Here is an 85,134-nt window from a genome sequence, read left to right as displayed (position 1 = left end):
ACCGAGACCGAGACCGAGACCAGCCAGGCTGTCACACCCCCCGCAACGCCGCAACAGCTACCGGCGGACCGCCGGCTGGCGCGTCTGGATGCTGCCCTGGCCTTTGCCCGCGCGCAACAGGCACCGCGCATCGTACTGCTGGGCCAGCGCAGCGGCGCCTACTGGGCCAGCCGCTACCTGGTGGAGCGCCAGGACGCCAAGGACATCACCCAACTGGTACTGATCTCGGCTCAGGACGTCCCCGCAGAAACACTTACCCTGCAGGCGTTGCTCAGCCAACTGGACCTGCCCAGCGGTGATTTCTACTACAAGGATGACCTGGCCGCCCGCCAGGCCGCCATCGCCCGCCAGCGTGATGCACGCCGCGAGGGTAAGGCGCGCTACACACAGATCGCCCTCAAGGCCCTGCCGGGCAACCCTGAGGTCGAGCAGGAGCAACTGTTCCGCCGCCTCAAAGGCTGGCTCACCTTGCAGGTACAGTAGACGACTCAGCGTCGGCGCTGACGCAACAGTGCATAGGCGGCGTGCAGTTCGCGGGTCTTTTCTGTCGCCGCACGAATCTGCGCCGGCGTTGCCCCACTGCCCGTCAGCTTGTCGGGGTGGCAGCGACTCAACTGGCGGCGATAGGCGCGCTTGATCTCGCTGGCATCCGCCTGACTATCCACACCGAGCAACTGCAGGGCCTGCTCATAGGCCGAACGGACGGCCGCCGCCGGCGCGCCGCGCCGGCTACTGGCCAGCAGGCCATCCAACTCGCTGCGTGGAACACCCAGCCAGTCCCGCCAGGTCTCCAGCAGACGCTGCTCTGCGCCACCCAGTCGCCGGTCGGCCTGCGCCATACGCACACAGGCCTGCAACAACTGGCGCGCCTGATCGGGCTGATGCCGCAGGCGCCGCAGCGGGCGGCGTAAATCATCCTGCCCCGCCTTGCCCCGCGCAAAGGCATCGATGGCCGCCCGCTGGGCATCCGCCTGCAGCTCCAGGCGGCGCATTTCCTCACGGGCCTGCTGGATATGCTGTTCCTGCACGCGACCGTCGGCCTTAGCCAAGCGACCAAGCGCCACAAACAGCAACTCTTCGCCACTCAGCGCCGGTGTTCCACCCAGGCGTCGATACAGCTCACCCCAGGAGCGCAAGGCCAGGCGCCGATCAAGCACCTGCCCCAGCAGTGCGCCCAGCAACGCCCCCGGAATGCTGGCCAGCACCAGACCGGCCAGCGCTGCCAGCCAAGTGGCCGGCCAGATCATCCAGCGCTCCCGACGAGCAGAGCCTCGACCTCTGCCAGGCGCTCCGGGCTACCCACGTCAATCCAGCGCCCGGCATAGTACTCGGCACTCACCAAGCCCTCGCGCATGGCCTCGCGCAACAACGGGGCCAGCTTGAAAGCCCCCGCCTGGCAACCGTCGAACAGCCGCGGATGCAGCACGCCAATGCCACTATAGGTAAGTCGCTGCCCAGGGCCCTCGCTGCGCGCCAGCCCTTCATTCAGGATGAAGTCCCCGGCCGGATGGTGCGCGGGATTGTCCACCAGCACCAGATGCGCCAAGCCCGCCAAAGGACGCCGCAAACGGGCAAAGGGAAAGTCGCTGAATATATCGCCGTTGACCAGCAGGAACGGTTCATCACCCAGCAGCGGCAGCGCACGCAAGATGCCGCCGCCGGTTTCCAGCGGCTGCTCCTCGGCGGAGTAGCGGATCTGCAGTCCCCAGGCGCTGCCATCGCCCAGCCGCGCAACGATCTGCTCGCCGAGCCAGGCATGGTTGATCACCAGCTCGTCAAAGCCGCCTGCTGCCAACGCCTGCAGGTGATATTCGATCAGCGGCTGCCCGGCCACCGGCAACAGCGGCTTGGGCGTATGCAGGGTCAGCGGACGCAGACGCTCGCCCTTGCCTGCGGCGAGGATCATCGCTTTCATCGGGCGCCCCCCTGGGCGCCGCGCACTGCCTGCAACGGCAGACTGTCGAGCAGCTCGGCCAGGCATGCCAGTTCGGCACGCCGCGCCAGCACCGTATCGATATAGGCAAAGAAACGCGGTACATCGGTCAGATAGCGCGACTTACCATCACGATGACAAATGCGCGCAAAAATACCGATGACCTTGAGGTGACGCTGCACGCCCATCAGATCACTGGCCCGCAGGAACTCATCCAGCTCGCCCGGCACCGGCACCCCAGCCGCTCGCGCCGCACGCCAGTAATCCGCCAGCCAGGCCTGCACGCGCGCGTCCGGCCAGCTGATAAAGGCATCCTTGAACAGGCAGGTAATGTCATAGCTGACCGGGCCGTAGACCGCATCCTGAAAGTCCAACACGCCGGGATTGGGCGTACTGAACATCAGATTGCGCGGCATGAAGTCACGGTGCACCAGCACACGCGGCTGGGCCAGCGCACTGTCCAGCAGCAGCCGGCAGGTCTGTTCCCAGAGCCGTTGCTGATGCCTATCCAGGCTGATGCCCAGTTCGCGCTGCACATACCAGTCAGGGAACAACTGCAGTTCGCGGCTGAGCAGCGCCTCGTCATAACTCGGCAGTTCGGCCGTGACCGGCAGGCGCTGCCAGGTCAGCAAGGACTGGACCGCCTCGGCAAACAGGCGATCGGCATTATGCTCATCGAGGACATCCAGGTAAGTCTGGCGCCCCAGGTCATCCAGCAACAGAAAGCCCTGTTGCAGATCGGCTGCCAGTATCTGCGGGACATGTGCGCCGCCGGCAGCGAGCATTCCGGCCACCTTGACGAAGGGACGGCAGTCCTCCTGAGGCGGCGGCGCATCCATGATGATCAGTGTGCGCTGCGCCGACTGCCAGCGAAAATAACGACGAAAGCTGGCATCGCTACTGGCCGGCAACAGCTTGGCCGGCGGCACATCGCCCCAGCCCTGCGCGGCAAACAGCCCAGGCAGGACGTCATCCAGCCAGGCATGCACAAGCAACAAACGAGGATCACGATCAGGCATTACAAGGGTTCTCCGACGGCGCTAGCCGTTGTGCGGGTCATGCTTTATTATCCGGCATCTTTCTTAGCCCATCGAGAGGCGTGCGGCCCTGCGGGCCGATAGCGCGCAGGAAGCCCGGTAAAAACAAGATGGCAGCAAAACTCCCCGCGTTTCACAAGAAGTTTCCTCTGCTGGTCACTGGTGGCCTGCTTGCCCTGCAACCCATGGCGGCTTCGTCCGTGCTGGCCGCCGAGCAGTTCAACTGCCAGGCTTCGGCCACTGGCGGCTGGGCCTGTGCGCCCAGGGTCAGCGCCCAGCCACTGCCGCCACGCCCACAGCACACGGCCTCGAGCGTCAGCACGGCTGCCCCGGCGCAGGCTGGCCAGCCCGCCGCCCCCGGCGAGCGCGTTGCTGTCGAGCAGATTGCGCCCCGCAGCGCTGACTTCAGCCATCTCGACTGGGTGCCGCGCGACAAGCTGAGTCCGGCCCAACTGGCCGAAGCCGGCCCCTATTGCGCCGGTGCCTATATCGAACCGCTGCGTCCCGGCATGAACGACGACACAGCCCAGCAAGATGCGCCGATCTTCCTCTCCGCCAAAGCCTCGCGCTACGAGCAGGAGCAGGACAAGGCGGTACTGGCGGGCGACGTGGTCCTGCGCCAGGGCAGCATGCAGATCGAGGCCGAAGAAGCCAGCCTGCAACGCAGCGAAAACCTCGGCGTGCTCACCGGTAACGTCAAGCTGCGCGACAAGGGTGCCCTGGTGGTCGGCGACCGCGCCGAGCTGCAACTGGACAGTGGTGAAGCACAAATCGACAACGCCGAATACGTGCTGCATCAGGGACACGTGCGCGGTACCGCGAAGAACGTCAAGCGCCAGGAAGATGCCATCATCCGCCTCAAGGATGGCACTTACACCCGTTGCGAACCGGGCGACAACGCCTGGCATGTGCGCGGCAACAACATCAAGCTGAACCCGGCCACCGGCTTCGGCACGGCAACCAACGTGACGCTGCGGGTCAAGGACATTCCGGTGTTCTATACCCCGTACATCTACTTCCCGATCGACGACCGCCGCCAGTCGGGCTTCCTCGCGCCCAGCTTCAGCAGCTCCAGCGATACCGGCTTCAGCCTGCAAACGCCCTACTACTTCAACCTGGCGCCCAACTACGACGCCACGCTCTATCCCCACTACATGGCCAAGCGCGGTCTGTTGATGGAGGGTGAGTTCCGCTACCTGACCCGCAGCAGCGAAGGTCAGCTCGGCGGTGCCTGGCTGAACGACAAGGAAGACGAACGCAAACTGCAATCCGAGTACGCAGACCAGCGCTGGATGTACAGCTGGCAGCACAAGACCGGGCTCGACCAACGCCTGCTCGCCGAGGTCGACTACACCGACATCAGCGACCCCTACTACTTCCAGGATCTGGACACCGGTCTGGGGATCGACAAGCCGGCCTTCCTCGATCAGCGTGGCACCCTGACCTGGCGCGGTGATAGCTACACCGCACGGCTCAATGCCCACGCCTACGAGATGGCGACCATTGCCGACGTCACCCCGTACAACCGCCTGCCGCAGCTGACCCTCAACGGCAAGATGCCCTTTGCCACCGGTGCCTTCGACCTGGGCTACGCCGCCGAGTTCGTGCGTTTCGACCGCAACCTGCGCGACGGACTGTTCACCGATGAAGATGGCAACACCAGCCCCTGGCTGGACTCGCGCATTACCGGCCTGAACCGCGCCAATGGCGACCGGGTGCACTTCGAGCCGGGCATCAGCCTGCCGCTGAACTGGAGCTGGGGTTACCTCAAGCCGACCCTCAAGCTACTGGCCACCCAGTACGACCTCAGCCTGGATCAACAGGGCAAGGCGCAAATGCTTGCGGCCAACGAGAAGTTCAACAGCAGCCCAAGCCGTGAACTGGCCCTCTACAGCATCGACAGCGGCCTGTACTTCGACCGCGACACCAGCCTGTTTGGCAGCAGCTTCCGCCAAACCCTGGAGCCGCGCGCCATGTACCTCTATGTGCCGCACGAGAAACAGGATGACATCCCGATCTTCGACAGCGGTGAGTCGAGCTTCAGCTATGGTTCGCTGTGGCGGGAAAACCGCTTCTCCGGCAAGGACCGCATCGGCGACGAAAACCGCCTGTCGCTGGGCGCCACCAGCCGCTGGATCGAAGCCAACGGTTTCGAGCGCCAGCGCTTCAGTTTCGGCCAGGCCTTCCATTTCGCCGACCGCAAGGTACAGCTGCGTGGCATCGACTATCGCCTGCGTGACGATGCACGTACCTCGACCTCGCCCTATGCGATGGAGTACCTGTATCGCTTCAACCGCGACTGGCGCGTCAACCTCGACCTGACCCAGGAGCGCTCGCTGGGCCAGACCCGCGCCGGCAGCCTGATGTTCCACTACCAGCCGCAGGACAACCTGAACAAGGTGGTCAACTTCGGTTACCGCTACCGCAACGATGCCGTGGTCTACAACTCCACCACCGGCACCTGGCAGCAGGGTGGCGACTACACCGACCCGGTGACCGGCGAAGTGATCAAGGACTACTACAAGATCCAGCAGCACGATGCCTCGGTGATCTGGCCGATGGTCCCGCAATGGAACGCCATTGCCCGCTGGCAGTATGACTACAACCGTAGCCGCACCCTGGAAGCCTTCGGTGGCTTCGAGTACGACAGCTGCTGCTGGAAGCTGCGCCTGATCAACCGCTACTGGGTGGACTACAACGAGTACAGCCTGTCCACCGCACGCAACGAAGACGCCGACCGCGGCATCTTCCTGCAGATCGTGCTGAAAGGCCTCGGCGGCGTTGTCGGCAACAAGGTAGAGTCTTTCCTCGACCAAGGCATTCAAGGTTATCGTGAACGTGAAGATCAAGCTTTCTAAGGCACTGCGCCCGATGCTGCTGGGCGGCCTGTTACTGGCCGGCGCCAGCCATGCCGAGGTTCGCTCGCTGGACCGTATTGTTGCCATCGTCGACAACGACGTGATCATGTACAGCCAGCTGCAGAATCGCCTGCGCGAAGTACAACAGACCATCGCCAGTCGCGGTGCTGCCCTGCCACCGGGCGATGTACTGGAGCAGCAGGTTCTGGAGCGGCTCATCGTGGAAAACCTGCAACTGCAGATCGGTGAGCGCTCAGGCATCCGCATTGCTGATGAGGAACTGGCCCAGGCGATGATCAGCATCGCCCAGCGCAACAATCTGACCCTGGAGCAGTTCCGTGCTGCCCTGCAGCGTGACGGCCTGAGTTTCGAGGACGCCCGTGAACAGGTGCGTCGCGAGATGATCATCAGCCGCGTACGCCAGCGTCGTGTCGCCGAGCGCATTCAGGTGACCGACCAGGAGATCAACAACTTCCTCGCCTCAGACCTGGGACAGATGCAGCTCTCGGAAGAGTTCCGCCTGGCCAACATCCTCATCCCGTTGCCCGATGGTGCGACACCGCAAGCCGTGCAGGCCGCTGCACAGCAAGCGACCGAGCTCTATCGTCAATTGCAACAGGGTGCCGACTTTGCCCAACTGGCCATGACCCGCTCGGCGGGTGACACCGCCCTGGAAGGCGGCGAGATCGGCTGGCGCAAGGCTGGACAGCTGCCGCCTCCCTTCGATCGCCTGGTCAGCCAACTGAGCATTGGCCAGGTTACCGAACCTGTGCGTACACCGTCCGGCTTCAACCTGGTCAAGCTGCTCGACAAGCGCGGCGGCAGCAGCCTGGTACGCGATGAAGTTCAGGTGCGCCACATCCTCCTCAAGCCCAGCGAGATCCGTAGCGCCGAGGAAACCCAGCGCCTGGCCGAACGGCTCTACCAGCGCCTGCAGAATGGCGAAGACTTCGCCACGCTGGCCAAGAGTTTCTCGGAAGACCCCGGCTCGGCACTCAACGGCGGCAGCCTTGGCTGGGTCGACCCCAACAGCCTGGTCGCGGAGTTCCGCGAAGTGATGAGCCAGACCGCCAGCAATGAGCTGTCGCGCCCCTTCCAGAGCCCGTTCGGCTGGCATGTGTTGCAGGTTGAAGGTCGTCGCGCCACTGACAGCAGTGAAGCCTACCGTCGCCAGCAGGCGGAAAACGCCCTGCGTAATCGCAAGTTCGACCTCGAACTGCAGGCCTGGCTACGCCAGATTCGCGACGAAGCTTATGTCGAAACCAAAATCTAACGTGAGCGACAAGCTGTAAGCTTCACGCTGCAAGAAAAGCCGGGCACTGTCCGGCTTTTTGCGCTTTGCCTACCGCTTGTGATTTGCCGCTTGAGGCTTGAAGCTATGCCCCGCCCTTTCGCCCTGACCCCCGGCGAGCCTGCCGGTATCGGTCCCGACCTGTGTCTGCTGCTCAGCCGTCAGGCACAACCCCATGTCCTGGTGGCCGTTGCCAGCCGCGCCCTGCTGGCCAATCGCGCTGCACAGCTGGGTCTGACCATCGAACTGCATGAGGTCGACCCGCAGGCACTGCCGCAACAGCCGGCTGCTGCCGGCCAGCTGTATGTCTGGGACACCCCGCTGGCCGAGCCCGCCGTGGCCGGACAACTGAATCCAGCCAATGCGTCTTATGTACTGAATACTCTGCAGCGCGCTGGCCAGGGCTGCCTGGACGGTCTGTTTGCCGGGATGATCACCGCCCCGGTACACAAGGGCGTGATCAACGAAGCAGGCATTCCCTTCTCCGGGCATACCGAGCTCCTCGCCGAACTGACGCATACCGAGCAGGTGGTGATGATGCTGGCCACCCGCGGCTTGCGCGTCGCGCTGGTCACTACTCACCTGCCCCTGCGCGAGGTAGCCGATGCCATCACCGGCGAGCGCCTGCAGCGGGTCACACGCATCCTGCATGCCGACCTGCACAGCAAATTCGGCATCGCCCAACCGCGCATCCTGGTCTGCGGCCTCAACCCACATGCTGGCGAAGGTGGCCACCTGGGCCGCGAGGAAATCGACATCATCGCGCCGGCGCTTGAGCAACTGCGCGGCGAAGGCATGCAGCTGATCGGTCCGTTGCCAGCCGATACCCTGTTCACCCCCAAGCATCTGGAACAGGCCGATGCGGTACTGGCCATGTACCACGACCAAGGCCTGCCGGTACTCAAGTACAAGGGTTTCGGCGCGGCGGTGAATGTCACCCTGGGCCTGCCGATCATCCGCACCTCGGTTGACCATGGCACGGCACTGGACCTGGCGGGCAGCGGGCGTATCGACTGCGGCAGCCTGCAGGTCGCCCTGGAAACCGCTTATCAGATGGCCGCAGCCTCAGGCCGCTAGCGGCAAGCAACGCTCAACTAGCCGAGCCATAAGGCCAAATCTTCACCAGCAATGCGCGTGCCTACAGCCACCAGCTCTTTCGCTGTTAAACTACGCGCTTTGCCTCACCGCTCTCGGCGCTTGCTTGACGCTTGCAGCTTGAGGCTTGGAGCTGTTCTTATGCACCAACACCGCGCGCGCAAACGCTTTGGCCAGAACTTCCTGCATGATGCCGGCGTCATCCACCGCATCCTGCGCGCCATTCATGCCCGTGAAGACGACCGCCTGCTGGAGATCGGCCCGGGCCAGGGCGCCCTGACCGAAGGCCTGTTGGCCAGTGGTGCGCAACTCGACGTGATCGAGCTCGACCTTGACCTGATCCCCATCCTGCAAGCTCGCTTTGGCGACAATCCGCGCTTTCGCCTCAACCAGGGCGATGCGCTGAAGTTCGACTTCGCCCGTCTGCAGGCCGCGCCTGGCAGCCTGCGGGTAGTCGGCAACCTGCCCTACAACATCTCCACACCGCTGATCTTCCACCTGCTGGACAATGCCGCGCTGATTCGCGACATGCACTTCATGCTGCAGAAGGAAGTGGTTGAGCGACTGGCCGCCGAGCCGGGCAGCGGCGACTGGGGACGCCTGTCGATCATGGTGCAATACCACTGCCGGGTTGAATACCTGTTCAATGTCGGTCCGGGCGCCTTCAACCCGGCGCCCAAGGTCGACTCGGCGATTGTTCGCCTGGTCCCGCATGCACAGCTGCCGCACCCGGCACGTGATCATCGTCTGCTCGAGCGCGTGGTTCGCGAGGCCTTCAACCAGCGGCGCAAGACCTTGCGCAATACCCTCAAGGGCCTACTCGACAGCGAGGCGATTGCCGCTGCCGGGGTTGATGGCAGCCTGCGTCCCGAGCAACTCGACCTGGCGGCTTTCGTACGCCTGGCCGACCAACTGGCCCTGCAGCCGCAATCGCCGGCCTGACAGCGAGACAGCCATGAGTCAATCGCCTTACCAGATCGTGGTCAGCGTTCGCAGCGAATACCTCGCCGAACAATCGCAGCCTGAGCAGCAGCGTTACGCCTTCGCCTACCATATCCGCATCCACAACCAGGGTGAGCTGCCCGCCCAGTTGCTCAGCCGCCATTGGCTGATCACCGATGGCAACGGCGACGTTCAGGAAGTGCGCGGCGCCGGCGTGGTGGGTCAGCAACCTCTGCTGGCACCCGGCGAGCACTTCGACTACAGCAGTGGCACGCTGCTGACAACCGCCGTAGGTATCATGCAGGGCAGCTACCAGATGCAGGCCAGCGACGGCCACGCCTTCGATGCGCCCATTGCGCCGTTCCGCCTGGCCGTGCCCGGAGCCCTGCATTGAACACGCCGCCGAGCGCACGCACGTTTGCCGTGGGCGACCTGCAGGGCTGCCTGAAGCCGCTGCAATGCCTGCTGCAGCGCGTGGCCTTCGACCCCGCAGTGGATCGTCTATGGCTGGTCGGCGATCTGGTCAACCGTGGCCCGCAATCCCTGGAAACCCTGCGCTTCCTGTTTGCCATGCGCCACGCGCTGGTCTGCGTGCTGGGCAATCATGACCTACACCTACTGGCCGTGGCGCACAATATCGAACGTCTCAAGCGCGGCGACACCCTGCGCGAAATCCTCACAGCCCCCGACGCCGCGGAACTGCTCGACTGGCTGCGCCAGCAACCCCTATTGCACTTTGACGAAGCGCGCAATACCGCACTGGTGCATGCCGGCATCCCTCCGCAATGGGGCATCCGCAAGGCGCTGCGCCGCGCCAGCGAAGTCGAGCAGGCGCTGCGCGACGACGCGCGGCTACCGCTGTTCCTCGACGGCATGTACGGCAACGAGCCCGCACGCTGGCATGGCGAGCTAAAAGGCGTCGCCCGCCTACGGGTGATAACCAACTATTTCACGCGCATGCGCTTTTGCCGCGCCGATGGCACGCTGGAGCTGAAAAGCAAGGAAGGCCTGGAAACCGCCCCCAGCGGCTACGCGCCGTGGTTCAAGCACCCCGGACGCAAGGCGCGCGGCGTACGTATTCTCTTCGGCCACTGGGCGGCTCTCGAAGGCCAGTGCGACGAACCCAATGTCTACGCCCTGGACAGCGGCTGCGTATGGGGCGGACAGATGACCCTGATGGATGTCGACAGCAGCCAACGCTGGCACTGCGACTGCAAACCCGAGAGCGAGACCCCGGCATGAGCGATTTCCAACGCATCTCTCCCCAGCAAGCGCAAACCCTGCGTGAACGCCAGGCAGTCCTGGTGGATATCCGTGACCCGCAGAGTTTTGCTCAGGGGCATATCTGCGGCGCCCTGCACCTGGATAACCACTCGCTGGCCGACTTTATCGCCCAGGCCGACTTCGAGCAGCCGCTGGTGGTGGTCTGCTACCACGGCAATTCCAGTCAGGGCGCGGCGGCCTACCTGGCGCACCAGGGCTTTGCCGAGGTATACAGCCTGGATGGCGGCTTTGAACTGTGGCGGCAGTGCTACCCCGAGCACGTCGCACAGGGCAGTCCCGACTGACCCGCGCTTGACGCTTTTGCTTACACCGCACAAGCGGCAGCCTGGCAAAAGCCAACTATCCTTTCCCTCAAGGCTATCCATCACCGCGAGAGCCGACCGGGGGGACTTGCACCAGCCACGCCCAGACGTGGCCTCCTCCGGCCTGAGCCTTGCGCCCCGGTTGCGAGCGAGGTGCCGCCATGAACATCTTCAGCCACTTCCAACAACGCTTCGAAGCCACGCGTCAGGAGGAGTACTCCCTGCAGGAGTACCTGGAACTGTGCCGCCAGGACCCCAGCGCCTATGCCAGTGCGGCCGAGCGCATGCTGCTGGCGATCGGCGAAGCGCAACTGGTGGAAACCGCCCAGGACCCGCGACTCTCGCGGATCTTTGCCAACAAGGTGATTCGCCGTTATCCGGCCTTCGCCGACTTCCACGGCATGGAAGAGTGCATCGACCAGATCGTTGCCTTCTTTCGACATGCCGCGCAGGGCCTTGAGGAGAAGAAACAAATCCTCTACCTGCTCGGCCCGGTGGGCGGCGGAAAATCCTCCCTGGCGGAAAAGCTCAAACAACTCATCGAACGCGTGCCCTTCTACGCCATACAGGGCTCGCCGGTGTTCGAGTCACCACTGGGCCTGTTCAATGCACGCGAAGACGGCGAGATTCTCGAACAGGAATACGGCATTCCCCAGCGCTACCTGAACACCATCATGTCGCCCTGGGCCACCAAGCGCCTCAACGAATTCGGCGGCGACATCAGCCGCTTTCGCGTGGTCAAGCTGTACCCGTCGATACTCAACCAGATTGCCGTGGCCAAGACCGAGCCGGGCGACGAGAACAACCAGGACATCTCTGCACTGGTCGGCAAGGTGGATATCCGCAAGCTGGAGGAGTACCCGCAGAACGACGCCGATGCCTACAGCTACTCCGGCGCGCTGTGCCGGGCCAATCAGGGCCTGATGGAGTTCGTCGAGATGTTCAAGGCACCCATCAAGGTGTTGCACCCGCTGCTCACCGCCACCCAGGAGGGCAACTACAACAGCACCGAGGGACTTGGCGCCCTGCCGTTCTCCGGCATCCTGCTGGCTCACTCCAACGAGTCGGAATGGCACAGTTTCCGCAACAACAAGAACAACGAGGCGTTCATCGACCGCATCTACATCGTCAAGGTGCCCTACTGCCTGCGGGTCAGCGATGAAATCCGCATCTACGACAAACTGCTGGCCAACAGCTCGCTGGCCCATGCCCACTGCGCACCGGACACCCTCAAACTGCTCGCGCAGTTCTCCGTGCTGTCGCGTCTCAAGGAGCCGGAAAACTCCAACCTGTTCTCCAAGATGCGCGTGTATGACGGCGAGAACCTCAAGGACATCGATCCCAAGGCCAAGTCATTGCAGGAGTACCGCGACAGCGCCGGCGTCGACGAGGGCATGACCGGGCTGTCGACGCGCTTTGCCTTCAAGATCCTCTCCAAGGTGTTCAACTTCGACCCGCACGAGATCGCCGCCAACCCGGTACACCTGCTCTATGTGCTGGAACAGCAGATCGAGCAGGAACAGTTCCCCGCAGAGACCCGCGAGCGCTACCTGCGTTTCCTCAAGGAATACCTGGCACCGCGCTATGTGGAGTTCATCGGCAAGGAAATCCAGACCGCCTACCTGGAGTCCTACAGCGAGTACGGGCAGAACATTTTCGACCGCTACGTGCTGTACGCCGACTTCTGGATTCAGGACCAGGAATACCGCGACCCGGAGACCGGCGAGATCCTCAACCGCATGGCCCTCAACGAGGAGCTGGAGAAAATCGAGAAACCTGCCGGCATCAGCAACCCGAAGGATTTCCGCAACGAAATCGTCAACTTCGTGCTGCGTGCACGGGCCAACCACAACGGCAAGAACCCCAGCTGGCTGTCCTACGAGAAGCTACGCGTGGTGATCGAGAAGAAGATGTTCTCCAACACCGAGGACCTGCTGCCGGTCATCAGCTTCAATGCCAAAGCCAGCAAGGAGGACCAGAAGAAGCACAACGACTTCGTTACCCGTATGGTCGAGCGCGGCTATACCGAGAAGCAGGTACGCCTGCTCTCCGAGTGGTATCTGCGGGTACGCAAATCGCAGTAACCCAAAAGCCGCTCAAGGCCCGAGGCCGGAAGCTGGACGAACACGCGACGCCTCGTCCAGCCGCCAGCCTCCGGCCGTAGTCCGGAGGGGCCTATGAGCCACGTGATCGATCGACGCCTGAATGGCAAGAACAAGAGCACGGTCAACCGCCAGCGCTTTTTGCGCCGCTACCGCGAGCACATCAAGAAAGCCGTCGAGGAAGCCGTCAGTCGTCGCTCCATTACCGACATGGAGCACGGCGAACAGATCAGCATTCCCAGCCGCGATATCGACGAACCCGTGCTGCACCACGGCCAGGGTGGTCGGCAGGATCGTGTGCACCCTGGTAACCGCGAGTTCACCCAGGGCGAGCGCATCGCCCGCCCCAAGGGCGGCGGTGCCGGACAGGGCAGCGGCAAGGCTGGCAACCAGGGCGAAGGCCTGGACGAATTCGTTTTCCAGATCACCCAGGACGAGTTTCTCGACTTCATGTTCGAGGGACTGGCCCTGCCTAACCTGATCAAGCGCCACCTCAGCGGCTGCGACACCTTCAAGACGGTACGTGCCGGCATCAGCAGCGACGGCAATCCCTCGCGGATCAACATCGTCCGCTCGCTGCGCGCCGCGCATGCCCGGCGCATCGCCCTCACCGGCAGCAGCCGCGCCCGGCTCAAGGCAGCCCTGGCGGAGCTTGCCGCGCTGCGTGAGGCAGGCAGCACGGATCAGCCCAGCCTGGCCCGCCTGGAGGAAGAGATTGCCGCCTTGCGCCGGCGCATCGACAAGGTGCCGTTTCTCGACACCTTCGATCTCAAGTACAACCTGCTGAGCAAGCAGCCCAACCCCAGTTCCAAGGCCGTGATGTTCTGCCTGATGGATGTTTCCGGCTCCATGACCCAGGCCACCAAGGACATCGCCAAGCGCTTCTTCATCCTCCTCTACCTGTTCCTCAAGCGCAGCTACGACAAGATCGAGGTGGTCTTCATCCGCCATCACACCAGCGCCCGCGAAGTCGACGAGGACGAGTTTTTCTACTCACGGGAAACCGGCGGCACCATCGTCTCCAGCGCACTCAAGCTGATGCAGGAGATCATGCAGGCCCGCTACCCGGTGCACGAATGGAACCTGTATGCCGCGCAGGCTTCCGACGGCGACAACTGGAACGACGACTCGCCGCTCTGCCGCGACCTGCTTCTCCGGCAAATCATGCCCAGCATGCAGTACTTCAGCTACGTGGAAATCACCCCGCGTGAACACCAGGCGCTGTGGGACGAGTACCAGCAGGTCGCGGCGGCGTTCCCCGACAGCTTCGCCCAGCAGCAGATCGTCTCGGCAGCCGACATCTACCCGGTATTCCGTGAACTGTTCCAGCGGAGGATCGACGCATGAACCCGCGCAGCCTCCAGCCCATTTCCACGGACTCGGAGTGGAGCTTCGAGCTGATCCGCCGCTACGACCAGGAAATCGCCCGCCTTGCCGAGCGCTATGCGCTGGACATCTACCCCAACCAGATCGAGATCATCAGCGCCGAGCAGATGATGGACGCCTACGCCTCGGTCGGCATGCCCATCGGCTACCATCACTGGTCCTACGGCAAGCAGTTTCTCGCCACGGAAAAGGGCTACAAGCGCGGCCAGATGGGCCTGGCCTACGAGATCGTGATCAACTCCGATCCCTGCATCGCCTACCTGATGGAAGAAAATACCCTGTGCATGCAAGCGCTGGTCATCGCCCATGCCTGCTACGGCCACAACAGCTTCTTCAAGGGCAACTACCTGTTCCGCAGCTGGACCGATGCCAGCTCGATCATCGACTACCTGGTATTCGCCAAGCAGTACATCAGCCAGTGCGAGGAACGCCACGGCATCGATGCCGTCGAGGAATTGCTGGACTCCTGCCACGCCCTGATGAACTACGGCGTGGACCGCTACAAACGACCCTACCCGATATCCGCCGAAGAAGAGCGGCGCCGGCAAAGCGAGCGTGAAGAGCACCTGCAGCGGCAGATCAACGACCTGTGGCGCACCATTCCCAAGGCGAGCGGGCGGCACAACGAGGAGCAGGCGCAGCGCTGGCCGGCCGAGCCTCAGGAAAACATCCTGTACTTCCTGGAAAAGCACGCACCGCTGCTGGAACCCTGGCAGCGCGAGGTGATCCGCATCGTGCGCAAGCTGGCGCAGTACTTCTACCCGCAACGCCAGACTCAGGTGATGAATGAAGGCTGGGCCACCTTCTGGCACTACACGCTGATCAACGACCTGTATGACGAAGGCCTGGTCAGCGACGGCTTCATGCTGGAGTTCCTCCAGTACCACAGCGGCGTGGTGCTCCAGCCCGCTTTCGACAGCCCCTGGTACAGCGGCATCAACCCCTATGCCCTGGGCTTTGCCATGTACCGCGACATCCGCCGCATCTGCGAACAGCCCAACGAGGAAGATCGCCGCTGGTTCCCCGAGATCGCCGGCAGCGACTGGCTGAGCACCCTCAAGTTCGCCATGCAAAACTTCAAGGACGAGAGTTTCATCCTGCAGTACCTGTCACCCAAGGTCATGCGTGATCTGCGCCTGTTCAGCGTGCTCGACGATGACCAGCAGGACAGTCTGCAGGTCAGTGCCATCCATGATGACAGCGGCTATCGCCACCTGCGCGAAACCCTCGCCGCCCAGTACAACCTGGGCAACCGCGAACCCAACGTGCAGATCTGGAGTGTCGACCGCCGCGGCGATCGCTCGCTGACCCTGCGGCATAGCCGGCATGACCGTCGTCCGCTGGGCGAATCGAGCCAGGCGGTACTCAAGCACCTGCACCGTTTGTGGGGCTTCGACATTCACCTGGAAAGCCATCAGGGCGAGCAGCTGATAGAAACCCTGCACATGCCACCACGCGCCGAGCCGCAGGAAAGCCAGAGCAGCATGGCGCTGTAAGCGCACGCTTGCAGGTCCGCCCTCGGCGCTGCAAGCTTGCCGCCGACAGAGGAGAGCGGCATGCAGATCTACAAGGTGGGCGGCGCGGTACGTGACAGGCTGCTGGGGCGGCCCGTGCACGACATCGATTGGCTGGTGGTCGGCGCCACGGCCGAGCAATTGCTGGCCCAGGGTTTTCGCCCGGTGGGCGATGATTTCCCGGTATTTCTCCACCCGCAGAGCGGCGAGGAATATGCCCTGGCCCGCACCGAGCGCAAGAGCGGCAAGGGCTATGCTGGCTTTGTCTTCCACGCCAGCCCCGACGTTACCCTGGAAGAGGACCTGCTGCGCCGCGACCTGACCGTCAACGCCATGGCCGAAGACGCGCAAGGGCATGTCATCGACCCCTATGGCGGCCAGCGCGATCTGCAACAGCGCGTGCTGCGCCATGTCTCCCCGGCCTTTGCCGAAGACCCGCTGCGTGTGCTGCGCGTGGCGCGTTTTGCCGCCCGCTATGCGGGCCTGGGCTTTCGTGTCGCCGAGGAAACCCTCGGTCTGATGCGGCGCCTGGCACGCTCCGGCGAGCTGAGCAGCCTGACCGCCGAGCGTAGCTGGAAGGAAATCTCCCGCGCCCTGCAGGAGCCCCACCCCGACGTATTCATCCAGGTACTCAAGGATTGCGGGGCCCTCAAGGTGCTCCTGCCGGAATTGCAGGCACTGTTTGGCGTGCCGCAGAACGCGACCCATCACCCCGAGGTGGATAGCGGGCTGCATACCCTGATGGTGCTCCAGCAATGCGCGCGCTTTGCCCAGCCCCTGGCCGTGCGCTGGGCCTGCCTGCTGCATGACCTGGGCAAGGGCAGCACGCCGCGCGCGCAGTGGCCCCGCCATATCGCCCATGAAACCCGAGGCCTGGCAGCCATCAAGCAGGTCAACCAGCGCCTGCGCGTGCCCCGCGACTGCGCCGAGCTGGCCCTGCTCACCGGCGAGTACCACACCCATTGCCACAGGGCGCTGGAGCTGCGTCCGAACACCGTGCTGGAACTGCTGCAGGCGCTGGATGCCCTGCGCCGCCCGGAACGCTGGCAACTGTTCCTCGCCGCCTGCGAGATGGATGCCCGTGGCCGCCTGGGGTTCGAGGAGCGCGACTACCCGCAGGCCCGCTACCTGCAAGGCGCCCTGCAGGCTGCCCAGGCGGTCAGCGCCCGCGAACTGGTCGCCCAGGGGTTGTTCGGTGCGGAGTTGGGCAAGGCCCTCGCGGAGCAGCGCCTGCAGGCGCTCAAGCGCTACAAGCAGGCATTTAGTCTGCCAACAGCGCCGCCGGCGTGAGCTGGCGACCCTGCCAGGCAAAAGCCACCGGGGCCAGCTGCTGATCGATCCGCGCCTGCGCCCAGAGTTCGGCAAACGGCTGCTGCACCTGCGGATGCAGTACATCGGGCGCCAGCAGGGCCAGCGGCCAGAGAACGAAGGCATTGCGCAGGATTTCCGCACGCGGCAGCAGCAGTCCATCGAACTCGCCGACCTGCTCGCCGTACAGCAGCACGTCGATATCCAGCGGCAGGCCGCGGCGATCCTCGGCATAGCGACCATTCGCCGCTTCGATGGCCTTCAAGCGCTGATCCAGCTCGGCCAGTGGCAACGCACACTCCACTGCCACGACCAGATTGAAGAACGGGCCGCTGCGAATCCCCACCGGGGCACTTTCGAACACCGGCGAACAGTGCAGCTCGCCGAACAGCCGCTGCAACGCATCGAGTCCGGCGCACAGGTTGCGCTCGCGCTCGATATTGCTACCCAGGCCCAGATAGACGCGCATCAGCGGCTCCCGCGCTCGATCTCCACCCCGACCATGCGAGCCTCCGGCACAGCACCCGGCTTGCCTACGCGCAGGCGCAGCCAGGTCATGGCGAACTCACGCAGCAACACCTCGGCCAGGCGCTCGGCGAAGGTTTCCACCAGCTCGAAGCGCGCCTCCTCGGCAAACGCCAGGATGCGCGCGCTAACCGCGGCATAATCCAGGGCATCCGCCAGCGCGTCGTGGGCGGCAGCGGCACGGTTATCCCAGGCCATGCTCAGGTCCAGCAGCAGGCACTGGCGAATGCCGCGCTCCCAGTCATACACGCCAATCACCGTGTCGACCTGCAAACCCTCGATAAAGACTGTGTCCACCCTGCTCATGCCCCGCTAGAATCGGGGCTCAACCGCCCCGGGAATGGAAACCATGTTTTGGCTGCTGGTACTGCTTGCCTACCTGCTCGGCTCACTGTCCTTTGCCATCCTGATCAGCCAGCTGTTCGGCAACGCTGATCCACGCCTGGGTGGCTCTGGCAACCCCGGGGCCAGCAACATGCTGCGCATGGCCGGGCGCAAGGCCGCCTTGTTCACCCTGCTCGGCGATCTGGGCAAAGGCTTGCTGCCCGTGCTGATCGCCGCTGAACTGGGCCTGAGCCTGCAGCAACAGGCCTGGGTCGGCCTGGCGGCGGTGCTCGGGCATCTCTATCCGCTGTATTTCAATTTCCGTGGCGGCAAGGGCGTAGCCACTGCCGCCGGCATGCTGTTCGGTCTTTACCTGCCGGCGGCACTACTGGCCCTGTCGGTATGGCTGCTGACCTTCAGCCTGACCCGCACCAGCTCACTCGCCTCACTCACCGCTACACCGCTGACCCTGCCGCTACTGGCCTGGCAACAACCGGCGGCCCTGCTGCCCATGAGCGTACTGACCGGACTGATCGTGTGGCGACACCGCAGCAATTTACGCGATCTGCTCGACGGCCGTGAGCGACATTTCTAAGCGTTCACCTGCAGCGCATTCATAGTGGCGGCAGGCTCTCCATGGGCCAGCGCGCCTGCACCTTGATCGCCAGGTCTTCCTTTTGCCCGGCCAGCAGACGCTGGCACCCGGCATAAGCAATCATCGCCCCATTGTCCGTGCAGAAGCGTGGGCGCGCATAAAACACCTGGCCACGCATTTCACCGAGCATCTGCTGCAGCGACTCGCGCAACGCCCGGTTGGCACTCACCCCACCGGCGATCACCAGGCTGTTCAGGCCCGTCTGCTTGAGGGCGCGACGACATTTGATGGTCAGGGTCTCCACCACCGCCTGCTGGAAGGCCAGTGCCACATCGGCACGGCTCTGCTCGCTGGCATCACCTTCGGCCTGGCAGCGTTGCCAGGTGTTCAGGGCAAAGGTCTTCAGGCCGCTGAAGCTGAAATCCAGCCCTGGTCGGTCGGTCATCGGCCGCGGGAAGACAAAACGCCCCGCCACGCCCTGCTCGGCCAGGCGCGCAATCTCCGGCCCGCCCGGGTAGGGCAGGCCCATCAGCTTGGCGGTCTTGTCAAACGCCTCGCCGGCAGCATCGTCCAGTGACTCGCCGAGCAGCTGGTAGCGGCCAATGCCATCGACGCGCACCAACTGGGTATGGCCGCCGGATACCAGCAAGGCGACGAACGGAAAGGCGGGCGGCTGCTCTTCGAGCATCGGTGCCAGCAAATGGCCTTCCATATGATGCACACCCACCGCCGGAATGCCCCAGGCAAAAGCCAGCGCCTGGGCGCAGGAGGCACCCACCAGCAGCGCGCCGACCAAGCCCGGCCCGGCGGTATAGGCCAACGCATCAATATCGTCCGGCGTGCAACCCGCCTCGTCGAGCACCTGGCGGATCAGCGGCAGCATGCGCTTGACGTGATCACGCGAAGCCAGCTCGGGCACCACGCCGCCATACACCCGATGCAGATCGATCTGGCTGAACAGCGCATCGGCCAGCAGGCCGCGCTCGCTGTCATACAGCGCCACGCCGGTTTCATCGCAGGAAGTTTCCAGTCCCAGCACTCGCATGAGCCGTCAACCTTGAAATAAGCCGAATCTGAACAACGCACCTGCACCCAGCGGGCGCAACGCGGGGCATGCTGCACAACCCGCTGGCGCGTTACGAAGGCGCGCATCATAATGCCCACCCCCCGCCCAGACCAGCGCTTTTCTAAGCAAGGCTTTGCATTCGCTGGTACAACGCGGTAATATCCGCAACCCTTGAAAACCGACGTATCCCGTGCCGTTTGCCGGGAGCGCGTTCACCACCGGTAATTAATGAAGGTACGACCTGGATGCCAGCCGTCAAAGTTAAAGAGAACGAACCCTTCGACGTAGCTCTGCGTCGCTTCAAGCGCTCCTGCGAAAAAGCCGGCGTACTGGCTGAAGTGCGTTCGCGCGAGTTCTACGAAAAGCCGACCACCGAGCGCAAGCGCAAAGCGGCCGCAGCCGTTAAGCGTCACGCCAAGAAAGTGCAGCGCGAACAGCGCCGCCGCGAGCGTCTGTACTGAGTTGATCAGTAACGCCGCCTAAGGCTTTGGCAAACCCGGCTCCGGCCGGGTTTTGCATTTGTGGCATGCACCAGCTGCGCGTTCCCGCTTCACCCACATACGCTTGCAGTGACCCCCATGGCCGGCCTGATACCCCAGAGCTTCATTGATGACCTGCTCAACCGCACCGACATCGTCGATGTGGTCAGTTCACGCATCCAACTGAAGAAGACCGGCAAGAACTACAGCGCCTGCTGTCCGTTCCACAAGGAAAAGACCCCCTCCTTTACCGTCAGCCCGGACAAACAGTTCTACTACTGCTTTGGCTGCGGCGCCGGCGGCAACGCCCTCGGCTTCATCATGGACCACGACCACCTGGATTTCCCCCAGGCCGTCGAAGACCTCGCCAAGCGTGCCGGCATGGACGTGCCCCGCGAGGACAGCCGCAGCCCGCAACAGCCACGCCAACCCAGCGACTCACCGCTCTACCCGCTACTCAGCGCCGCCGCCGAATACTACCGCGCCGCCCTGAAAAGCCATCCAGCCCGCAAAGCAGCCGTCGACTATCTGAAAGGCCGCGGCCTGTCCGGCAGCATCGCCCGCGACTTCGCCCTGGGCTTTGCGCCGCCCGGCTGGGACAACCTGATGCGCCAGTTTGGCGGCGACAACCTGCAGCAGAAAGCCCTGCTGGATGCCGGCCTGCTGGTGGAAAACAGCGAAAGCGGCAAACGCTACGACCGCTTCCGTGACCGCGTGATGTTCCCCATCCGCGACAGCCGCGGGCGCGTCATCGCCTTTGGCGGGCGCGTACTGGGCGACGACAAGCCGAAGTACCTGAACTCCCCGGAAACCCCGGTGTTCCACAAAGGCCAGGAGCTCTACGGCCTCTATGAAGCACGCCAGCACAACCGCCAACTCGACGAAATCATGGTCGTGGAAGGCTACATGGACGTCATCGCCCTGGCCCAGCAAGGCCTGCGCAACGCCGTTGCCACCCTAGGCACCGCCACCAGCGAAGAACACATCAAGCGCCTGTTCCGCCTGGTACCCAGCGTACTGTTCTGCTTCGACGGTGACGGCGCCGGACGCAAGGCCGCCTGGCGCGCCCTGGAAGCCGTGCTGCCCAACCTGCAGGACGGACGCCGCGCACGCTTTCTCTTCCTTCCCGAAGGCGAAGACCCGGACAGCCTGGTGCGTGCCGAAGGCAGCGAGCGTTTTCGCGACCGCCTGCAACAGCAAGCCCTGTCCCTCGCCGACTACTTCTTTCAGCAACTCAGCGAAGAAGCCGACCCACGCTCCCTGGAAGGCAAGGCACACCTGGCCACCCTCGCCGCCCCACTGATCGAGCGCATTCCCGGCAACAACCTGCGCACCCTGATGCGCCAGCGCCTCAGCGAAATTACCGGCCTGAGTGCCGAGCACACACCGGCCGCCCGTCAGGCGCCGTCCGCCAGCGCCCCCACGCAGCACGAGCCTGACGACCTCAGCCACTATTACGACGCCCAGCCCTCCTACGACGACCACCCGGCCAGTCCGCTCAGCAACGACGCACCGGCAATCGCCCCCCGCACAAGCTGGAAGAGCGAGCGTCCCTGGTCCGGCAAGGGGCGCCGCCAGCCGCCACCCCCACCGCGCCAGGCGGTCAGCGTCGAGTCACCCACACTGACCGCCGTACGCACCCTGCTGCGCTACCCGCAACTGGCCCAGCGCGTCGATGACGCCAGTCACTTCGCCGGCGGCAGCGACCTCTACGCGCAATTGCTGGTCGCGCTGATCGAAGCCCTGCAGAAAAATCCGCAACTGCACAGCCTGCAACTGCTCGCCCGCTGGCACGGCACCGAACAGGGCCGCCTGCTGCGCGCCCTGGCGGAAAAGGAATGGCTGATCGACAGCGACAACCTTGAACAGCAGTTTTTCGACACCATTACTACACTCTCCGCAAGCCAGCAGCGCCTACAACGCGAAAACGCCGTGCAGGCCATCCTGCAAAAGAGCCCCGGCGAACTGAGCACGGAAGAAAAAGAACTGTTGCGCGAGCATTTCAGCCGCGTGCAGAGCAGCGACAAGAGCCAAACTGGCGTCTGACCCAACGGCTCGGGTATAATCCCCGGCTTGTTTTTTGCCCGCCAAGACCTTCAGTGGATAGGGTGTTATGTCCGGAAAAGCGCAACAGCAATCCCGCCTCAAAGAATTGATCGCCCGCGGCCGTGAGCAGGGTTACCTGACTTATGCCGAGGTCAACGACCACCTGCCGGAAGATATCTCCGATCCGGAACAGGTCGAAGACATCATCCGCATGATCAACGACATGGGCATCAACGTATTCGAAAGCGCCCCGGATGCGGATGCCCTGCTCCTGGCCGAAGCCGATACCGACGAAGCCGCCGCCGAAGAAGCCGCTGCAGCCCTGGCTGCCGTGGAAACCGATATCGGCCGCACCACCGACCCGGTACGCATGTACATGCGTGAAATGGGCACCGTGGAACTGCTGACCCGCGAAGGCGAGATCGAAATCGCCAAACGCATCGAGGAAGGCATCCGCGAGGTGATGAGCGCCATCGCCCATTTCCCCGGCAGCGTCGACGGCATCCTTGCCGAATACCAGCGTGTCACCAGCGAAGGTGGCCGCCTGTCCGATGTCCTCAGCGGCTACATCGATCCGGATGACGGCAGCGTGCCGGAAGCCGAAGTCGAGCCTGTCGAGCTCAAAGACGACAGCGTCGACAAGGACAAGGACGACGAAGACGAAGAAGACGGCGACGCCGAGGAAGAAGAAGGCGACGGCGGTCCGGACCCGGAAGAAGCAGCCCGCCGCTTTGGTGCAGTAGCCGAGCAACTGGTCAAGGCCAAGAAAGCCCTGAAGAAGCACGGTCGTGGCAGCAAGCAGGCCGATGCCGAACTGCTGGCCCTGGCCGAGCTGTTCATGCCCATCAAGCTGGTGCCGAAACAGTTCGACGTATTGGTCGCCGGCGTGCGCAGCGCCCTCGAGCGCGTGCGCCAGCAGGAACGCGCCATCATGCAACTTTGCGTCCGCGACGCACGCATGCCGCGCAGTGACTTCCTCAAGCTGTTCCCCGGCAACGAAGTTGACCTGGAATGGGTCAATGGCCTCAGCAAGGGCAAAGCCAAGTACGCTGCCGCCCTGGCCGAGCTGAGTGACGAGATCAAGCGTAACCAGCAGAAGCTGCTCGACCTGCAGAGCGAAGTCGAACTGACCATCGCCGAGATCAAGGACGTCAACCGCCGCATGTCGATCGGCGAAGCCAAGGCACGCCGCGCCAAGAAGGAAATGGTCGAGGCCAACCTGCGCCTGGTCATCTCCATCGCCAAGAAGTACACCAACCGCGGCCTGCAATTCCTCGACCTGATCCAGGAAGGCAACATCGGCCTGATGAAAGCCGTGGACAAGTTCGAATACCGTCGCGGCTACAAGTTCTCCACCTACGCCACCTGGTGGATTCGCCAGGCCATCACCCGCTCGATCGCCGACCAGGCGCGCACCATCCGTATTCCGGTGCACATGATCGAGACGATCAACAAGCTCAACCGCATCTCCCGCCAGATGCTCCAGGAAATGGGCCGCGAGCCCACCCCGGAAGAGCTGGGTGAGCGCATGGACATGCCCGAGGACAAGATCCGCAAGGTACTGAAGATCGCCAAGGAGCCAATCTCCATGGAAACGCCCATCGGTGACGACGAAGACTCGCACCTGGGTGACTTCATCGAAGACAGCACCATGCAGTCGCCGATCGACGTAGCCACCGTGGAAAGCCTCAAGGAAGCCACCCGCGACGTGCTTTCCGGACTCACCGCCCGCGAAGCCAAGGTATTGCGCATGCGCTTCGGTATCGACATGAACACCGACCACACCCTCGAGGAAGTCGGCAAGCAGTTCGATGTCACCCGCGAGCGTATCCGCCAGATCGAAGCCAAGGCCCTGCGCAAGCTACGCCACCCGTCACGCAGCGAGCACCTACGCTCCTTCCTCGACGAGTAAACACAAAATCCCCGGCCCGCCGGGGATTTTGCTTTATGCCGCCCGATAACTGGCAGGCCTCCCAGCCCGTGGTTATAATCGCGCCTCCTTCTGAGGGCCTATAGCTCAGTCGGTTAGAGCAGAGGACTCATAATCCTTTGGTCCACGGTTCGAGTCCGTGTGGGCCCACCACCTTCAAAGCCGCGCACTGCGCGGCTTTTTCATGCCTGCAAGAAAAACAGCTAGACCAATCCTATAGTCCAAAGGTACAAATTCAGTACAGTGCCGGTACAGCGGCACGCCTTTGGAGCAGGGAAAGATGGCCACCATCGTCAAAACGGAAGCCGGCACTTGGAAGGCCCTGGTGCGCAAAACCGGCTGGCCGACCAATACCAAAACCTTCCGCACCAAGCGCGATGCCGAAGACTGGGCGCGCCGCACCGAAGACGAAATGGTCAGGGGCGTGTACATCCAACGCAGCGGCTCCGAGCGCATGACTTTGGAAATGGCGCTGAAACGCTACCTCAGCGAAATCAGCCCCACCAAGAAGCCGACCACCCAGCGCGCCGAGGCCACCAAAGCTCAACAGCTGATCAGCCACCTGGGCAAATACTCCATGGCCGCCCTCTCCGCTGAAATCATCGCCAGCTACCGCGACACCCGCCTGGCCTCGATCACCAATCGCGGCAAGCCCACCAGCAACAACACCGTGCGTCTTGAACTGGCCCTACTTAGCCACCTGTTCACCGTGGCCATCCAGGAATGGGGCCTGGGCCTCAGCTTTAACCCGGTGTTGAACATCCGCAAACCGAGCCCCGGCGAAGGCCGAGATCGTCGCTTGTCTGCAGAGGAAGAGCGCCGCCTGCTGACAGCCGTGAACAATCACAGCAACCCCATGCTCGGCTGGATCGTCCGTATTGCCCTGGAAACGGGCATGCGCTCATCAGAAATCACATCCCTGCGCAGACATCAGGTCGACATGAAAAAGCGAGTGGTGCGGCTCTCAGATACCAAGAACGACAGCGCTCGCACCGTCCCTCTCAGCAAATGGGCCACAGAGACCTTCCAGGCGGCGCTGAACAACCCTGTCCGGCCGATTGACTGCGATCTGGTGTTCTTTGGCGAACCAGGCAAAACCGGCAAGCGTGGCCCCTACGCCTTCACCAAGACCTGGGGCTTGCTAAAGACCAAGCTAGGCATGCCTGACCTACGCTTCCACGATCTGCGCCATGAGGCGGTTAGCCGATTGGTCGAGGGCGGGCTATCCGATCAAGAGGTGTCAGCCATCAGCGGTCACAAGTCGATGCAGATGTTGAAACGCTACACCCACTTGCGCGCAGAAGATCTGGTAGAGAGACTCGACAGGCTGCCCTCCAAAGCGCTCCGCAAACAGGACACTTGATGCAACATCCAGAGCGACTCTATTTGCGGCGCTCTATGACCGCGACTTGAAGGCCTTAACGGTATGGGGAAACAATCCCGCTGCACGTGCTATATCAGCAACACTGGCACCTTGTAGCTCCATAGCGTGAATTAGCGCCAGTTGCTCATCAGAAATCGCCACCTCTCCCGAGGTTGGATCGATGTAGGCCTCTGAACTACGAACGCTCATTAAACGGCTAAAGCTTTTCATCGCTTTTGAAACCGTTTGGCGAGAAACACCGAGGCGTCTAACCATCTCAGCTTGCGAAAGCCCCTCTCGCGCCATCAAGACTACTTTTTCCCGCAACCCAGGTTCGGTGGCCCCTAAAGGGCGCAATCCCGAGTGAACCAAGTCATAAGCAGCTTTTCGGACCTCTTGCTGATCTGCGCCTCTAGGCAGCGGAAAACGAAGCACATAGCTGGACCGCCTTCTACCCATCAAGGCTTCAACCTCATGCCTGAACGCCTCCTTGTAAGGTAGATCCGCCCTGTAGCGTGAGCCTGGATCGCGCGGATCGTGCTGACGACAGAACCGATTACTCCAACGTCGCCAGCTGGCAGTCGGCAGACGCTTAGCCATCAGCTCAAGATCTAGGCGTGCCTCCCACTCTGAATCAGACTCTCCTGCGAAACGCTCCGTACGAAGAGAAACAAAAGCAGACGAGCGCATTGTCAGACGCCAGCAAAGCTCGCAATAGCTTGTTGAATGCCTCCGAGCCTTTGCATCGGCTAGCCGCCCATCGTAGCCCGGGTGAACCGAACTCGAGGGCCGGCAATAGCTCAGCCAGACAAGCAAGAGACGGACAGTATCGAGCGTCCCCGTGAAGTGAAGGCACTCGACACCAAAGGGATCATCAGAAGCTTCCTGCGCCATACGGATGGCAAATCGGAGATTGCTATCCCATTTTCTCAGGTTGGCCAGTTGCCAATCAGCCAGCAATACACCTTGAGGTCTACCACCCCGCTGCTTAGTACTGAGCAGCTCGAAGCGCGCCTCGTCGAAGGCTTCGCCTGGGCTTTGAACCACAGAGTACTTAACGCGCCATGCAGGGCGGCTACACCCCATTTCGGACAGTACGCAGTCTCCGATAAGCCGACGCTCCCAAGCCCCCGCATACCCCTCCAGAACAGCCTGAAATGGCTGATCCAGATGCTTGCGAACCAGCGACCATATCGAATAACGACGCGAAGTCAGGCTATGAGATGCGGTCAGCTCTTCCTTGAATGAGTTCAGCCCTTCGATAAAGGCAGTTGAACACCCTGGGGCGACCAGAAGTTCCTCTATGCCCTGGAGAGAGTTACTGCGCAAATCATGTAAACCTTTTCTTCATATTTAAGTTCCAATCCTATTTGTAGTCAGTCTTAACCTGCAACCTACATTTCTTAATTAGGCGTAAGCGTATGACTACCGAAGAACAGATTCTCCTCGCCTGCGGAGGCTCCCCACTTCTCTCACTAGAACAAGTCGCGGAGATATTGCATCGCAGCCCTGCAGGCCTCCGGATCACGCTAACCGGCAACAACGAGCTAGCGAGAAAACTTGGTACGGCAAGGCTAAAAATTGGTCGGCGCGTTTACTTCCGTGTAACTGCAATTGCAAACCTGATTGATGAAGCCTGACCCCACCAATGGGCCCGGCAGAGAAAGCAGCTCGACTGCAGCAACGAGCAGCCAAGCTAGCAGCAGAAAAGCGCTCTCCAGAAGCGCCAGAAAGCCTTGCCGCGCCAATTGCCTTAATGCCCAAGTGGCCGCAAGGCATCAGAGGCATTCCGAACGCAGCGCTGCGCTCTTCCCTGTTTTCAGCGGTGCGAACTCGGCAAAGGCCCTATATCGACCGGCAACCTATTCATGCTCAAAACGGCTTCAACCTCCTGCAAAGCGGTCCGTTACTCGACCAGGGAGACCTTGATGCGTGGGAAGCAGTTCTGCATATGGCGCTTATTCGCCGCCAGAGTTTCAGCTTCAAGGTAAGCAGCTACGAGCTCCTCAAGCTGCAAGGAAAAGCTGACGCGGGCACTAATCGAAAGACACTGCATGCTCGGCTGGTTCGCCTGAAAGCATCAGCTGTCGAGATTTGCTATGAAACCTATACATACATCGGAAGCCTGATCGATGAGGTAGTGCGCGATGAAGCATCAGGCCTTTACATCATCAGACTGAATCCAATGCTTTCCACGCTGTTCAGGACAGGAGCCTTCAGCCACGTCGACAGGCAAATCCGGGCAGCGCTGACAGGAAAGCCTTTAGCCCAGTGGTTACATGGCTACTACTCCAGCCATGCGCGCCCACTGCCAGTAAAGATGGAAACCCTGCTACGACTCGCAGGCAGCCATGACCACTACCCTCGAAGTGCTTTTCAGAACCTCAAAAGAGCACTGGATGCACTTGAACTAGCCCACGCTGAATGCGGACAAGAGTTTGAGTATCGGATTGAAGGCAGCCTCGTACACGTCAATCGACAGCGCAAACAACAAGAGCACAGCTCGCGCCGAACACCCTCAAAAGTTATCCACAGCCATACCGAAGCGACGGCTGCAGGTACCGAAGCGACGGCTGCAAAATACCGAAGCCATGGCTGCAAGATACCGAAGCGACGGCTGCAAAAAAATCTTCAAAAAGACCCTGAAAGCACCGTCAGCTCTGGGCTCCAGGCAAGTCCGGAAAAGTCGCTAATACTCTTTAATACTTTTTAAATAAGGCACACATAAAGAAAGCTATGCATCGCTTGTGGGCGCTTGTGGTTCTGACACGTTATTCCGGAGATTCTGACCCACTCGCGCTGATGGTTCTGCCCCAGGCTTTCCAGTGGTTGTGAGCCACTGCACTGGTGATTCTGACCCACCCCTCAAGCGCTAAACTGTCTACTCCCGCGTCCTGTAGGTCACCGCAATTGATTGAAGAAGGCAGCAAAAATGTCTATGCCGATCTCGGCTGCACCGATGCTGACGCAATGCAGCGCAAAGCCATGCTCATCGTGCGGCTCAGTGATGCTATTGCTGCCCACGCACTGCGGCTGGATCAGGTGTCGGCAATGACGGGCGTTGAGGCATTTTGCCTTGAGTCCTGGTTGAAGGGGGATGTCAGACATACTGATGAGGCCGAACTGCATGCCTGCTTACGCCATCTTGAAATGCAGTCTCTCTGATTAGGTCATTTTCGCGGGCGCGAAAATAGCGAAGGGGGCATTGCCCCCTTCGTTGTTGGTCACTGCGCCTTGGCAGCCTGCTTGCGCAGGGACTCGCCCTTGAGTCCGATGCGGTGTGAGCGATGAACGATGCGATCCAAAATGGCCTCAGCCAGCGTGGCGTCGCTGAACATGCTATGCCAGTGCTCTGTAGGGAATTGACTGGTGATGATCAGCGAGCCGGTCTGCATACGCTGATCGACTATATCCAGCAAGGTATACCCCACTGTGGGCTCTACCGGGGCCAACCCAAAGTCATCGAGGATGAGTAGATGGACTCTGCTCAAGGCTGTTCGGTACTTGGGCAGAGAGCCATCGCCAATGGCGATTTGCAGCTCTTCATAGAGCTTCGAGGCGCTTTTATAGATCACCGAGTAGCCCTGTCGGCAGGCCTGACTGCCGAATGCGCAGGCGAGCCAGCTCTTGCCTGTGCCGGTGGCACCGGTCAGTAGCAGGTTCTGTTGCTGACCGATCCAGGCGCAGCCTGCCAGGCCGGCGATTACTTGCTTATCCAGGCCGCGACTGCTGCGGTAATCCACATCCTCCAGGTGTGCGGCATAGCGCAGCTTCGCCTGTTTCAGCAGCCGAGACAGCTTGCGATTCTCGCGCTCGTTGAGTTCACGATCCACCATCAGGCCCAGGCGATCATCGAAGGGCAGTTCCTGCATGCGTGGTTGCTCAAGCTGGTCGCGGTAGGCCTTGGCCATGCCGGACAATTGCAGCTGCTGGAGTTTGCTTTGGGTCTGTTGGTTCAGCATGTCGAGCGATCCTTTTCATCGGCAAAGTAATGGGCACCGCGCAGGTTTTCGTGAGCAGGTGTCGAACTGGGTAGTGCTTTCAGCCCAGGGCGCTTGTCGGGCTGTTCGCGCAAGATGGATTGCAGGCTTTTCAGGGCGAAGGTCTTGATGGTCAGCGCATAGGCGCAGGCCTCCTCCAGCCGGGCATCACCATGCAGGCGAGCTTCTTTACGCAAGGCGCTGGCAGCCTTGTGCCCGTTGGCCACATCGGTGCGTTCGGTCAGGTGATAGTGCAGGTGGCACAGCAGTGCAGGCCCGACTCGCTCGCCCCAGGCGAGCAATGCGGCGGGCTCACTGTCGGCGTAATACTGGTGGTTCGGCGGCCTGTGCTCCGGCTGTACGCTGATGCCGGAAACATACTGCCGGGCATGACTGCTGACGCGCAGATGATTGTGAAAAACTTCCACGACCTCGCCCGTAGCGCGGACGTCCACTTGCTGCTGCACTAATCGGCTCGGCACGGAATAATGGTGATTGTCGTACTCCACCAGATAATCGCTGCGTACTCGTACCTTGAAGCGCCAATCGGCATGCTCGTAAGCGTGGACCGGCAGCGGCTGGAGAGCGGGCTGTTCCACCTCGACGAACAGGCTGTGCCGACTACTGCCAGGCTGGCGTTTGAAGGGGCGTTGATTGAATGCCGGCAGCAATTCTAGGATGGCCTGATTGAGTTCTGCCAAGCTGAAGAAACGACGGTGGCGCAGGGCTGCCAGCAGCCAGCGCTGAACCAGCTTCACCCCAGCCTCCACTTTGCCTTTGTCTTTGGGTTTACGCGGGCGCGCCGGCAGAATGACGGCTTGGTAATGCTGCGCCAGTTGCTGGTAGATCAGGTTGAGCTGGACTTCATCCTTGCCATGCTTGATCACCGCGGCCTTGAGGTTGTCGGGAACCAGCAGGCGGGGCACACCCGCGAAGAAATTGAAGGCCTGCACATGGCAGTGCATCCAGTCCTCGATTCGTTGACTCCACACGGCACAGGCGAAAGTGTAGCTGGAGTAGCCCAGCACGCCGACAAAGATTTGCGCCAGACGAGGTTCTGATTGGCCGTCCAGATAGATCGGCATGGTCTTGCCGGAGAAGTCCAAGAACAGCTTGTCGCCCGGCTGATGCAGCTGACGCATTGCCAATGGTTGCTGCTGCACAAAGCTGCGATAGCTTGCCGTGAACTGTGAATAGGCGATGCCGTCTGGCTCGGTGGCCCGCCATTCACGCCAGAGCAGCTCCAGGGTGACGCAGGGGTTGCGCATTTCCGCATGCACCCAGTTCCAGTCGGGACAGGCTTTCAAGCGAAAGCCGTTGAATGGCTTGATACCCAAATGCTCGTAAAGCTGTTCGTCGCTCCATTCAGCCAACTGCCCCACATCGAGGACAACGCTTTCCAAGTGCCGACACAAGCGCTTGAGGCTGTTGCGCGAAAGCCCGGTGCTATGAGCGATTTCGCGTGTCGATAGACGTGTGCCATAGTGCAGGCGCACGGCTTCGCGCAGCAGGCGCGGTTCAATCCTGACTCTCATCAATACTCCTTCGTGCCCCGTGGGTGGAGCGCTGAACGGCAGGCAGTACCTGCCCCTCGGCCTTGACAGCCGATAGAAGGACGCTGAGAATCCACAAGCGTTGAAGGTGCTTATGTCATCTAGAAAAAGGCTCGGAGTTGCTGCTCCGGGCCTTTTTTGCGTCCACAGTTTTTCTTGCTCGCATGACCTAATCGATAGCGTGATGTCCTGTAGTTTTTCTGGGCCCTAGTGACCGTGGTTGCCGGATACTCCAGCCTGCGCGGCCAGCCACCGTTCGACCTCCTGCCTGAGGAACAATCGGCGGCGACCGACGCGGAACGAAGGCGGCATCGGCAAGCCCATGCTCAATCGGTTGCGGGCCGTATGCTCAGAAATTCTGAGAATCTGGCTCACCTCCATGAGTGTCATCGTCTCCACCGTCATCCCCTCTGCACTGCAATATCCCGATAGCGCATGCTAGGCAGTTGGTGGATGCCAAACTACTAGCCAGACTGGACACTTGATTTTGCCTCTCTATCTGGACGATGAATTTCTCGACTCTTTCGTATACGAGGATGTGGCGGTTGCCCTTTGGGCAATCAGGCTGCACGCAGCGGATATAGCTGTTACGCCGGCAATCGCACTACGGCTGATCAGGCAATATCTACAGCCTCTGATCCCGCTTGAGCATTGCCATGTGCTTTATGGGCAGCGCATAGCGACCTGGAATGGTATCTGGGGAATTTATGCCGATCTGGGTTCCTGTGTTGGCAAGAGCAACAATCCCCATCTGTTTGAAGTAATGAAGGCCGTGGAGCTTATTCATCACTTCACGACCTGGCCGCCAAGGGAGTACACGTTCCCGACTGTTATTGAGGTCACCTACTTCCTCAGCATGTGCACTCAACTGAAGATCCCCATGCCGAGTCATTTGCGCCTGGAAAATGGTCAGCGGCTTGATCCGTTCAGCTTTTGCACGCTGTGTTGGCGGCAGCCATTGCCCGGAAGAAAACTCTGCGCACACCACTCTCCCAATGTTCCACTTCAGGACGAGATCGGAACGCAAGCTGCGGCGGCGCGCTACAAGTCAGGTGTTCGCCAGAAAGAGCGGTTCGATAAAGCGGTAAATCGCATCCTGACCAAGGAAGTGACCCAGTTCCATGAGGGGCTCTTCACTCCCGTGGTGCTGTTCCCTGAACAGAGCATTGCAGCCTGGCTGGCTGAGCGTCGCCCGCTGCTGTGGCAGTTGCTCGGTGAGCGGCAGCAGGCGTTTAACGATACGAATGCCGTGAGCATGCTGGTTGATCTATTGCACTGCCCTGATGGCCTGCCGCCCAAGGCCAATCAAATCTATCGACTGATCAATCAGCACCTGCATGAGCATCCGTTACTGATCTGGCCGATGCTCATTCGGGCCGAGGGGTGGCATCGCTGCCGAGAAGAAGTGCGGAAGAAATGGGGTGGAAAACGCTCTGGCGCAGGGCGTCCTACACGTTATTGAGCGAGTCGTTAGCTACTTCGTCATATGGTGATCCACAGAGCTAGCGCCTGCTGGTAGCGATCCAGGGCCAGGTGGGTACTTGATTGTTGGGAAATGCAAAAATCGGTGACGAGTAGTTCTTGCTCATTCAAGCGTGCCTGCTACTTTTACGGTGCGCGCCATCCGGCACGCGGAGAAAACATCAAGGAGTTACAGATGAAACAATGGATAGTAAGTTCAGTGGCAGCTGCATTCCTATTATTGGCGTCGATAGTTCATGCCGGCCAAGAGCCTGACGCCATCAGGGATGCTGACATTCCCGCCGCAAATGCAAAGGGGCTGATCTATACGAAGGAAGGAAAAACAGCCATATCCCCATGGTTTAAAACTGGCACACCGCCAGTCGTTAGCCCAGCAGCGCCTGAGCCCAACTATGAGTCAACTGTGACCTTGGCCGGCTGCTACACCACGTCACAAACAACATACTCAACCTCCGATCTACCATACGGTTATTCTGTGGTTGCATACGGCCCCTAAACCGTAAATTGCAGCGGATATCAAACGTTCAATGTCAGCAAGCTAAATAACGGCGGCTCGACGAACGTCTATTTGCAGAAATTGAATGGGTCGACGTGGACGAACTATGCGACCGGTTACACAAATATATCCGTGTCAGTGCCAGCAGGAACATACCGCTTCGTTATCTACAACTACTGCTGTGGCTCTCCGCTCCAATGGAAGTTGACAGTAAACAGGACGCTATAGAAATTTAGCTCAAGAAACGGAAAGGCCTGCACTTCATAGTGCAGGCCTTGCGGAAAGAACTGATTAAGCCTTGGTCTTTAGAGCCAGGTCGGGAGTATTAGAGGTTGCAAAGAACTTCAGAACACTTAGCACCTGGTTCAACTGCTTATACCCATCTTTCCCGCTTGCAGAGCCAAGCTCCCCGCCCGCCCCCGGCTCGCTAGATAGCGATAGTTGCTTGTCAAAGTATTCAAGGGCATTGAATTTCTTATGCTCATTTATTTGATTTCCCCGCTGATCATACTCGGCATTTCCAAGCCCCATGACGGCGTAGACGGTGTCATTTATCAGGCCTTCGTGAAAAAGTGTGCCGCCCAGTGCGACCAGTTCCTGCTGACTGATATTTTCAAGATCATACCCTGCAATTTCTTCCTTTAATGACCTCAGGTCATCCTCTTTAAGTTCGATAGGGTCGGGGCGCTTCTCGGATTGAATATTAGAGTGCTGTATGGCTGTGCTTGCACTAAATCCAGCAAATATCCCACTTACATTGATCATGGATATATCCTTCATCCTAGGGGGGTAATATCATCTATCGACAGGATAGCTTTAAAGCTGAGAGTGATCCGACGAACGGACTGCCTAGCCTGGGAGATGGCAGCCCTTGCAGTGCAAGTCCAGTTGGCCCCCGTGTTTCAGAAGGTTAGCCCACTGTGCTATTGCGTGGGGGGCACCGCTACCACTCGCCTTCATTCTTGCCGGCAGGGCAGAACCATCAGCGCGCAGGCTCACAATCACTGGAATGGGTGGGTCAGAATCTCCAGCATGGACGGGCGCTATCGCTGGAACTGGGTGTCAGCACCACTGGAATACACACATCGCTTGATGCCATGCCCCGTAGCCCCCTCAGCAACTGCAGTAAAATTCTTCACTTACAGCAGCCCAGTTGCTTTTGCCTGCGCACCCAAAGCCCTCAAGCGCAGCCCAAGTAACTGCTTCATTTTCACGAACTCCAACCACAGGACGAGACTGGGGATAAGCCATGTCATTGACTAGTGCAGGATAGGTTTCGTGCTATCGATTGTGGCCACAACGAGCTTTCTAACTCAGCCCGGGCCAATGAACGGCAGCAGCGAGTGTGATCCCACCGTGAGGATTTGCAGCTTTTGGTCTGGCCATTTCCGCGCGCACGAGAACCAACGATTGGGGCAAGACTTGCTTCAGCACTAGCGCAGGATAGGTTTCGACGTGGCATTTGTCAGACACGCCTGTGCGCCATCAAGGAACAAAGCTGCAAATTGCTTCCTTACTGCGTCCTTACTGCTTACAAGGCGCGCGCCACTGCTTTCTCCTTGCTCACGAAAGCAACTCAAGTACTCCCTAACCACTTTTTAACTGCTTCCTTTTCGCTACCTTTCAACCACGGGACGAGACTGGGGATAAACCATGTCATTGACTAGTGCAGGATAGGTTTCGTGCTATCAAATGTCCGGCAAACACCGCCCGCGCGCAGCATGAACTGACACGAAAATGACAATTGATCGAAAGGGCATGGCGGCAGTGGAGCCAACTTTTTCGCGCGCGCGAAAATTTCATCGTTGGTGCGCAGAGCATTCGTAATGCACTAGTGCAGGATAGGTTTCGTGCTATCAAATGTCATACAAACACGGCCCGCGCGCAGCATGAACTGACACGGAAATGACGATTGATCGAAAGAGCATGGCGGCAGTGAGGTCCGCTTTTTCGCGCGCGCGAAAATAACTTGGCCAGCCTTGGCGTGATCAAATAACAGGCTTGATCCCAGGCAGAGTGGGCAAGAATTCGGACTGTCACTCTGCCCCTGGCTCAGCGCCAAGATCATTGGTCGACGCTGAATATGTGAATGACAAAAACCACCCAACTACCCCTTAAGGACGTCACAGCCCAGATAAGCGCCTGAAAGCCTAACCCGGTCGAAACTGTAAACGTGTGAGTAGGGGCTCTCGATGCAACGCCCGACAATGGGTAGCACTTGGTCTGGCTTGCCAGGCATCAAGAGAACTCTCCCGCTGCAGATTGGGCAATCCGCACTAAACCGGACAAATCTCGTCCACTGCTGCCCCTCGCTATCGCGGTGCATTTCTAGCTCCGCAGAATCCTCAAGGATCGAGAGCAATGCCGAGGGTGCCTTGATGACACGATCATCGACCAGTCGCCACCAGGGGGCATAGAAATTTGCCCAGATGAACCAGGCAAACAGCCCCAGAAGGGCAACGTTACCAAGCTGTCGCAACGTCAATGTCTGATCAAGCGTGGCCACAGTCCATACACCAGCAAGCAGCCAGAGCCCCAGCAGCACAAGCCCGATCACAATACCAACTAGCAGTGACAAACCTCTCCAGCTACGGTTCTTCAGTTCGCCATTACGGAAAATCAGGCGCAACAACCAACTAGGCCGAACGCTGCCGGCATCAGTTCGGGAATATTCAATGTGCGCCCATGAACGCTGCGGCTCTTGTGGAGCGAGAGCATCAGGAAGAGGTGCCACATCCAGCCAGAAAGCGCGCTCATTCCCCTTCCCTCCTTTACCGTCATTGGCGCGCACTACCGGCATCTGATCTAGCCCTGCCCGACGCAGCCGCTCGCAAAGCGAAGCAAAACGAGCATCCAGAAATTGCTCAAGCAGACCTGCAGGCAACCAGGTAGTCGCGTTCAACGTCCGCCCTTTGAGCTCGCCCTCAACGTTAAGCAGCAGGGAGCTTCGAGAAAACTGCTGCGGCTCATGCCTGCCTTTGTCTAGGTCGGCAAGCTTGGCCAGCACCATAAATCGCAGAATCCGGTATGCCTTGCTGTCGGCCGGGACCTCTATCAACTCATCCTGCAAGCATCGCATTACTTCCTGCACACAAACTCCAAAAGCCCTATTTCCGAGGGCTGCAGCCATATCCATACCTACACATAACCCCTTTACAGGAGGTTGGGGGGATGTTTGCCCCCGCCTAGAGCATGACTCTTGAAGCCGTCTTCACACCAGAGGCTTACCCCATGAGCATGTTCATTGCACTCGATTCAAACGGCCAACTGATCACCATTGAAAACGCCATTCGCGGCCTGGCTTGCAACTGTTTCTGCATAAGCTGCGGAGAGCCTGTCATCGCCAGAAAAGGACTTATACGAGAGCACCACTTCGCTCACGCTTCACAGAAGGAGAGCTGCAATATCCAGCCAGAAACCCTGCTGCACCTGTACGCCAAAGAGGTCATCCGCAACAAGCTCGGTCTGCTGTTGCCCCCAATGCCTGGCACTTGCCCGGAGCACGAAGACCAGACCAGCTGGTGGGATTTCGAACGGGTAGATGAAGAGGTACCACAACCAGGATTCCAACCTGACCTAGTCGCCCACCTGAGAGACGGCAGCCAGCTACTCATCGAAATCGCAGTCACCTCGTTCATTAACGAGGAAAAGCTGGAGCGGATCAAAACCGTTGGCACTCATACCGTCGAAATCGACCTGCGCGAGCTGCTGTTCAGCAATCAGCCTATTCCCTCAGAAGAGGTCGAAGCCCTAATCCTGATGCAGACACATAACAAATCGTGGATCTATCCGGAACCGCCACCAATGCCATTGCTACCGGCAATAGATTGGCAGCCCATTCCGAGCCAGTTCCCTGTGGCTGAACCTGAGATCAAATTCATCGAGCACCGCTACACGATCATGGGTATGTGGTTATCCGCCCGGATACTGCCTACCGGCTCAATCGCCGTGCGTTCCTGGTCGTACAACCCGCAGATCACTGAACTGCTCAAATCCTGGCGAAATGAATTGGGCGGCGAATACAACACCAAGTACAGGAACTGGATTTACTACCCGCACAACCGCGAGGATATTCTTGCGAGGCTGCAAGCACTGGATCAAAGCTGAGTCCACAAGCATCACAAACTTCGCTTAGCTAGGCCTAGTTTGTGATGCCTTGCACTGAAAGCTGTCGAGTCCGTTAGAATCGAAACCTTTGCCGCAGTCGGAGCAGTAGTGTGATGGATCACTTGGATACCTTCCTCGCCCGTTGGAAAAACGCGGGCGGTAGCGAACGCGCCAACTACCAGTTATTCCTCACCGAACTCTGCAGTCTGCTCGAACTTCCTCTGCCAGAACCAGCCGGCGACGACACCCGCGACAACGCCTACGTATTCGAGCGCCGCGTAGTCATCAACCAGCCGGATGGCAGCAGCAACAACGGCTTCATCGACCTCTACAAGCGCAGCAGCTTCGTGCTGGAGGCCAAACAAACCGGTAAGACCCTGGACAGCTCCGGCTGGGACAAGGCCATGCTCAAGGCCCACAACCAGGCCGACCAGTACGCCCGGGCCCTGCCCGCCGAAGAAGGTCGCCCGCCGTTCATCTTGGTCGTGGACGTAGGCCGCAACATCGAGCTGTATGCCGAGTTCAGCCGCTCCGGTGCCACCTACACGCCCTACCCGGATGCCCTCAACCATCGCATCCGCCTGGAAGACCTGCGTAAGGAAGACGTTCGCGAACGCTTGCGCGCCGTCTGGCTTGATCCGCTCTCACTCGACCCGTCCCGCCGCTCGGCCCGCGTCACCCGCGAAATCGCCGATCAGCTGGCCAAACTGGCCAAGTCGCTGGAGGCCGATGGCCATCCGCCGCAACTGGTCGCCAGCTTCCTCATGCGCGCGCTGTTCACCATGTTCGCCGAGGACGTGGGCCTGCTCCCCGAGCGTGGTTTTACCGAGCTACTGCAACGCCTGAAGAACAAGCCGGACACCTTCGCGCCGATGCTCGAGCACCTCTGGCAAACCATGAACAGCGGCGGCTTCTCGCCGATCCTGGAAAGCACCCTGCTCAAGTTCAACGGCGGCCTGTTCGCCGAAGCCCAGGCCATCGCCCTCGACCGCGACCAAATGGAGCTGCTGCTCAAGGCCTCCGAGGCCGACTGGCGCTATGTCGAACCGGCCATCTTCGGCACCCTGCTGGAACGCGCACTGAACCCCCGCGAGCGCCACAAGCTCGGCGCCCACTACACGCCCCGCGCCTATGTCGAGCGCCTGGTACTGCCCACCGTCATCGAGCCGTTGCGCGCCGAGTGGAAGGAAGTGCAGGTTGCCGCGCTCACCTATGAAGGCCAGGGCAAGCACAAGGAAGCCGTCGCCGAGATCCGCGCCTTCCACCGCCACCTGTGCGACGTGCGCGTACTCGACCCGGCCTGCGGCAGCGGCAACTTCCTGTACGTCACCCTGGAGCACATGAAGCGCCTGGAAGGCGAAGTGCTCAACCTGCTGCACGACTTGGGCGAATCCCAGGGGCTGCTGGAACTCGAAGGCGTCACCGTTGACCCGCACCAGTTCCTCGGCCTGGAAATCAACCCGCGTGCCGCCCGCATCGCCGAAATGGTGCTGTGGATCGGCTACCTGCAATGGCACTTCCGCACCCACGGCAAGGTCAACCCGCCCGAGCCGGTGCTGCGTGACTTCCACAATATCGAACACCGCGATGCGCTGATTGCCTACGACGCCGTGGAACTGCTGCGTGACGAAGCCGGCAAGCCCATTACCCGCTGGGATGGCATTACCACCAAGACCAGCCCGATTACCGGCGAACAAGTGCCGGATGAATCGGCGCAGGTCGAGCAGTACATCTACCGCAACCCACACAAGGCCGAGTGGCCGCAGGCGGAATATATCGTTGGAAATCCACCTTATATAGGTGCCAGACGAATCAGACTCGCGCTTGGCGATGGCTACCTCAGCGCCTTGCGCTCCACCTACTCCGATATTCCGGAGCACGCGGACTTTGTTATGTATTGGTGGGCTAAAGCAGCCGATGCCATCGGAGCAGGGAGCGCCAAACAATTCGGCTTAATTACCACGAACAGTCTACGCCAAACATTTTCTCGTAAAGTCGTTGATGCTTCTTTTGAAAGGAACCCTGGAGTAGGTATTCGCTTTGTAGTGCCTGATCACCCGTGGGTAGATAGCGCTGATGGTGCTGCTGTTCGCGTTACTCTCACAACGGTCGGCACTGCAACAGAAGAGGGCAAAGTCGCCCGAGTAATACACGAACAAACCCAAGGTAATGATGAGATTGCTGTTCAACTTGCCATCGAAACAGGCTACGTCACACCAAACCTGACAATCGGCGTTGACCCAGCAAAGGCTCAAGAACTCAAAGCTAATCGTGGCATTGCTTGTGTTGGCTATCAACTGACTGGTCAAGGTTTTATTATCTCTGCAGAGCAGATGATGCATCTCGTAGGCAGCATGGAAAGCACTATTATCCACCCACTACTGACAGGTAGAGACATTACCCAGTCGCCACGTGGACTTTATGCAATCGATCTATTTGGTTTATCAGTAGATGATGTTCGCACCATGCACCCGGCGATTTATCAATGGATACTTGAACGCGTCAAGCCTGAAAGAGATCAAAATAAAGATCATTCAAGCCGAGAGTTTTGGTGGCTTTTCGCACGCACAAGAGCAGACTTTAGGCCAGCACTCGCGGCAGCTAGCTTAGCAGCCGCTACGTCTCTAACTGCTAAACACCGAGTTTTCACGTCAGTGGACGCCTCAACAATTTGCGACAGCACTACAGTAATTTTTGCAGTTAATGATTACTCAGGCTTCGGCATCCTCACCTCCCGGATTCATGTAACTTGGGCACTGGCTGCTGGTGGCCGCCTGGGTGTTGGTAACGACGCGCGATACAACAAAACCCGCTGCTTTGAAACCTTCCCCTTCCCGGACGCCACGCCAGAGCAACAGGCACAGATCCGCGAGTTGGCCGAACGCCTCGACGCCCACCGTAAACGCCAACAGGCCCAGCATCCCGAGCTAACCCTGACCGGCATGTACAACGTGCTGGAAAAGCTGCGTGCCAGCGAGCCGCTGACCGCCAAAGACAAGACCATCCACGAACAAGGCCTGGTCTCCCTGCTGCGCGAGCTGCACGACGAACTGGACCGCGCCGTATTCACCGCCTACGGCTGGGATGATCTGGCCGAGCAACTGGTCGGCAAACCCGGCGCCACCACGCCACTGCCGGACAAATCCGAAGCCCAGGCCGAAGCCGAGGAAGAACTGCTGCGCCGCCTGGTAGCCCTCAACGCCGAGCGCGCTGCCGAGGAAGCTCGCGGCCTGGTGCGCTGGCTGCGCCCCGAGTACCAGAACCCGAGCGCCGCCGTCGCGCCGGAGCAACGCGAAGCCGAGCTGGACGACACAACGGATTTCGAATCCACCCCTGCCGCCGCAGCCGCCACCGGCAAGCTCACCTGGCCCAAGCAAATGCGCGAACAGGTTGCTGCCGTGCGCCACGCACTCAGCCAAAGCCCACTACCCGCCGACGCCCTCGCCGCCCAGTTCAAACGCTCACCCAAGGTCGCCGTTCAGGCTGTACTGGATGCCCTAGAAGAACTGGGCATGGTGCAGCAGACAGACAACAGCTATCGCTTGGCAAGCTGATTTAGATACGCAACACGCCAATATGAATCAGAGCCTTGAGCATACGATCCGCGAGCTGACTTAGATAAGGGTAAGACAATATGCTGCCTGAACACCCACTGTTGATTGCCGGGCTGCCAAAGCTACCCGAGCTCGGCGATATTGAGACTCGCGCAGTTCTCAAGCGTTTGACCTCCGCGCACAAAGCATTGGCAGAGCTCAAAGGGGTAGCCGGCAGCATTCCCAACCAAAGCATCCTGATCAACACGCTCTCACTGCAAGAGGCAAAAGACAGCTCGGCTATCGAGAACATCATCACGACACATGATGACCTCTACCAGAGCGATAGTTTCAACCGTCAGTTCGTCAGCCTCGCAGCCAAGGAGGTGCACAACTATGCGGTCGCACTTCGCAATGGCTTCGAGCAGGTACGTCGCACTGAATTGCTCACCACGCGCGATATTCTGGATATCCAGGCTCGCATTGAGGAAAACGATGCCGGCTTTCGCAAGCTGCCGGGCACGGCCCTGAAGAACGAGCAAACAGGCGAGATCGTCTACATGCCACCCCAGCATCCCGACGAAATACTGGCCCTGATGGATAACCTGGAAGAGTTCATCAATACCGATGGGCTTTGCGATTGGGACGACCTGACGAAGATGGCCGTCATTCACCACCAGTTTGAGAGCATCCACCCTTTCTACGACGGCAACGGCCGTACCGGCCGTATCATCAACATCCTCTACCTGGTGAAGCAGGGGCTGCTTGGCCTGCCAGTGCTTTATCTTTCCCGTTATATCAACCAGAACAAGGCGGATTATTACCACCTACTGCAGGTCGTTCGTACCGATAACGCCTGGGAGAGCTGGCTACTGTTTATGCTGGAGGCTGTCGAGCAGACGTCCTATCAGACCATCACGCTGATCCAAGCCATCAAAGCACTGATGCAGCGTTACAAGCACAAGATGCGCAGCGAACTACCCAAGATCTATAGCCAGGATCTGCTCAACAATCTGTTCGGCCACCCCTATACGAAAATCGACTTCGTCATGCGTGAATTGCAGGTAACCCGCAAAACCGCAGCTAAATACCTGGATGAACTCGTCGCGGCCGGACTGCTTACCAAGCACAAGGTAGGCAAAGAGAATTTCTACCTCAACGACGAGTTGTATGCACTGTTGAGCAACGTGAACAATCTGCCGCCTGCGGTACGTGGGTAAATTTCCCAGTTATTTACCCACGTTCTTACGGTTGTGAGTAAAAAATCAAATTCCTTACCCGTGACATACTGGCGTGACTAGCCGCACGGGTTGCCGTCCTCTGACCATGGACAGTGGACTTACTGCTTCCTGTCTGGGTGAGATCCAAATCAGGTAAAGGTCAACACCCACTGCGGATTTTCGCCACGCGAAAAAGCATGACCAGCAAGTCACATCCTCATTTTCGCGACGCGAAATTCTAGACTAACGAGGAATATCCCCATGAGCAGCGAGCTGCTGACACCCTATGACCCTGCCAAATACCTGACCGATGATGAGGATATAGAGGTGTTTCTGGCCGACGCGGAAGGAACCGGCGATGCCGGCTATATCGCGCGCGCACGGGAAGTGGCGGAGCGAGCCAAGGCAATGAATCAGACGAGAAACGAAGCCTGCAGCGACAGCGACTATGCCGACCTTGATTCTCCCGAAGCCTAGATCATGCCGGTCAAAGGACATACAGACAGTGGCCTCGATCAGCCAGGTAGTCGAGGCGCAGCGGATGCAGTTCAATCAGGTGGCCCAAGGCTGCCATGTACCTAGATGAACACGTCGCAGCCGGACTACTTAGCGAACACCAGACAGAAACATTTCTACCATCAGTCAAATACCCCATGGATTTCGTCCAGCGTAGAGAAGCGAGAGCAGCCTGAGTCAGCCCACGATTGAGGCGACGCTGCCGAAGCTGTTGGCCGAGACGATGCGTGATAAGGGAGTAGTCCATGTCATGTTTACGTTACAAGATTAAGTGAATGTAACGTAAACATGACCTCAGCGAAAATTAACACGGCGGCTGAAGCTAAAGCCTGAGCAGGTGCTTAGAGCCGAGTGAGCCGAATAGCCGGAATATTCGGCTCACGCAATGAGCCGATTGTCGCCTTCGAATACGTTCGTCCATTTACGCTGACTTTCGGTACTATCCGGTTAACTCAGGATTACCAAGGACAGGAAATGGACTTCTCCCCCATCATCGCTCCGGTCTGGGGCATGCTGGCCTGGTTTATCCCAGCCGCACTGCTGATCGGCCTGCTCAAGTCCCCATGGGCAAAGGGTCATATTGGCGAGATCCTGGTGCGGCTGTTCGCCCATTGGCAGCTGGACAAGCAGACCTACCGCCGCCTGCACAATGTCACGCTGAACACGCCCGACGGCACCACGCAGATCGACCACGTATTCCTCTCGCCTTACGGCATCTTCGTGCTGGAAACGAAGAACATGAGCGGCTGGATCTTCGGCAGCGAGAAGCAAGCTCAGTGGACGCAGAAGCTCTACAAACGCACCTTCAAATTCCAGAATCCGCTGCGGCAAAACTACAAGCACCTCAAAGCCCTGGAAGCCACCCTTGGCGTTAATCCCGAGCACCTGCACTCGGTCATCACCTTCGTTGGCGGCAGCACCTTCAAAACCGAGGTGCCGGCCAACGTGACCCAGGGCATCGGCTTTATCCGCTATATCCAGTCATTCCAGCAGCCGGTCTTCAGCGAGGCTGAAGTCGACGCCATGCTGCACGCCCTGCAAACCGGCCGCCGCGCGCCGACGCTCGCCACCCACCGCGAGCATGTGCAAAACCTCAAGCGCCGCAGTGATCCGACAGCCGAGCGGCAGTGCCCGAAATGCGGCAGTGCGCTGCTGATACGCACAGTGAAATCAGGGGCGAAAGCGGGGCAGCAGTTTTGGGGATGTTCCGCTTTTCCAAGGTGTCGAACGATACAGAGCCTTTGAAATTCTGGGAGAAGCGGTAGAGCGGGGGATGGAGTGCATCACTCCAGACTCGCCACCCATACCCGAACAGGTATAATCGCATAAAAAGAGCAGAGCCTGCCCTTGCCATATCCAGACATGATGCTTGGTACTGCACCACTTGACGGTAGTAACCAGCCGGACACGGTTACATAGGGGAGCTTGATGAATCGTTACAACAATCTCCAGCACACCAGCAACGTACTCAGCTTTGAAAGTACCCAGGAGCTTTCGGCAAAGACGGCTTTAGCGGTCAAACTGAATACGTTGATCGAGCAGCGCGGCCTGAGCCAGACAGAAGCAGCAACGATCACAGGCATGACGCAGCCCAAAGTATCTCAGGTACGTCACTACAAGCTTAAAAACATCTCATTAGAACGACTAATGCAGGCGCTTGTGTCGCTGGATCAAAACATTGAGATTGTGATTCAGCCTGCCAGCAGCGCTCATACCGCAAACATCACAGTAGCCGTGTGACATAACACACCAGATCGGGGATGGAAGATGAAGTTTGCCTATGAGGATTTGGGCGACGACCAGTTTGAGGTGCTGATCGTACTCTTGTGTCAACGCTTGCTTGGCATAGCCGTTCAGGGGTTCGCGAAAGGGCCAGATGGCGGGCGTGATGCGAAATTCATCGGTACAGCGGAACTGCACCCCAGCAAAGCAGCTCCCTGGGTGGGTACAGTCATCGTCCAGGCCAAGCACACCAACGGGTATAACCGAAGCTTTTCGGAACTGGACTTCTACAGCACGTCCAGTAAAAACACGGTGATCGGCAAAGAGGTTCCTCGCATCAAGAAACTGCGCGAGGCCAAGCAACTTGATCATTACATGCTGTTTGCGAATCGTCGGCTCACCGGCAACTCCGAAACAGAAATCCGTGACCATATAGCAGCCCAATGTGGCGTTCCTACCTCATCGATCTATCTGTGTGGCCTGGAGCAACTGGAGCTTTGGCTGAAGCGATTCCCAGAGGTAGCCCAAGAAGCCAAATTGGACGCGGTAGACTCTCCGCTGATAGTCAGTCCAGATGATCTTGCAGAGGTAGTTGAAGCGCTTGCTCGTCAAAAGGATGGATTAGCCACATTGCTCGACGATCCACCCACCGTGCGCGTGACCTATGAGCAAAAGAACGCTCTAAACAATATGACTGAGGAGTATGCGAAGGCCCAGCGACGTAAGTATCTGAAGGAGACCGCCCAAATTCGCACTTTCTTGGCAGCACCGGAAAATATCGAGTTGCTGCGCATGTATGAATCCGTGGTCGACGAATTTCAACTCAAGATCATAGCCAAGCGCAAAGACTATCAAACCTTCGATGAAGTCATGGAGTATCTAGTTGACCTGCTATTCAACCGTGATCCGGTGCTTCGACAGCATGCCCACAAACGGCTGACACGAGCCGTTCTTTTCTATATGTATTGGAACTGCGACATTGGGGAGCTGGAAGATGCTGCGACCAACTAAGCACTCACATCCTGACCGCACAGTTATCAATGTGTCGTTGCTGCTTCTGTCGCGACTGAAGGATCGCCGCATAGATGAATACGATGTACTGCGGAAGTTCGCGAAAAAGAGCGTTTCTGGTGGAGATATTCTTTTCCTGCCCGCGCTCAATTTTCTTTACCTGATGGGTCTTGTTGAATATCGTCCTAAGACAGACGCGGTGGAATACGTGGGGCCAAATGAAGCTATCTAAACTCTATTCCAATAAGCCGGACATGTTCGAACCTGTGGACTTTGCTCTTGGATTGAATGTAGTAATCGCTGAAATTCGACTGCCCGAGAATCTAAAAAAAGATACCCATAATCTTGGAAAAACCACACTCGGCCGCCTCCTCGACTTCGTATTTTTGTCAGGGAAAGACCCGAAATTTTTCCTTTTCAAGCACTTTGACTTATTCAAGGAGTTTGTCTTCTTCCTAGAAATTGAACTGGAAGATGGCTCTTTTGTCACGATACGGCGCAGCGTAGAAGAAGCGACGAAAATCGCTTTCAAGCGGCATGAAGCCAGCCATCAAGACTTGTCGGCGTTATCGCTGGCGGAATGGGATCACCAAGACGTTCCTTTTGAACGTGCACGTGAACTGCTTGACGGCCTGCTTGACTGGCGCGCGCTTAAGCCATGGTCGTACCGTAAGGTGCTTGGCTATCTGTTACGGTCTCAGGAGGATTTCCGCGAAGTTTTCCAACTTCGAAAATTCGCCTCCAAACATGCTGATTGGAAGCCATTCCTTGCCCACCTGCTGGGCTTTGATGCAAAGCTCATTGCCGATCACTATGCGAAAGAGCAGGAACTGTCCAAGAGACAGGAAACGGCGCAGACCATCAAAAAAGAGTTGGGCGGCTCGGTCGAGGACATCAGTAAGATTGAAGGCATTCTTTTGCTAAAGCAGAAAGATGCGGAGAAGAAGCAGGCGTTGCTAGACGCTTTCGACTTTCGTGCCCAAGACAAGGACCGCACAAAACAGGTGGTTGACGAAGTTGACGAACGCATTGCCGCACTCAACGCCGAACGGTATTCATTGAGCCAGAACAAGAAGAAAGTACAGGCATCTCTGCAAGAAGATCAAATCCTGTTCAGTCCTGATGAAGCGCAGCGCCTGTTCAGTGAAGCAGGCGTGCTGTTCCAAGGGCAGATCAAGAAGGATTACCAGCAGTTAATTGCCTTCAACCGGGCAATCACCGAGGAGCGCCGCGGCTACCTTCAGGAGGAGTTCGCCGAGATCGAGGGCGAGCTGAAACGGGTGAATGCAGAACTGAATGCTTTGGGCAAAAAACGTTCGGAAATGCTCTCTTTCTTAAGCGGAACGGATGTCTTCAGCAAGTACAAACAACTCTCGGATGAAATGGTGACGCTGCGCGCCGACATCACCTTATTGGAGCATCAGCGAGGCCATTTGCATCGCCTGCAGGAATTGCGCACAGAGATTCGATCCTTGACGGAAGAATGCGGCCATTTGCAGGCACAAATCGAGGCCGATGTGGAAAAGCAGAACTCAGACCAGCAAAGCTTGTTCTCCACGATCCGGGTTTTCTTCAGCGAGATCGTTGAGGAAGTCATTGATCGTAAAGCGCTTTTGAGTGTAGCCCCCAATCAGCTCGGGCATCTGGAGTTCAAGGCGGAAATCCTCGATGGATCGGGTAATGCCACCAGTGCCGACCTAGGACACACCTATCGTAAGCTGTTGTGTGTTGCATTCGATATGGCGGTGCTGCGAGCGCATCTGAGCGAGAAGTTTCCGCGCTTCGTGTATCACGACGGGGTACTGGAGTCCTTGGATGACCGCAAAAAGGAAAATCTCCTGACAGTGGTTAGGCGATATGCAGAATTGGGCCTGCAACCGGCGATCACACTGATTGACTCGGACTTGCCTGCACGGTCAGAGGATGATGCTGCCGTCTTTGCAGCCGATGAAATCATCGTGACGCTACATGATGAGGGCGACCATGGCCGGCTGTTCAAGATGAAAGGGTGGTAATTGAAGGTCACTCTCTCCTGTCAGCTAACAGTGTGGCGCGACCAAACCTGACCGTTACTCGGTACAAGAAACGGTACGCTAGCGGTACAGTGCCCAGCTTTTACCGATTTCGCCAAATTACGCTTAACCCGCTCTACGACGATACTTTCAGCTAACTGTACCTGCGCTAAGCTACGCACGATTTCACTGGGTTTGCAGCGTTTCTAGGCAACTCATAATCCTTTGGTCCACGGTTCGAGTCCGTGTGGGCCCACCACCTTCAAAGCCTGCAAGCGCCAGGCTGACTGGCCGCCCCGCAACCGCAGAAGCGGCCCAATGTAACGCCCTGAAAGCCTCGCCCGGCCAACGCTGAACACCTGTGCATAGGGGCTTTCACTGCATCGCCCAACAAGAGGCATCAGCCGATGCCGACCTGCCCTCTGCCAGTAAAACCCGGCCAGCACAGAATGGGCAGTCACTGGAGAAGCGCACGAACCTTGTCCAGACCTCTTCGCCGCACCACGATACAGTTCGAACCCAGCAGAATCTTCCTTGAGCGCAGGCGCCTTCAGCACTCGATTGTCCAGACCCGTTCAAGCGAGCATTGCCTCAAGCATATGGATTGGCTCAATAAGCAGCTCGAACATCGACCCGTGATACACACAAGGAAGTACGCCATGACCGAAGCAGAAAAATGGGCTGAATACGACTTGGCAGAGCATGCTCTGGGCATACTCATCAGCCACTGTTCCGCGCGCCTGTACGCAGAAAAGATGGGAGAAGCCCCCGACCAGGAGCAGATCGCCACCTGGCGTAACGAGCGAACTGCATGGGTGCAGCTGCGGCGACAGCTGAGCGTTGACGATATGGCTACGATCAAGCGGGTGAATGAACAATACGGCCCTAAAGCAAAAGCCCTTAGCAACAGGCAGTAGCAGCAGGGTACAGACCACGCTATACGGAAAATAATCGTGGCCTGACCATCCATGTCTGCGCTGCTGCAGCGCTGAACAGGCCTGCTTTAGTCATGAAAATTCATGCAAGCGCAGCACCACGACTGAGCAGCTGCCAAAGGAACAGGCATGCACGACACCCCACTGATTGAAGAACCTTTGTTCATCACCGAGGCAATCGAAGCCGAGATGATCAAGGCTGGCCACGTATGTGAGCCTCCCAAGCATGTGTCTATCGCTCGCCTTGATGAGGTCCCCGGCTACGAACATCTGCGCGATAGCGACGAGAAGCCGGATGCGGCCACACAGCCTGCTGAGGCCGCGAACGAGTAGATCACCGGCTTAAATCCTGGCGCAACGAGCTATGCGGTGGATACAACCGCAAACTCAAGAACTGGATCTGCAGGGTTCAGGCGAGGCCGCCGTGCACCTGATTACGGCCATTGGACTTTGCGTGGTACATAGCCGCATCGGCTTGACTCACCAGGGTCGTGGCGTCAGAGCAGGCCGCGCCCGCTTCGGCAACCCCGATGCTGATGGTCACATTCAGCCTGCTGTCGTTGATCGGCAGCACAATGGCCTGCACGGCTAGGCGCAGCTTTTCAGCGATCGCCAGTGCTTCATGCCATTCCGTGCCGGCAAGCAGCACTGCAAACTCCTCGCCGCCCAGTCGACCGCAGAGGTCGGCTTCACGCAAGGTTGCTTTCAGTCGTTTCGCCACCGCGTGCAGCACCCGGTCCCCCGTAGCGTGACCGTGGGTGTCGTTGATCTGTTTGAAGTGGTCGATGTCGAGCATGAGCGCACAGAGCGGCAAGCCGTGGCGGCGGGTGTAAGAGAACATCGCATCGGCCTGCTCCTTGAAAGCGCGCAGATTGTTCAGCCCGGTCAGCTCGTCAGTGCGCGCGGCATTGCTGGCGATGCGGTGCTGGATCTCCAGTTCGCGGCGCAGCCGCAGCAGAGAGCCCAGTGCATCGGACAGTTCGCGGGTGGCACGCATGACGAAGATGGAAAAGGCCAGAGTGGTCACGGCCAGCAGCCGTTGTTCGGTGCCCGGTTCGGTGAACAGCCACAGCGTTGTGGGTAGCAGCACCAGCGCCACGGCGGCGAGGGTCATGGAGCGATAAGCCGAATAGGCCGAAATGGCGCTGCCGGCCATGCCGATCGCAAAAAAGAGGGTCATGACCTGTGACAGCAAACTGTCGCGGGACATCAGCAGAAAAGCACCGATGCCCCAGATTGCGGACGTGACTACCAGCGTCACCCAATACACGCCTTCCCAGCGGGCAGGCGTGCGGTTATGTGGGGCGCTGCGGTGGTAAGCCCAAAACAGACTGAGTCGAACCATGCCGGCCAGACACAGGGCAATGAGTCAGGGGGCGATAACGGCGTGGTTGCCCAGATCGTGCTGCAACCAGGACAGCACCGTTGCTCCCCCCACACTGCCAAATGTGGCGAGGAAAGACTGACGAAACAGCAGTTGCAGCCGGTCGGTGCGCACCTGCAGGGCAACCGAGTCGCTGGCGGGAGACTCAGGCGAGAGAGGCATGAGCCACCTAAGGTCTGAATTAAGGGCAGGCTTTAGTCACCCCCCCGTGAGCGAAATAATAGACTGGCGCCAGATATTAGCCCCCCTCGGCCCGACGCAGAAAGTGAAACCTGAAAACGCACGCGGTCTCGTTCCCCACCCAAGCACTAGAAATAGCCGTAGCAATGATATTTCTGCAGGTGCCTGATCTTTCTGGAGAGTGTGTACCCACCATCTTGCAAGCCGCGCTGCGTGGCTTTTTTTCAGCGTGAGCCTAGTTAGCCAGCCCACTGCGGGACTGGGAGGGCCTACCTGCTTGCCAGGCAGCAGGCTCTACATATACTGTACAAATAAACAGTATTCGATTGATTGTGATCGCCATGCAGTTGTTGGATAAACTCACCATACTCGCCGATGCAGCCAAGTACGACGTTTCCTGCGCCAGCAGTGGCGCGCCCACGCGCAGCTCCAAGGGTAAGGCTGGGCTGGGTTCGACCAATGGTGCGGGGATCTGTCACAGCTTTACCCCGGACGGGCGCTGCATTGCCTTGCTGAAAATCCTCCTGACCAATTTCTGCCTGTACGACTGCCAGTACTGCATCAATCGTCGTTCGAGTGATGTGCCGCGCACGCGTTTCAGCCCGGCAGAGGTGGTGCAGCTGACCCTGGACTTCTACAAGCGCAACTACATCAGTGGCTTGTTTCTCAGCTCAGGCATCATCCGTTCCGTCGACTACACCATGGAGCAATTGGTTCGCGTGGCACGCCTGTTGCGCGAGGAACATCTGTTCCGTGGCTATATCCACTTGAAGACCATTCCCGATGCCGCCCCCGAACTGATTGCCGAAGCCGGGCGTTATGCGGATCGGCTCAGCGTGAATATCGAACTGCCGACCGAGCGCAGCCTGGTGCAACTGGCACCGGAAAAGCGTGTGGTGAGTATTCGCCAGGCCATGCAGCAGATTCATCACGGTGAGCAACAGGCTCAACAGGAACGCCGCGCGCCGCGTTTTGCTCCGGCTGGACAGAGCACACAGATGATCATCGGTGCCGACGCGACCGACGACAGCACCATCCTGCACAACGCCCAGACCCTGTATCGCAGCTATCGCTTGCGACGTGTCTACTACTCGGCGTTCAGCCCGATACCGCACAGCCCGAAGACCGTGCCCTTTGCCGCGCCGCCACTGCTACGCGAACACCGCCTTTACCAGGCCGATTTCCTGATGCGCGGGTACGGTTTCCAGGCCCGCGAGCTGCTCGGCGGGCCGGGCAATCTGGCCTTGGATATCGATCCCAAGTTGGCCTGGGCGCTGGCGCACCGCGAGCAATTTCCGCTCGACCTGAATCGTGCCGAGCAGCAACAGATAGCCCGCGTGCCAGGCATCGGCATGCTCAGCGCCAGACGCCTGGTAGCCTTGCGCCGCGAGCGACGTATTCGTCTGGCCGACCTGCTGCACCTGCGCTGCGTGCTGGACAAGGCGCGCCCCTTCATCATTACCGCCGACTATCGCCCCAGCCAGGCCGAGCAGGAGTCCGCCAGCCTGCGTCAGCAACTGCGCGACAGCCCGGCACAATTGGCACTCTGGTAATGCGTACGCTGTATGTCGATGGCACCTTCGCCGGTTGGCGTGAGGTTGCACGCCAGGCCTTGCTGCAGGGCCTGGCGCCGCATCAGTTGCACTGGCAGGACGCCGACAGCTGCCCTGGCCTGTTCGATCATGGTCAGGCCGCCCTGCCGGCCAGCACCGGCCACTTGCGCGTACCGGCACAACTTCTACAACAGCTGGAGTGCGCCGCACGCTACCGTGGCGAGGCACGCTGGAGCCTGCTGTATCGCGTGCTATGGCGTGTTGTGCATGGCCAGCGCAGTGCGGCTCTGGCTGGCGACCCTGACGGCAGCGAACTTCAGCGACGCATCAAGGCCGTACGCCGCGAGGCACACCACCTGCACGCCTTTGTGCGCTTTCAGCCGGCACCCGCCGTTAGCGAGGTGGACCTGTTGGCCTGGTTCGAGCCTCGCCATGACATTCTCGCCTGGGCCAGCAGGCACTTCAGCGAGCGCCTGGGCCAGCAACGCTGGCTGATTGCCACGCCTGCAGACGGCGTGCACTGGGATGGCCAGCGCCTGCACCATCATCGCCACTGCCCGCGCCAATGGCAGGTCTGGGCCACGCAGCCTGACAGCGAGGGGCAAGCGCTGTGGCAGGCCTACTACAGCAGCACCTTCAATCCGGCGCGCGTTAATCCGCGCGCGCTCAAACAACACCTGCCCAGCCGCCTCTGGCGGCATCTGCCGGAGAGCACGCTGATTCCACAGCTGATCAATCAAGCACGCCATGGCGCACAGCACCATAGCCAGGCGCCGGTGCTGCTGCGACGTCCTGGCAAGCGCATTGCCCCGCCTGACAGCAAGGACTGACTGAGCGCGTACTGGCCAGCTGGCATCACTCTTGCGTAAACCTGGTGTGCCTCGCGCTATCCAGGGAGTTCTGCCAGATGAACGGGATCACCTATCCAGCCTTTCTGCTGCTGCGCGTGCTCGGCCCGCAGCGCACTCTGCTGGCGCTTACCAGCCTGGGTGCGTTCAGCCTGCTTGGCTTATGGCTGTGGCCAGGTTACGGCGCGGCGTGGCTCAGCCTGCTGTCTGCCTACCTGAGCCTGGCGTGCCTGCAACGCCTGTTCCACGCCTTGCACACCCTGCGCGAGCCAACCCCTGCCGGCAGCGGCGACCTGCTGGAGCCGCTGCGCCAGCATTGGCAGCACGAGCGGCTGTTAGAGCAGCGCGAACAACAACTGTTGCAGCAACGCCTGGATGAAATCTCGCACTCCTCGCAGGAGCTGGAGCACAGCGCCGCCCAGGTGACACACAATGCACAAGCACAAAGCGTGGCGGCCACCGTCGCCGCCGCAGCGGTCGAGCAGCTGAATGTGAGCATCGTTGAGGTCGCGGGACTGGCCGCAACGGCGCGGCAAACCAGCGAGCAAGCCAGCGCCGAACTGCAGCACAGCATCGAACAGCTCACCAATCTGGTGCAGCAGGTCACCTGCATGGACGAGCAGGCGGTGGCTACCAACAACCTGTTCCAGCAGTTGAACGCCTACTCGCAGACCATCAGCGAGATGTCCGGGACCATTCGCGGCATCGCCACGCAAACCAACCTGCTCGCGCTCAACGCCGCCATCGAGGCCGCCCGTGCCGGGGAAAGTGGGCGTGGCTTTGCGGTGGTCGCCGACGAGGTGCGCCGCCTGGCCCAGCACAGCCAGGAGTCAGCCAATGAGATCAGCCGCAATATCGAGCAGATACAGCAGCACATTGCTAACGCCAGCCAGCAGATGGCCGCGCTCAGCGAACAAGCCGAACGCAGTGCGGCGCGCTCGGCCAGCGTGCGCAACCAACTGGATACCGTGCAGGAGTGGACCGGCCAGCTGACCGGGCAGGTCGAGCAGGTCGCCGTGAGCACCGAGCAACAGGGCAAGGCCGTGGCAGAAATCGCCGAACTGGCCGACCGCGTGCGGCGCGGTAATGCCGACAATCTGCAAGCGGCCGACCAGGCGCGCAGCATCGCCCATCACCTGGCACATCTGACGAGGTAAACAGCATGCACGACGTGTCTGCCTGGATCACCCTACCCGGCCTGGCGCTTGGCGTCGCGTTGCTCTGCGCGCTGCTCTACCCGCTGCATCGGCGCCTGCAGCAGCGCCAACAGCGCCAGCTCCGCTTGAACATCACCCAGCTCAGCCTGCTACGCGAGCTGATCGGCGGCTGGCAGCGCCACCGCGGACTGAGCAATGGCCTGTTATGCGGGGACAGCAGTCTCAGCCAGGACTTGGCTGCCGTGCGCCTGCAGGTCGACGATCACCTGCTGCAGGCGACACGCTTGTCCGGTAACCAGCAGACCGCCTGGGCCAGCCTGTTCGATCACTGGTCGCGCCTGCGCGACGTGCGCAACAGCGACCCGGCCAATAACCTGGTCCAGCATCACCTGATCATCCGTAACGCCATCTTTCTGATGGAGGACATTGCCAGCGAGTTCGACCTGAGCCAGGGCCGCAGCGAGCTGTCCTACCTGCCGTGCATCTGGCATGAGGTGATCCAGGCAGCCGAGTGGGCCGGGCAAGCGCGCGCATTGGGTACGGGAATCGCTGCCGCACGGCACAGCAGTGCCGAGCAGCGGGTACGCCTGCGCTTCCTGAAACAGAAGATCGAGCAACTGTCGCGTAGCGCCTTCACCACCCTGCACAACCATGAGCAATGCAGACGCTTCAACCTGATGCGCGGAGAGCAGACGGTGTTGAGCTTCCTGCGCTGTATCGACCAGGAACTATTGAATGTTGAGCAACCTGGGATAGCCGCCAAGGCTTACTTCCAGTGCGCGACACTGGCCATCGATGAATTGCTGGCGCTGATTGATGTCGCTCTGCGCCATCTGCAGGAGACAGGCCGCGGAGCTACGACTGGCAATTCCCAGGCAAAGAAAAACCCCGACTAGCGGGGTTCTGCAGAATGTTGCGGCTTCCATGCTCGGCCATCGTCCTGATGGCAATCCTCGCAATCCCTGTACTCCGTGGCGCGTCCTGCGCGTCGTCCTTGTGCTGGCAATGTTACTCAGGGCGCCAGTAAGGCCATAGTGGCAAAATGCACCACACCGTGTAAGCCAAGGCTTACACGGCTGCGCCTAGCGCGAAGACGACTGCGAAAATGCCAAGCACTAGCGGTTTCACTTGTGACGAAGCTCTTGTTAGACTGAAATTGTCCGACAAATGCCATGCACCGCGAACCCTCCAGCCTGGTTCCACGCATGCCGCATGGCGCACCACCGACAACAAGGCCACAGGCCATATAACAAAGGTTCTTCGCATGCGCTCACTCGCTATCGCTCTCTCCTGCCTGGCCCTGAGCAGCCCTGCTGCCCTGGCCAGCGGGCAAAACCAGCTAGACGATGCCGAACAGGCCATTGCCCAGCACTTCTGGTCGCTCTATCCCCAGGGCGGCACCACACTGTATTGCGCTACGCCTTTTAGTGGCGCACACAGCACCTTCACAGCCGCCGCCGTATTCAGTGAACGGCAGATCAAGCAGGCCATGCGCTGCGCGACCAGCAACCAGTGCACGGTCGTCAACCCCAAATACCCCTACATGCTGGCCGACTTGCACAACTACTACCCGGCACTCACCCGTGTGGAACAGGCACGCCGCGGCGCCGCTTTTGGCACACTGGCTGAGCAAGTCGAGCCACGTTTTGCCGATCTCGACTGCGCGGTGAAGATCAAGCACAAGACCATCGAGCCGCCAGACACAGCCAAAGGCAACGTGGCACGGGCGATGTTCTACATGCACGAGGAGTACAACCTGCGCCTGCCCGGCAACCTCGAAGAGCTCAAGGCCTGGCACCGCATGGACCCGCCGGACAGCGAGGAGCAGGCGCGCAATGAACGCATTGCGCAGATTCAGGGCACGCGCAATCGCTTTATCGACAACCCGGCGCTGGCCGACACCCTGGGCCGGGAATAATCCGACACAAAAAAACAGGCCCGCCATCTCTGGCGGGCCTGTTTCTTATGAGCGACGCAAGGCGTCGCCTAGGCTCAGAACTGCGCGGCGTCGAGCAGGAACAGCGACTCGCTGCCCGCCTTGACCGAAGCACTCAGCGAGTGAATACGCGGCAGCAGGCGGGCGAAGAAGAAGCGCGCGGTACCCAGCTTGCTCACGTAGAACTCGTCCTGATCCTGCTTGGCCAGGGCGGCACGCGCCATGAGTGCCCACATGTAGGCATAGGCGGTGTAGCCGAACACTTGCAGGTACTCCACCGAAGCGGCACCGATTTCGTTCGGGTTGGCCTTGGCGCGCTCGATGACCCAGGCAGTCAGCGCGTCCAGGTTGCTCACGGCAGCCTTGAGCGGCTCGACAAACTCGGCCAGGCTGGCATCGGCACTGCCGATGAAGGCCTTCATTTCGTCAGAGAAGTGCTTGTAGAAGCTGCCACCGCTGCCAACGATCTTACGCCCCATCAGGTCCAGCGACTGGATGCCGTTGGTGCCTTCGTAGATCTGCGTGATACGGCAGTCGCGGATCAGCTGCTCCTGGCCCCACTCGCGGATGAAACCGTGGCCGCCGAAGATCTGCTGGCCGTGCACGGTGGTTTCCAGCCCCATGTCGGTGAGGAAGGCCTTGGCAACCGGGGTCAGCAGGGCAACCAGCTCCTCGGCACGCTTGGCCACAGTGGCATCTTCACTGTACTTGGCGGTGTCGAGCTGCATGGCAACGTAGCTGGAGAAAGCACGGCCACCTTCGTTCAGCGCCTTCATGGTCAGCAGCATGCGGCGCACGTCCGGATGCACGATGATCGGGTCGGCGGCCTTGTCCTTGGCGACCGGGCCGGTCGGTGCACGGCTCTGGATACGATCACGGGCGTACTCGATGGCGCTCTGGTAGGAACGCTCGCCCAGCGCCAGGCCCTGGATACCCACACCCAGACGCTCGTAGTTCATCATGGTGAACATGGCGTTGAGGCCCTTGTTGACTTCGCCAACCAGGTAGCCGGTGGCGCCGTCGAAGTTCATCACGCAGGTGGCCGAAGCCTTGATGCCCATCTTGTGTTCGATGGAGCCACAGCTCAGGCTGTTCTTCTCACCCAGCGAACCATCGGCATTGACCATCACCTTCGGCACCAGGAACAGCGAAATACCTTTCGGGCCGGCCGGGGCATCCGGCAGCTTGGCCAGTACCAGGTGAATGATGTTCTCGGTCAGGTCATGCTCACCACCGGTGATGAAGATCTTGGTGCCGGTGATCTTGTAGCTGCCATCGGCCTGCGGCTCGGCCTTGGTGCGGATGATGCCCAGGTCAGTACCGGCATGCGGCTCGGTCAGGCACATGGAGCCAGCCCACACACCGGCGTACATGTTCGGCAGGTACTGCTGCTTCAGCTCTTCGCTGGCGTGGTTGAGGATCGACAGGCAGGCACCGGCGGTCAGCATCGGGTACAGGCCAAAGGACAGGTTGGCCGAGTTGACCATTTCTTCGACTTGCGCGCCGATTACCTTGGGCATGCCCATGCCGCCGAACTCCGGCGAGCCGCCCACACCTACCCAGCCACCATCGGCGTAGGTCTGGTAGGCCTCGGGGAAACCGGCCGGGGTTTTCACCGCACCGTCTACCCAGGAGCAGCCTTCTTCGTCACCGCTGCGATTCAACGGAGCGATGCTGCCGGCAGTGACTTTGCCCGCCTCTTCGAGAATGGCGGCGGCGGTTTCCTCATCGACGACTTCGGCCAGCCCAGGCAACTGTGCCCAGAGCTTGGACACTTCAAAGACTTCATTGAGTACGAAGCGCATATCGCGCAGAGGAGCTTTGTAATCTGCCACGGGTATTTCCTCGAAAAAACCAGGGTGAAAGCCAATCGGCCGGTTTTGCAAGGCCGGCAGTTTAGCTTAACAACGTTTCAAAGACATAGAGTCAGGTTAGGACTGTAAGGTCTGCAAGCGTTTCACCGCTCACCCCTAGCAGCCAAGCAGTCACGACTTGCACTGATCTACCGCGCATTGCCTGGAAAAACCCATAAAAAAACCCCGCCAGCATGGCGGGGTTCTTTTTACTCAAGCAACCCTTAGTAACCCAGCGCGAAGTCTTCTTCGGCCATGTCCATCAGGTTGTTGGCGCCAGACAGCATGGCTTCTACGTGAGTACGGGTGCGCGGCAGGATGCGCGCGAAGTAGAAGCGAGCGGTCTGCAGCTTGGCCTTGTAGAAGGCTTCGTCGCCGGTACCGGCAGCCAGCTTCTCGGCGGCCAGGCGCGCCATGTCGGCCCAGAAGTAGGCCAGGCAGGCGTAGCCGGAGTACATCAGGTAATCCACGGAAGCGGCGCCGACTTCTTCGCGATCTTTCATCGCAGCCATGCCGATCTTCATGGTGATGTCGCCCCACTCCTTGTTCAGCTTGGCCAGCGGCTCGACGAATTCCTTGACGGAATCGTTGCCTTCGTTGGCCTGGCAGAACTTGTGCACGATCTTGGTGAAGTTCTTCAGCGCGCCACCCTGGGTCATCAGCACCTTGCGACCCAGCAGGTCGAGGGCCTGAACACCGGTAGTGCCTTCGTACATCATCGAGATACGGCAATCGCGCATGTTCTGCTCCATGCCCCACTCGGCGATGAAGCCGTGGCCGCCATAGATCTGCATGCCGTGCGAAGCTGCTTCGAAGCCGACTTCGGTCATGAACGCCTTGGCGATCGGAGTCAGGAAGGCCAGCAGCTCGTCAGCTGCTTTCTTCTCTTCTTCGTTCTGGCTGTACTTGACCAGGTCGACCTGCTTGGCCGCGAAGTAAACCATGGCGCGGTTACCTTCGGCGAAAGCCTTCATGGTCAGCAGCATGCGACGTACGTCCGGGTGGACGATGATCGGGTCAGCCGCCTTGTCCGGCGCTTTCGGGCCGGTCAGGGAACGCATCTGCAGACGCTCACGAGCGTACTTCAGGCCACCCTGGAAGCCGATTTCGGCGTGGGCCAGACCCTGCAGGGCGGTACCCAGACGAGCGGTGTTCATGAAGGTGAACATGCAGTTCAGGCCCTTGTTGGCTGGGCCAATCAGGTAGCCGGTGGCGCCGTCGAAGTTCATTACGCAGGTAGCGTTACCGTGGATGCCCATCTTGTGCTCGATCGAGCCACAGGACACGGCGTTACGCGCACCGGCAGTGCCGTCGGCGTTGGGCAGGAACTTCGGTACGATGAACAGCGAGATACCCTTGGTGCCCTGCGGGGCGTCGGGCAGACGGGCCAGCACGATGTGCACGATGTTGCCCGACATGTCGTGCTCACCGGCAGAGATGAAGATCTTGGTGCCGGAAACTTTGTAGCTGCCGTCAGCCTGCGGCTCAGCCTTGGTGCGCAGCATGCCCAGGTCGGTACCGCAGTGCGGTTCGGTCAGACACATGGTGCCGGTCCACTCGCCGGAAACCAGCTTGGTCAGGTAGACGTGCTTCTGCTCGTCGGTACCGTGCTCGGAGATGGTGTTCATCGCGCCGTGCGACAGGCCCGGGTACATGCCCCACGACCAGTTGGCTTCACCAACCATTTCGCTGATAGCCAGGCCCAGGGACTCCGGCAGGCCTTGACCGCCGTGCTCGACGTCATGCGCCAGGCTCGGCCAGCCGCCTTCGACGAACTGCTGGTAGGCTTCCTTGAAGCCCGTCGGGGTCTTCACGCCTTCAGGGGACCAGGTGCAGCCTTCGATGTCACCTACACGGTTCAGCGGAGCGATCACCTGCTCACAGAACTTGGCGCCTTCTTCGAGAATGGCGTTAACCATGTCCGGGGTAGCATCTTGGCAAGCCGGCAGGCTCTGATAGTGCGCTTCATAGCCGAGCAGTTCGTCACGTACGAAGCGAATATCACGCAAGGGGGCCTTGTAATCAGGCATATCGGTAAACCTCTGCGAAGGGTTTCTGGTTGAGAAGACCGGCACTCCGGCCACTGTCAGCAACAACTTTTTCGATGTCCGCACCATCACTTTCGACGGGCAGTCAAACAGGCGTTTGAAACATACGTTTACGCCAAGCCACTGTCAAGCACCTGCCTGGCAGGTTCTGCAGCATCCATTGAACATAGCAGAAATTGCCCGATACGCTGCTCAGGCCCGTGCGCGAAACGAGGTGTCGGGTGCCAGGGGACGTCCAAGCAGCAGATACAGCTCCAGACTGGGCGGAGGCGGCAGGCGCGTTGCCGGCTGAGCGTCGGCAGGCTCTTCGGCGGCTGCCTCACGCGTCGTCTGTTCGGCCGCGTCGGCACGCGCCTGGCGCTCCGCCTGGGCAGCCTGCTGTTCGGCACGCTGTTGCTCGGCCAACTCGGCTCGCGCCTGCGCGGCAATGGCCCGCGCTGCGGCCGCTACGCGCAGATCCTGCCCGGAAGGCTCGGCAGGAGCGAGGGCGGCGCGCTGCACCACCTCCATCTTGCGCAGGGTCGCTTCAGGATCATTCGGCACCGGACTGACATCGATACTGACCTCGCCACCGCTGATGTAGCTGCGCCCGTCCGGCCCACGCGTGTAGCTGTAGCTGGGTGCCCCGGCGTATCGACCACCCACCGCACTGTGTGCCTGTTCATGGGCGATCACTTCGCGCTCACGACTGGCCAACTGGCGTACCTGCAGCAACTCACGCTGTTGTTGCGCCTGCTCGGCCGGATCACCGGGTGGTTGTTCGCGGGGGTCGCCGGGACCGGCGGAGCGCTGCACGGCGGCGGGAGATTCAGCCGTAGCAGAGGAAGAGTCCTCGGCCAACGCCGGACTGACGGGCGGACCAGCTGTCATTGCAACACGCTTGTCCAGACCGGATGCCAATGGCACGGCTAAGGGAAATGGGCTGCCGATCAGCATGATCAGTCACTCGACGCCGACACCCCAAGCACCGAACCGCCCTGCACAACGCAGGGCGCGGTGTCAGGCGCGGGTATCGACCAGGGTGCCGAGCATTTCGTCGGCAGTGGCGACAACCCGAGCGCCCGCCTCGACATCGTTGCGCGCACTTTTCAGTTCAACCAGGCTCTCGGCCAGCGCCTGATTATCTACCCGCTCGGCAGCCTGACTGGGCTGAGCAGGCGGCAGCGCCTGGGCAGGGCTGCCCTGTGCTTCACCCTGCGGAGCTACCGCGCCACGGGCAATTTCACTGGCGGCCTGATCCATACGCTGCTGACCGGCACGCATGGCGTTGAGACCGGAGTTGAAAGCGTTGGAGGAAATTTCCATAAGAAGCTCCTGATCATGCAGGACGGGACACAGGTCTATTGAAGCAGACTCTGCTCAAAATTCGTACAAGCAAAGTGCTATGGCTGTGTAACCGTTTATAGCGAAAGCATAGGTAGCTGCAGGTAACTGGCTACCGCGTGCGGCACCGCACTGGCCAGACGCGGCACCCGTCCCAGGCAGGGGGCCGGCAGGCGCTCGACCAGCGTCGCCAGGTTTTCCTCCAGGCGCGAGGTCTGTGGGTCGACGATATTGGCGACCCAGCCAGCCAGCCGCAGGCCGTCGCGGGCGATGGCTTCGGCGCTCAACACGGCGTGATTGATACATCCCAGGCGCACGCCCACCACCAGGATCACCGGCAGGTCGAGCGCTACCGCCAGGTCGGCCAGGGTCTCACGCCCGGCCAGCGGCACACGCCAGCCACCGGCGCCTTCGACCAGGGTGAAATCGGCACCACGCGCCAGCACCTGCTGCACAGCCGGTTGCAGCCGCGCCACACTCAGTTCGACAGCCGCTTCGCGTGCCGCCAGGTGTGGCGCGATGGCCGGCGCGAAGGCGAATGGATTGACCTCCGTATAGTCGAGCGCCAGCGTGCATTGCCCAAGCAGCGCCAGCGCATCCTCATTGCGCAGTCCCTCGCTCGTCTGCGCGCAGCCGGAAGCCACCGGCTTGGCCGCCGCCGTACTCAGCCCGGCCAGACGCGCAGCGTGCAGCAGGCCGGCCGCGATGGTGGTCTTGCCGATCTCGGTGTCCGTCCCGGTCACGAAGTAGGCTTGTGGCATAACGGTCACTCCTCGAAATCGCCAGGCACGCCGCCCTCAGGCGGGCCGCCGCAGCACGCCATAGACAATCTGATAGGTAGCCGGCAGGCCCGCAGGCTGGCGGAACTGCTCGTAGGCCTCGACCAGCGCACGGATCCGCGCACGCCCGGTCAGGCCATCGGGACGTCCTGGGTTGAGGTTGTGCGCGCCCAGCGCCTTGAGCTCATGCGTCAGGGCACGCAGGTCAGGAAAGTGCAGCCGCCGCGCCTGCTGCTGCAACGTCAGCACCTGCAGGCCACTGGCCGCGCACAGCGCCTGGTAATCGGCAAAATGCCGGAAGCGATTGACGTGCACAAAGCCATCCACGGCTTGCCAGCTGTCACGCAGCTCCTGCAGGGTGCCGACACACAGGCTGCTGAAGGCCAGCACACCCCCAGGACGCAGTACGCGACGGGCCTCGCCCAGCACCGCGGCGAAGTCGCCACACCATTGCACGGCCAGGCTGGAGAAGATCAGCTCGCAGCTATCGTCACGCAGCGGCAGCTGCTCGGCATCACCAGCGATGAAACAGCCGGCCCCGCCCTGCGGTCGGGCATGGCGCAGCATGCCTTCGGCCAGGTCCAGGGCCACACCCTCGGCCTGCGGATAACGCGCGGCCAGGCAACGGGTGAAATGTCCGGTACCGCTGCCCAGGTCCAGCCAGCGCGCCGGCAGCAATGACGGCAGGCGCTGCAGCAGCTCACCGCCGACCGCGCGCTGCAACTCGGCAACGCTGTCGTAACTCGCCGCCGCCCGGGAAAAGGATTCGGCCACCCGGCGCTTGTCCGGCAGTGCAGCGTCAGACATCGCCAGCCTCGGTGATAAAGGCATGAATGGCGGCGGCCACCTCGTGCGGGCGCTCCAGCGGGAAGGCATGACTGACTTCCTCGATCAGCCCCACCTCGATATCCGGCTGCAGTGCCAGCAGCTCGCCGGCCACCTCGGCCGGCACCAGTGCATCGGCACCGGCCAGAAGATGCAGCTGTGGCCCGGCGAAGCGCTGCAGGGCGCTGCGCCCGTCGAAGTTGCCCAACACCTCCAGCCCGGCTAGCAGTACCTCGTGCGACAGCTGCGGAGCGGCACTCTGCAGTTGCCGGGCCAGCGTTCGCGCTTCAAGCGCACCCTGGCTGCACAGCAGGCAGAAGCGCTTGAGGGTGGCCGCCGGATGCTCGGCGCAGCCGGCAACGAAGGCCGCGAAGGTGTCCTCAGGCATACCACAGGGCCAGTCCTCCGCAGCGACGAAACAGGGATTACTGGCCAGCGTCAGCAGGCCGCGACAACGCTCGCCGCGCAGCGCCGCCAGTTCGCTGGCCAGCATGCCGCCGAGCGACCAGCCGCCCAGCCAGGTGTGTGGCGGCAGGCGCTCGTCCAGCTCCAGGAGCCAGTCGCGTGGCTCACCGCGACGCAGCTCGGGCAACGGTTCGATCTCCACCCTGAGCGCCGGGTCGAGGCCACGCAGGGCTTCGGCCAGCACTTCCAGCGGCAGGCTGCCCAGGCCCCAGCCCGGCAACAGGATCAGTCGCTCAGTCATGTTCACTCACCAACGGCCAGCACTCGGCCAGGGCGTCCAGCAGTTGCTCCAGCTGTGCTGCGCTGTGCGCGGCAGAGAGGGTCACACGCAGCCGCGCGCTGCCGGCCGGCACGGTCGGCGGGCGGATGGCGCCGACCAGCAGACCACGCTCCCTGAGCAGCGCAGACAGCCGCAGTGCACGCTCGCTGTCGCCGACCAGGATCGGCTGGATAGGCGTCGGACTGTCCATCAGGCGCAGGCCGATTTCCGCAGCGCCACTACGGAAGCGGGCGATCAGCCGGTTGAGATGTTCGCGGCGCCAGCTTTCCGTCTGCAGCAGTTGCAGGCTCTTCAAGGTGGCGCAGGCCACGGCCGGCGGCTGGCTGGTGGTATAGATGTAGGGGCGGGCGAACTGAATCAGCGTCTCGATCAGCTCCTCACTGCCGGCGACGAAGGCGCCGGCAGTACCGAAGCCCTTGCCCAGGGTGCCGACCAGCACCGGCACCTCCTCGATCCCCAGGCCGTAATGCTCGACGATACCGCCGCCCGTAGCGCCCAGCGGACCGAAGCCATGGGCATCGTCGACCATCAGCCAGGCGCCTTTCTGCCGTGCGGCGGCACACAGTGCCGGCAGGTCGGCGAGGTCGCCATCCATGCTGAACACGCCATCGCTGACCACCAGGGTATTGCCCGTGGCTTTCTCCAGACGGCTGGCCAGGCTGGCCGCGTCGTTGTGCAGATAGCGCGAGAAGCGCGCGCCGGACAGCAGCCCCGCGTCCAGCAGCGACGCGTGGTTGAGACGGTCCTCCAGCACCGTGTCGCCCTGCCCGACCAGCGCCGTCACCGCCGCCAGATTGGCCATGTAGCCGGTGGAGAACAGCAGCGCGCGCGGCCGCCCGGTGAACTCGGCCAAGGCCTCTTCAAGCTGGTGATGCGGCGTGCTGTGGCCGATTACCAGATGCGAGGCACCACCGCCGACGCCCCACTGCGCGGCACCATCGCGCATGGCCTGGATCACTTCAGGGTGATTGGCCAGCCCCAGGTAGTCATTGGAGCAGAAGGCCAGCAGCTCACGGCCGTCGACCCGCACCTGCGGCCCCTGCGGCGATTCGAGCAGCGGCCGCTGGCGATACAGATGGGCGACACGGCGCTCGGCGAGACGCGTAGCGAGATCGAAAGACATTACAAAAGCTCCGGGCGGCAAGCCCCACGACCCAGGCGACAAACCCTCGCGCCGGGACCGTGCAGCCTGCTGCTGCCGTTAAACGGCCGAGTAGAACAGCTTGGAATCACGCTGCTCGATCAGCGCCTGCTCGATGGCGGCCTGGTGTACCTCGTCGGCATGCTCCTCGCGTGCCTCCGGCTGAATACCCAGACGCGCAAACAACTGCATGTCCTTGTCGGCCTGCGGGTTGCCGGTGGTCAGCAGTTTCTCGCCATAGAAGATCGAGTTGGCACCCGCCAGGAAGGCCAGCGCCTGCATCTGCTCATTCATCTGCTCACGCCCGGCAGACAGCCGCACATGGGACTTCGGCATCATGATCCGCGCCACGGCGAGCATGCGGATGAAGTCGAACGGATCGACATCCTGCGCCTCAGCCAGCGGCGTGCCCTTGACCTTGACCAGCATGTTGATCGGCACGGACTCCGGGTGTTCCGGCAGGTTGGCCAGCTGGATCAGCAGGCCGGCGCGGTCATCCAGTGACTCGCCCATGCCGAGGATGCCGCCGGAGCAAATCTTCATCCCCACCTCACGCACATGGGCCAGGGTTTCCAGGCGCTCGGCGTAGGTGCGGGTGGTGATGATATTGCCGTAGAACTCCGGCGAGGTATCCAGGTTGTGGTTGTAGTAGTCCAGGCCGGCGGCAGCCAGCGCCTGAGTCTGTTCCCTATCGAGCTTGCCGAGGGTCATGCAGGTTTCCAGGCCCAGCGCCTTGACGCCCTCGACCATCTTCAGCACATAGGGCATGTCCTTGGCCGTGGGATGCTTCCAGGCCGCTCCCATGCAGAAACGCGTCGAACCGATGGCCTTGGCCTCCGCCGCCGCCTCCAGCACCTTCTGCACTTCCAGCAGCTTTTCCTTGTCCAGGCCGGTGTTGTAGTGGCCGGACTGCGGGCAGTACTTGCAGTCTTCCGGACAGGCACCGGTCTTGATCGATAGCAGGGTGGAGACCTGCACACGGTTGGCATCGAAATGCTGGCGATGCACGCTCTGCGCCTGGAACAGCAGGTCGTTGAAGGGTTGCTGGAACAACGCCTTGACCTCGGCGAGCGTCCAATCGTGGCGGGTAACAGGCTGGCTGACGCTCATCGCGGCGACATTCCTCATGGCAGACAGGACTGGCCAGCACAGCGCGCAACAACTGCTAGGCTGACTGGCATTCACGGATGAGCAATCGTCAAGGAAGCACGATGAGCTGTCAACCAAGCAGAACAATGCGAGTCAACCAATGGCTAAAAATCGACCAATTCTGCCAGCTATGTGGCAGCCATACCGATAGTCGCCATGGTCTGTGCAGCGACTGCCAGGCCGAACTGCCCTGGCTGCAAGGCCACTGCCTGCAATGTGCCCTCCCCCTGCCCAGCAGCGGCCAGTATTGTGCGGCCTGTCTGCGCAGCCCTCCCCCCTTCAGCCAAGTGCAGGCTGCCTGGCGCTATGCCTTCCCGGTCGACAGCCTGATCACCCGCTTCAAGCACCAGGCCCAGTGGAATTACGGCCGCCTGCTCGCCGAGCAACTGGCCGAGCACCTGCAGCACGCCTTCAACGAAGGCCTGCCTCGCCCGCAGTGGCTGCTGCCCGTACCACTCAGTCGCCAGCGACAACGCCAACGCGGCTTCAACCAGGCGCAGATGCTCGCCCAATGGCTGGGCCAGCACCTGCATATCGCGGTGAATAGCCAATGTCTGCAACGTATCCGTGACACCCCCGCACAACAGGGCCTGGATGCACACACCCGGCGGCGCAACCTGCGCCAGGCCTTTCGCGTGCAACAGAGCAGCCTGCTGGCCGGCCGCCCGGTAGCCCTGGTTGACGATGTACTGACCACCGGCGCCACCGCGACCTGCCTGGCGCGCCTGCTGCTGCAGGCCGGTGCCAGCCGGGTAGACGTGTATTGCCTGGCGCGTACGCCCAGGCCGCAGGACTGAACCGCAGACAGGCGCTACACTGCGTGCCCCCGCGCCCAAGGAGCACGCCACATGTCCCATCCGTTTGCCAGCCTCACGCCCGACCTGGTGCTGGATGCCGTGGAAAGCCTGGGTTACCTCAGCGATGCCCGCGTACTGGCGTTGAACAGCTACGAGAACCGTGTGTATCAGGTCGGCCTCGAAGGCGAGGCACCGCTGATCGCCAAGTTCTACCGCCCGCAACGCTGGAGCGATGCAGCCATTCGCGAAGAGCATCAATTCAGCGCCGAGCTGGCCGCCCTGGACATCCCGGTGGTCGCCCCCCTGCAACGCGACGGCAGCAGCCTCTTCGAGCATGCGGGTTTCCGCTTTGCGCTGTTCCCGCGGCGCGGCGGACGGGCACCCGAGCCGGGCAATCTCGACCAGCTGTACCGCCTTGGCCAGTTGCTCGGCCGCCTGCATGCAGTGGGTGCCCTGCGCCCCTTCGAGCACCGCGAGGCCCTGACCGCAGCCAGCTTCGGCCATGCCTCGCTGGAGACACTGCTCGACGGCCGGTTCATTCCGCGCAGCCTGTTAGCGGCTTACGAGTCGGTAGCCCGCGACCTGCTCAAACGCCTTGACGCCCTGTTCGCCGCCCATCCGGCGCAGGCCATCCGCCTGCATGGCGACTGCCACCCCGGCAACCTGCTGTGCCGCGACGAGAGTTTTCACATCGTCGACCTCGATGACTGCCGCATGGGACCGGCCGTCCAGGATCTGTGGATGATGCTGGCCGGCAGCCGCGAGGAACGCCTGGGCCAGTTGGCCGAGCTGATCGAGGGCTACCAGGAATTCCACGATTTCGACAGCCGCGAACTGCCGCTGATCGAAGGCCTGCGTAGTCTGCGCCTGATGCATTACAGCGCCTGGCTGGCGCGCCGCTGGGACGATCCGGCCTTTCCGCAGAGCTTCCCGTGGTTTGGCAGCGAGCGTTATTGGGGCGAGCAGATTCTGACTCTGCGCGAACAGCTGGCGGCACTGGACGAGCCACCGCTGCGCCTATTCCTCTGAGACCGTCTCACGCACCAGGCGTACGCCCAGGTGAGTCGGCGGCTGACCTACCGAACACGCCCCGCTGATCGGATTGCGCTCGAAGTCCGCCAGCACGCTGGGGTGGCGACCCGCCGCAATACGAATGCCACAGAACTCACCGGCATTGCGTGAGAAGCAGGTATCTGTCCACTCCCAGACATTGCCCGCCATGTCCTGCAGGCCATGCTCGTTCTGCCCATAGCCACCAAATGCCTTGAGCGTCCTGGGTAGACGCTCTCGGCTGGCACGCTGTGCATATTCAGCCAGCCAGCGACGTGCCGGATTGTCCGGATCATCGCTAACCGGCGCTTCCTCGACATAGGCCGAGGCGGCAGCCAGCACCCACTCGCCATGCCGCGGCAGGCGGTAATGCTCGCCACTGCGCCGCGACAGCCAGGCCGCATAGGCCTGGGCGTCCTGCCAGCTAAGCCCTACCGCCGGCAAGACTGGCGAGTCGGCGAGCGGGCGCTCTGCACTGGCGGGCGGGCACGCTGCCTCTGCCACACAGGCCGCATACTCAGCCTGACTGACCTGACGACGCATGATGGCAAAGCCCGCCAGATGCTCTTCGTACACCTGGCTGTTACCCGGCAGGTGATAACGCGCCAGGCCACCAGGCACCCGGACCAGCTCCGGCTCGCTGAAGGACTGGCCGCAACCGGCCAACAGCAGCACCCCCAGCGAAAACCAGCCCAGCGCCTGGCGACTCATCAGCGACTTACTCCTCAGCGGTGATCGGACCCGGCGCCTTGACCTGCTTCATCAAGTCGTCGTCCCACTCGCCTTCCACCATGACATGCCCCGCTGCACCGAGCTCCATGGCCTCGATCAGGTTATGGTTCACATACGCATACACACCCGGCTGACGGAAGGTGTACAGCGCCACGCCGGCCGAGCCACCGCGTACGAACCAGGTTTCCAGATTCTTCTGCGGCGGATTGTCGAACTTGCCGGTTTCCCAGACCCAGTCACCATGGCCGCCAATCAGGTGCGGACGCGTATCACGATTGGCCTGCGAGTGGATAAACAGCACCGACTCGCCGACCTTGGCGGTCAGCGCGTTCTTGCCGGTGAGCGCACCCACCCGACCATTGAACACCACGTGACTGGGAATCAGCCCGCGCATGGTGGCGCGGGTATCGCCATAGCTGTCGAGCAGGGTCTTGTAGTCCTTGTACTTGCCGTCCTTGTCCTTGGGGATATACAGGTCGAATTCCCCGATGGTGTAGGCACGGTCGTAATGCAGCGGCTTACCGGCGGCGTCCTTGAGGCCGTCACGCGGCAATACCATCAGCGTGCCACTCATCCCGGCCAGCACGTGCCAGGCCACCATGCCTTCCGGCGCGCAGTGGTAGACAAAGGTACCGGTACGGTCGGCCTTGAAACGCAACACGGCTTCCTGACCGGGTGCCACCAGGGTCAGACCGGCGCCGCCCAGAGCACCGGTAGCGGCATGCAGATCAATGTTGTGCGGCATGCTGTTGCTGGCCGGATTGACCAGGGTCAGCTCAACATAATCGCCCTCATGCACCACCATGGTCGGCCCTGGCATCGAGCCATTGAAGGTCATGGCCTGCAAGGTGGTGCCCTGGTCATCGATGACCATTTTCTTTTCCTCGACCACCAGGCGGAACTGCACGACGCGAGGCTCCTGAGGAGCTACCTGCTGATGAGCATGCACCTGCGGCGGCGCCAGCAGATCGACCTTGACGCGTGACAGGCCGTCGGCCCCATCCGCCAGTACCTGGCCGGTAAACGCCAGCGCCACGGACAAGGCCAAGTATTTGATTGAATTCACAACGCACGCTCCTGCTGGATTGAAGTGCGCGTATTACGCGACAAAAGCGCACAGTCCATCCTTGCGCCCGGACAAGAACAGGCCAACTAATCGAGCAGAGAGGCAATTTGTCGCATCAGTCAGGGAAACTCCCGGACAAGGCTCTGGCTCGGGGACTAGAATGACCACCTGCATGCACACTGGAATCCCCGATGGCCAGCTCAACCCGCCGCGGCCTTGCCCTTGGCATCACCGCCTACATCATCTGGGGCCTGTTCCCGCTGTACTTCAAGACCCTGCAGGCCATCCCCGCACTGGAAATCATTGTCCACCGGGTGCTCTGGTCCGCCCTGGGTGGCGCCCTGCTCCTGCTGCTGTGGAAACACCCCGGCTGGCTGCGCCAGCTACGCGCACAACCCAGGTTGTGGTGGGTACTGGCGGCCAGCAGCCTGCTGATTGCCTGCAACTGGCTGATCTATGTCTGGGCGGTGAACAACGAGCGCATGCTCGAAGCCAGCCTGGGCTACTACATCAACCCGCTGGTCAACGTGCTACTGGGTATGTTGCTGCTCGGCGAACGGCTACGCCGCCTGCAATGGCTGGCCGTGGCGCTGGCGGCACTGGGCGTGCTGCAGCAGCTCTGGCAACTGGGTAGCCTGCCCTGGGTCTCCCTGCTACTGGCCTTGAGCTTTGCCTTCTACGGCCTGATCCGCAAGCAGGCCCCGGTCGCCGCGCTACCCGGCCTGGTCGTGGAAACCTGGCTGCTGCTGCCGCTGGCACTGGCCTGGCTGTATCTGCACCCTGCGGCGCAAAGTAGCCAACCGGCATTCTGGAGCGACAGCCAGGCCCTGTGGCTGGCTGCAGCCGGCCCGATCACCCTGGTACCCCTGCTGTGCTTCAACGCTGCAGCACGCCACCTGCCCTACGCCACACTGGGTTTCCTGCAGTACCTGGCACCCACCCTGGTGCTGCTGCTGGCCGTACTGGTCTACGGGGAAGCGCTCGACCGCAGCCGCCTGCTGGCCTTTGCCTGCATCTGGGCCGGCCTGCTGCTGTACAGCCTGGACCTGTGGCGTCAACTCAAGCGCCAGGGCCTGCAGGCGCGCAGCAGCGGCTAAAAAACCAGCAATGCCGGCCAGGCCAGGGGGCATCGGGGCTGGAGGGATTCATCCCGCGGTTATCCACAGAACGATCCCCATGTTTTGTCGATAACCCGGAAAATCTGCTCGTTTTTCAGCCAGTTGCGTACAACCCCCGAGCATCGCGGGCTGGCCGGCGAACTCCCCAGCTTATCCACAAGCTCATCCACCCCGCCTGGGGATAGTCAGTCCGCCTGCAGGTTCAGCTCAACCATCAGTTCATCGGCCAAGGTTTCCAACTGCGCCTGCAACTGCTCCAGGGTCAGCCCCTGCGGCACCGCCAGGCGTGCCACGGCGTGGAACAGCAAATCGCTGCTCATCGGTGCCGGCAACACCTCGGTCTGCAGATCTTCGACGTTGATGGCATGGCGGCTCAGCAGACGGGTAATGTCACGAACAATACCCGGGCGGTCATTGCCCAGCAGATCAAGACTGATATGCCGCACCGCCTGTGCAGGCGCTACACCACTGCTCGCCAGCTGTACACGGATACCCGCGCCGGCCAGCGCCTGCAAGGCCTCGACCAGCGCCGCCTGCTGCGTCGCCGGCACGGCCACACTGAGAATCCCGGCAAACTGCCCGGCCATGCGCGCCATACGGCTTTCCAGCCAGTTGCCACCCTGCTCGGCGATACAGCTGGCCAACTTTTCCACCAGGCCGGGCTGGTCGGCGGCAATCACGGTCAACACCAGATGTTCCATGGACTACTCCTTGCAAACAGCGGCCGGCAAGGCCAGCCAGTAGGTAAAGAACTGCTCGTCGCGAACAAACCCCAGTCGCTCGTACAAGGCTTGTGCGGCCAGGTTGTCGCGCGCGGTTTCCAGCTGCAGGCCACAGGCCCCGCTGGCCAGGCCCAACGCCTGGGCCGCCTGCAGCAACGCCTGGGCTACACCCTGGCGGCGCGCCGGCGGCGCGACGAACAGGTCATTGAGCAACCAGGCCGGGCGCATGGCCAGCGAGGAAAACAGCGGATAGAGCTGCACGAAACCCAATGCCTGGCCCTGCTCATCACGCGCCAGGAGGATATGCGAGTCGCCCCGCTGCAGGCGCTGCTCGAGGAACGCGCGAATCTCTGCGTCCGCGCGAGGCACCTGGTAGAACTGCAGGTAGGCGGCGAACAGCGGGCGCAGCATGGGCTCATCGGCCAGTCGGGCCTGGGTAACCTGCATGGCGATATCCTTGGCGGCAGAGTGATGGATGGGCCCGAGTATAGGCCCGGGCAAAGGCCTGCCGACAGTCAATTGCCCGGCCACGCCCCCTGATTTTTCCCGCGTCATCCTGTAGTATCCGCCGACCCGTACTACATGGCCGCAAGCAGGCCAGGTTCCAAGCCGTTTGCAATCAAGTGAGGCAAGCAATGACTGAGCGCGTTCAAGTCGGTGGCCTGCAGGTCGCCAAAGCCCTTTACGACTTCGTCACCAACGAAGCCATTCCCGGCACCGGCGTCGCCGCCGAAGCCTTCTGGGCGGGTGCCGCCAGCGTCATCCACGACCTGGCGCCGAAGAACCGCGCGCTGCTGGCCAAGCGCGACGACATCCAGGCAAAAATCGATGCCTGGCACCAGGCACGCAAGGGCCAGGCGCATGACGCCGTAGCCTACAAGGCGTTCCTCCAGGAAATCGGCTACCTGCTGCCCGAACCGGCAGACTTCAAGGTCACCACCGAGAACGTCGACGCCGAGATCGCCACCATGGCCGGCCCGCAGCTGGTGGTGCCGATCATGAACGCACGCTTCGCCCTGAACGCCGCCAACGCCCGCTGGGGTTCGCTGTATGACGCGCTGTACGGCACCGACGCGATCAGCGAAGAAAACGGCGCCGAGAAGGGCCAGGGTTACAACAAGGTACGCGGCGACAAGGTCATCGCCTTTGCCCGCGCCTTCCTGAACGAAGCCGCTCCGCTGGCTGCCGGCTCCCACGTTGACGCCACTGCCTACCGTGTTGAAGGCGGCAAACTGGTCGTTGCCCTGAAGGATGGCAGCACCACCGGCCTGGCCCAGGCGGAGAAGTTCGTCGGCTACGTTGGTGAAGCTGCCGCACCCAAGGGCGTGCTGCTGAAGAACAACGGCCTGCACTTCGAGATCCAGATCGACGCCAGCAGCCCGATCGGCCAGACCGACGCCGCCGGGGTCAAGGACGTGCTCATGGAAGCCGCCCTGACCACCATCATGGACTGCGAAGACTCGGTTGCCGCGGTGGATGCCGATGACAAGGTCATCGCCTACAAGAACTGGCTGGGCCTGATGAAGGGCGATCTGGCCGAGGCGGTTGCCAAGGGTGGCAAGACCTTCACCCGCACCATGAACCCGGACCGCAGCTACACCGCCGCCGATGGCAGCGAGCTGAGCCTGCACGGCCGTTCGATGCTGTTCATCCGCAACGTCGGTCACCTGATGACCAACGACGCGATCATCGACAAGGATGGTTTCGAAGTGCCGGAAGGCATCATGGACGGCCTGGTCACCAGCCTGATCGCCCTGCACAACCTGAAGGGCAACACCAGCCGTCGCAACACCCGTACCGGCTCGGTGTACATCGTCAAACCGAAGATGCACGGCCCGGAAGAAGTGGCCTTCGCCAACGAACTGTTCGACCGCATCGAGGACGTGCTGGGCATGGCCCGCAACACCCTCAAGGTCGGCATCATGGACGAGGAGCGCCGCACCACCGTCAACCTCAAGGCGTGCATCAAGGCCGCCAGCGAGCGCGTGGTGTTCATCAACACCGGCTTCCTCGACCGTACCGGTGACGAAATCCACACCTCCATGGAAGCCGGCGCGATGGTGCGCAAGGCCGCCATGAAGAGCGAGAAGTGGATCGCCGCCTACGAGAACTGGAACGTCGACCACGGTCTGAACTGTGGCCTGTCCGGCCGCGCGCAGATCGGCAAGGGCATGTGGGCCATGCCCGACCTGATGGCCGCCATGCTCGAGCAGAAGATCGGTCACCCGCTGGCCGGTGCCAACACCGCCTGGGTACCTTCGCCGACCGCCGCCGCACTGCACGTGCTGCACTACCACAAGGTCAACGTGTTCGAGCGTCAGCAGGAGCTGGCCAAGCGCACCTTCGCCTCGGTCGATGACATCCTGAGCATTCCGCTGGCCAAGGACACCAACTGGTCGGCCGAGGAAATCCAGAACGAGATCGACAACAACGTGCAGGGCATCCTCGGCTACGTGGTGCGCTGGATCGACCAGGGTGTCGGCTGCTCCAAGGTGCCGGACATCAACGACGTCGGCCTGATGGAAGACCGCGCCACCCTGCGTATCTCCAGCCAACTGCTGGCCAACTGGCTGCGTCACGGCATCATCAGCGAAGCGCAGGTGCTGGAAAGCATGAAGCGCATGGCCCTGGTAGTGGATCGCCAGAACGCCGGCGATGCCGCCTACAAGCCGATGGCGCCGGACTTCGACAACAACATCGCCTTCCAGGCTTCCCTGGAGCTGATCGTCGAGGGCACCAAGCAGCCCAACGGCTACACCGAGCCGGTACTGCACCGCCGTCGCCGCGAGTTCAAGGCCAAAAACGGCCTGTAAGCTCGCTCGCGCGTCCACCAAGAGCCGCCCTTCGGGGCGGCTCTTGCGTTTTCAATGCAGGGCCACGCCATGCCGACGATACAGTGCCTGAACCTGCCCCTCCGCGTAGAGTGCCTGCAACGCCTGACGCAGCGCCTGTAGCTGTTCGTCCGGCAGATGCGGATGGCAGGCCAGGTCTTCCATCAGCGTCAGAAACGGCAGCACCTCACGCAACGCCAAGCCACCCGCCCCCTGCTCCGCCACCGCACGGCTGGTGGCCCACAAGCGTGCACGCTGATGCCGGAGCATGCCGATGTTCAGTGCCTCATGATTCGAGTAATGCACCTGCAAGCCCATGCGCTGCAGGTACTCACCCGCCCCGGAACCCTGATGACTGAGAATCGACCAGGCCTTGGCCTGGGGCAGGCTGCCCAGCTGCAGAGCGTCATCGGCCCGTGCATAGAGTGCCAGGCGCGAAATCAGCAAGGGCCCTACCCACAGGAAGCGCGCTTCGCGCTCCTGCTGGCGCTCGACCAGCACCACGCAACTGCGCGCCTGCGGATCTTGCTGCACCTGGCGCAGAGCCCGCTGCAACGGCAAAAACTCCACGGTATAGGCCAACCCGGCGCGGGCAAACATGGCCTCGAGCAACTCGGGCACCAGGCCCCGGGCCACGCCCTGCGCATCACGCATCACCAGCGGCGGACGCTCCCAGGCATACAGGCGCAGCTCGGCCTGGGCACAGGGCACCAGCCAGCAGGCACCAAGCAGGCATAACGCGCGCCAGATCCGTTCAGTCCCAGGCATGCAAGGCCTCCGCATAGGGCAGCGTGCGCCCTGCTGGCTGCTCGTCAGCCAGCGCCGGCCAGGGCGCACCCGGCTGACGCAACCAGTGCTGCGGGTCACTGCGGCTGTTCAGACGCGGCGCACAGGCATGCGCCTGGCTGCCGGACAGCCGGGCCAGATGCTCATCAAACGCTCCGGCCAGCGCCTGCAGAGCCTGTTGCGCAGATTGCCGGCCGTCCAGCGCCGGATACAGGTAACGCCACCACAGGCTGGCCATGCCACTGTAGTCCGGCACATTGGCGCCGGTCGGCGTCCAGCGACGTGCGGCTGCACTGCGATAGAACTCCACCAGCCCGCCAAGACGCGGGGCTGCTGCCTGCATGGCAGGCGAGTCGAGATCGGAACGGCGGATTGGCGTCAGCCCTACCAGGGTCTTGCGCAGGGACACACTGCGCGATACGACAAATTGCGCATACAACCAAGCGGCCTGTTGCCGGGCGGGTTCGCTGCCCTTGAGCAGCGTCCAGGCACCGACATCCTGATACCCCGACTTCATGCCCTCGCGCCAATAGGCCCCACGTGGCGAAGGGGCTACGCGCCAGCGTGGCAGCCCCTGTTCGTCCACCACCGGACTGCCTGGCCGGGTGTAATCGCCAGTAAAGGCGGTGTACCAGAAGATTTGCTGGGCAATCTGTCCCTGTGCCGCAACGCTACCCGCCTGGTTGAAGTTCATCTGGCGCGCTTCTGGCGGCGCAAAGCGCTGCAACCAGTCGATGTACTGGCGCAGCGCATAGACCGCTGCCGGACTATCCAGCGCACCGCCGCGCTGCATGCTCGCCCCGGCAGGCCGGCAGCCCTCGACACGCAGTCCCCAGTCATCCACCGGCACGCCGTTGGGCAGGCCGACGTCGGCGACCCCGGCCATGCCCAGCCAGGCATCCGACAGTCGCCAGCCCAGTGAGGGGTCGTAGGCGCCATAGTCCATGTGCCCGTAGACACGCCGCCCATCCAGCTCGCGTACCTGCTCACTGAAGAACTCGGCAATGTCCGCATAGGCCGACCAGTTCTGCGGCACGTCCAGCGCATAGCCATAGCGTTCCTGGAAGGCCTGGCGCAATTCCGCTCGTTCGAACCAGTCCTGCCGGTACCAATAAAGGTTGGCAAACTGCTGGTCAGGCAACTGGTAGAGCTTGCCATCCGGCGCCGTCACGAACGGCAGGCCGATGAAATCATCCAGTGCCAAGCTGGGCAGCGTGAACGCCGCACCCTGGCCCGCCATGAAGTCGGTCAGCGCCAATACCTGGCCATCGCGGAAGTGCTGGCCGAGCAAATCGCTGTCGCTGATGAAGGCATCGTATAGCGGCAAGCCGGTGCGCTGCTGGGCACGCAGCTTGTTGACCACGTCATCCTCGCCACTGATCTCGTGGATGACGCGAATACCCGTCAGCTCGCTGAACAGCGGTGCCAGGACAAAGGCTTCGTACTCGTGGGTGGCAATCCGCTCGGCAATCACGCGAATCTGCAGTCCCTGCAGGGGACGCGCTGCGGCGATGAACCACTCCAGCTCGGCCTGCTGCTCGGCACGGCTCAAGCTACTCGGCTGCAGCTCGTCCAAGGCACGCTGCAGGATCGCTGCAGGCGGCTCGGCAAACGCACTCGCCAGCACACAGAACCAACCACCCAGCAGCCAGGGCACGCGGTACATAACCTGTTCTCCATCGAGCCACGTCCTTCACAGCCTAGCCGGGCAACGACGAACCTGCCGCCGCGGTTTTTCCGCACTTCTTGATCACTGACAAGCCTGTCGATTGCCGCGCCCGCAACAGCTACCTATAGTGCAGGCACTTCTCATTTGGCTTAGCCCATGCCTGCCAACCACGCCCCTCGCCAACTGCTGACCTGCTACTTCGCCTGCCTGGCGTTGCTCCTGGCGGCATGGTTGCCGATGCCGGCGAACAGCAGCGGCACCACCTGGGTCGAGCTGTGTACGGCACAGGGCTATCAACGGGTTGCTCTGGACGGTACAGCACCGCTCAGCGACAGCCTGCCGTGCCTGTGGTGCAGCCTGCACTGCAGCCTGGCCAGCCTGCCGCACAGCAAGCTGGGACTGGGTCTGTCGCTGTTTATTGCGCAGCACCCACCCCGCCCGGCCATGAGCCGTGCGCCTGACCAGCAGGCCAGCCACTGGCCGGTACCGCTGTCGCGTGCCCCGCCCCACCTGTCCGCCTGACCCCTGCTGCACCCCGTTCGCCCGGCACAGCCTGCACCTGGCCTGCCGGAGCCCGCTTGCATGCCCGCCACGCCCTGTGCGTGTGCCAAAGGACAGGATTTTCCATGCGTTCGATTTCCCTCGCCGGCCTGCTGGCCGGCATGGCCTGCTGCGCCCAGGCCAGCCCCGCGACAGATACCGATGAACAGGCTCTGCACCTGGAGCAGATCAGCGTCACGGCCACCCGTGAAGCCCAGAAGACCAGCGAAATCCCCGCCAGCATCAGTCAGGTGGACGCCCTGGATATCCAGGAGCAGCGCCCGCGCCACCCCAGCGAAGTGCTCAACCGCATGCCCGGAGTACGCCTGAGCAACCTGTCCGGCGAAGGCCACTCCACGGCCATTCGCCAGCCGCTGACCACCGCACCGGTCTACCTGTTTCTCGAGGATGGCATCCCGACCCGCTCCACCGGCTTTTTCAACCATAACGCGCTGTACGAGATCAACGTGCCGCAGGCCGGCGGCATCGAAGTCAGCAAGGGGCCGGGCAGCGCCCTGTATGGCTCGGATGCGATCGGCGGGATCGTCAACGTGCTGACCCCGGAACCGCCGCCCGAAGCCGAGTTCGCCCTGACCAGTGAACTGGGCAGTTACGGCTGGCGGCGCCTGTTGCTGGATGCCGGCGACAGCAACGCACGCGACGGCCTGCGTGCCACCCTCAACCTGACACGCATGGACGGCTGGCAAGAGCACGCCGGTTATGACCGGCAAAGCGCCCTGCTGCGCTGGGATCACCAGCACAACGATGCCCTGCGGGTGAAAAGCGTCTTCAGCTACTCACAAATCGACCAGGCGCATGTCGGCACGCTCAACCAGGCGCAGTACCACGCCGACCCGCGCCACAACAACATCCCCTTCTCCACCCGCCAGGTAGAAGCCTGGCGTCTGTCCAGCGCCTTCGACTACCAGCTCGACGAGCAGACCCTGTTGTCGTTCACCCCCTATCTGCGCGACAACAGCATGGACATCATTCCCAGCTGGTCGGTGAGCTACGACCCCAGCCAGTACACCACTGCCAACCGCTCCTTTGGCTTCCTCAGCAAGTACCGGGTGGACTTCGAGCCCTGGCGAGCCCGGCTGATCGTCGGCCTGGACTACGACTACAGCCCCGGTTCGCGCGAAGAAGACTCCATCGCCCTGCTGCGCCGGAGCAACGCCTACGGCGCCATCGACTACCAGCTGGACCCGCAGCGTGCCCCCGTACGCATCTACGATTACGACGTCACCTTCCAGAGCCTGTCGCCCTACCTGCACGGCGAGCTGTCGCCCAGCGAGGCCCTGCGCCTCACCGCCGGCCTGCGTTTCGACCAGATGCAGTACGACTATGACAACCACTTCAACGGCGGCCAGGCCAGCGCCAGCCAGGGCGTGCCGGGAGCCTTCCCCGGCAATGGCTGGTATGGCCACGCGGCCAGCAGCACCGTGCGCTATCAGCACCTGAGCCCCAAGCTGGGCGCGACCTACGCCTTCAGCCCGCAGCTCAGCGCGTTCCTGGCCTACAGCAACGCCTTCCGCACCCCCTCGGAAAGCCAGGTGTTCCGTGGTTCGCGGGAAAGCTCGGCGAGCCGTGCGCAAGCCGCCGCCGAGGCGCTGCTCGACCTCAAGCCGATCATCGTCGACAACTACGAAGTCGGTCTGCGCGGCTACCTGGCTGAGCTGGACTACGAGCTGGCGCTGTACCACATGACCAAGCGCGACGACATCCTCAACTACCAGGACCCGGTAACCAACCAGCGACGGGCCACCAACGCCGGCAAGACCCTGCACCGCGGCGTCGAGCTGGGCCTGGGCCTGCCACTGGCCGATGCCTGGCGCTGGGAGGCCAGCCTGTCCTACGCCAAGCACAGCTATGCAGACTGGCAGCTGTCGAACAGCAGCGACTACACCGGCAACGAGATGGAGGCGGCGCCCCGCCTGATCGCCAACAACCGCCTGAGCTACCGCCCGGCGCTGCTCAACGGTGGCCGCCTGGAACTGGAGTGGCAGCGCCTGGGCAGCTACTGGCGCGACGCGCAGAACACCAGCCGCTATCCCGGGCACGACCTGCTGCACCTGCGCGGCAACTACCTGCTCAGCTCGCAGATGGAGGTCTATGCCGCCATCAACAACCTGCAGGACAAGCGCTACGCGGAAACCTCCGCGCTCAACAGCGGCGAACCCAGCTACAACGCCGGCCTGCCGCGCAACGTCACCCTGGGCCTGCAGCTCCGCTGGTAAAACCGACAAGGAGTTCGTCATGTTGAAAACGTTTTGTCGCTGGCTGGCCCCTGGCCTGCTCAGCGCGATCCCCCTGCTGGCCGCGGCCATGGGCAACCCGCAGCCCGGACTGGGTGTCGGCCTGGCCGCCGGCAGCGATGGTGCACTGTATGCCGCCCTGGTTCGCGACGGGCATCTGCAGATCCTGCGCAGCAACGACCTCGGCCAGCACTGGCAGGCACACAGCCAGGTCAACAGCCAGGCCGAAGCGATTGCCGATGACGCCGAGAACGCCCCGCAACTGTCCGTATCCGCGCAGGGCGCGCTGTATGTCAGCTGGTCGCGGCGGTTTGCCGAACGCTTTACCGGCGATATCCGCTTCGCCCGCGCCGAGAATGGCCGCGACTTCAGCACACCGCGCACCGTGCATCGCGACCAGCGCCTCACCGGGCACAGCTTCGTGCGCCAGCATCTGGACCGCAACGGACGCCTCTGGCTGGTGTGGATCGACGGCCGCGAGCGCCTCGACAACCCTGCCTACCAGGGCTCGGCGCTGTATGCCAGCCACTCGGATGATGGCGGCCGGCAGTTCGTCGCCGAGTACAAACTGGTCGACCACAGCTGCCAGTGCTGCCGCCTGGCGCTCACCGAGCGCGCCGATGGCAGCCTGCTGCTGTTCTGGCGCCAGCTGTTCGAGCAGGGCCAGCGTGACCACGCGCTACTGCCACTGGGCCGCGAGCGGCCAGGTGAGCTGCGCCGCGCCACCTTCGACGGCTGGCAAGTGGATGCCTGCCCGCACCACGGCCCGGCCCTGGCCGAAGACAGCCAGGGCCGGCTGCATGCGCTGTGGTTCAGTCCGCACGGCGAACAGGGGCCGCTGTTCTACGGCCAGCTGGCCGACGGCCAGGTGCTCGGCCAGCGCAGCCTCGGTGGCCCGCGCGCCGGACACGGTGCAGTGGCCAGCCTCGGCCAGCGCGTAGTCCTGCTGTGGAAAGAGTTTGACGGCCAGCGCACCCAGCTGCTCGCGGAAATTTCCGAGGATGGCGGCGAACACTTTCGCCGCGTACCCCTGGCCAGCAGCCAGGGCCCGTCCGACCACCCACGCCTGCTCCGGGTCGGCAACCAGCTGCTGCCGGTCTGGCACAGCACCGATCACGGCCTCAAGGGGTACCCATTGCCATGATGTCGCGTCTTTTTCATGCCGGCCTGCTGCTCGCTCTGTGCAGCCTGCCGCTGCTCGCCGCCCCACGCGTCGACACTCTGGATCGCCAGCAGGCGGCCGCTCTGGTCGAGGCGAGCCAGTATCGACAACCCACGCTGATCGCCCTGTGGTCGCTGGAGTGCGGCTACTGCAAGCAGAACCTCGCCCACTTCCGCCAAGCCCAGCAGGCCTACCCGCAGTTACGGCTGATCACCGTGGCCAGCGAGCCACGGCTTGCCGAGCATGCCGCACTGCTGGCCAGCCATGGCCTGGACGGGCAGCACTACGCCTATGCCGACGAGGCTCCCGAGGCCATGGCCTACGCCCTCGACCCACGCTGGCGCGGCGAATTGCCACGCACCCTGCTGTTCGACGGACACGGCGGACAACAGGCGCTCTCCGGCGTACTGGATATGCAGCGAATCACACAACTGCTGGAGCTTGCCGATTAGCCCAAGGTACCCGCACCACCACCTTGACTGCCCCATGAAGGGGCAGTCGCTTGCACTTTTGTAGCAAAAAAGCTCAAAAAAAAGGCATACCCAGGGGAGTTGAGCTATAGCAATAGGCACGATTCAGGCTACGATGGGCATGTCCATGGCAGGCGAGAAAGGTTAGGGAATGACCCTGAACGACCTTTTAGTCACCTGAAGGCCCGTCGCCCTTTTGCGAGCACTGCCATGCTGAAGAACCTCTCCCTGTCGCTGAAGCTGACCCTGCTACCGGCCATTGCCCTGCTCGGCCTGTTGCTCTTCGTGGTCTACACCGCACTGCAACTGTCGCATAACGATCAACGCCTGCTGGCTCTGGAAAGCACCAGCTACCCGACACTGGAGCGGGCTGACGCGGCGATCTTCCAGTTCTCGCGCCTTCCCGCACTGCTCAACAGTGCCGTGGCCGCGGGCGAACTGACCACACTGGACGAAGCGCGCAGCGTGCTCAAGGAAATCGCCAGTCTGCATGACAGCCTCAAGCCGCTGACCCTGGACGATGCGCAGCTCAGCAAGGGGCTGCAGGACTGGCAGGCCGCGGTAAAACGCTACGCCGACAATGCTCTGGCGGCCTCCGAGCAACTGATTGCCGGTAGCGCCAGCTTTGAAGACCTGCGCCCCAATCTGGACCGTATGTCCAGTGACCTGCAAGCAGCCCAACGGATTGCCGAACAGTTCCGCCAACAAGCTCTGGAGAACTTCCAACATACCCTGGCCCAGGCCCGCGAAGGCAATGCCAGCACAACCCGTACCGGGATCATACTGGCCGTGCTGTTGGTGCTGGTGGTTAGCACCGGCGCTCTGCTGGTAATCCGCGGCATCATGGCCAACGTACATGGGGTCATCACCTCGCTGCGCGCCATTGCCCAGGGCGATGGCGACCTGACTCGCCGAGTGACCGTCGAGGCACATGACGAAATCGGCGCCATGATCGAGCTGTTCAATGGTTTCCTCGACAAGCTGCAGGGCACCATCCGGCAGATCATCGACGCCGCGGCACCGCTCGGCAACGTTTCCAAGGAGCTCTACCAGCTGACCCAGGAAGCCCAGGGCAATTCACGCTCGCAGCAGGGCCATACCGAATCCATCGGGCGTGATATCCAGACCATGACCGGCAGCATCCAGGAAGTCGCGCAGCGCTCGCAACAGGCTTCCGAGCAGGCCGGCGCGGCCAGCCGCCAGGCCAGCAGCGCACGCGACAATATCGGCAGCCTGTCGAGCAGCATCAATGACCTGGGCAACAGTGTGATGGGCGCCGTACAGGCCATGGAGCAGCTGGAAGAGGAAACCCAGCAGGTCGGCTCGGTACTCACCGTAATCCGCAGCATCGCCGAACAGACCAACCTGCTGGCGCTCAACGCGGCCATCGAGGCGGCGCGTGCCGGCGAGCAGGGTCGTGGCTTCGCCGTGGTGGCTGACGAGGTACGCAACCTCGCGCAGAAAACTGCCGCATCGACGGCGGAAATCCAGCAAATCATCCAGCGCCTGCAGAACAGTGCCAACAACGTGCTCAACGTAATGACCAGCAATGGCGAGAAAGCCCGCCATAGCATCGAACGTTCGGCGCAAGCCACCGAGCTACTGGAAGCCATCGCCCAGGCCGTCAGTCAGATCAATGAACTGAATGCCGGGATTGCCCAGTTCACCCATGAGCAGATCGGCCTGTCCGCGTCGATCCAGCAAGACACCCAAGTGTTGCAGCAGGATGCCCAAGCAACCGCCCATGGCGCCGAAGCCACCGCACGCCTTGGTGAGCAGTTGGTCAACACCGGAGATCACCTGCGCGCGGCAACGGCGCAATTTCGCGTTTAACCTGAAACACAGGAGCATGACCCCCATGATGAAAATGAAACTGCTGCCGCTGGCGATCTGCCTGGCCAGCGCACCGGCATTCGCCCTGGAGCAGGGCGAGTATCGTCTCAACTACTTCGGCAGCGTCGGCATCACCCACCTCGGCGGCGAAGACCAGGGCCGCAGCTATGGCGTGAGCGGACAAACCACCGATTCCTGGCGCGGCGACCAGCTGTCCAAGTTCGGTGCCCAGCTCACCTATGGCCTGACCGATACCCTTGGCGTGACCCTGCAGGCTACCGCCAAGCCGCTGCAGGATGAGTGGCAGGCCAACCTGGAGTGGGCCTACCTGTCCTGGCAGGCCAACGACCAGCTGATGGTGCGCGCCGGCCGCCTGCGCAGCCCGGTGTACATGTATTCGGAAAGCCTCGATGTCGGCTTCAGCTACCCCTGGCTGCGCCTGCCTGATGAAGTCTACAGCCAGGTCCAGCTGACCAACTACGAAGGGGCCGACGTCGTCTACACCCTGCCGCTGTCCTACGGCTCGGTGACCTTCCAGGTCGCCGCCGGCCAGGCCAAGAACCGCGATTACTTCGCCTATGACGACCTGTTCAGCATCGACTACGGCAAGCTGTTTGGCGGTAACGTCAGCCTGGCCACCAACGATTACGGGACCTTCCGGGTTGGCTATGTCGAGGCGGACATCTCCACCACCATCGATGGCGTGGTCAACGCCTTCGGCACCCCGACCTACCGGCAGCTGCTTGAGCTGAAGAAAGACAAGGGCAAGTTCACTTCGATCGGCTATCAGTACGACAACGGCACCTGGCTGACCGCCAACGAGTGGACCACCCGCGTCACCGAGAACGACAACAACGCCAGCATCGACTCGTTTTACCTGATGGGTGGCCGTCGCTTCGGCGACTTCCTGGCCCACGTCACCTATGCCCAGCTCGACGAGAACGAAGGCCGGCAGAACTCCTGGACCCTGGGTCTGAACTACAACATCGCCCCCACCGTGGTGCTGAAGACCGAGTACAAGCGCGTCGACACCAGCGGCGGCTACGATGGCGTGTTCGTGCGCGGCAAGCAGGAGCTATACGAGAACGAACTTTTCGAGCGCAGCGGCGGCCTGGCCGGCGTACCGGCCCGCAACTACGACGGCGACATCATCTCCGTCGGCGTCGACTTCGTATTCTGAGGAGCCAGTCCATGAAGCAGTCCGTTCGTCTCCTCAGCGCCGCCCTGGGCCTGGCCCTGGCCGGCCTGGCCCAGGCCGAAGTCGCGGTCATCGTCAACCCGGGCGCCGCCAAGGCACCCTCCCAGGCCGAAGTCGCCAACATCTTCCTGGGCAAGGACAAGTCCATGAAGGGTTATGACCAGGCTGGCTGGAATGCCACCAAGGAAGCCTTCTACACCAAGGTCACCAGCAAGAACGAAGCCCAGTTGAAGTCCTACTGGTCGGGCCTGGTGTTCACCGGCAAGGGCCAGCCGCTGCCCAGCGTCGGTGGTGATGCCGACGTCGTTGCCAAGGTCGCCGGCGAAGCCGATGCCATCGGTTACGTCGACGCCGCTGCGGTCAACGACTCGGTCAAGGTGCTGTTCACCCTGCCCTGAGCAGCGTCCTGGCGTGTCCCAAGGCCGATGCTTGCATCGGCCTTTTTCATGGGCGCTGTACCCGCAGCCCGCCCCGTGCTCGACCGACTAGACTTAGGTGTAATGGCCCGCCGGGCACGACGGATTGAGCATAGTGACAAACAGCAGCGGGAGATGCACTGCATGAGCAAGACGGATGCGTTTGCCGAAGCCGGCCGGCAGGCCGTGCTGCAGAATATCCAGGGCACCCTGGAGTTCCTGCAGAAATTCCCGCCCTTCAATCAGATGGATGTCGCCCACCTCGGCTACCTGGTAGAACACTGCCAGCTGCGCTTTTATGCCGCCGGGGACTCCATCATCAAGCCCAGCAACGGCACCGTGGAGCACTTCTACATCGTCAAGCAGGGCCGCGTGCATGGCGAACGCCCGCATACCGCCAAGCGCGGTACGGAGACCACCTTCGAGATCACCACCGGCGAATGTTTCCCGCTGGCCGCGCTGATTGGCGAACGTGCCACCCGCACCGAGCACCTGGCTGCCGAAGACACCTTCTGCCTGCTGCTGGGCAAACCGGCCTTCATCAAACTGTTCGCCAGCTCCAATCCCTTTCGCGACTTTGCCCTGCGCGGCGTCAGCAGCCTGCTCGACCAGGTCAACCAGCAGGTGCAGCTGCGCGCGGCGGAAAGTCTCGGCGCACAGTACTCGCTGGAAACCAGCCTCGCCGAGCTGGCCATGCGCCAGCCGCTGACCTGCAGCCCCGAGCAGCCGCTACAGGAGGCCGTGCGTCTGATGCACGAACAGCAAGTCGGCAGCATCGTCATCGTCGACGCCGTGCAACATCCGCTGGGCATCTTTACCTTGCGCGACCTGCGTAGCGCCATCGCACGCAGCGGCATCGACCTGCAGCAGCCAATCAGCCAGCTGATGACCGCCAACCCCTTCCACCTGCCACCGCAGGCCAGCGCCTTCGACGCGGCCATCGCGATGACCGAGCGACACATTGCCCACGTCTGCCTGGTACAGGACGGACAGTTGTGCGGCGTGGTCTCCGAACGCGATCTGTTCTCCCTGCAACGGGTCGATCTGGTGCACCTGGCACGCACCATCCGCCATGCCGGGCGCATCGAAACCCTCGCCGCACTGCGCAGCGACATCCGCCAACTGGTCGACCGCATGCTCGCCCATGGCGCCAGCTCGGCGCAGATCACCCACCTGATCACCCTGCTCAACGACCACACGGTCTGCCGGGTCATCGAGCTGTGCATCGAGGAACAGGGTGACCCCGGCCTGCCGTTCAGCTGGCTGGTGTTCGGCAGCGAGGGGCGCCGCGAACAGACCCTGCACACCGACCAGGACAACGGCATCCTCTTCGAAACGCCAGAAGGGGAAACGCCCGAAGCGATCCGCCAGCGCCTGCTGCCACTCGCCCAGCGCATCAACCAGGCCCTCGCGCAATGCGACTTCAGCTTGTGCAAGGGCAACATCATGGCCGGCAACCCCGAGCTGTGCCTGTCGCGTCAGGAGTGGAGCCAGCGTTTCGCACGCTTTGTCGATGCCGCCACCCCGGAAAACCTGCTGGCCTCCAGCATCTACTTTGACCTGCGCGTGGTCTGGGGGCCGGAAGAAGGCTGCCAGCAACTGCGCCATGAGCTACTCCAGC

78 protein-coding genes, 1 tRNA gene and 1 pseudogene (1 of these 80 cut by a window edge) are annotated in these 85,134 nt (G+C 61.5%); 50 read left to right on the top strand and 30 right to left on the bottom strand.

Annotated features, from left to right (window positions below):
* On the top strand, positions 1–483 hold a 483-nt coding region (locus CFY91_RS02775; protein WP_133063662.1), incomplete at its 5' end, for a DUF3530 family protein.
* 5 nt (positions 484–488) lie between these two features.
* Here CFY91_RS02775 and CFY91_RS02770 read toward each other — a convergent pair.
* The 3 genes from CFY91_RS02770 to CFY91_RS02760 are packed head-to-tail and all read right to left on the bottom strand — an operon-like array spanning position 489 to position 2,952.
* Positions 489–1,247 carry a TerB family tellurite resistance protein gene (locus tag CFY91_RS02770; protein WP_093984808.1) on the bottom strand — a complete coding sequence of 253 codons (759 nt, stop codon included), beginning with the start codon at positions 1,245–1,247 and terminating at the stop codon, positions 489–491.
* Complete coding sequence (gene murU, locus CFY91_RS02765) at positions 1,244–1,915, bottom strand: N-acetylmuramate alpha-1-phosphate uridylyltransferase MurU (protein WP_093984807.1); 672 nt, start codon at positions 1,913–1,915, stop codon at positions 1,244–1,246. Before murU ends, CFY91_RS02770 begins: the two co-directional genes overlap by 4 nt.
* A complete protein-coding gene (locus tag CFY91_RS02760) occupies positions 1,912–2,952 on the bottom strand; it encodes an aminoglycoside phosphotransferase family protein (protein WP_093984806.1) in 1,041 nt (346 codons plus the stop codon). Before CFY91_RS02760 ends, murU begins: the two co-directional genes overlap by 4 nt.
* A gap of 128 nt (positions 2,953–3,080) precedes the next feature.
* Here CFY91_RS02760 and CFY91_RS02755 point away from each other — a divergent pair, with 128 nt between their 5' ends.
* From CFY91_RS02755 to CFY91_RS02705, 11 genes are all read left to right on the top strand, one after another.
* Positions 3,081–5,828 carry an LPS-assembly protein LptD gene (locus CFY91_RS02755; protein WP_093984805.1) on the top strand — a complete coding sequence of 916 codons (2,748 nt, stop codon included), beginning with the start codon at positions 3,081–3,083 and terminating at the stop codon, positions 5,826–5,828.
* On the top strand, positions 5,809–7,101 hold the full coding sequence (locus CFY91_RS02750; RefSeq protein ID WP_188390278.1) for a peptidylprolyl isomerase: 1,293 nt from the start codon (positions 5,809–5,811) through the stop codon (positions 7,099–7,101). The genes CFY91_RS02755 and CFY91_RS02750 overlap by 20 nt, the downstream gene beginning before the upstream one ends.
* A 105-nt stretch (positions 7,102–7,206) precedes the next feature.
* A complete protein-coding gene (gene pdxA, locus CFY91_RS02745) occupies positions 7,207–8,196 on the top strand; it encodes a 4-hydroxythreonine-4-phosphate dehydrogenase PdxA (RefSeq protein WP_093984803.1) in 990 nt (329 codons plus the stop codon).
* A gap of 159 nt (positions 8,197–8,355) precedes the next feature.
* Positions 8,356–9,156: a 16S rRNA (adenine(1518)-N(6)/adenine(1519)-N(6))-dimethyltransferase RsmA gene (gene rsmA, locus CFY91_RS02740; protein WP_093984802.1), complete on the top strand. Its 801-nt coding sequence runs from the start codon at positions 8,356–8,358 to the stop codon at positions 9,154–9,156.
* Positions 9,157–9,169: 13 nt separating this feature from the next.
* Positions 9,170–9,550 carry a Co2+/Mg2+ efflux protein ApaG gene (gene apaG, locus CFY91_RS02735; protein WP_093984801.1) on the top strand — a complete coding sequence of 127 codons (381 nt, stop codon included), beginning with the start codon at positions 9,170–9,172 and terminating at the stop codon, positions 9,548–9,550.
* A complete protein-coding gene (locus CFY91_RS02730; protein WP_093984800.1) occupies positions 9,547–10,398 on the top strand; it encodes a symmetrical bis(5'-nucleosyl)-tetraphosphatase in 852 nt (283 codons plus the stop codon). The genes apaG and CFY91_RS02730 overlap by 4 nt, the downstream gene beginning before the upstream one ends.
* Positions 10,395–10,724, top strand: a complete 330-nt coding sequence (gene glpE / locus CFY91_RS02725) for a thiosulfate sulfurtransferase GlpE (protein ID WP_093984799.1) — start codon at positions 10,395–10,397, stop codon at positions 10,722–10,724. The genes CFY91_RS02730 and glpE overlap by 4 nt, the downstream gene beginning before the upstream one ends.
* A gap of 179 nt (positions 10,725–10,903) precedes the next feature.
* Positions 10,904–12,826: a PrkA family serine protein kinase gene (locus CFY91_RS02720; protein WP_093984798.1), complete on the top strand. Its 1,923-nt coding sequence runs from the start codon at positions 10,904–10,906 to the stop codon at positions 12,824–12,826.
* 93 nt (positions 12,827–12,919) lie between these two features.
* A complete protein-coding gene (locus CFY91_RS02715; protein WP_093984797.1) occupies positions 12,920–14,191 on the top strand; it encodes a YeaH/YhbH family protein in 1,272 nt (423 codons plus the stop codon).
* Complete coding sequence (locus tag CFY91_RS02710; RefSeq protein WP_093984796.1) at positions 14,188–15,726, top strand: SpoVR family protein; 1,539 nt, start codon at positions 14,188–14,190, stop codon at positions 15,724–15,726. The genes CFY91_RS02715 and CFY91_RS02710 overlap by 4 nt, the downstream gene beginning before the upstream one ends.
* A gap of 60 nt (positions 15,727–15,786) precedes the next feature.
* Complete coding sequence (locus CFY91_RS02705) at positions 15,787–17,034, top strand: multifunctional CCA addition/repair protein (RefSeq protein WP_093984795.1); 1,248 nt, start codon at positions 15,787–15,789, stop codon at positions 17,032–17,034.
* Here CFY91_RS02705 and folK read toward each other — a convergent pair.
* Together folK and folB are read right to left on the bottom strand one after the other, a co-directional pair.
* The gene (folK, locus tag CFY91_RS02700) at positions 17,006–17,521 is read right to left on the bottom strand and encodes a 2-amino-4-hydroxy-6-hydroxymethyldihydropteridine diphosphokinase (protein ID WP_093984794.1); all 516 of its coding nucleotides are present in this window, start codon (positions 17,519–17,521) and stop codon (positions 17,006–17,008) included. The two genes, CFY91_RS02705 and folK, sit on opposite strands and share 29 nt — an antisense overlap.
* Positions 17,521–17,874: a dihydroneopterin aldolase gene (folB, locus tag CFY91_RS02695; protein WP_093984793.1), complete on the bottom strand. Its 354-nt coding sequence runs from the start codon at positions 17,872–17,874 to the stop codon at positions 17,521–17,523. The genes folK and folB overlap by 1 nt, the downstream gene beginning before the upstream one ends.
* A 52-nt stretch (positions 17,875–17,926) precedes the next feature.
* On the opposite strand from folB, the gene plsY reads away from it, so the two are divergent.
* Entirely contained in the window at positions 17,927–18,496 is a 570-nt protein-coding gene (gene plsY / locus CFY91_RS02690) for a glycerol-3-phosphate 1-O-acyltransferase PlsY (RefSeq protein ID WP_093984822.1), read from the top strand.
* Positions 18,497–18,515: 19 nt separating this feature from the next.
* Here plsY and tsaD read toward each other — a convergent pair whose 3' ends face one another.
* Positions 18,516–19,541, bottom strand: coding sequence for a tRNA (adenosine(37)-N6)-threonylcarbamoyltransferase complex transferase subunit TsaD (gene tsaD, locus CFY91_RS02685; RefSeq protein WP_093984792.1), 1,026 nt, complete (start codon positions 19,539–19,541; stop codon positions 18,516–18,518).
* A gap of 266 nt (positions 19,542–19,807) precedes the next feature.
* Here tsaD and rpsU point away from each other — a divergent pair, with 266 nt between their 5' ends.
* From rpsU to CFY91_RS02660, 5 genes are all read left to right on the top strand, one after another.
* Positions 19,808–20,023 carry a 30S ribosomal protein S21 gene (gene rpsU / locus CFY91_RS02680; protein ID WP_021702507.1) on the top strand — a complete coding sequence of 72 codons (216 nt, stop codon included), beginning with the start codon at positions 19,808–19,810 and terminating at the stop codon, positions 20,021–20,023.
* Positions 20,024–20,140: 117 nt separating this feature from the next.
* Positions 20,141–22,087 carry a DNA primase gene (dnaG, locus tag CFY91_RS02675; protein ID WP_093984791.1) on the top strand — a complete coding sequence of 649 codons (1,947 nt, stop codon included), beginning with the start codon at positions 20,141–20,143 and terminating at the stop codon, positions 22,085–22,087.
* Between the two features lie 67 nt (positions 22,088–22,154).
* Positions 22,155–23,999 (top strand): RNA polymerase sigma factor RpoD, encoded by a 1,845-nt coding sequence (gene rpoD, locus CFY91_RS02670; RefSeq protein ID WP_093984790.1) that lies wholly within the window; start codon positions 22,155–22,157, stop codon positions 23,997–23,999.
* Between the two features lie 94 nt (positions 24,000–24,093).
* A tRNA-Ile gene (locus CFY91_RS02665) sits at positions 24,094–24,170 on the top strand.
* Positions 24,171–24,297: 127 nt separating this feature from the next.
* Positions 24,298–25,380, top strand: a complete 1,083-nt coding sequence (locus CFY91_RS02660; protein WP_093984789.1) for a tyrosine-type recombinase/integrase — start codon at positions 24,298–24,300, stop codon at positions 25,378–25,380.
* 33 nt (positions 25,381–25,413) lie between these two features.
* Here the strand turns inward: CFY91_RS02660 and CFY91_RS15860 are convergent, their stop codons facing one another.
* Positions 25,414–26,709 carry a helix-turn-helix domain containing protein gene (locus tag CFY91_RS15860; RefSeq protein ID WP_133063661.1) on the bottom strand — a complete coding sequence of 432 codons (1,296 nt, stop codon included), beginning with the start codon at positions 26,707–26,709 and terminating at the stop codon, positions 25,414–25,416.
* 92 nt (positions 26,710–26,801) lie between these two features.
* Between CFY91_RS15860 and CFY91_RS02650 the strand changes: the two genes are divergently transcribed.
* The 3 genes from CFY91_RS02650 (at position 26,802) to CFY91_RS15850 (ending at position 28,545) form a co-directional block, all read left to right on the top strand.
* A complete protein-coding gene (locus tag CFY91_RS02650; protein WP_093984787.1) occupies positions 26,802–27,020 on the top strand; it encodes a plasmid-related protein in 219 nt (72 codons plus the stop codon).
* 8 nt (positions 27,021–27,028) lie between these two features.
* Entirely contained in the window at positions 27,029–28,093 is a 1,065-nt protein-coding gene (locus CFY91_RS15855; protein ID WP_133063660.1) for a hypothetical protein, read from the top strand.
* A gap of 197 nt (positions 28,094–28,290) precedes the next feature.
* Positions 28,291–28,545: an XRE family transcriptional regulator gene (locus CFY91_RS15850; RefSeq protein ID WP_133063659.1), complete on the top strand. Its 255-nt coding sequence runs from the start codon at positions 28,291–28,293 to the stop codon at positions 28,543–28,545.
* 59 nt (positions 28,546–28,604) lie between these two features.
* Here the strand turns inward: CFY91_RS15850 and istB are convergent, their stop codons facing one another.
* The 3 genes from istB to CFY91_RS16360 all read right to left on the bottom strand — a co-directional run bounded on the left by istB (position 28,605) and on the right by CFY91_RS16360 (position 31,294).
* Positions 28,605–29,342 carry an IS21-like element helper ATPase IstB gene (istB, locus tag CFY91_RS02640; RefSeq protein WP_093984785.1) on the bottom strand — a complete coding sequence of 246 codons (738 nt, stop codon included), beginning with the start codon at positions 29,340–29,342 and terminating at the stop codon, positions 28,605–28,607.
* Positions 29,336–30,895: an IS21 family transposase gene (gene istA, locus CFY91_RS02635; RefSeq protein WP_093984784.1), complete on the bottom strand. Its 1,560-nt coding sequence runs from the start codon at positions 30,893–30,895 to the stop codon at positions 29,336–29,338. Before istA ends, istB begins: the two co-directional genes overlap by 7 nt.
* A 225-nt stretch (positions 30,896–31,120) precedes the next feature.
* Entirely contained in the window at positions 31,121–31,294 is a 174-nt protein-coding gene (locus tag CFY91_RS16360; RefSeq protein WP_423812480.1) for a helix-turn-helix domain-containing protein, read from the bottom strand.
* 106 nt (positions 31,295–31,400) lie between these two features.
* On the opposite strand from CFY91_RS16360, the gene CFY91_RS02625 reads away from it, so the two are divergent.
* Entirely contained in the window at positions 31,401–32,375 is a 975-nt protein-coding gene (locus tag CFY91_RS02625; protein ID WP_093984782.1) for a hypothetical protein, read from the top strand.
* Positions 32,376–33,182: 807 nt separating this feature from the next.
* On the opposite strand, the gene CFY91_RS02620 is transcribed toward CFY91_RS02625, so the two are convergent.
* Together CFY91_RS02620 and CFY91_RS02615 are read right to left on the bottom strand one after the other, a co-directional pair.
* Complete coding sequence (locus CFY91_RS02620; RefSeq protein WP_093984781.1) at positions 33,183–33,656, bottom strand: hypothetical protein; 474 nt, start codon at positions 33,654–33,656, stop codon at positions 33,183–33,185.
* Positions 33,657–34,998: 1,342 nt separating this feature from the next.
* Entirely contained in the window at positions 34,999–36,021 is a 1,023-nt protein-coding gene (locus tag CFY91_RS02615; protein WP_133063658.1) for a hypothetical protein, read from the bottom strand.
* A gap of 101 nt (positions 36,022–36,122) precedes the next feature.
* Between CFY91_RS02615 and CFY91_RS02610 the strand changes: the two genes are divergently transcribed.
* The 4 genes from CFY91_RS02610 to CFY91_RS02595 all read left to right on the top strand — a co-directional run bounded on the left by CFY91_RS02610 (position 36,123) and on the right by CFY91_RS02595 (position 42,228).
* Complete coding sequence (locus tag CFY91_RS02610; RefSeq protein WP_165765292.1) at positions 36,123–36,998, top strand: competence protein CoiA family protein; 876 nt, start codon at positions 36,123–36,125, stop codon at positions 36,996–36,998.
* Positions 36,999–37,111: 113 nt separating this feature from the next.
* Complete coding sequence (locus CFY91_RS02605) at positions 37,112–40,552, top strand: class I SAM-dependent DNA methyltransferase (RefSeq protein ID WP_093984778.1); 3,441 nt, start codon at positions 37,112–37,114, stop codon at positions 40,550–40,552.
* Positions 40,553–40,632: 80 nt separating this feature from the next.
* Positions 40,633–41,751 (top strand): Fic family protein, encoded by a 1,119-nt coding sequence (locus tag CFY91_RS02600; protein ID WP_093984777.1) that lies wholly within the window; start codon positions 40,633–40,635, stop codon positions 41,749–41,751.
* Between the two features lie 261 nt (positions 41,752–42,012).
* The gene (locus CFY91_RS02595) at positions 42,013–42,228 is read left to right on the top strand and encodes a helix-turn-helix domain-containing protein (RefSeq protein WP_093984776.1); all 216 of its coding nucleotides are present in this window, start codon (positions 42,013–42,015) and stop codon (positions 42,226–42,228) included.
* A gap of 193 nt (positions 42,229–42,421) precedes the next feature.
* Here the strand turns inward: CFY91_RS02595 and CFY91_RS16170 are convergent.
* A pseudogene (locus CFY91_RS16170) lies at positions 42,422–42,514 on the bottom strand (transcriptional regulator); the annotation flags it as partial.
* A 227-nt stretch (positions 42,515–42,741) separates the two neighbouring features.
* On the opposite strand from CFY91_RS16170, the gene CFY91_RS02585 reads away from it, so the two are divergent.
* The 7 genes from CFY91_RS02585 to CFY91_RS02555 all read left to right on the top strand — a co-directional run bounded on the left by CFY91_RS02585 (position 42,742) and on the right by CFY91_RS02555 (position 48,280).
* A complete protein-coding gene (locus CFY91_RS02585; protein ID WP_093984775.1) occupies positions 42,742–43,512 on the top strand; it encodes a nuclease-related domain-containing protein in 771 nt (256 codons plus the stop codon).
* Between the two features lie 183 nt (positions 43,513–43,695).
* Positions 43,696–44,007 (top strand): helix-turn-helix domain-containing protein, encoded by a 312-nt coding sequence (locus CFY91_RS02580; protein WP_093984774.1) that lies wholly within the window; start codon positions 43,696–43,698, stop codon positions 44,005–44,007.
* 27 nt (positions 44,008–44,034) lie between these two features.
* On the top strand, positions 44,035–45,000 hold the full coding sequence (locus CFY91_RS02575) for an ABC-three component system protein (protein WP_093984773.1): 966 nt from the start codon (positions 44,035–44,037) through the stop codon (positions 44,998–45,000).
* On the top strand, positions 44,984–45,232 hold the full coding sequence (locus tag CFY91_RS02570; protein ID WP_093984772.1) for an ABC-three component system middle component 8: 249 nt from the start codon (positions 44,984–44,986) through the stop codon (positions 45,230–45,232). The genes CFY91_RS02575 and CFY91_RS02570 overlap by 17 nt, the downstream gene beginning before the upstream one ends.
* Positions 45,219–47,015 carry a DUF2326 domain-containing protein gene (locus CFY91_RS02565; RefSeq protein WP_093984771.1) on the top strand — a complete coding sequence of 599 codons (1,797 nt, stop codon included), beginning with the start codon at positions 45,219–45,221 and terminating at the stop codon, positions 47,013–47,015. The genes CFY91_RS02570 and CFY91_RS02565 overlap by 14 nt, the downstream gene beginning before the upstream one ends.
* Positions 47,016–47,671: 656 nt before the next feature.
* On the top strand, positions 47,672–47,929 hold the full coding sequence (locus CFY91_RS02560) for a hypothetical protein (RefSeq protein WP_093984770.1): 258 nt from the start codon (positions 47,672–47,674) through the stop codon (positions 47,927–47,929).
* A gap of 147 nt (positions 47,930–48,076) precedes the next feature.
* Positions 48,077–48,280 carry a hypothetical protein gene (locus CFY91_RS02555; protein ID WP_093984769.1) on the top strand — a complete coding sequence of 68 codons (204 nt, stop codon included), beginning with the start codon at positions 48,077–48,079 and terminating at the stop codon, positions 48,278–48,280.
* Between the two features lie 76 nt (positions 48,281–48,356).
* On the opposite strand, the gene CFY91_RS02550 is transcribed toward CFY91_RS02555, so the two are convergent.
* Both CFY91_RS02550 and CFY91_RS16165 read right to left on the bottom strand, forming a co-directional pair.
* On the bottom strand, positions 48,357–49,208 hold the full coding sequence (locus CFY91_RS02550; protein WP_229727186.1) for a GGDEF domain-containing protein: 852 nt from the start codon (positions 49,206–49,208) through the stop codon (positions 48,357–48,359).
* A 108-nt stretch (positions 49,209–49,316) separates the two neighbouring features.
* Complete coding sequence (locus CFY91_RS16165) at positions 49,317–49,493, bottom strand: hypothetical protein (protein WP_229727187.1); 177 nt, start codon at positions 49,491–49,493, stop codon at positions 49,317–49,319.
* A gap of 359 nt (positions 49,494–49,852) precedes the next feature.
* Between CFY91_RS16165 and CFY91_RS02545 the strand changes: the two genes are divergently transcribed.
* The 5 genes from CFY91_RS02545 (at position 49,853) to CFY91_RS02525 (ending at position 54,987) form a co-directional block, all read left to right on the top strand.
* A complete protein-coding gene (locus CFY91_RS02545; protein ID WP_093984821.1) occupies positions 49,853–51,064 on the top strand; it encodes a putative DNA modification/repair radical SAM protein in 1,212 nt (403 codons plus the stop codon).
* Positions 51,064–51,894 (top strand): TIGR03915 family putative DNA repair protein, encoded by an 831-nt coding sequence (locus CFY91_RS02540; RefSeq protein WP_093984768.1) that lies wholly within the window; start codon positions 51,064–51,066, stop codon positions 51,892–51,894. The genes CFY91_RS02545 and CFY91_RS02540 overlap by 1 nt, the downstream gene beginning before the upstream one ends.
* Before the next feature lie 77 nt (positions 51,895–51,971).
* Positions 51,972–53,069: a methyl-accepting chemotaxis protein gene (locus CFY91_RS02535; RefSeq protein WP_093984767.1), complete on the top strand. Its 1,098-nt coding sequence runs from the start codon at positions 51,972–51,974 to the stop codon at positions 53,067–53,069.
* A 5-nt stretch (positions 53,070–53,074) separates the two neighbouring features.
* Positions 53,075–53,965 (top strand): nitrate- and nitrite sensing domain-containing protein, encoded by an 891-nt coding sequence (locus CFY91_RS02530; protein ID WP_093984766.1) that lies wholly within the window; start codon positions 53,075–53,077, stop codon positions 53,963–53,965.
* A gap of 368 nt (positions 53,966–54,333) precedes the next feature.
* Positions 54,334–54,987, top strand: coding sequence for an endonuclease (locus tag CFY91_RS02525; protein ID WP_093984765.1), 654 nt, complete (start codon positions 54,334–54,336; stop codon positions 54,985–54,987).
* Between the two features lie 74 nt (positions 54,988–55,061).
* On the opposite strand, the gene CFY91_RS02520 is transcribed toward CFY91_RS02525, so the two are convergent.
* The 9 genes from CFY91_RS02520 to bioB form a co-directional block, all read right to left on the bottom strand.
* A complete protein-coding gene (locus tag CFY91_RS02520) occupies positions 55,062–56,840 on the bottom strand; it encodes an acyl-CoA dehydrogenase C-terminal domain-containing protein (protein WP_093984764.1) in 1,779 nt (592 codons plus the stop codon).
* 242 nt (positions 56,841–57,082) lie between these two features.
* A complete protein-coding gene (locus tag CFY91_RS02515) occupies positions 57,083–58,888 on the bottom strand; it encodes a phenylacyl-CoA dehydrogenase (protein WP_093984763.1) in 1,806 nt (601 codons plus the stop codon).
* A gap of 210 nt (positions 58,889–59,098) precedes the next feature.
* Positions 59,099–59,776, bottom strand: a complete 678-nt coding sequence (locus tag CFY91_RS02510; RefSeq protein WP_229727188.1) for a putative metalloprotease CJM1_0395 family protein — start codon at positions 59,774–59,776, stop codon at positions 59,099–59,101.
* Positions 59,777–59,905: 129 nt separating this feature from the next.
* Entirely contained in the window at positions 59,906–60,211 is a 306-nt protein-coding gene (locus tag CFY91_RS02505; protein ID WP_093984761.1) for a hypothetical protein, read from the bottom strand.
* A gap of 95 nt (positions 60,212–60,306) precedes the next feature.
* Positions 60,307–60,990 (bottom strand): dethiobiotin synthase, encoded by a 684-nt coding sequence (gene bioD, locus CFY91_RS02500; protein WP_093984760.1) that lies wholly within the window; start codon positions 60,988–60,990, stop codon positions 60,307–60,309.
* 36 nt (positions 60,991–61,026) lie between these two features.
* A complete protein-coding gene (bioC, locus tag CFY91_RS02495) occupies positions 61,027–61,815 on the bottom strand; it encodes a malonyl-ACP O-methyltransferase BioC (protein WP_093984759.1) in 789 nt (262 codons plus the stop codon).
* The gene (locus CFY91_RS02490) at positions 61,808–62,539 is read right to left on the bottom strand and encodes an alpha/beta fold hydrolase (RefSeq protein ID WP_093984758.1); all 732 of its coding nucleotides are present in this window, start codon (positions 62,537–62,539) and stop codon (positions 61,808–61,810) included. The genes bioC and CFY91_RS02490 overlap by 8 nt, the downstream gene beginning before the upstream one ends.
* On the bottom strand, positions 62,532–63,701 hold the full coding sequence (gene bioF / locus CFY91_RS02485) for an 8-amino-7-oxononanoate synthase (RefSeq protein WP_093984757.1): 1,170 nt from the start codon (positions 63,699–63,701) through the stop codon (positions 62,532–62,534). Before bioF ends, CFY91_RS02490 begins: the two co-directional genes overlap by 8 nt.
* Before the next feature lie 78 nt (positions 63,702–63,779).
* Positions 63,780–64,829, bottom strand: a complete 1,050-nt coding sequence (gene bioB / locus CFY91_RS02480; protein WP_093984756.1) for a biotin synthase BioB — start codon at positions 64,827–64,829, stop codon at positions 63,780–63,782.
* A 125-nt stretch (positions 64,830–64,954) separates the two neighbouring features.
* Between bioB and CFY91_RS02475 the strand changes: the two genes are divergently transcribed.
* On the top strand, positions 64,955–65,665 hold the full coding sequence (locus CFY91_RS02475) for a ComF family protein (RefSeq protein ID WP_229727189.1): 711 nt from the start codon (positions 64,955–64,957) through the stop codon (positions 65,663–65,665).
* Positions 65,666–65,716: 51 nt separating this feature from the next.
* Positions 65,717–66,694 carry a serine/threonine protein kinase gene (locus tag CFY91_RS02470; protein WP_093984754.1) on the top strand — a complete coding sequence of 326 codons (978 nt, stop codon included), beginning with the start codon at positions 65,717–65,719 and terminating at the stop codon, positions 66,692–66,694.
* On the opposite strand, the gene CFY91_RS02465 is transcribed toward CFY91_RS02470, so the two are convergent.
* Positions 66,683–67,426 (bottom strand): SUMF1/EgtB/PvdO family nonheme iron enzyme, encoded by a 744-nt coding sequence (locus CFY91_RS02465; RefSeq protein ID WP_093984753.1) that lies wholly within the window; start codon positions 67,424–67,426, stop codon positions 66,683–66,685. The two genes, CFY91_RS02470 and CFY91_RS02465, sit on opposite strands and share 12 nt — an antisense overlap.
* 7 nt (positions 67,427–67,433) lie before the next feature.
* Positions 67,434–68,513, bottom strand: coding sequence for a copper-containing nitrite reductase (gene nirK, locus CFY91_RS02460; protein WP_093984752.1), 1,080 nt, complete (start codon positions 68,511–68,513; stop codon positions 67,434–67,436).
* A 191-nt stretch (positions 68,514–68,704) separates the two neighbouring features.
* On the opposite strand from nirK, the gene rarD reads away from it, so the two are divergent.
* Positions 68,705–69,610 (top strand): EamA family transporter RarD, encoded by a 906-nt coding sequence (gene rarD / locus CFY91_RS02455; RefSeq protein WP_093984751.1) that lies wholly within the window; start codon positions 68,705–68,707, stop codon positions 69,608–69,610.
* A 206-nt stretch (positions 69,611–69,816) separates the two neighbouring features.
* Here the strand turns inward: rarD and CFY91_RS02450 are convergent, their stop codons facing one another.
* Positions 69,817–70,332, bottom strand: a complete 516-nt coding sequence (locus tag CFY91_RS02450) for a glycine cleavage system transcriptional repressor (protein ID WP_093984750.1) — start codon at positions 70,330–70,332, stop codon at positions 69,817–69,819.
* A gap of 3 nt (positions 70,333–70,335) precedes the next feature.
* Positions 70,336–70,800 (bottom strand): GNAT family N-acetyltransferase, encoded by a 465-nt coding sequence (locus CFY91_RS02445; RefSeq protein WP_093984749.1) that lies wholly within the window; start codon positions 70,798–70,800, stop codon positions 70,336–70,338.
* A gap of 188 nt (positions 70,801–70,988) precedes the next feature.
* Here CFY91_RS02445 and CFY91_RS02440 point away from each other — a divergent pair, with 188 nt between their 5' ends.
* Positions 70,989–73,166 (top strand): malate synthase G, encoded by a 2,178-nt coding sequence (locus CFY91_RS02440; RefSeq protein WP_093984748.1) that lies wholly within the window; start codon positions 70,989–70,991, stop codon positions 73,164–73,166.
* A 51-nt stretch (positions 73,167–73,217) separates the two neighbouring features.
* Here the strand turns inward: CFY91_RS02440 and CFY91_RS02435 are convergent, their stop codons facing one another.
* Both CFY91_RS02435 and CFY91_RS02430 read right to left on the bottom strand, forming a co-directional pair.
* Entirely contained in the window at positions 73,218–73,952 is a 735-nt protein-coding gene (locus CFY91_RS02435) for a substrate-binding periplasmic protein (RefSeq protein ID WP_165765291.1), read from the bottom strand.
* A complete protein-coding gene (locus CFY91_RS02430) occupies positions 73,939–75,636 on the bottom strand; it encodes an extracellular solute-binding protein (RefSeq protein ID WP_093984746.1) in 1,698 nt (565 codons plus the stop codon). Before CFY91_RS02430 ends, CFY91_RS02435 begins: the two co-directional genes overlap by 14 nt.
* 159 nt (positions 75,637–75,795) lie before the next feature.
* On the opposite strand from CFY91_RS02430, the gene CFY91_RS02425 reads away from it, so the two are divergent.
* From CFY91_RS02425 to CFY91_RS02390, 8 genes are all read left to right on the top strand, one after another.
* Positions 75,796–76,161 (top strand): hypothetical protein, encoded by a 366-nt coding sequence (locus CFY91_RS02425; RefSeq protein ID WP_093984745.1) that lies wholly within the window; start codon positions 75,796–75,798, stop codon positions 76,159–76,161.
* Between the two features lie 104 nt (positions 76,162–76,265).
* Entirely contained in the window at positions 76,266–78,416 is a 2,151-nt protein-coding gene (locus tag CFY91_RS02420; RefSeq protein ID WP_093984744.1) for a TonB-dependent receptor, read from the top strand.
* A 19-nt stretch (positions 78,417–78,435) separates the two neighbouring features.
* Positions 78,436–79,578, top strand: coding sequence for a sialidase family protein (locus CFY91_RS02415; protein WP_093984743.1), 1,143 nt, complete (start codon positions 78,436–78,438; stop codon positions 79,576–79,578).
* Entirely contained in the window at positions 79,575–80,048 is a 474-nt protein-coding gene (locus CFY91_RS02410; protein WP_133063657.1) for a TlpA family protein disulfide reductase, read from the top strand. Before CFY91_RS02415 ends, CFY91_RS02410 begins: the two co-directional genes overlap by 4 nt.
* Before the next feature lie 228 nt (positions 80,049–80,276).
* Complete coding sequence (locus CFY91_RS02405) at positions 80,277–81,899, top strand: methyl-accepting chemotaxis protein (RefSeq protein ID WP_093984741.1); 1,623 nt, start codon at positions 80,277–80,279, stop codon at positions 81,897–81,899.
* A 25-nt stretch (positions 81,900–81,924) separates the two neighbouring features.
* Complete coding sequence (locus CFY91_RS02400; RefSeq protein WP_093984740.1) at positions 81,925–83,079, top strand: porin family protein; 1,155 nt, start codon at positions 81,925–81,927, stop codon at positions 83,077–83,079.
* An 11-nt stretch (positions 83,080–83,090) separates the two neighbouring features.
* Complete coding sequence (locus CFY91_RS02395) at positions 83,091–83,495, top strand: type 2 periplasmic-binding domain-containing protein (RefSeq protein WP_093984739.1); 405 nt, start codon at positions 83,091–83,093, stop codon at positions 83,493–83,495.
* A 162-nt stretch (positions 83,496–83,657) separates the two neighbouring features.
* Positions 83,658–85,134 carry the 5' portion of a putative nucleotidyltransferase substrate binding domain-containing protein gene (locus CFY91_RS02390; protein WP_093984820.1) on the top strand. It continues 461 nt past the right edge of the window, so the window shows 1,477 of its 1,938 coding nt (coding positions 1–1,477); the start codon lies at positions 83,658–83,660; its stop codon lies beyond the right edge, outside the window.

It is taken from the genome of Pseudomonas fluvialis, assembly GCF_002234375.1.
Classification (GTDB): domain Bacteria; phylum Pseudomonadota; class Gammaproteobacteria; order Pseudomonadales; family Pseudomonadaceae; genus Aquipseudomonas; species Aquipseudomonas fluvialis.
Note: the sequence above shows the minus strand (reverse complement) of the source record. Positions and strands in the feature narration are given on the sequence as shown.

Coding starts and splice junctions, on each gene's coding strand:
- CFY91_RS16165 (WP_229727187.1), bottom strand. CDS start 49,493: ATGCCTCTCTCGCCTGAGTCTCCCGCCAGCGACTCGGTTGCCCTGCAG.
- CFY91_RS02450 (WP_093984750.1), bottom strand. CDS start 70,332: ATGGAACATCTGGTGTTGACCGTGATTGCCGCCGACCAGCCCGGCCTG.
- CFY91_RS02755 (WP_093984805.1), top strand. CDS start 3,081: ATGGCAGCAAAACTCCCCGCGTTTCACAAGAAGTTTCCTCTGCTGGTC.
- CFY91_RS02585 (WP_093984775.1), top strand. CDS start 42,742: ATGGACTTCTCCCCCATCATCGCTCCGGTCTGGGGCATGCTGGCCTGG.
- CFY91_RS02760 (WP_093984806.1), bottom strand. CDS start 2,952: ATGCCTGATCGTGATCCTCGTTTGTTGCTTGTGCATGCCTGGCTGGAT.
- folK (WP_093984794.1), bottom strand. CDS start 17,521: ATGCGCGTCTATCTGGGCCTGGGTAGCAATATCGAGCGCGAGCGCAAC.
- rpoD (WP_093984790.1), top strand. CDS start 22,155: ATGTCCGGAAAAGCGCAACAGCAATCCCGCCTCAAAGAATTGATCGCC.
- CFY91_RS02395 (WP_093984739.1), top strand. CDS start 83,091: ATGAAGCAGTCCGTTCGTCTCCTCAGCGCCGCCCTGGGCCTGGCCCTG.
- CFY91_RS02570 (WP_093984772.1), top strand. CDS start 44,984: ATGCTGCGACCAACTAAGCACTCACATCCTGACCGCACAGTTATCAAT.
- bioF (WP_093984757.1), bottom strand. CDS start 63,701: ATGTCTTTCGATCTCGCTACGCGTCTCGCCGAGCGCCGTGTCGCCCAT.
- CFY91_RS02555 (WP_093984769.1), top strand. CDS start 48,077: ATGCACGACACCCCACTGATTGAAGAACCTTTGTTCATCACCGAGGCA.
- CFY91_RS02430 (WP_093984746.1), bottom strand. CDS start 75,636: ATGTACCGCGTGCCCTGGCTGCTGGGTGGTTGGTTCTGTGTGCTGGCG.
- CFY91_RS02565 (WP_093984771.1), top strand. CDS start 45,219: ATGAAGCTATCTAAACTCTATTCCAATAAGCCGGACATGTTCGAACCT.
- CFY91_RS02445 (WP_093984749.1), bottom strand. CDS start 70,800: ATGCAGGTTACCCAGGCCCGACTGGCCGATGAGCCCATGCTGCGCCCG.
- CFY91_RS02525 (WP_093984765.1), top strand. CDS start 54,334: ATGCGCTCACTCGCTATCGCTCTCTCCTGCCTGGCCCTGAGCAGCCCT.
- CFY91_RS02650 (WP_093984787.1), top strand. CDS start 26,802: ATGACTACCGAAGAACAGATTCTCCTCGCCTGCGGAGGCTCCCCACTT.
- CFY91_RS02420 (WP_093984744.1), top strand. CDS start 76,266: ATGCGTTCGATTTCCCTCGCCGGCCTGCTGGCCGGCATGGCCTGCTGC.
- CFY91_RS16360 (WP_423812480.1), bottom strand. CDS start 31,294: ATGGAGGTGAGCCAGATTCTCAGAATTTCTGAGCATACGGCCCGCAAC.
- CFY91_RS02545 (WP_093984821.1), top strand. CDS start 49,853: ATGCAGTTGTTGGATAAACTCACCATACTCGCCGATGCAGCCAAGTAC.
- tsaD (WP_093984792.1), bottom strand. CDS start 19,541: ATGCGAGTGCTGGGACTGGAAACTTCCTGCGATGAAACCGGCGTGGCG.
- CFY91_RS02595 (WP_093984776.1), top strand. CDS start 42,013: ATGAGCAGCGAGCTGCTGACACCCTATGACCCTGCCAAATACCTGACC.
- CFY91_RS02535 (WP_093984767.1), top strand. CDS start 51,972: ATGAACGGGATCACCTATCCAGCCTTTCTGCTGCTGCGCGTGCTCGGC.
- CFY91_RS02505 (WP_093984761.1), bottom strand. CDS start 60,211: ATGGAAATTTCCTCCAACGCTTTCAACTCCGGTCTCAACGCCATGCGT.
- CFY91_RS02435 (WP_165765291.1), bottom strand. CDS start 73,952: ATGCCTGGGACTGAACGGATCTGGCGCGCGTTATGCCTGCTTGGTGCC.
- CFY91_RS02405 (WP_093984741.1), top strand. CDS start 80,277: ATGCTGAAGAACCTCTCCCTGTCGCTGAAGCTGACCCTGCTACCGGCC.
- CFY91_RS02720 (WP_093984798.1), top strand. CDS start 10,904: ATGAACATCTTCAGCCACTTCCAACAACGCTTCGAAGCCACGCGTCAG.
- rsmA (WP_093984802.1), top strand. CDS start 8,356: ATGCACCAACACCGCGCGCGCAAACGCTTTGGCCAGAACTTCCTGCAT.
- istA (WP_093984784.1), bottom strand. CDS start 30,895: ATGAGAGTCAGGATTGAACCGCGCCTGCTGCGCGAAGCCGTGCGCCTG.
- murU (WP_093984807.1), bottom strand. CDS start 1,915: ATGAAAGCGATGATCCTCGCCGCAGGCAAGGGCGAGCGTCTGCGTCCG.
- istB (WP_093984785.1), bottom strand. CDS start 29,342: ATGCTGAACCAACAGACCCAAAGCAAACTCCAGCAGCTGCAATTGTCC.
- CFY91_RS02540 (WP_093984768.1), top strand. CDS start 51,064: ATGCGTACGCTGTATGTCGATGGCACCTTCGCCGGTTGGCGTGAGGTT.
- CFY91_RS02560 (WP_093984770.1), top strand. CDS start 47,672: ATGACCGAAGCAGAAAAATGGGCTGAATACGACTTGGCAGAGCATGCT.
- rpsU (WP_021702507.1), top strand. CDS start 19,808: ATGCCAGCCGTCAAAGTTAAAGAGAACGAACCCTTCGACGTAGCTCTG.
- CFY91_RS02475 (WP_229727189.1), top strand. CDS start 64,955: ATGCGAGTCAACCAATGGCTAAAAATCGACCAATTCTGCCAGCTATGT.
- plsY (WP_093984822.1), top strand. CDS start 17,927: ATGTTTTGGCTGCTGGTACTGCTTGCCTACCTGCTCGGCTCACTGTCC.
- CFY91_RS02615 (WP_133063658.1), bottom strand. CDS start 36,021: ATGGCTGCAGCCCTCGGAAATAGGGCTTTTGGAGTTTGTGTGCAGGAA.
- bioC (WP_093984759.1), bottom strand. CDS start 61,815: ATGTCTGACGCTGCACTGCCGGACAAGCGCCGGGTGGCCGAATCCTTT.
- CFY91_RS02490 (WP_093984758.1), bottom strand. CDS start 62,539: ATGACTGAGCGACTGATCCTGTTGCCGGGCTGGGGCCTGGGCAGCCTG.
- CFY91_RS02575 (WP_093984773.1), top strand. CDS start 44,035: ATGAAGTTTGCCTATGAGGATTTGGGCGACGACCAGTTTGAGGTGCTG.
- CFY91_RS02715 (WP_093984797.1), top strand. CDS start 12,920: ATGAGCCACGTGATCGATCGACGCCTGAATGGCAAGAACAAGAGCACG.
- CFY91_RS15855 (WP_133063660.1), top strand. CDS start 27,029: ATGGGCCCGGCAGAGAAAGCAGCTCGACTGCAGCAACGAGCAGCCAAG.
- rarD (WP_093984751.1), top strand. CDS start 68,705: ATGGCCAGCTCAACCCGCCGCGGCCTTGCCCTTGGCATCACCGCCTAC.
- CFY91_RS02620 (WP_093984781.1), bottom strand. CDS start 33,656: ATGATCAATGTAAGTGGGATATTTGCTGGATTTAGTGCAAGCACAGCC.
- CFY91_RS02600 (WP_093984777.1), top strand. CDS start 40,633: ATGCTGCCTGAACACCCACTGTTGATTGCCGGGCTGCCAAAGCTACCC.
- dnaG (WP_093984791.1), top strand. CDS start 20,141: ATGGCCGGCCTGATACCCCAGAGCTTCATTGATGACCTGCTCAACCGC.
- CFY91_RS02465 (WP_093984753.1), bottom strand. CDS start 67,426: ATGAGTCGCCAGGCGCTGGGCTGGTTTTCGCTGGGGGTGCTGCTGTTG.
- CFY91_RS02410 (WP_133063657.1), top strand. CDS start 79,575: ATGATGTCGCGTCTTTTTCATGCCGGCCTGCTGCTCGCTCTGTGCAGC.
- CFY91_RS02415 (WP_093984743.1), top strand. CDS start 78,436: ATGTTGAAAACGTTTTGTCGCTGGCTGGCCCCTGGCCTGCTCAGCGCG.
- CFY91_RS02425 (WP_093984745.1), top strand. CDS start 75,796: ATGCCTGCCAACCACGCCCCTCGCCAACTGCTGACCTGCTACTTCGCC.
- glpE (WP_093984799.1), top strand. CDS start 10,395: ATGAGCGATTTCCAACGCATCTCTCCCCAGCAAGCGCAAACCCTGCGT.
- CFY91_RS02710 (WP_093984796.1), top strand. CDS start 14,188: ATGAACCCGCGCAGCCTCCAGCCCATTTCCACGGACTCGGAGTGGAGC.
- CFY91_RS02770 (WP_093984808.1), bottom strand. CDS start 1,247: ATGATCTGGCCGGCCACTTGGCTGGCAGCGCTGGCCGGTCTGGTGCTG.
- CFY91_RS02605 (WP_093984778.1), top strand. CDS start 37,112: ATGGATCACTTGGATACCTTCCTCGCCCGTTGGAAAAACGCGGGCGGT.
- CFY91_RS02660 (WP_093984789.1), top strand. CDS start 24,298: ATGGCCACCATCGTCAAAACGGAAGCCGGCACTTGGAAGGCCCTGGTG.
- CFY91_RS02440 (WP_093984748.1), top strand. CDS start 70,989: ATGACTGAGCGCGTTCAAGTCGGTGGCCTGCAGGTCGCCAAAGCCCTT.
- CFY91_RS02515 (WP_093984763.1), bottom strand. CDS start 58,888: ATGCCTGATTACAAGGCCCCCTTGCGTGATATTCGCTTCGTACGTGAC.
- CFY91_RS02510 (WP_229727188.1), bottom strand. CDS start 59,776: ATGACAGCTGGTCCGCCCGTCAGTCCGGCGTTGGCCGAGGACTCTTCC.
- CFY91_RS02705 (WP_093984795.1), top strand. CDS start 15,787: ATGCAGATCTACAAGGTGGGCGGCGCGGTACGTGACAGGCTGCTGGGG.
- bioB (WP_093984756.1), bottom strand. CDS start 64,829: ATGAGCGTCAGCCAGCCTGTTACCCGCCACGATTGGACGCTCGCCGAG.
- CFY91_RS02400 (WP_093984740.1), top strand. CDS start 81,925: ATGATGAAAATGAAACTGCTGCCGCTGGCGATCTGCCTGGCCAGCGCA.
- CFY91_RS02470 (WP_093984754.1), top strand. CDS start 65,717: ATGTCCCATCCGTTTGCCAGCCTCACGCCCGACCTGGTGCTGGATGCC.
- apaG (WP_093984801.1), top strand. CDS start 9,170: ATGAGTCAATCGCCTTACCAGATCGTGGTCAGCGTTCGCAGCGAATAC.
- CFY91_RS02580 (WP_093984774.1), top strand. CDS start 43,696: ATGAATCGTTACAACAATCTCCAGCACACCAGCAACGTACTCAGCTTT.
- CFY91_RS02530 (WP_093984766.1), top strand. CDS start 53,075: ATGCACGACGTGTCTGCCTGGATCACCCTACCCGGCCTGGCGCTTGGC.
- bioD (WP_093984760.1), bottom strand. CDS start 60,990: ATGCCACAAGCCTACTTCGTGACCGGGACGGACACCGAGATCGGCAAG.
- CFY91_RS02610 (WP_165765292.1), top strand. CDS start 36,123: ATGAGCATGTTCATTGCACTCGATTCAAACGGCCAACTGATCACCATT.
- pdxA (WP_093984803.1), top strand. CDS start 7,207: ATGCCCCGCCCTTTCGCCCTGACCCCCGGCGAGCCTGCCGGTATCGGT.